This window comes from Pseudomonas sp. Root329 (genome assembly GCF_001424925.1).
GTDB lineage: Bacteria > Pseudomonadota > Gammaproteobacteria > Pseudomonadales > Pseudomonadaceae > Aquipseudomonas > Aquipseudomonas arabinosi.
This window is the reverse complement of sequence record NZ_LMCV01000023.1, coordinates 115344-230200: the sequence shown is the minus strand read 5'-3', so window position 1 is coordinate 230200 and position 114857 is coordinate 115344. Positions and strand designations below refer to the sequence as shown.

106 protein-coding genes and 2 pseudogenes (2 of these 108 cut by a window edge) are annotated in these 114857 nt (G+C 58.7%); 50 read left to right on the top strand and 58 right to left on the bottom strand.

The window, feature by feature from the left end; all coding sequences use genetic code 11:
- A protein-coding gene (locus ASC74_RS18985) for an aspartate aminotransferase family protein (RefSeq protein WP_056743156.1) crosses the window boundary here: on the bottom strand, positions 1 to 1029 show its 5' portion. 147 nt of this gene lie to the left of the window's left edge; the window shows 1029 of its 1176 coding nt (coding positions 1–1029); it begins with the start codon at positions 1027 to 1029; the stop codon falls past the left edge of the window.
- 102 nt (positions 1030 to 1131) lie between these two features.
- On the opposite strand from ASC74_RS18985, the gene ASC74_RS18980 reads away from it, so the two are divergent.
- Together ASC74_RS18980 and ASC74_RS18975 are read left to right on the top strand one after the other, a co-directional pair.
- Entirely contained in the window at positions 1132 to 2037 is a 906-nt protein-coding gene (locus ASC74_RS18980; RefSeq protein ID WP_056743154.1) for a LysR family transcriptional regulator, read from the top strand.
- A gap of 75 nt (positions 2038 to 2112) precedes the next feature.
- Positions 2113 to 3126, top strand: a complete 1014-nt coding sequence (locus ASC74_RS18975) for a sensor domain-containing diguanylate cyclase (RefSeq protein ID WP_056743153.1) — start codon at positions 2113 to 2115, stop codon at positions 3124 to 3126.
- A 19-nt stretch (positions 3127 to 3145) separates the two neighbouring features.
- On the opposite strand, the gene msrA is transcribed toward ASC74_RS18975, so the two are convergent.
- From msrA to msrB, 3 genes are read right to left on the bottom strand one after another with little or no spacing between them, the layout of a single operon-like run.
- Complete coding sequence (gene msrA, locus ASC74_RS18970) at positions 3146 to 3853, bottom strand: peptide-methionine (S)-S-oxide reductase MsrA (RefSeq protein WP_056743151.1); 708 nt, start codon at positions 3851 to 3853, stop codon at positions 3146 to 3148.
- 31 nt (positions 3854 to 3884) lie between these two features.
- Entirely contained in the window at positions 3885 to 5660 is a 1776-nt protein-coding gene (locus tag ASC74_RS18965) for a cytochrome c biogenesis protein DipZ (protein ID WP_056743150.1), read from the bottom strand.
- A gap of 42 nt (positions 5661 to 5702) precedes the next feature.
- Positions 5703 to 6221 (bottom strand): peptide-methionine (R)-S-oxide reductase MsrB, encoded by a 519-nt coding sequence (gene msrB, locus ASC74_RS18960; protein ID WP_056743149.1) that lies wholly within the window; start codon positions 6219 to 6221, stop codon positions 5703 to 5705.
- Between the two features lie 151 nt (positions 6222 to 6372).
- Between msrB and ASC74_RS18955 the strand changes: the two genes are divergently transcribed.
- The 5 genes from ASC74_RS18955 to ASC74_RS18935 all read left to right on the top strand — a co-directional run bounded on the left by ASC74_RS18955 (position 6373) and on the right by ASC74_RS18935 (position 11757).
- Positions 6373 to 7089: a response regulator transcription factor gene (locus ASC74_RS18955; protein WP_056743148.1), complete on the top strand. Its 717-nt coding sequence runs from the start codon at positions 6373 to 6375 to the stop codon at positions 7087 to 7089.
- Positions 7086 to 8603: a sensor histidine kinase gene (locus tag ASC74_RS18950; RefSeq protein ID WP_056743147.1), complete on the top strand. Its 1518-nt coding sequence runs from the start codon at positions 7086 to 7088 to the stop codon at positions 8601 to 8603. Before ASC74_RS18955 ends, ASC74_RS18950 begins: the two co-directional genes overlap by 4 nt.
- A gap of 64 nt (positions 8604 to 8667) precedes the next feature.
- Entirely contained in the window at positions 8668 to 9183 is a 516-nt protein-coding gene (locus tag ASC74_RS18945; protein ID WP_056743145.1) for a hypothetical protein, read from the top strand.
- A 137-nt stretch (positions 9184 to 9320) separates the two neighbouring features.
- On the top strand, positions 9321 to 10025 hold the full coding sequence (locus ASC74_RS18940; RefSeq protein ID WP_056743143.1) for a hypothetical protein: 705 nt from the start codon (positions 9321 to 9323) through the stop codon (positions 10023 to 10025).
- A gap of 301 nt (positions 10026 to 10326) precedes the next feature.
- Complete coding sequence (locus tag ASC74_RS18935; protein ID WP_056743140.1) at positions 10327 to 11757, top strand: aminotransferase-like domain-containing protein; 1431 nt, start codon at positions 10327 to 10329, stop codon at positions 11755 to 11757.
- A gap of 173 nt (positions 11758 to 11930) precedes the next feature.
- Here ASC74_RS18935 and ASC74_RS18930 read toward each other — a convergent pair whose 3' ends face one another.
- From ASC74_RS18930 to ASC74_RS18885, 10 genes are all read right to left on the bottom strand, one after another.
- On the bottom strand, positions 11931 to 12731 hold the full coding sequence (locus ASC74_RS18930) for an N-acyl homoserine lactonase family protein (protein ID WP_056743139.1): 801 nt from the start codon (positions 12729 to 12731) through the stop codon (positions 11931 to 11933).
- A 14-nt stretch (positions 12732 to 12745) separates the two neighbouring features.
- Positions 12746 to 13705 carry a diiron oxygenase gene (locus ASC74_RS18925; protein WP_056743137.1) on the bottom strand — a complete coding sequence of 320 codons (960 nt, stop codon included), beginning with the start codon at positions 13703 to 13705 and terminating at the stop codon, positions 12746 to 12748.
- 67 nt (positions 13706 to 13772) lie between these two features.
- On the bottom strand, positions 13773 to 14531 hold the full coding sequence (locus tag ASC74_RS18920; RefSeq protein ID WP_056743135.1) for a TauD/TfdA family dioxygenase: 759 nt from the start codon (positions 14529 to 14531) through the stop codon (positions 13773 to 13775).
- Positions 14532 to 14552: 21 nt separating this feature from the next.
- Positions 14553 to 15425, bottom strand: a complete 873-nt coding sequence (locus ASC74_RS18915) for a branched-chain amino acid aminotransferase (protein WP_056743134.1) — start codon at positions 15423 to 15425, stop codon at positions 14553 to 14555.
- A 24-nt stretch (positions 15426 to 15449) separates the two neighbouring features.
- Entirely contained in the window at positions 15450 to 16790 is a 1341-nt protein-coding gene (locus ASC74_RS18910) for a KamA family radical SAM protein (protein WP_056743131.1), read from the bottom strand.
- Between the two features lie 31 nt (positions 16791 to 16821).
- Positions 16822 to 17466, bottom strand: coding sequence for a glutathione transferase (yfcF, locus tag ASC74_RS18905; protein ID WP_056743129.1), 645 nt, complete (start codon positions 17464 to 17466; stop codon positions 16822 to 16824).
- Between the two features lie 226 nt (positions 17467 to 17692).
- Positions 17693 to 18160, bottom strand: coding sequence for a cupin domain-containing protein (locus tag ASC74_RS18900; RefSeq protein ID WP_056743127.1), 468 nt, complete (start codon positions 18158 to 18160; stop codon positions 17693 to 17695).
- Between the two features lie 83 nt (positions 18161 to 18243).
- A complete protein-coding gene (locus ASC74_RS18895; RefSeq protein ID WP_046045959.1) occupies positions 18244 to 18738 on the bottom strand; it encodes a RidA family protein in 495 nt (164 codons plus the stop codon).
- Between the two features lie 49 nt (positions 18739 to 18787).
- Positions 18788 to 20068 carry a biotin carboxylase gene (locus ASC74_RS18890; RefSeq protein ID WP_056743125.1) on the bottom strand — a complete coding sequence of 427 codons (1281 nt, stop codon included), beginning with the start codon at positions 20066 to 20068 and terminating at the stop codon, positions 18788 to 18790.
- A gap of 42 nt (positions 20069 to 20110) precedes the next feature.
- Entirely contained in the window at positions 20111 to 21211 is a 1101-nt protein-coding gene (locus ASC74_RS18885) for a hypothetical protein (protein WP_046045957.1), read from the bottom strand.
- A 148-nt stretch (positions 21212 to 21359) separates the two neighbouring features.
- Between ASC74_RS18885 and ASC74_RS18880 the strand changes: the two genes are divergently transcribed.
- The 4 genes from ASC74_RS18880 (at position 21360) to ASC74_RS18865 (ending at position 25809) form a co-directional block, all read left to right on the top strand.
- On the top strand, positions 21360 to 22778 hold the full coding sequence (locus ASC74_RS18880) for an aminotransferase-like domain-containing protein (protein ID WP_056743122.1): 1419 nt from the start codon (positions 21360 to 21362) through the stop codon (positions 22776 to 22778).
- A gap of 561 nt (positions 22779 to 23339) precedes the next feature.
- Positions 23340 to 23618: a DUF3077 domain-containing protein gene (locus ASC74_RS18875; protein WP_056743120.1), complete on the top strand. Its 279-nt coding sequence runs from the start codon at positions 23340 to 23342 to the stop codon at positions 23616 to 23618.
- A 161-nt stretch (positions 23619 to 23779) separates the two neighbouring features.
- A complete protein-coding gene (locus ASC74_RS18870; RefSeq protein WP_056743118.1) occupies positions 23780 to 24964 on the top strand; it encodes an ATP-binding protein in 1185 nt (394 codons plus the stop codon).
- 161 nt (positions 24965 to 25125) lie between these two features.
- Positions 25126 to 25809 carry a hypothetical protein gene (locus ASC74_RS18865; RefSeq protein ID WP_056743116.1) on the top strand — a complete coding sequence of 228 codons (684 nt, stop codon included), beginning with the start codon at positions 25126 to 25128 and terminating at the stop codon, positions 25807 to 25809.
- 87 nt (positions 25810 to 25896) lie between these two features.
- Here ASC74_RS18865 and cyoE read toward each other — a convergent pair whose 3' ends face one another.
- The 12 genes from cyoE to ASC74_RS18800 all read right to left on the bottom strand — a co-directional run bounded on the left by cyoE (position 25897) and on the right by ASC74_RS18800 (position 37641).
- A complete protein-coding gene (cyoE, locus tag ASC74_RS18860; RefSeq protein ID WP_008147631.1) occupies positions 25897 to 26784 on the bottom strand; it encodes a heme o synthase in 888 nt (295 codons plus the stop codon).
- A gap of 11 nt (positions 26785 to 26795) precedes the next feature.
- Positions 26796 to 27131 (bottom strand): cytochrome o ubiquinol oxidase subunit IV, encoded by a 336-nt coding sequence (cyoD, locus tag ASC74_RS18855; protein ID WP_033061037.1) that lies wholly within the window; start codon positions 27129 to 27131, stop codon positions 26796 to 26798.
- Positions 27132 to 27758: a cytochrome o ubiquinol oxidase subunit III gene (locus ASC74_RS18850; protein WP_056743115.1), complete on the bottom strand. Its 627-nt coding sequence runs from the start codon at positions 27756 to 27758 to the stop codon at positions 27132 to 27134.
- Between the two features lie 3 nt (positions 27759 to 27761).
- A complete protein-coding gene (gene cyoB / locus ASC74_RS18845) occupies positions 27762 to 29792 on the bottom strand; it encodes a cytochrome o ubiquinol oxidase subunit I (RefSeq protein WP_056743113.1) in 2031 nt (676 codons plus the stop codon).
- Between the two features lie 3 nt (positions 29793 to 29795).
- Positions 29796 to 30740: a ubiquinol oxidase subunit II gene (cyoA, locus tag ASC74_RS18840; RefSeq protein ID WP_056743111.1), complete on the bottom strand. Its 945-nt coding sequence runs from the start codon at positions 30738 to 30740 to the stop codon at positions 29796 to 29798.
- A gap of 816 nt (positions 30741 to 31556) precedes the next feature.
- On the bottom strand, positions 31557 to 32066 hold the full coding sequence (locus ASC74_RS18830; RefSeq protein WP_056743109.1) for a disulfide bond formation protein B: 510 nt from the start codon (positions 32064 to 32066) through the stop codon (positions 31557 to 31559).
- 234 nt (positions 32067 to 32300) lie between these two features.
- Positions 32301 to 33077, bottom strand: coding sequence for an ABC transporter substrate-binding protein (locus ASC74_RS18825; RefSeq protein WP_056743107.1), 777 nt, complete (start codon positions 33075 to 33077; stop codon positions 32301 to 32303).
- 301 nt (positions 33078 to 33378) lie between these two features.
- Complete coding sequence (moaE, locus tag ASC74_RS18820; RefSeq protein ID WP_046045949.1) at positions 33379 to 33831, bottom strand: molybdopterin synthase catalytic subunit MoaE; 453 nt, start codon at positions 33829 to 33831, stop codon at positions 33379 to 33381.
- Positions 33832 to 33834: 3 nt separating this feature from the next.
- Positions 33835 to 34077, bottom strand: a complete 243-nt coding sequence (gene moaD / locus ASC74_RS18815) for a molybdopterin converting factor subunit 1 (protein WP_056743105.1) — start codon at positions 34075 to 34077, stop codon at positions 33835 to 33837.
- Positions 34074 to 34547: a cyclic pyranopterin monophosphate synthase MoaC gene (gene moaC / locus ASC74_RS18810; RefSeq protein ID WP_033061025.1), complete on the bottom strand. Its 474-nt coding sequence runs from the start codon at positions 34545 to 34547 to the stop codon at positions 34074 to 34076. The genes moaD and moaC overlap by 4 nt, the downstream gene beginning before the upstream one ends.
- Before the next feature lie 237 nt (positions 34548 to 34784).
- A complete protein-coding gene (locus ASC74_RS18805; protein ID WP_046045946.1) occupies positions 34785 to 36179 on the bottom strand; it encodes a PhoH family protein in 1395 nt (464 codons plus the stop codon).
- A gap of 337 nt (positions 36180 to 36516) precedes the next feature.
- Positions 36517 to 37641 carry a polysaccharide deacetylase family protein gene (locus ASC74_RS18800; protein ID WP_056743103.1) on the bottom strand — a complete coding sequence of 375 codons (1125 nt, stop codon included), beginning with the start codon at positions 37639 to 37641 and terminating at the stop codon, positions 36517 to 36519.
- 232 nt (positions 37642 to 37873) lie between these two features.
- Here ASC74_RS18800 and yaaA point away from each other — a divergent pair, with 232 nt between their 5' ends.
- The 16 genes from yaaA to ASC74_RS18720 all read left to right on the top strand — a co-directional run bounded on the left by yaaA (position 37874) and on the right by ASC74_RS18720 (position 57898).
- A complete protein-coding gene (gene yaaA, locus ASC74_RS18795) occupies positions 37874 to 38653 on the top strand; it encodes a peroxide stress protein YaaA (protein ID WP_056743101.1) in 780 nt (259 codons plus the stop codon).
- 807 nt (positions 38654 to 39460) lie between these two features.
- A complete protein-coding gene (locus ASC74_RS18790; protein WP_056743099.1) occupies positions 39461 to 40777 on the top strand; it encodes a nucleotide sugar dehydrogenase in 1317 nt (438 codons plus the stop codon).
- Between the two features lie 210 nt (positions 40778 to 40987).
- Positions 40988 to 42469: a mannuronan synthase gene (gene alg8 / locus ASC74_RS18785; RefSeq protein ID WP_442965796.1), complete on the top strand. Its 1482-nt coding sequence runs from the start codon at positions 40988 to 40990 to the stop codon at positions 42467 to 42469.
- 35 nt (positions 42470 to 42504) lie between these two features.
- A complete protein-coding gene (locus ASC74_RS18780) occupies positions 42505 to 43674 on the top strand; it encodes an alginate biosynthesis protein Alg44 (protein WP_056743094.1) in 1170 nt (389 codons plus the stop codon).
- A gap of 12 nt (positions 43675 to 43686) precedes the next feature.
- Positions 43687 to 45093 (top strand): alginate biosynthesis TPR repeat lipoprotein AlgK, encoded by a 1407-nt coding sequence (algK, locus tag ASC74_RS18775; protein WP_056743093.1) that lies wholly within the window; start codon positions 43687 to 43689, stop codon positions 45091 to 45093.
- Complete coding sequence (locus ASC74_RS18770; RefSeq protein WP_056743091.1) at positions 45090 to 46577, top strand: alginate export family protein; 1488 nt, start codon at positions 45090 to 45092, stop codon at positions 46575 to 46577. Before algK ends, ASC74_RS18770 begins: the two co-directional genes overlap by 4 nt.
- Positions 46578 to 46603: 26 nt before the next feature.
- Positions 46604 to 48193 (top strand): mannuronan 5-epimerase AlgG, encoded by a 1590-nt coding sequence (algG, locus tag ASC74_RS18765; protein WP_056743089.1) that lies wholly within the window; start codon positions 46604 to 46606, stop codon positions 48191 to 48193.
- 10 nt (positions 48194 to 48203) lie between these two features.
- The gene (locus ASC74_RS18760) at positions 48204 to 49652 is read left to right on the top strand and encodes an alginate O-acetyltransferase (protein WP_056743088.1); all 1449 of its coding nucleotides are present in this window, start codon (positions 48204 to 48206) and stop codon (positions 49650 to 49652) included.
- A gap of 7 nt (positions 49653 to 49659) precedes the next feature.
- On the top strand, positions 49660 to 50784 hold the full coding sequence (locus ASC74_RS18755) for a mannuronate-specific alginate lyase (RefSeq protein ID WP_056743086.1): 1125 nt from the start codon (positions 49660 to 49662) through the stop codon (positions 50782 to 50784).
- A 216-nt stretch (positions 50785 to 51000) separates the two neighbouring features.
- Entirely contained in the window at positions 51001 to 52566 is a 1566-nt protein-coding gene (locus tag ASC74_RS18750) for an MBOAT family O-acyltransferase (protein WP_056743084.1), read from the top strand.
- Positions 52567 to 52577: 11 nt separating this feature from the next.
- Positions 52578 to 53753 (top strand): alginate O-acetyltransferase, encoded by a 1176-nt coding sequence (locus ASC74_RS18745; RefSeq protein ID WP_056743082.1) that lies wholly within the window; start codon positions 52578 to 52580, stop codon positions 53751 to 53753.
- A gap of 14 nt (positions 53754 to 53767) precedes the next feature.
- Entirely contained in the window at positions 53768 to 54421 is a 654-nt protein-coding gene (locus ASC74_RS18740; RefSeq protein ID WP_046045934.1) for an alginate O-acetyltransferase AlgF, read from the top strand.
- Positions 54422 to 54527: 106 nt separating this feature from the next.
- Positions 54528 to 55979, top strand: coding sequence for a mannose-1-phosphate guanylyltransferase/mannose-6-phosphate isomerase (locus ASC74_RS18735; RefSeq protein WP_056743079.1), 1452 nt, complete (start codon positions 54528 to 54530; stop codon positions 55977 to 55979).
- 198 nt (positions 55980 to 56177) lie between these two features.
- Positions 56178 to 56642 carry a hypothetical protein gene (locus tag ASC74_RS18730; protein WP_046045931.1) on the top strand — a complete coding sequence of 155 codons (465 nt, stop codon included), beginning with the start codon at positions 56178 to 56180 and terminating at the stop codon, positions 56640 to 56642.
- A gap of 33 nt (positions 56643 to 56675) precedes the next feature.
- Entirely contained in the window at positions 56676 to 57503 is an 828-nt protein-coding gene (locus ASC74_RS18725) for an SDR family oxidoreductase (protein ID WP_056743077.1), read from the top strand.
- Complete coding sequence (locus ASC74_RS18720; protein ID WP_056743075.1) at positions 57500 to 57898, top strand: DUF4440 domain-containing protein; 399 nt, start codon at positions 57500 to 57502, stop codon at positions 57896 to 57898. The genes ASC74_RS18725 and ASC74_RS18720 overlap by 4 nt, the downstream gene beginning before the upstream one ends.
- Positions 57899 to 58048: 150 nt before the next feature.
- Here the strand turns inward: ASC74_RS18720 and ASC74_RS18715 are convergent, their stop codons facing one another.
- From ASC74_RS18715 to ASC74_RS18705, 3 genes are read right to left on the bottom strand one after another with little or no spacing between them, the layout of a single operon-like run.
- On the bottom strand, positions 58049 to 58897 hold the full coding sequence (locus tag ASC74_RS18715) for an efflux RND transporter periplasmic adaptor subunit (protein WP_056743074.1): 849 nt from the start codon (positions 58895 to 58897) through the stop codon (positions 58049 to 58051).
- Between the two features lie 25 nt (positions 58898 to 58922).
- Positions 58923 to 59123: a DUF1656 domain-containing protein gene (locus ASC74_RS18710; RefSeq protein ID WP_007896379.1), complete on the bottom strand. Its 201-nt coding sequence runs from the start codon at positions 59121 to 59123 to the stop codon at positions 58923 to 58925.
- A gap of 2 nt (positions 59124 to 59125) precedes the next feature.
- On the bottom strand, positions 59126 to 61294 hold the full coding sequence (locus tag ASC74_RS18705; RefSeq protein WP_156400830.1) for an FUSC family protein: 2169 nt from the start codon (positions 61292 to 61294) through the stop codon (positions 59126 to 59128).
- On the opposite strand from ASC74_RS18705, the pseudogene ASC74_RS32200 reads away from it, so the two are divergent.
- A pseudogene (locus tag ASC74_RS32200) lies at positions 61293 to 61427 on the top strand (metal ABC transporter ATP-binding protein); the annotation flags it as partial. The gene ASC74_RS18705 and the pseudogene ASC74_RS32200 overlap by 2 nt on opposite strands.
- A 6-nt stretch (positions 61428 to 61433) precedes the next feature.
- On the opposite strand, the gene ASC74_RS18700 reads toward ASC74_RS32200, so the two are convergent.
- The gene (locus tag ASC74_RS18700; RefSeq protein ID WP_056743072.1) at positions 61434 to 62945 is read right to left on the bottom strand and encodes an efflux transporter outer membrane subunit; all 1512 of its coding nucleotides are present in this window, start codon (positions 62943 to 62945) and stop codon (positions 61434 to 61436) included.
- A 181-nt stretch (positions 62946 to 63126) separates the two neighbouring features.
- On the opposite strand from ASC74_RS18700, the gene ASC74_RS18695 reads away from it, so the two are divergent.
- The 3 genes from ASC74_RS18695 (at position 63127) to ASC74_RS18685 (ending at position 65863) form a co-directional block, all read left to right on the top strand.
- Positions 63127 to 64095, top strand: a complete 969-nt coding sequence (locus ASC74_RS18695; RefSeq protein ID WP_008150590.1) for a LysR family transcriptional regulator — start codon at positions 63127 to 63129, stop codon at positions 64093 to 64095.
- A 142-nt stretch (positions 64096 to 64237) separates the two neighbouring features.
- Entirely contained in the window at positions 64238 to 65212 is a 975-nt protein-coding gene (locus ASC74_RS18690; protein ID WP_056743071.1) for a 2-hydroxyacid dehydrogenase, read from the top strand.
- Between the two features lie 141 nt (positions 65213 to 65353).
- A complete protein-coding gene (locus tag ASC74_RS18685) occupies positions 65354 to 65863 on the top strand; it encodes a DUF2165 family protein (protein WP_056743069.1) in 510 nt (169 codons plus the stop codon).
- Between the two features lie 29 nt (positions 65864 to 65892).
- Here ASC74_RS18685 and ASC74_RS18680 read toward each other — a convergent pair whose 3' ends face one another.
- Complete coding sequence (locus ASC74_RS18680; protein ID WP_056743067.1) at positions 65893 to 66795, bottom strand: DMT family transporter; 903 nt, start codon at positions 66793 to 66795, stop codon at positions 65893 to 65895.
- A 137-nt stretch (positions 66796 to 66932) separates the two neighbouring features.
- On the opposite strand from ASC74_RS18680, the gene ASC74_RS18675 reads away from it, so the two are divergent.
- Positions 66933 to 67808, top strand: a complete 876-nt coding sequence (locus ASC74_RS18675; protein WP_056743065.1) for an AraC family transcriptional regulator — start codon at positions 66933 to 66935, stop codon at positions 67806 to 67808.
- A gap of 142 nt (positions 67809 to 67950) precedes the next feature.
- Here the strand turns inward: ASC74_RS18675 and ASC74_RS18670 are convergent, their stop codons facing one another.
- From ASC74_RS18670 to ASC74_RS18635, 8 genes are all read right to left on the bottom strand, one after another.
- The gene (locus ASC74_RS18670) at positions 67951 to 70380 is read right to left on the bottom strand and encodes a TonB-dependent siderophore receptor (RefSeq protein WP_056743064.1); all 2430 of its coding nucleotides are present in this window, start codon (positions 70378 to 70380) and stop codon (positions 67951 to 67953) included.
- Positions 70381 to 70611: 231 nt separating this feature from the next.
- Complete coding sequence (locus tag ASC74_RS18665) at positions 70612 to 71601, bottom strand: FecR family protein (protein ID WP_056743061.1); 990 nt, start codon at positions 71599 to 71601, stop codon at positions 70612 to 70614.
- Positions 71598 to 72161: an RNA polymerase sigma factor gene (locus tag ASC74_RS18660; RefSeq protein WP_095129391.1), complete on the bottom strand. Its 564-nt coding sequence runs from the start codon at positions 72159 to 72161 to the stop codon at positions 71598 to 71600. The genes ASC74_RS18665 and ASC74_RS18660 overlap by 4 nt, the downstream gene beginning before the upstream one ends.
- A 4-nt stretch (positions 72162 to 72165) precedes the next feature.
- Positions 72166 to 72492, bottom strand: a complete 327-nt coding sequence (locus ASC74_RS18655; RefSeq protein WP_056743059.1) for a DUF3325 domain-containing protein — start codon at positions 72490 to 72492, stop codon at positions 72166 to 72168.
- Complete coding sequence (locus tag ASC74_RS18650) at positions 72493 to 74073, bottom strand: PepSY-associated TM helix domain-containing protein (RefSeq protein ID WP_056743057.1); 1581 nt, start codon at positions 74071 to 74073, stop codon at positions 72493 to 72495.
- Positions 74070 to 74375 (bottom strand): DUF3649 domain-containing protein, encoded by a 306-nt coding sequence (locus ASC74_RS18645; RefSeq protein ID WP_056743055.1) that lies wholly within the window; start codon positions 74373 to 74375, stop codon positions 74070 to 74072. Before ASC74_RS18645 ends, ASC74_RS18650 begins: the two co-directional genes overlap by 4 nt.
- A gap of 202 nt (positions 74376 to 74577) precedes the next feature.
- Positions 74578 to 74985, bottom strand: a complete 408-nt coding sequence (locus ASC74_RS18640; protein WP_008150614.1) for an HPF/RaiA family ribosome-associated protein — start codon at positions 74983 to 74985, stop codon at positions 74578 to 74580.
- 213 nt (positions 74986 to 75198) lie between these two features.
- Positions 75199 to 76146 carry a LysR substrate-binding domain-containing protein gene (locus ASC74_RS18635; RefSeq protein ID WP_056743053.1) on the bottom strand — a complete coding sequence of 316 codons (948 nt, stop codon included), beginning with the start codon at positions 76144 to 76146 and terminating at the stop codon, positions 75199 to 75201.
- 135 nt (positions 76147 to 76281) lie between these two features.
- On the opposite strand from ASC74_RS18635, the gene ASC74_RS18630 reads away from it, so the two are divergent.
- The 3 genes from ASC74_RS18630 to ASC74_RS18620 all read left to right on the top strand — a co-directional run bounded on the left by ASC74_RS18630 (position 76282) and on the right by ASC74_RS18620 (position 79556).
- On the top strand, positions 76282 to 77658 hold the full coding sequence (locus ASC74_RS18630; RefSeq protein ID WP_056743052.1) for an L-serine ammonia-lyase: 1377 nt from the start codon (positions 76282 to 76284) through the stop codon (positions 77656 to 77658).
- 62 nt (positions 77659 to 77720) lie between these two features.
- Positions 77721 to 79022, top strand: coding sequence for a serine/threonine transporter (locus ASC74_RS18625; protein WP_056743050.1), 1302 nt, complete (start codon positions 77721 to 77723; stop codon positions 79020 to 79022).
- 216 nt (positions 79023 to 79238) lie between these two features.
- The gene (locus ASC74_RS18620) at positions 79239 to 79556 is read left to right on the top strand and encodes a DUF3509 domain-containing protein (RefSeq protein WP_056743048.1); all 318 of its coding nucleotides are present in this window, start codon (positions 79239 to 79241) and stop codon (positions 79554 to 79556) included.
- Here the strand turns inward: ASC74_RS18620 and ASC74_RS18615 are convergent.
- The gene (locus ASC74_RS18615) at positions 79553 to 80053 is read right to left on the bottom strand and encodes a phosphate-starvation-inducible protein PsiE (RefSeq protein WP_008150634.1); all 501 of its coding nucleotides are present in this window, start codon (positions 80051 to 80053) and stop codon (positions 79553 to 79555) included. The two genes, ASC74_RS18620 and ASC74_RS18615, sit on opposite strands and share 4 nt — an antisense overlap.
- A 278-nt stretch (positions 80054 to 80331) precedes the next feature.
- Here ASC74_RS18615 and ASC74_RS18610 point away from each other — a divergent pair.
- Positions 80332 to 80586 (top strand): annotated as a pseudogene (locus ASC74_RS18610) (YebG family protein); the annotation flags it as partial.
- Between the two features lie 162 nt (positions 80587 to 80748).
- Here the strand turns inward: ASC74_RS18610 and ASC74_RS18605 are convergent.
- The 4 genes from ASC74_RS18605 to ASC74_RS18590 form a co-directional block, all read right to left on the bottom strand.
- Positions 80749 to 81858 carry a dihydrolipoamide acetyltransferase family protein gene (locus tag ASC74_RS18605; protein ID WP_056743046.1) on the bottom strand — a complete coding sequence of 370 codons (1110 nt, stop codon included), beginning with the start codon at positions 81856 to 81858 and terminating at the stop codon, positions 80749 to 80751.
- 16 nt (positions 81859 to 81874) lie between these two features.
- On the bottom strand, positions 81875 to 82861 hold the full coding sequence (locus ASC74_RS18600) for an alpha-ketoacid dehydrogenase subunit beta (protein WP_056743043.1): 987 nt from the start codon (positions 82859 to 82861) through the stop codon (positions 81875 to 81877).
- Positions 82854 to 83948: a pyruvate dehydrogenase (acetyl-transferring) E1 component subunit alpha gene (gene pdhA / locus ASC74_RS18595; RefSeq protein ID WP_056743041.1), complete on the bottom strand. Its 1095-nt coding sequence runs from the start codon at positions 83946 to 83948 to the stop codon at positions 82854 to 82856. The genes ASC74_RS18600 and pdhA overlap by 8 nt, the downstream gene beginning before the upstream one ends.
- A 101-nt stretch (positions 83949 to 84049) precedes the next feature.
- Positions 84050 to 85069 carry a Glu/Leu/Phe/Val dehydrogenase family protein gene (locus tag ASC74_RS18590; protein WP_056743244.1) on the bottom strand — a complete coding sequence of 340 codons (1020 nt, stop codon included), beginning with the start codon at positions 85067 to 85069 and terminating at the stop codon, positions 84050 to 84052.
- A 183-nt stretch (positions 85070 to 85252) separates the two neighbouring features.
- Here ASC74_RS18590 and ASC74_RS18585 point away from each other — a divergent pair, with 183 nt between their 5' ends.
- The gene (locus tag ASC74_RS18585) at positions 85253 to 86056 is read left to right on the top strand and encodes a SirB1 family protein (protein ID WP_056743038.1); all 804 of its coding nucleotides are present in this window, start codon (positions 85253 to 85255) and stop codon (positions 86054 to 86056) included.
- Positions 86057 to 86176: 120 nt separating this feature from the next.
- On the opposite strand, the gene maiA is transcribed toward ASC74_RS18585, so the two are convergent.
- From maiA to hmgA, 3 genes are read right to left on the bottom strand one after another with little or no spacing between them, the layout of a single operon-like run.
- The gene (maiA, locus tag ASC74_RS18580; protein ID WP_056743037.1) at positions 86177 to 86812 is read right to left on the bottom strand and encodes a maleylacetoacetate isomerase; all 636 of its coding nucleotides are present in this window, start codon (positions 86810 to 86812) and stop codon (positions 86177 to 86179) included.
- A gap of 12 nt (positions 86813 to 86824) precedes the next feature.
- Positions 86825 to 88129 (bottom strand): fumarylacetoacetase, encoded by a 1305-nt coding sequence (fahA, locus tag ASC74_RS18575; protein ID WP_056743035.1) that lies wholly within the window; start codon positions 88127 to 88129, stop codon positions 86825 to 86827.
- Positions 88130 to 88132: 3 nt separating this feature from the next.
- A complete protein-coding gene (gene hmgA, locus ASC74_RS18570) occupies positions 88133 to 89437 on the bottom strand; it encodes a homogentisate 1,2-dioxygenase (RefSeq protein WP_056743032.1) in 1305 nt (434 codons plus the stop codon).
- 164 nt (positions 89438 to 89601) lie between these two features.
- On the opposite strand from hmgA, the gene ASC74_RS18565 reads away from it, so the two are divergent.
- Positions 89602 to 90393 carry an IclR family transcriptional regulator gene (locus ASC74_RS18565; RefSeq protein WP_056743030.1) on the top strand — a complete coding sequence of 264 codons (792 nt, stop codon included), beginning with the start codon at positions 89602 to 89604 and terminating at the stop codon, positions 90391 to 90393.
- Positions 90394 to 90437: 44 nt separating this feature from the next.
- On the opposite strand, the gene ASC74_RS18560 is transcribed toward ASC74_RS18565, so the two are convergent.
- The 4 genes from ASC74_RS18560 to ASC74_RS18545 form a co-directional block, all read right to left on the bottom strand.
- Positions 90438 to 93866 (bottom strand): dermonecrotic toxin domain-containing protein, encoded by a 3429-nt coding sequence (locus ASC74_RS18560; protein WP_330219785.1) that lies wholly within the window; start codon positions 93864 to 93866, stop codon positions 90438 to 90440.
- Between the two features lie 155 nt (positions 93867 to 94021).
- Complete coding sequence (locus ASC74_RS18555) at positions 94022 to 96571, bottom strand: LuxR C-terminal-related transcriptional regulator (RefSeq protein WP_056743026.1); 2550 nt, start codon at positions 96569 to 96571, stop codon at positions 94022 to 94024.
- A 140-nt stretch (positions 96572 to 96711) separates the two neighbouring features.
- Positions 96712 to 98079, bottom strand: coding sequence for a DUF1329 domain-containing protein (locus ASC74_RS18550; RefSeq protein ID WP_056743024.1), 1368 nt, complete (start codon positions 98077 to 98079; stop codon positions 96712 to 96714).
- A gap of 23 nt (positions 98080 to 98102) precedes the next feature.
- Positions 98103 to 99896, bottom strand: a complete 1794-nt coding sequence (locus ASC74_RS18545; protein WP_046045901.1) for a DUF1302 domain-containing protein — start codon at positions 99894 to 99896, stop codon at positions 98103 to 98105.
- A gap of 744 nt (positions 99897 to 100640) precedes the next feature.
- Between ASC74_RS18545 and ASC74_RS18540 the strand changes: the two genes are divergently transcribed.
- The 3 genes from ASC74_RS18540 to ASC74_RS18530 all read left to right on the top strand — a co-directional run bounded on the left by ASC74_RS18540 (position 100641) and on the right by ASC74_RS18530 (position 104133).
- A complete protein-coding gene (locus ASC74_RS18540) occupies positions 100641 to 102875 on the top strand; it encodes an S-type pyocin domain-containing protein (RefSeq protein WP_056743022.1) in 2235 nt (744 codons plus the stop codon).
- A 1-nt stretch (position 102876) separates the two neighbouring features.
- The gene (locus ASC74_RS18535) at positions 102877 to 103143 is read left to right on the top strand and encodes a bacteriocin immunity protein (RefSeq protein WP_056743020.1); all 267 of its coding nucleotides are present in this window, start codon (positions 102877 to 102879) and stop codon (positions 103141 to 103143) included.
- A gap of 222 nt (positions 103144 to 103365) precedes the next feature.
- On the top strand, positions 103366 to 104133 hold the full coding sequence (locus ASC74_RS18530; protein WP_056743019.1) for an N-acetylmuramoyl-L-alanine amidase: 768 nt from the start codon (positions 103366 to 103368) through the stop codon (positions 104131 to 104133).
- A gap of 79 nt (positions 104134 to 104212) precedes the next feature.
- Here the strand turns inward: ASC74_RS18530 and ASC74_RS18525 are convergent, their stop codons facing one another.
- From ASC74_RS18525 to ASC74_RS18505, 5 genes are all read right to left on the bottom strand, one after another.
- On the bottom strand, positions 104213 to 105124 hold the full coding sequence (locus tag ASC74_RS18525; RefSeq protein WP_056743017.1) for an SDR family oxidoreductase: 912 nt from the start codon (positions 105122 to 105124) through the stop codon (positions 104213 to 104215).
- 111 nt (positions 105125 to 105235) lie between these two features.
- Positions 105236 to 106138 carry an alpha/beta fold hydrolase gene (locus tag ASC74_RS18520; protein ID WP_056743015.1) on the bottom strand — a complete coding sequence of 301 codons (903 nt, stop codon included), beginning with the start codon at positions 106136 to 106138 and terminating at the stop codon, positions 105236 to 105238.
- The gene (locus tag ASC74_RS18515; RefSeq protein WP_046045897.1) at positions 106138 to 106920 is read right to left on the bottom strand and encodes a class II aldolase/adducin family protein; all 783 of its coding nucleotides are present in this window, start codon (positions 106918 to 106920) and stop codon (positions 106138 to 106140) included. Before ASC74_RS18515 ends, ASC74_RS18520 begins: the two co-directional genes overlap by 1 nt.
- Positions 106921 to 107067: 147 nt before the next feature.
- Positions 107068 to 107754, bottom strand: a complete 687-nt coding sequence (locus tag ASC74_RS18510; protein WP_056743013.1) for an LrgB family protein — start codon at positions 107752 to 107754, stop codon at positions 107068 to 107070.
- Positions 107744 to 108130, bottom strand: a complete 387-nt coding sequence (locus tag ASC74_RS18505; protein ID WP_056743011.1) for a CidA/LrgA family protein — start codon at positions 108128 to 108130, stop codon at positions 107744 to 107746. The genes ASC74_RS18510 and ASC74_RS18505 overlap by 11 nt, the downstream gene beginning before the upstream one ends.
- A gap of 96 nt (positions 108131 to 108226) precedes the next feature.
- Here ASC74_RS18505 and ASC74_RS18500 point away from each other — a divergent pair, with 96 nt between their 5' ends.
- Positions 108227 to 109123 carry a LysR family transcriptional regulator gene (locus tag ASC74_RS18500; protein ID WP_056743007.1) on the top strand — a complete coding sequence of 299 codons (897 nt, stop codon included), beginning with the start codon at positions 108227 to 108229 and terminating at the stop codon, positions 109121 to 109123.
- On the opposite strand, the gene ASC74_RS18495 is transcribed toward ASC74_RS18500, so the two are convergent.
- Complete coding sequence (locus ASC74_RS18495) at positions 109104 to 109559, bottom strand: flavodoxin (RefSeq protein WP_056743005.1); 456 nt, start codon at positions 109557 to 109559, stop codon at positions 109104 to 109106. The two genes, ASC74_RS18500 and ASC74_RS18495, sit on opposite strands and share 20 nt — an antisense overlap.
- Positions 109560 to 109713: 154 nt before the next feature.
- Between ASC74_RS18495 and ASC74_RS18490 the strand changes: the two genes are divergently transcribed.
- Together ASC74_RS18490 and ASC74_RS18485 are read left to right on the top strand one after the other, a co-directional pair.
- Entirely contained in the window at positions 109714 to 110190 is a 477-nt protein-coding gene (locus ASC74_RS18490; RefSeq protein WP_056743003.1) for a PAS domain-containing protein, read from the top strand.
- 54 nt (positions 110191 to 110244) lie between these two features.
- On the top strand, positions 110245 to 110850 hold the full coding sequence (locus ASC74_RS18485; protein WP_056743001.1) for a hypothetical protein: 606 nt from the start codon (positions 110245 to 110247) through the stop codon (positions 110848 to 110850).
- A 1-nt stretch (position 110851) separates the two neighbouring features.
- Here the strand turns inward: ASC74_RS18485 and ASC74_RS18480 are convergent, their stop codons facing one another.
- Complete coding sequence (locus ASC74_RS18480; RefSeq protein ID WP_056742999.1) at positions 110852 to 111811, bottom strand: MerR family transcriptional regulator; 960 nt, start codon at positions 111809 to 111811, stop codon at positions 110852 to 110854.
- Between the two features lie 211 nt (positions 111812 to 112022).
- On the opposite strand from ASC74_RS18480, the gene ASC74_RS18475 reads away from it, so the two are divergent.
- From ASC74_RS18475 to ASC74_RS18450, 6 genes are all read left to right on the top strand, one after another.
- Positions 112023 to 112592: an antibiotic biosynthesis monooxygenase gene (locus tag ASC74_RS18475; RefSeq protein ID WP_056742997.1), complete on the top strand. Its 570-nt coding sequence runs from the start codon at positions 112023 to 112025 to the stop codon at positions 112590 to 112592.
- A 72-nt stretch (positions 112593 to 112664) separates the two neighbouring features.
- Positions 112665 to 113375, top strand: coding sequence for a dihydromonapterin reductase (gene folM, locus ASC74_RS18470; protein ID WP_056742995.1), 711 nt, complete (start codon positions 112665 to 112667; stop codon positions 113373 to 113375).
- A 22-nt stretch (positions 113376 to 113397) separates the two neighbouring features.
- Positions 113398 to 113973, top strand: coding sequence for a GTP cyclohydrolase I FolE (folE, locus tag ASC74_RS18465; protein WP_046045887.1), 576 nt, complete (start codon positions 113398 to 113400; stop codon positions 113971 to 113973).
- A 2-nt stretch (positions 113974 to 113975) separates the two neighbouring features.
- Positions 113976 to 114347, top strand: a complete 372-nt coding sequence (gene folX, locus ASC74_RS18460; RefSeq protein ID WP_056742993.1) for a dihydroneopterin triphosphate 2'-epimerase — start codon at positions 113976 to 113978, stop codon at positions 114345 to 114347.
- Positions 114348 to 114412: 65 nt separating this feature from the next.
- On the top strand, positions 114413 to 114709 hold the full coding sequence (locus ASC74_RS18455) for a DUF1244 domain-containing protein (RefSeq protein ID WP_008150700.1): 297 nt from the start codon (positions 114413 to 114415) through the stop codon (positions 114707 to 114709).
- A protein-coding gene (locus tag ASC74_RS18450) for a HopJ type III effector protein (RefSeq protein WP_008037347.1) crosses the window boundary here: on the top strand, positions 114702 to 114857 show its beginning. Its footprint extends 183 nt past the window's final position; 156 of the gene's 339 nt are visible here — the first part of the coding sequence; the start codon lies at positions 114702 to 114704; its stop codon lies beyond the right edge, outside the window. Before ASC74_RS18455 ends, ASC74_RS18450 begins: the two co-directional genes overlap by 8 nt.

Below are 114857 nucleotides of genomic sequence, written 5' to 3'. Positions count from 1 at the left end.
GTCGCGAATCGGCTGTTTGAGTTCGATGCCGATCATTAACCCCTGTCCACGGATCGCCAATACGTTCGGGTCGTCCGCCAATTCAATGCGTAATCTGGCCAGCAAACGCTCGCCCTGAAGCTTGGCGTTTTCCAGTAGCCCTTGTTCTTCGATGATCTCCAGCACGGTGCAACCGACCCGGCAAGCCAGTGGATTGCCGCCGAAGGTGCTGCCGTGACTGCCGGGGGTGAAGAGGTCGGCGGCTTTGCCCCGGGCCAGGCAGGCGCCGATGGGAATGCCGTTGCCCAGGCCTTTGGCCAAGGTCATGACGTCCGGAACGATGCCTTCGTGCTGAAAGGCAAACCACTGGCCGGTGCGGCCGATGCCGGTCTGGATTTCGTCGAGCATCAGCAACCACGAGCGCCGAGTGCAGAGTTCGCGAATGGCTTTCAGGTAACCGGGAGGGGCCATTTGGACACCGCTTTCACCCTGAATCGGTTCCATCAGGATCGCCACGATGCGCGGGCCGTGGGCTTGCTGCACCTTGTCCAGCGCCTTGAGATCACCGAATGGCACTTTGACGAAGTCCCCCGGTAACTCGTTGAAGCCCAGGCGCACGGCCGGGCCATCACTGGCGGACAAGGTGCCCAGGGTACGGCCGTGAAAGGCGTTCTCCATGACCACCACCAGCGGTTGTTCGATGCCTTTTTGCCAGCCATACAACCGAGCGAGTTTCAGCGCCGTCTCGTTGGCTTCGGCACCGGAGTTGTTGAAGAACGCTCGCTCCATGCCTGCCAATTGCGTCAGTTTCTGCGCCAGTCGCTGTTGCCAGTCGATGCTGTAGAGGTTGGAAGTGTGCAACAGCAACCCGGCCTGTTCACTGATGGCCGAGACTATTTTCGGATGGGAGTGACCGACGTTGGTCACTGCCACGCCCGCCACCGCGTCCAGGTATTCACGACCGGCCTGATCCCACAGGCGTGTGCCCAGTCCCTTGCTGAAACTCAAGGCCAAGGGTTGGTAAGTGGTCATCAGGCAGGCGGCGGTCATGACATCAAGCTCCATCAATGGTCGGTGTTTTTGCAGTATGGTTAGCCACCTGAGCTAGATAAACGCTGCAACACTTCAATCATTTTAAAGCTGAGCTTGATAATGGATTTGTTCCAGGCAATGACCGTTTACGTCAAAGTGGTGGAAACCGGCAGCATGACCGCTGCCGCGTTGCAGTGCGAAATGTCCACCACTATGGTCGGCAATCACCTACGGGCGTTGGAGCAACGCCTGGGTGTGCGCCTGCTCAACCGTACGACGCGACGCCAGCGGTTAACGGAATTCGGCACTGCTTATTACCAGCGTTGCCTCGAAGTGCTGGGGCTGGTGGCCGATTCCGAACGGTTGGCCGAGCAGGCCCTCGATGAACCGAGCGGCACCTTGCGCATCACCGCACCGCTGACGTTCGGCACCGAAAAACTGGCACCCGCCCTGAGTGAATTCGCCCTACTGTGTCCACGCGTCAAATTGGATGTGGTCCTCACCAATCGCCGTCCGGACCTGCTCGAAAACGGTTTCGACGTAGCGTTTCGCCTGGGCAATACCGAGGAGGCCCACCTGATCGCCCGTCCACTCCTCGACTACAGCCTGACCATGTGTGCATCACCGGAGTACCTGGCGCGCAAAGGCACACCGCAGAAACCTGATGATCTGCAACACCACGACTGTCTATCCTTTGCCTATCCGGCCGGGGATGACTGGCAGTCGGTGGAAAAACACTGGCGCCTGACCGGTCCCGAGGGCGAAGTGGCGGTAGCAGTCAATGGACCGATGTTGATCAACAGTTCGGCAGGACTGCATCAAGCGGCGCGAACCGGTATGGGCATCGTGGTGTTGCCTGATGCGTTGATGGAGCAGGATCTCAAGGACGGAAAACTGGTGGCATTGATGCAGAATTACCTGCCACCGAGCCGGCCGATGAACCTGATGTATGCCCAGGATCGCTACCGTTTGCCAAAACTGCGTAGTTTCGTCGACTTTGCCTTGCAGAGATGGGGCAAGCACTAGCCGGCTCAATACGCCATCGACTAATCTCCTCGACAGGCGGGTCACTTAGACATCAGGGCGGCAAGGAGTGCGGAGATGGGTGAGGCGTCGAATATCGAGCCGTTGAAGTTCAATCTGCAGGATTTGAACGAAGACATGCTGCACACCATTCTGGAGCTGGTCAGCGACGGCATCTGGGACTGGAACGCCAATACCGGGTTCGTCTATCGCAACCCCGGGTGGTACGAGATGCTCGGCTACCCGCCTCATTCCCTGGATAACAACGTGTTGACCTGGGAAAACGTGATCCATCCCGACGATTACCAGCAGGTCATGACGCTGTTCGATGACTACCTGAATCAGCGCGCCCCCGGCTATCAGGCCGAGTATCGCTGCCGCATGCAGGATGGCAGCTACACCTGGATCGAAGACCGTGGCTACGTACTGGCACGCAATGCCGACGGCTCGGTGGCGCGGATGGTCGGCGCGCACCGCAGCATCGAAGACAAGAAACGCCTGTACGAAGCGCTTGAACGGCGCAACCAATCCCTTGAAGCGATCGTTGAAGATCGCACCCGAGAGTTGTCTCGCGTCAATCAGCAACTGCAAATCCAACTCGAAGAAAACCGCAAACTGGCGGAAACCGACACACTGACCTCAATCGCCAATCGCTATCTTCTGGAAAAAGCCCTGCCCCAGGAATGCGAGCGCGCCCAGCGTTTTCGACAACCGCTGTCGCTGATTGCGATGGACATCGACGACTTCAAGAACATCAACGATCACTATGGCCACGCGCTGGGCGATGCGGCATTGGTGCAGGTGATCGATAGCGTGAAGCACTGCGTACGCGAGGGCGATCTGCTCGCGCGTTGGGGTGGCGACGAGTTCATCCTGATCCTACCCAATACACCACTCGCCGATGCCCGGGCCCTCGCCGAACGTATCCGCCATGGCCTCGCAAGCCTGCTGCCAGTGGGGGACTTCCAAGTGACCATGAGTTTTGGCGTGGTTCAGCGCTTTGACGAAGAACAACAGACCGGGTTGCTGGCCAGGGCCGATCAGGCGCTGTATCGGTCGAAGATCGCGGGCAAGAATGTGATATCAGGGTAAGGGCTATGCCCTTCACTTCTCACATCCCCGCCTTCACCAATACCGGTTTCTCCTGATACCGATCCGGGTACAGCTGCTTCAACTGCGCGACCTTCGGTAGATCGTTGATCACAATGTAGGGATAGGTCGGGTGCTCGGTCAGAAAGTCCTGATGCTCCTCCTCGGCCGGGTAGAAACCGTTGTAGGTCTCCAGCTTGGTGACAATGGGTTTGTTGAACGAACGGGCAGCGTCCAGCTGGGCGATGTAGGCCTGGGCGATACGTTGCTGATCGCTATTTTCCGGGAAAAGCGCTGAGCGATATTGAGTGCCGCTGTCAGGTCCCTGACGGTTGAGTTCGGTAGGGTTATGAGCCACCGAGAAGTAGATTTGCAGCAAGCTGCCGTAGCTGACCTGACGGGGGTCGAAGGTAACTTCGACGGATTCCGCATGACCGGTATCGCCATTGCTGACCCGCTCGTACTGAGCAGTGTTGGCTGCACCGCCGGCGTAACCGGAGACCGCTTTTTTCACCCCTTTGACATGTTGGAACACGCCTTGGACGCCCCAGAAGCAACCGCCGGCAAACACTGCGGTTTCGCTGTGGGCCTGGGTGGTTTCGTCGAGGGTGGGGGGAGGAATGATGACCGCGTCTTCCGACGCACCGAAAGAGAACGCCAGGCATTGGCCGATGACGCCGGCAGCGGCCAAGCCCAACAGGGTGCGGCGCCAGGTGAATAGGGTTTTCATGAGGCTGATTCCTGAATAAATAGAATGACGATCAACCGAACGTAAACGCATACGCTGACACTCCGGGATCGAGAAACTCGATGCTGAAGGTCCGATCCGTCACGCCATCGGTCTGGCGCACTAATTGGTACAAACGTTGTTCAGTCACGCTGCCGCTGCCGTCGGGCGCCACGTCGGTACCGTGGGCATCGTCGGGGGCTTTTCCGTCGATCAACACGTTAAAGCGCACCGGTTTACCGTCAGCGCCAGGCCCCAGCACCAGATGCAGATCGCGGGCATGGAAGCGGTAGACGATGCGACTGGCCGGCGCGCTTGAAGTCGCCCGCTCCGAGCCGACATTCCATTGACCGTCCAGGCTCCAGTCGTTGAGTGCCAATTGCGATGGAGCGCTATAGGCCGACACCTTGTCCGGCACCAGGCTGGTTTCAGGCACGAAATGCTCGGCACGCTGGTAGCCGACATAAGTTTCCGGCGATTGCACTTCGTTCATGTCCGGGGCCAGTTGAACACCTTCGGCACTGGCATTGATCAGGCCGTCCGCGACCTTCGCGGCACCCGCTTCGCGCAGCAGTTGCTGGATCACCCGCTCCGATTCGGCGTACTCGCCCTCGCCAAAGTGGTGATAACGGATGCGACCCTGAACGTCGGCAAAATAGTGGGCCGGCCAGTATTGGTTGTTGAAAGCTCGCCAGACCTTGAAGTCATTATCGATGGCCACCGGGTAGTTGATGCCCAGGTCCTTCATGGCTTTGGTGACATTGCCTACGTCTCGTTCGAAAGCAAACTCGGGCGCATGCACGCCAATCACCACCAATCCCTGATCGCGGTACTTCTCGGCCCAGGCCTTCACATACGGCAGCGTGCGCAGGCAGTTGATGCAGGAGTAAGTCCAGAAATCCACCAGCACGACTTTGCCTTTCAAGGCCTGCGCTGTGAGGGGTGGCGAGTTGAGCCATTGCACCGCGCCATCCAGCGGTGGAAGGTTGCCTTCAATCGGCAGTGCGCCCGGCGTTTTGTCAGCCGCTTTCATTGCACTTCCCGAGGCCGGAACCTGCGCCATCATCGCCCCGCTAACGTTCGGTGATTGGCCGGCCAGCCGTCCCACTAAAGCCTGCTCGATACCGCCGGTGGACGCCGTCGAAACCCGCGCCAGAATCCCGGTGTCGAGCCCCAGGGCGATCGCCGCGACACCGGCCAGCATCGCGGCGCCCAGGCCTCGACGCAGCCACTCGCCAGCGCCGATGGAACGCTTCATCGCCGCGAAGACTTTACCGCCCAGCAGCAGCGCCACGGCGAGGGAAGTTGCGGCACCCGCGGCGTAGGCCAGCAACAACAAGGTGGTTGCGATGCTTGCCCCTTGCAACGCGGCTCCGGTCAGCAACAGCCCCAGAATCGGCCCGGCACACGGAGCCCAGAGCAGGCCCGTGGCGACACCGATCAGGAACGAAGCGCCGGGACGCGGCCGGGCATCGACGCCCGCGGCTTCCGACAACCGGCTGCCGGCCGCCACCAGTGGGCGGGTCAGACGCTCGGCCAATTGAGGCAGCAACAGCGTCAGCCCGACCAGTGCAACGAACAGCAACGCGAGCCAGCGACCGTACTGATTGACTTGCACCACCCAACCGCCGCCCACCGCTGCCAGCGAGGCGACGAGCGCGAAAGTCAGCGCCATGCCCGCCAATAGCGGCAACCCGCTCTTCATAAATGGCTGTCCGGTGCGAGCAAAGACAAAGGGCAGCACCGGCAGGATGCACGGGCTGACAATCGTCAGCACACCACCGAGATAAGCGAGGACCAGAAGCCACATAACGTCGACCTGCAAAAATGAGTGAAAGGGAGTACCCGCGGATCAAGCCGTCTTCGGCACAAAAGTCATCGCCAGGCCATTCATGCAGTAACGCAGACCGGTGGGTTTGGGCCCATCGTCGAAGACGTGGCCCAGATGACCGCCACAACGCCGACAGTGGACTTCTTCGCGCAGCACTCCGAAGGAGCGGTCCTGACGAGTGGCCACAGCCTTGTCCAGCGGTGCCCAGAAGCTCGGCCACCCGGTGCGGCTGTCGAACTTGGTCGCGGAAGAAAACAGCGGCAGGTCGCAACCGGCACAGGCAAACGTACCGTCACGGTGCTCGTTGTTCAGCGGGCTGCTGTAGGCCCGTTCGGTGCCCTCTTCGCGCAGGATTTCGTACTGCTCGGCGCTGAGCATCGCGTGCCATTCGCTGTCGCTGTGAGTCACCTCGAACACCTCCGCCGCGCTGGCATCACTGACCAGTGCAGTACTGGCGGCAAATTTTGGCAATACACCGATGACCAGGGCTGCAGCGCCTAGCCCGCCGCTTGCTACGAGAAACTGTCGCCGTGAAAACATGGTCGTCTCCGAAAATTCCAGGTACCTGTCATGGAACACAGCCTAGGCTTGGGTTGATCGCCAAATCCTCACGAGAAGTTAAACAATTCGTGATAACTCAGGCCCCGGAAAACCCGCACAATGCGCTCATTGCGCCGAAGGATTGAGCTTGATGGAACAGACCAAACGCGTCCTCGTGGTCGAGGACGACCTGCATATCGCCGACCTTATCTGCCTGCATCTACGTGATGAGCAGTTCGAGGTGGTGCACTGCGCCGATGGCGATGAAGGCATGCGCCTGCTGCAGCAAGGAAGCTGGGACGCACTGATCCTCGACCTGATGCTGCCCGGTGTCGACGGCCTGGAAATTTGCCGCCGCGCCCGCGCCATGGCCCGCTACACACCGATCATCATTACCAGTGCACGCTCCAGCGAAGTGCACCGGATTCTCGGGCTCGAACTCGGCGCCGACGATTACCTGGCCAAACCCTTTTCGATGCTCGAACTAGTGGCCCGGGTCAAAGCGCTGTTGCGACGGGTCGACGCCATGGCCCGCAACCTGAAGATGGACGCCGGCAGCCTGATCACGGACGGCCTCGCCATCGACCCGATCACGCGCGATGTGTCCCTTGACGGTCGCCGCCTCGACCTCACGCCACGGGAGTTCGACCTGTTGTATTTCTTCGCCCGTCAGCCCGGCAAAGTGTTCTCGCGCATGGACCTGCTCAACGCCGTCTGGGGCTACAGCCATGAAGGCTACGAGCACACCGTCAACACTCACATCAACCGCTTGCGGGCAAAGATCGAAGCCGATCCGGCTCAACCGGTGCGCATCCTCACGGTGTGGGGACGAGGCTACAAATTCGCGGCCAGGGAGGAGCAGCAGTGAGACTGACCCTGACTCAGCGCCTGTCCCTGGTGTTCGCCGTGTTGCTGCTGGTGTGCTGCGGCACGTCGGCCTGGATGCAGGTGCAATCCAATAAAATGCATGAGCTGGAAGTGGTGCAAGGGTTATCGCGGGATCTGGCCCAGCACATCGCCCATGACACCGTGCTGATGGACACCAAAGGCCTGATGCCCGACGCCGTGCGCGACCTGTTCAGCCAACTGATGCTGGTCAATCCCAGTGTCGAGGTCTATCTGCTCGACCCCGAGGGCCGGATTGTCGGCAGTGCTGCGCCCGAGGGTCGGATACGCCGGGAGCGGGTCGATCTGGCGCCGATCCAGCGCCTGCTCAAGGGCGATGCCCTGCCGGTTCTCGGCGACGATCCGCGCAGCGTCGATGGCCGCAAAGTGTTCAGCGCCGCGCCCTTGCAGGTCAATGGAAAACCGGTGGGTTATCTCTATGTGGTGCTGCTGAGCGAAGAGCACGACCGCTTCGCCGAACGCGGCGCCACCAGCGCCGCCCTGAACACCGCGCTGTTGTCCATCGGGTTGGTGGCGTTGCTGTGCCTGATTGCCGGTCTCACCGCATTCGCCCTCATCACCCGACCTTTGCGCCGTTTGACCGAAACCGTCAGCCAGTTCGACATTGATGGTGCTCCGGTAACGCCGCCGGCATCCGTCCCGGCGGAAAAAGCCGCCAGCCACGATGAAATTGCCATACTCGACGCCACCTTCCGGCAGATGCAGGCACGCCTCGGCGAGCAATGGCGTTCGTTGACCCGCCAGGATCAGGAACGCCGCGAACTGGTGGCCAACATCTCCCACGACCTGCGCACGCCGCTCGCCTCGCTGCACGGTTACCTGGAAACCTTGTCGTTGAAAGACGCCACGCTGTCACCCGCCGACCGCCGCCGATACCTGGGCATCGCGCTGGATCAAAGCCGCAAGGTCGGTGGACTGGCGCAATCATTGCTGGAGCTGGTGCGCCTGGAACATGGTTTCGTGCAACCGGTGCTGGAGCGTTTCTCGCTGACCGATCTGGTGCAGGACATTTTCCAGAAGTTCGAACTGACGGCCGAGGCGCGTCAGGTCGAACTGAAGGCCACCTTCGCACCCAATGTTTCAGCAGCCTGCGCCGACCTTGGATTGATCGAGCGGGTGCTCACCAACCTGTTCGACAACGCCCTGCGCCATACCCCCCAAGGGGGAGAAATCGAGCTCAGCCTGCGCCCTCAAGGACCTTTTATCGAAGTGACCGTCAGCGACACCGGCCCCGGCATTGCTGCCGAATTGCGCGAAGGTCTGTTCCTGCGCCCGTTCAACATTGGCGGCGCACGACGTGATGGCGGACTGGGATTGCGGATCGTGCACCGGATCCTGCAATTGCATGGCCGCGAGATCCAGCTGATTGACGTTCCCGGACGTGGCGCGACCTTCCGCTTTTCGTTGGCGGTGGATCAGCAAACGGCCGAGCAATTGGCGGTGCGGTCGATGAATCTGAATTCGCTGGGGAAATAGTCGACTGCCTGGACCACAGCAACGGCTAATATCCTGACACCATTTTCGGCAAGGACGCTGCACGATGCTCAACACCCTGCAAAACACCCCATTGTGGGTTTACACGATATTTCTGCTGCTGTGCTACTACGGCGTCAAAGCCCTGTCCCCGACCCGTGAAAGCAAAACTTCATTGCTCGTCACAGCGCCGATATTGCTGGGCTGGTCCCTGTTTTCGCTGAACCTGACGCTGAATCCGCAGCTATCGGTCAGTTGCTGGTTGGCCGCCGTCATCCTGGGCAGCCTCGCGGCGCTGCTGATTTTCCCACGCAAGGGCATTGAGCTGGATGATCCACAAACCGGCCTGATCGTGCCGGGCACAGCAAAAACCCTGGTGCTCTACCTGCTGTTTTTTGCGGTGAACTATTACTTCGGCTACCAGGATGACGTTCACCCGGAAATGGCCACGACCCTTGAGATGCTGCTGCTCAAGGCATCGGCGTCCGGTTTTGTCTGTGGACTGATCAGCGGTCGGGCGTTGACGTTTTATCGGCTGCTGCTGGCACTTCAGGCAAAACGCCCCCAGATAGCCGCCGGTTAAAAGCCTCTGTGCCAAAAATGATGACCAGCCGCCTGTTCATCCGTGACAACGCCGCCTCGGTCCAATAGATTAGGCGGCCTGAAAAGGCCCAGAGCTTTCTCGCCTCAACCCAAGTTAAAAGAAGTAGTGAAATTTCAATGTCCGATTCCAATACCGCTGAATCCGTAGTCACCTTGTCGTCCAAAGCGGAATACGAAAACTCCATCAATCTTTCACAGCACGTGCCCCAGGCCAAGACCATCAGCGAGATGGTCCTGGACGCTTTCCAGTCCACCCGGGAAAGCGACCAGATCCGCGAGCTGCGCGCCGCGATTCGCCACGCTCACGACAGCTTCGACGACGATAAAGCCTACCAATTGATGGGCGAACTCAAGCAGCTCAAGGACGCCGAGGCTGCCGACATTGCTGCCCTGGAAGACTTGAGCAGCAAATTCCCGATCAGCCGGATTCTCTCCAGCTTCAAGGACGACCCGGCATTTCAGGAATTGGTCTATGGCCTCGCACTGAAAGTGCTGAACCAGACCCACCAAGCCATCAGCAACCCAAGCAGTGGCAAAAGCAAGGCTGCTCGCGCCAAGAAAGATGTCGAAGTGTTCACCATCAGCAAAGACGGTATCAGCGTGACGCTGCCGCTGCGCACCCCGCGTTCGCGACTGAACGTTGACCGTGAAGCACTGGAGTTCCTGGGCTTCACCTTCGTCGGCGAAGGCGAAGAAGCGGAGCTGGAAAGCGAGACGTTCCTGGACAATGCCGGGGCCGAACAAGCGGTCAACCGCAAGAACATCATCACCGCGCTTCAGCAGCAAACCGCGTTCGATGGCTACAGCATCGCCGCGCAGTAACACGATCCATCAGCAGCGCTTCGAGCGCCACTGACCCAAGAGCCCCGCCCTAGAGCGGGGCTTTTTATTGCCCGCGATTTTATAAAACCCACCATTTCCCTTCCTGTCGTCGTCGCCCACACCGAGACAGTTGCAAAGTGCCACCCCGTTCGGCAATCAATGCCCAAAGGCACTCATGCCACGGTGATTCGGCGCCAGAAAAACACTTTTCCTTAACCCTTCAGCACCACGGGTCCGCCTGCAGGGAGCGTCAACTCACTTTCCAGCCCAAGACTTCAGTGGTGCGATTGCTGAGGTCATCATGAACACAACTCCCCTTTATCGTCAGTTAGCCAACCACTACCTCGACGCGATCCGCAGCGGCACCTTGAAAACCGGTGAACGATTTCCCTCCATTCGGCTGATGATGGAAAAACACGCCGTCAGCCTGTCGACCGCAGTGCAGGTTTGCCGGGAACTCGAGGACTGTGGAGTCCTGGAAGCCCGGCCGCGCTCCGGCAACTACATTCGCCAGCCCGATACGTTGCGCAAACCCGTCCCGATCGCGCCTCCCCCGCCGCTGGACACCGGCGTCTACATCGGCATTCACGAGCAGGTGTCATCGGTCCTCAAGGCCAGTCAGCGTGCGACGATCAAGGTCAATTTCGCCAGTGCCTTCTGCGCGTCGGAACTCTATCCGTTGAAGGTCCTGCAAGATCATATGATCAAGGCGCTGCGTCACGATCCGCACTTGCTCGGCGCGGCGGGTTCCACCTGCGGCAACAGCACATTGCGCAGTATTCTTGCGCGACGGGCGCTGACCGCAAAGTCCAACCTGCCAGCGGAAAAGATTGTGATCACCAACGGCGCGACCGAAGCGATCAACCTGGCCTTGCGCGCGGTCACCCAGCCCGGCGACACCGTGGCCGTGGAGTCGCCGACCTTTTACGGTTTGCTGCAAATTCTTGAAAGCCTGAATTTGCGGGTGCTGGAGGTCCAAGCGACTTCGCACGCCGGAATCAATCTGTTCGCCCTCGAACAATTGCTAAAAGGTCCTGAACGGATTCAGGCGCTGATCGTCATTCCCAACCTGCAAAATCCGCTGGGCAGCATCATGCCCGACGCCAACAAGGCGCGGCTGGTGCAGCTGTGCGCCGAGCACGCCACGGTGCTGATCGAAGACGACACCTATGGCGATCTGGTGGATACCGAGCAGCCGCTGTCCACGCTCAAGCACTGGGACCGCACCGACAACGTGATCTATTGCGCATCCCTGAACAAAACCCTGGCACCGGGCATACGCCTGGGCTGGATCAGCGCGGGGAAATGGCACGACCGCGTGGAAATGCTCAAACACACTCAGTCCCGGGGATGTGAGGCGTTGTCGCAACTGGCGGTCAGTGCGTTCATGAAGACACCGTCCTACGAACGTTACCTACGCCGCTTGAGGAAAATCCTGACTCACCAACGCCAGCAAATGAGCGCGGCGATCATTCGCTACTTTCCCGCCGGCACCTGCGTGACCTCCCCTCGGGGCGGTACGTTGTTATGGGTGGAACTGCCGCGCCAGCATTCGTCCATGGCGTTTTTCCATGAGGCGTTGAAGGCCGGCATCCAGATTGCGCCTGGGGATATCTTTTCCAACGCCCAGCGTTTCAATCACTTTGTGCGCATTGGTTGCGGTGCGCCGTATTCACCCCGGATAGATGAAGCGCTGGCGACCCTCGGCCAACTCCTCAAAACCCAAGGCTGAACACGCCCTTGTAGCAGCTGCCGAGCCTGCGAGGCTGCGTTCGGCTGCGAAGCAGTCGTAAAACCATCCAACGCGGTGTTTCAGGTAGACCGAAGTGGCAGGATTGACGACTGCTTCGCAGCCGAACGCAGCCTCGCAGGCTCGGCAGCTGCTACAAGGGTTCAGTGTTGGGTTCAGATCGGGCTTTGGTGCAGGCAAATGATGTGCGGATCGTCATTCCAATGCGGGAAGCGCTCGGCTATCAGCGGGTCATGGCCGGGAATGACATGGTCTTCGCCGTCGGCCAGGCTATCGATCAAACTGAACGCCTCAAGCGTCTGCGCCAGATCATCCAGAATCGGAAACGGACTGCGCTGACGGATGTTGGCCCACAAGTGCGCGGCATCCGAGGCCAGAACAATCCACCCGCGCTCGGTGTTCACCCGCACGACCTGGCTACCCGGTGTATGCCCGCCCACCGGGTGCAACGTTACACCGGGAATCACCTCGACCGTGCCGGTGTGCAAACGCATCCGGCCTTCAAACAGCGGTGGAAGCGCCGACATCACGTCGTCGACCTCGTAGGTTTTGTTAACCGTGTGATGGGCCATTTTCGGCCCGGTGCAGAAGCGCAGTTCCGCTTCTTGCAGATGCACCGTGGCCTTCGGAAAAAGCCCCAGATTGCCGGCGTGATCCCAGTGCAAATGGGTGAGGATCAGGTTGTCGACCTGTGCCGGATCAATATCCAGTTGGCGTAGGGATTCTTCCGGCAGGCGATACATCTGACGGTTGCGCCGGTCTGCCGTGGCCGGTTGAAAACAGGTGTCGACCACGATCACCTGCTGCTCGTTACGAATGACCCAGAAGTAATAATCCAACGGCATCGACGCATTCGGATCACCGCAGCAGGCGTCGTAGAGAAAGTTTTCCCGGGCGGTGCGCTGGGCATTGGCGCCGACACGGATCGCGAACACTTCGTACACAGGAACGGACATATGCACCTCCTGGTTCAGGCCGCTGCGGTGGCGTTGAGGGTCGGACGGAAGTCGAAATCGATTTCGTCGCTGATGCCCAGATCCTGGGCCAGACGATGCAGGCCACTGTAGTCCCGCATGATCGTGGCGTTCTTGTTGCTCTCCCGGGTGTCGGCGATGATCAGCGCGGCATCCTCGACCCCCAGCTGCGTGAGAATCGCCTCCCACATCGAGTAGTCCTGGGCGACAAAAGCACTCAGCGCCACCGACAACGTACGAGCGAAAAACGCCCGTTGGGTCGGCTGCATGTTCGCGTACATGACCTTCGCCACTTCGGCGAGAATTTTGCTGTGGGCATATTCGTCGCGGTTATGCAGTTCGGCCACGCGGCGGTTTTGCGGTTGAATGCTCTGGTCGTCGGCCAGCAAATCCAGATAGGCGTTGACGCTGATCTCGGCCACCACCGCAAAGGTGATCGCCGCCAGGTCGCGCTGCCACTGCTCCGGCAGTTCTTCGCGCAGGGCGATCAGCCGCAGGTAGGTGACCGACGGCGGCAAATCCAGATCCTGATCGAGCGCTCGCTCCAGCTTGGTCCGTTCGATGGCCCGCAGGTGCATGAGCGTGTGGTAGTGCTCGTCGATCAACGTCTGTTGCATGGCCTCGCGAAAATGCCAGTCGTCCTTGCCCAGGTATTGATTGGCGATGACGCTCAGCGCCGGGTTCACCACGTGTTCTTCGGCGGTCACCGTGCGCAGGTTGTAGCCGATCCAGCCCCAGGTCACCACGGTGCTTTTGAGTTCATCACTCAAGGCCTGGAATTTCGGATGATGGAAAAACGGCACCATGCACTCCGGGTAATCCGGACGTGCCGGATCGAACGCTTCGCTGGCCTCGGCCTTGTCCGGGGCGCAGACCGTGGCCCGTTTGGTCCAGGCCTGATTGAGCCGCACGACCAGTTGATGATCGACCTTGGCGATCTCGATTGCTGTTTGCATGACGCGACACCTGTAGGACGCGTACCCGATGACGGGTACGCCAATAGAATTAAGGGCGACGGATGAATCAGGCCAGCCAGTAGCGGGTCAGGTTTCGCGTCGGGTCAGTGTATCGGCTGCGGGCGTGGATCATTCGCCAGTTGTCCCAAATCAGCAGGCATCCGTCGGGAATCAGCACCGGTGTGTTGTGTTCAACGAAATATGCTTCGCCCAGGACTGCAAACCTGGCCAGTGGCGACGAGCTGTTGGCGACTTGCGAGTGCAGCAGCGCTTCCTTGGAAGGATTCACATCGCCGTAGTGAAACTGGTTGTAGCTGAAGCGGAAAATATCCCCGTCCTCTGTAGGCGTCAGGATGTATTCCTTGACCCGGCGTTGCGCGGCTTCACCGGGTTTGGCGGTGGCGACGAACTCCACAGGCGTGTCGTCGATCCATTCACGCAGCTCGGGATCGGTGCGTTCAAGGAACGCCAGCAATTCATAACCGTCCACCAGCCCTGTATGCCCGCCACCACACGTGGCCTGTTGATGACAATGCAACGCCAGGTAGCGCGGCGGCGGTCCGTAAACCGGCGCTTCGGTGTGTGGGCCGATACCGTTCATGCTCTGGGAATACGGCAAGTCTTCGTACCCCGGCTTGCGGGTGATGGCGAACGCGGTCTGCCCGTTGAATTGCGGAATGACCGGGCCGAATTCCTGCAGCGTGCCGAGCACGTCGTCGGCGAACTCGTCCGGCGTCAACACCGTCCAGCCTCGCGCCGACAATTCTTCATGGCGGTGGCCCAGTGAAACGTAAGGTTTAGACGCGACAATCCCTTGATCTGACATGGTGAGATTCCTGGCTGTTTATCAGGCGTTGACGGTTGAGGTGTAGGCGGCAATGAATTCGCGGCAGGCGTTGCCCGGTCGATAGCGATGTTCATCGATGCGCTGCACAGGTGTGATTTCGGCAGCGGTCCCGGTGAGAAAACACTCGTCGAAGTCGCCAAGCTCCGTAGGAACAATGGTTCGCTCGACCACCTGGTAATCCAGCGCCTTGGCCAGTTCGATGACGGTCTGACGAGTAATGCCGTTGAGGAAACAATCCGGCACCGGGGTGTGCAACGTCCGACCTTTGACGAAGAACACGTTGGCGCTGGTGGCTTCGGCAACGTTGCCGCGCCAGTCGAGCATCAAGGCGTCGTGGAAACCGTTATTTTCAGCATCGTGCTTGCTCAGCGTGGCGATCTGATAATGCCCGGATGCCTTGGCTTCAAACGGGCTGCAGCTCGGTGGCGGACGACGCCACTCAGCGGTTTTCAAGCGAATGCCGGCCATGTGCCCGGCCGGGTCGAAATAGCTCGGCCATTGCCAGCAGGCGATCGCCACGTGGACGCTGTTGAAGCGAGCCGAGGTGGAAATCATTTCACTGCCGCGCCAGGCCACTGGCCGCAGATAACCGTCGACCACGTTGTTGCGTTGCAGCAGCTCATGGCTGGCCGCTTCCAGTTCGGCCAGCTCATAGGGAATGACGAAATCCATCAACTGAGCCGAACGATACAAACGCTCGCTGTGTTCGCGCAGTTTGAAGATCTTGCCGTTGTAGACACGCTCTCCCTCATACACCGTGCTCGCGTAGTGCAGACCATGGGTCAGCACATGCAGCCGCGCCTGGGACCACTCGACGAACTCGCCGTCGAGCCAGATGAAACCTTCTCGCTGATCAAACGGAATACCGCTCATATCCATATCTCCTGATGAATCGTCCTACGCCGTTTCGAGCAGAACCGGTATCAATTCGGGCGCAGCCACAGGCTCGGGCTGAAAGAAGAACAAACGCTCACCGAACGCCGGCCGCAACTCATCGAACCAGGTCGCTTGCGGATCGAATCGCGCATAGAACGTGCGCAACACCCATTGCGGATCGCGAGCCTGGAGGAACTGCAGCACGAAGACTTTTTCCCCGGCCACGGTTTCGATGCCGTTGATCAAGACCTTGCCGTAGAAGGTGCTCATGGACGGACCGCGAACCGTGCGCGCCAATCCGGACACCGTGCGGTACGCCGCCTGAAAGATCTCGAATGCCCGGGCCAGCGGCATCGCGAAATAATGGCTGGGGCCGGTATCGCGCTCGACAAACATGTAATAAGGCACCGCGCCGAGCCGCACGCCTTCGGTCCAGAGCGCGGCCCAATCAGCGGGGTTCTCGTTGATGTGCCGAATCACCGGCGCCTGCATGCGCAACGTGGCGCCGCTGGAACGAATGCGTTCGATGGCCTGGCGGGCGATGTCCTGACGGATCTCCACCGGGTGGTTGTAGTGCCCCATGATCGAGAGGTTTTTCCCCGCCGCGACGATCCGCTTAAACAGCTCCAGCAGCTCGGGCGCGTCCTTGTCGCTGACAAACCGTTGCGGCCAATACGCCACGGATTTGGTGCCGATGCGGATGTTTTTCAGGTGGGGCAATTCCAGCAACGGCTCGATGTAACCGGCCAGCGAACGGGTGTTCATGATCATCGGATCGCCCCCGGTGATCAGCACGTCGGTGACTTCGGTGTGCACCCGCAGGTAACTCACCAACTCCTGGGATTCGCGCGCATTGAACTTGAGTTCTTCTTCGCCGATGAACTGCGCCCAGCGGAAACAGAACGTGCAGTAGGCGTGACAGGTCTGACCGGCGCCAGGGAAAAACAGCACGGTTTCGCGGTACTTGTGCTGAATGCCCGGCAGGACTTTTCCGTCGAGAGTCGCGCCGTTGTGGGTCAGCTGCCCGGCCGGATGCGGGTTCATCCGCAACCAGATCGCCTCGATCCGCCGCTTGATGGCGACACTGTCATCCCGTTCGATCAGTTGCTTGAGCGACGCGTACTCGTCCGGCAGCAGCATGTCCTTGTGGGGAAAGGTCATGCGGAAAATCGGATCGTCCGGGATGTTGTTCCAGTCGATCAACGTGCCCAGTACATATTCATTGGTGCGAAACGGCATGACCCGGGCCACGACGGTCATGGCTTCCTGCAACGCTGGCGTCAGTTTCTGCCAGTACGGCGTGTCTCGAATGGTGCGTGAGTTATAAGGCTTGTAGCGTTCCTGCTCCGACATTCCCTGCATGGCAGCGCTCCTGGTGATTGTCTTGCAGTTCTTACTGGATGGCCGGCGCTGCGCGCTCTATGTCCATCCATGCCCGAACACTGTCGCGATCCCACTGGCGGCGGACATACGCGGCGAGTCGGGAGGGAACCTGATCACCATTGGCGACCAATCGGTTGAGCATGATTGCCAGGTCGGTGTCGGCAATGCTCCAGTCACCGAACAGGTGCTCGGCGCCCCCCTCCAGCAATCGATCGGCGACAAAAAACAACCGGTCGACGGCGGCCAGGGCATCGTCGGACAGCGGAGTATCTTTTTTGCCGAAATAAATAAGATCCGCCGGGCGTTCTTTGCGAATGACCAACAAATCACTGCGCAACCAGGCCTGGAGTTGACGGGCGCGAGCTCGCTGCTTGATGTCCGCCGGCAATAGTCTGTTATGCCCCGGCGCTACTTCTTCCAGGTATTCGGCAATGGCCGAAGATTCCGACAATGCGAAACCCTGGTGAATGAGCGTGGGGATCTTGCAGGTGAGAGACAGATCACGATAACTCGCTTGATAGTTATCCCGCGCCTTTAAATCCAGCGTGACCAGTTCAAACGAAAGTTGCTTTTCCTTGAGCGCCACAAAAGCCGACATTGCAAAAGCACTGACAAAATCTGCGCCGACATAGAGTTTAAGCTTTGTACTATCCATAGAACGCTCCCTTGCATTAACCACATTAATCCGTTGCCTTGGAAGCGATCGTAGTTAGTTGATCAAGCGCTGAACAGATACAGAAATTATCTGTTTCCATCGATACAGAAAGTTCAAAAATGCAGATCGTCAGGAGGATTCGGCAGGGCCGCAGAAAAGAAAAAGGGAGTCAGCGAACGCTGACTCCCTGGTGTGCAACGAAGGGAACATGACGGTTGGACAGTGATCAGGCCTGGCGATCGCCCAGATTGGAGAGCGACGCCATTTGCGGCATGTTGCTCATGTTCAGCATCGCCAGCGGCTCGTCGTCGCTGGTGTTGACGAAGCCGTGCCGGGTCCATGCAGGCACCAGCAGCACATCGCCCATGCTGACGCTCACTTCATCGGCATCGCCCAAGGTCAACGCGCCGCTGCCGGACTGAATGATGAACAGGTGCCACCACGAATGAGCATGCCCGTTCAACACTGCACCCGGTTTCAACCATTGCATGGAGACCGCCATCCCTGGCGTCAACTTGCAACCTTCGATGCTGTTGTCATGGGCCAGCGCGACAATATCGACTTCGCTGGCCTCGAGGCTCTGACGCATGTCTGTCAGTTCACCCTTCTTCCACACCTGTGCACTGACCGGCGGCTGGTGCAAACTCTGACGAAAGTCCTTATATGAAAAAAACGCACCTTGAACGTTATTCATCGCGAGTTCCAACTTATGTTGTCGACTTTAATGACCGAACCTTAGGCCAACCATTCAGCACTGTAAAGCCGAACAACTAACACTTATAACGCTGACGGTTTCAGCGCTGCAATCATGTCGACTTCTATCGCAGCATTTTTCGGTAACTGATAAACACCCACGGTCGTTCGGGTATGTTTACCGGCGTCCCCCAATACATGACTGAATACATCCGACGCGCCATTGGCCACTTCGCTGAGATCAACAAAGTCTGCCGTGGATTTCACATAGACCGTTATCCGTATCAGCGACTTTATTTTATCCAGCGAACCAATGGCATCAACGATCAGCGCCAGCCCGCGCATCGCACTGATGCTGGCTGCCGTTTGAGCATCCGCCATGTTCAATTCCAGGCCGACTCTGCCGGGGTACTGGATTTTGCCGTTCATGCGCGGCACCAGACCGCTGATGTACAGCTCATCATGATGCCGAACCAGCGGGGCATAATGCCCGCCGGCGGTGTTCTCGCCGTAGATGTCATAGCCGAGCTCTTTTGCCAGGTCGATGAAACGCTCATCACAGCTCTTTTGCTCAATCATTTACCAAACCCTCTGAATCAATAATGCAAAAAAACGCAGGTCCCACCGCTCAGCCACAGGCCCTCGTCGCCGGGGCCAGGCAGGTGACCTCGACGCGTGACTCGATCGCTTCTGCCAGCCGCAACAGGTTGTCGCTGAGTTGTCCGTAGTCCTTGCTGAACAACACGATGTGGCCGATGAATGAGGTGTTGTCTTTCACCAATGCCGTGACCGAATCACCGACGCGCTTGGCATACAGCGCTTCCACCAGTTCGATGTTCAGTTTCCGGGCCAGCGATTCGATGTCTGGCGTGGCACGCAAAAGACCGTCAGCCGGCGCTCTGAGCAGACGGATGCCGCAGTAACCCCGGGCGACGGGATCATGGTGTTCGGTCTTGCCTTCCACCGCCCATCTGACCCAGCTTTCCCACGGATCGAAATCCACGAACGCCAGACGGGCCAGGTCCCAGATGTGCATGCCGCCGGGGCGCATGTTGGTTTCCACTGCCGAGGTCAGGCCGTCGGCGCGCAGGAAAACTTCGTTGTGGTAGGCGCCGTTATCCAGCGAGACCAACGCCGACATGTGCCGCCCCGCTGCCGACAATCGAGCCTGCACGTCGGCCGTCAACGGCGCGGGAACCACCTGCTGGATTTCCGCGCGATAGGCGCCTTCAGTGGTGGTTTTTTCGGTAACCCAGGTGCTGCCGGCCACGTAATCCCAGCTGTATTCCCGGGCGTTCTGGATCAGTTCTTCGAGCACAATGCCGCCTTCGCGATACGGCTTGAGTGCCTGCCAGGCCTCGTCGCATTCGGACGGATGATGGATGACCCGGCAACCTCTGCTCGCCCCTTCACACGCCGGTTTGATAAAGGCTTTGCCGCCCAGCTCGATGACCCTCTGGCGCAGTTCGGGCAAGCTCTCGATGCGTACGGAAAACACCGGACGGTAATCCTGCGGTGAAGTGCTGGCCGCCGCTTCCAGTTTGCGAAAGATCTGCTTGTCCAGCCCCGCCCGCGCCTCGCCCGGGGTGATGCCGGGCAGGCCGAAATGGGAAGCCAGCGCGGCACCGAGCAACACGCCACGGTCGGAGAAAGGCAGAACCCCGATCAGCTTCCATCGATCGGCGTTCAGACAGCCCACCACCAGTTCCAGGGAGGTCGCTACCGCTTCGGGCGCCAGTGAAGTGCTGCAGACGTGATCCGCCACTTGCTCGTCATCGGGCTGAATCTGATCGACCAGCAAGATGAGCCGGGCGTCATAGAGCGTCTTGCAGAGCTCGCGCAGTTTCTGGATGTCGTGAACCCGATTGCCGTTGTACCCGACCACGACTACGCATGATGTCGTATTCATGAAGCCTCCGACCTGTGAAGTGAATAACGCATCCGCGATGAGTCAGTCGTGCAACGACGCATTGGATTTACGGTTGAGGTAGTACCAGGCCAGGATCCCGCCCGCGCCAATGGCGGCCAGCACCAGTGCGTTGTACGGCGGCGGCACGACCCGCATGATCAGCACCGTCAGCCCGGCGCCAACGCCGAGGGAGACTTCCTTGACGAACATGTTGTTTTGTTTGACGGAGAAGTAATCGAGGTAGCTGAACGCGCATTCGGCGAGGGACAGCAGCGCCACCCAGATCAGCGCGCCAGCAAGGGTTTCGACGTGAAAAGCGGCGGGAGACGAGAGCACCGCAAAACCACCGACGATGATCCCGATCACGGCGACCACCTTGAAGCGCCCGGTGCGTTCGATCAGTTTCATCATCGGCACCTGAGCGAACACCACCACCGCGCTGTTGAGGATCAGCATCAGGCCATACCAGGCCGGTAATTCACCGGTTTCGAGCAGGATGGCTTGCGGCAGGATCGAGAACACGCCAAACAGTTTGATCCCCATGATGATGCCGGCGATCACCCACGGCAGTTTGTTGCGCCAGCCGCTGCCGTCCTGGGTCACCGGGTGGGCCACCACCGGTTGAGTGGTGAACGTTGCGCCCATGGCGATGGGCAAACAGAGCAGCACGAATGCGGCGGCGCCGAGGAAAAACATCGTTGGGGTCAACAAGGGCGAGAGCAGGATCAAGCCCGCCAGCAGGCTGCCCATGTTCATGGCGACGCGGTTGTAGGCCGCGCCCTCTTTGGTCTGCGCTGCTTCGCTCTTGATCAGGTAACCGGCAATCGCAATGCCGTAGGCAAACAACGCGGCGGCGAACATCACCATGCCCTGATTGCTGGTGACCGCGAGCAAGACCAATCCGAGGGCGGCGCACAGCAACGTGACGCTCAGCGAACGCCGGCCCAACACCAACAAGGTCAGCGGCAACAGCAACAGCAAGGCCCGATAACCGAGGGCGAGGATGCTGTTGGTGGCGGTGTCGAGCCAGACGTTGGCCTTGCCCAGCACGGCAAACAGCGACACGGCCGTGATGATTCGGATTGTGAACAGGCGAATGTTAATCACCGGTTTGGCTATGGCGACCGTTGTTTCTACACTCATGCAACACCTCTGGAACCAAGCGATTGCCAAGGCCACAGGCGCCGACAATCAGGAAAGTCTGTAAGGTATGGTAGAGAGAGACGCTTATTTTCATCAGAGCAAGTTCGTATAGAATCCAACGAACTTTACTGCCGGAGAGACCAGTAAAATGCAGGTTCAGCGCGCAGTGATCGCCGCCATCGAGTTCCAGCAGGGTGTACCGCTGGTTCAGCAGATCGTCGATCAGTTATCGGAGGCAATCAGCCACGGAGGCTTGCCTCACGGCTCCCGGCTGCCGCCGATTCGCGAACTCTCCGAAATGATGAACGTAGGCAAATCCACGGTGGTGGATGCTCTGGACCGCTTGCGGGCCAAGGGTTTGGTGGTTTCACGCCAGGGCTCGGGGCATTACGTGCACCGTTCCAGCACCACCATCAAGGCCGATGCCGGCCCGGACCTGCAACCTCAAGACACGCTCAGCGTGGTCCGCCGCGCGGTGCTGCTGGACAATGGCGCGCTGCGCCCTGGGGCCGGTTTCCTGCCGTCCTCGTGGCTGCCGGCTGACGAGTTGCTGAAAGCCGTGCGCGGCACCCTGCGCGCAACCTCCCTGCGCATGGGCGAGTACGGCGTCGCCGGCGGTTACCTGCCGCTGCGCGAAGCGTTGCGGGTCAAGTTGTCGGCCTTGGGCATCGAAGTGCCGGTGGATCAGATCATCACCACGGCCAACACCGTGCAGGCCATCGACATGCTGATGCGCCTGCTGGTCAAACCCGGCGACACGGTGCTGCTCGACGATCCGTGTTACTTCACCATGCACACCAATCTGGCCTTGCATGGTGCCAAGGTCATCACCATCCCCCGCGGGAGTGACGGCATGGACCTTGAGGTCTTCGAGCAACTGCTGATTGCCCATCGTCCCGTGCTTTACATGACCAACAGCACCCTGCACAACCCGACCGGGCATTCGTTCTCCCCAGCGCAGGTTTATCGCTTGCTGGAGTTGAGCCATCGCTATGGTTTCCACATCGTCGAAGACGACTTGTATTGCGACTTGCAGCAACGAAGCACGCCACGTCTGGCAGCAGGCGGGCTGGACAACGTCAGTTACGTGTCCGGTTTCTCCAAGACCCTGACGGCTAACAGCCGCGTCAGCTACGCGGTGCTTTCACCGCAACTGGCCGCACGGCTGGTTGCGCTCAAAATGGCCGCCGGTGGCATGACTTCGGAACTGGCGGAGCAAATTATCTGCACGATGCTCAGTGACGGCAGCTATGCCAAACATACCCGGCGCACCGTGGATCGGCTTTATGAGTCGAGCAGTCGGGTGACGAGTTGGCTGGAGGAGGCAGGTTGCTCGGTGTCTTCGCTGCCGGGGGAAGGGTTGTTTATCTGGACGCGTCTGCCCGAAGGGCTGGATGCCGAAACGCTGGCAAGGAAAGGCCTGGAAATCGACCTTGTACTGGCGCCCGGCACCCTGCTCAGCAAAGCGCCGAGCGCTAGCCACTTCCTGCGTTTCAACGTGGCGCACAGCGATAACAGCCAGGTGCGGGAGCGGTTTTTCCGGTTGCTCGACACACCAAGTAAATAACTGACTGATATCAATCCTGTGGGAGCGGGCTTGCCCGCGAAGGCGGCGCATCAGGCAACATCAATACTGACTGTGACGACCTCTTCGCGGGCAAGCCCGCTCCCACAAGGATTGTGGTGATCACACTGTCGACCGACAGGATCAGACCAAAGTCATCTTCTACAAGATATGTCGCCTGACATGCTCACAAGCCACCAGATCGCTACGATTGCGGCTTCTGAAAATGCCCGATAGTTTGAGGCTGTCGCTGCCAATTCAGCGACCGGGCCTGATAACCCGGTAATATGCGCGCGTACCAGCGCCCAAATCACGATTGCAGGCGTTTTTTTATGTCTGCAAACTCGTGCAATGGCGGCTGTGCGCGGGAGACCTTCGGGTCTGCCGGGTCGTGCATACCGGTTTATCAGCCTGCGCATAGCTGCCACCCATTCGCCTGATAACGAACGTGGCAGCTCTACTTTGGTTCTGGAGTTTGCTCATGCACGTTATTGATCCGTCCAAAATCTGCACCTCTGCTCCACCGGTCATCCCCCACCAGCGCCCAACCACTGGAGGTGCCCAATGACCAATCCCCAAGACCTGAAAACCATCGGTTTCACCCCTTTCTCCTACCACGCCAACCAACCGCTATTTCGCATCAATGCCGGTGTCCCGGTGATCAAAGCCCTCTCTCACGCCTCCGACCTGCTCCATATCGCCAAACTTCTCGCATCAGACGCCGCCATGATCCGAGACACCGACCGCCATGCCTGGGCGTCGCATTTTTTGCAGGACATGAGCAAAGCGATCATCGATGACGTGGCGAAGGTGCTCGACGCACCGGGTAACAACCAGACCTAAACGAAAAGCCCCGCACTTCTTTCGAAACGCGGGGCTTTTAGTGCAGAGTTACAAATGTTGACTGGCTTTCAGCCTGTGTACCTTTGAGGTTTCTAGCCACTTATTTGCGGTTATAGTTAATTATCACTATAACTACCTATATCTTCCTATGAGCTCAAGACGTGGATAAAAACATCAATCCGTTCAACCCTGGTGCAGGTGTGTCACCACCAGAGCTAGCGGGACGCTCCGAGGTGCTGGGAACTGCTGAAACCGCACTGGAGCGCACCAAGCGTGGAAAACACGCGAAATCCCTGATGATTTTGGGCTTGCGCGGGGTCGGGAAGACTGTGCTTTTGAATCAAATCAAGGATCGCGCAGTCAGTCTGGACTATCTCGCCGAAATGCAGGAGGCCCACGATGGAGCAGAGCTTAAGCAGCTGCTGATACCCGTGCTGCGTCGTTTACTACTGCGTTTAGATCGGATGCAAAATACTGTCGAGGCGGTAAAAAAAGGTATCCGGGTACTCCGTAGTTTTATCGGCAATATCACCATTGCCGCAGGTGGTGCGGAGGTTACCTTGGGGGGTGATTCCGAAGCCGGCTATGCGGACAGCGGGAACCTTGAAGATGATTTGAGAGACGTCTTAATCGCAACTGGAGAGGCTGCCAGAGACGCAGGCAAACCTGTAGCCATTCTGATCGATGAATTGCAGTACCTTTCCAAAGACGAACTGGGCGCACTGATTCGTGGTATGCACGCCATTAACCAGGCTGGCTTGCCTTTGATCCTTTTTGGCGCTGGCCTCCCTCAGTTGGCTGGACAAGCCGGTGATGCCAAAAGCTACGCTGAGCGACTATTTGAATTCCCCCGTTTAGGTGCGCTGTTAGAAGTTGATGCCTGGAAAGCAATCCGCGATCCGGTAGAAGACGAAGGTGCAGCTATATCTGAAGAGGCTTTAAAAGAGATCTACGATAAAACACACGGCTACCCCTACTTTCTTCAGGAATGGGGTTATACCGCATGGAATTTAGCTGAAGGAGAAACCATCACTGAACAGGATGCTCGCACTGCCACCGTTGAAAGCATTCGAAAGCTCGATGAGTCATTTTTCCGGGTTCGCTTTGACCGAACGACTCCTGCTGAGCGGGATTACATGCGTTGTTTGGCTGAGTTAGGCGAAGGACCCCAACGCTCAGCGGATGTAGCGACAGCCTTGGGTCGAACTGCAACAAGCCTAGGCCCAGTACGGGACAGCTTGATCAAGAAAGGAATGATCTACAGCCCTGAATATGCGCAAATCGCTTTCACAGTACCGCTTTTTGACGAATTCATGAGGAGGGTTACCGCAGCACCACCTCAGTAGGTGAGACTACCAATAGCGCAACAGGCTCGGGGGTTTGCCGCCAGAAATTCCGAAAAGTAGCCCCACCATCTCTAGAAGAGCGGGGCTTTAGATACTTCCCAGATGCCATACGGCGCTTTCCCAGATGACATGATCTTCCTTTGAACAAGCAGGAGGCATTGATGGAAGTGTTCAGCTACAAGATGACCCATGACTCTGGGTTTGCGCCGAACCCGTTCGGCCATACGCTCACACTGGCTACCTGTAAACCGTATATGAGGAAATCCAAGGGTAAAGGCCAATGGATTGCTGGCTTCACTTCAGTTGACCTGAATCGTGACCCTGTAGGTGAAGAGCGGCTCGTTTACTTGATGCGGGTTGGCGAAAAACTCCATATGCGCGACTACTTCGCCGACCCACGCTTTCAAGACAAAATCCCGTGCGCCAATTCAACGGATCCTATCAGAAGAGTCGGGGACAGCATCTACCGTCCCTTGGTACCCGGAGCATCTGAGCCCTCTCATTTCGAACAGATCAAAAACCCGCACCACTGGGCAATTAATAAGCCGTGTCAAAAGCACCTAAATGATGACATTTTTGGTCAGTACGTCTTGATAGCCGATTTGTTTTACTACTTTGGATCTTGCCCTGTGAACGTTCCCGCTGAGTATTGGCTTCGGGTGCCGCAAGGCCCGGCGAAAGAGGGCTACATCACTCCTCCTTCCCAGGCAGAGCGCTTCATCCGCTTCATACAGGAAAACTACAAACAAGGACTTCATTGCAATCCAACCGATTGGTCGGAGGATGAAGTCATGAAAAAATCTTCCTGCGGAGAAAGGTCATGTGGATCATCTGGCAAGAAGTAAAGCCAGTTCTGAATCACCTGAATCACACCCAATAAAAAGCCCCGCGCTTCTCTCGAAGGCGGGGCTTTTCAATGCAGCCTCTGAATCTTAAGGCGCGTACGTCAGCAACAGCTCACTCGGCACTTTAAAGTCCAGCGACATCATCACGCTCAACGCGGTAATGGTGAAGATCGAGAACACGAACAGCTTGCGTGCCCAGACCGTGTCATCCACTGCCTTGTAGCCGGTCCAGGCCATGTACAACCAGTACATGCCCATGGCCGCGGCGACGGCGAGGTAGCTCATGCCGGCGTAGCCGCTGAAGGTCAGCATCAAGGTCGCCACGAGGAACGCCAGGATGTAGAGCAGGATGTGCTTCTTCGCCACTTCAATCCCGCGCTTCACCGGCAACACCGGAATCGATGCGGCCAGGTAATCGTTGAAGCGGAAGATCGCGATGGCGTAGGAATGCGGCATCTGCCACAGGCTGAACATCACCAGCAACGTCAGTGCGGCCATGTCGAAGCTGTTGGTCACAGCGACGTAGCCAATCACCGGCGGCATGGCGCCCGACAGACTGCCCACCAGCGTGCCGTGAACCGACTTGCGCTTGAGGTACAGGCTGTAGAAACCGACGTAGATGACAAAGCCGATCACCGCGAACAACGCGGCCAACGGGTTGGCCACTTTGTACAACAGTGCAACGCCGAAAACACCCAGGACGGTCGCAAACGCCAGGGCCAGTTTCAGGGAGATCAAGCCCTGGACCAGCGCCCGGTTTTTGGTGCGTTCCATCTTCAGGTCGATGTCGCGGTCGATGCAGTTGTTGAACACGCAACCGGAAGCCACCACCAGCGACGTGCCGATCATGGCGGCCAGGAAAATGGCCAGATCGACATGCCCTTTCGAGGCCAGGAAAAATCCGCCCGCCACAGAAAGCACGTTACCGAAAATGATCCCCGGTTTGGTGATTTGGATAAAGTGCTTAAAGGACATCCGGACTTTCCTCAGTGCGCCATCATGTTGGTGTGGATGCTGTACATGATCCACAGCGACAGGCCTACCAACAGGACGATGACCAGTGCAGCGAAGACAAACGCAATCACGTTGTTACGCTGCGCGGCCGAACGGTCCAGGTGGAGGAAGTACACCAGGTGCACGAGCACCTGGATCACTGCGAAGGCCAGTACGATCCACAGGGTCAGGGCTTTCGGCAGCGATGGGTACATCACCAGGCCGAAAGGAATGACCGTCAGGATCACCGACAGAATGAAACCGATAGCGTAAGACTTGACGCTGCCGTGGCTGGCGTCGTGGCTATCGTGGGAATGAGCGTTAGCCATTTACATAGTCCCCATCAGATAAACAACGGTGAATACGCAGATCCACACCACGTCCAGGAAGTGCCAGAACAGGCTCAGGCAGCTCAGACGGGTCTTGTTGGTCGCCGTCAGGCCGTTTTTCTGCACCTGGTACATCATGATCGCCATCCAGATCAGACCGCTGGTCACGTGCAGACCGTGGGTGCCGACCAGGGTGAAGAACCCGGACAAGAAGCCGCTGCGGCTAGGACCGAAGCTCTCGGAGATCAGCATGTGGAACTCGTTGATCTCCATGCCGATGAAGCCGGCACCGAACAGGAAGGTCATGCCCAGCCAGCCCAGTACCTGGTTCTTCTTGCCCTTGAACAACGCCAGCATGGCGAAGCCGTAGGTGATCGAACTGAACAGCAGCAGAGCGGTTTCGCCCAGTACGTATGGCAGTTCGAAGATGTCGTGGCCCGACGGGCCACCCGCTACGTTGTTAACCAGTACCGCGTACGCCGCGAAGATCGACGCAAACAGAATGCAGTCGGTCATCAGGTAGAGCCAGAAACCGAATACGGTCATCTCGCCCGAGTCGTGGTGATGGTCGTCGTGCCCATGGTCCGTGCCATGGGCGTGTCCAGCAGTGGTCACTAAGTTCGACATGGTTTAAGCCTGTTCCAACGAGGTTTCAACACGGGTGGCGGTGGCTGGAACTTTCCCGGCCGCTACCAGACGCTTGTGCTGCTCGGCTTCGATGCGCTCGATCACGTCGACCGGCACCATATAGCCCTGATCATCGCGGGCAGCGTGGATCACGAAGTAGCCCACGGTGCCAACCAGGCCAACGATGGCCAACCACCAGATGTGCCAGATCATCGCGAAACCGAACACGGTCAACAGAGCACCCATGACCACACCGGTCGCGGTGTTGTTTGGCATGTGGATCGGTTCGTAACGGGCCGGAGCCTTGTACGCGGTACCGTTTTCCTTGGCTTCGGTGAACGGATCGATGGTGTCTGCTTTTGGCAGCACGGCAAAGTTGTAGAACGGTGGTGGCGACGAGGTCGACCATTCCAGCGTGTGTGCATTCCACGGGTCACCGTGTTCGCACATGTTTTCCGGCTTGTTGCGATCACGCACGCTGACGTACAGCTGAATCAGCTGGCAGGCGATACCGACCGCGATCATCACCGCACCGAACATGGCGACGTACAGGTACGGCACCCACTCAGGGTTGGTGGTGGCGTTCAGACGACGGGTCATGCCCATGAAGCCCAGTGCATAGAGCGGCATGAACGCGACGAAGAAGCCCGAGATCCAGAACCAGAACGCTGCCTTGCCCCAACCTTCGTGCAGCTTGAAGCCGAACGCTTTAGGGAAGTAGAAGCCGAAGCCGGCGATGTAGCCGAATACCGCGCCGCCGATGATCACGTTGTGGAAGTGAGCGATCACGAACAGGCTGTTGTGCAGGACGAAGTCCGCACCCGGGATGGCCAACAGTACGCCGGTCATGCCGCCGATGGCGAAGGTCACCATGAAGCCCAGGGTCCACAGAACCTGGCTGGTGAAACGCAGACGCCCTTGGTAAATGGTGAACAGCCAGTTGAATAGCTTCACCCCCGTCGGGATCGAAATCAGCATCGTCGCCAGACCGAAGAAGGCGTTGACGCTGGCACCCGAACCCATGGTGAAGAAGTGGTGCAGCCAGACCATGAAGCCCAGGATCGAAATCGCGCCCGATGCGTAGACCATCGAGTGGTGGCCGAACAGACGCTTGCCAGTGAAGGTCGAGATGACTTCGGAGAAGATCCCGAACGCCGGCAGAATCAGGATGTAAACCTCGGGGTGACCCCAGGCCCAGAACAGGTTGACGTACATCATTGGATTGCCACCAAGTTCATTGGTGAAAATGTGGAAATCCATGTAACGGTCAAGCGTCAGCAGTGCCAGGGTAGCGGTCAGGATCGGGAACGAGGCCACGATCAAGACGTTGGCCCAGGTGCAGGTCCAGGTGAAGATCGGCATGTCCATCAGCTTCATGCCCGGGGTACGCATTTTCAGCACGGTGGCCAGGAAGTTGACCCCCGTCAGCGTCGTACCCAACCCGGATAGCTGTAGCGCCCAGATGTAGTAATCCATCCCCACGCCCGGGCTGTATTGCAGGCCCGACAGCGGCGGATAGGCAACCCAACCGGTCTTGGCGAATTCGCCGACGCCCAGGGACAGGTTGATCAGCACCACGCCGGAAACCAGCAGCCAGAAGCTCAAGGAGTTCAGGAACGGGAAGGCAACGTCACGCGCGCCGATCTGCAGCGGCACTGCAAGGTTCATCAGGCCGGTGAAGAATGGCATCGCCATGAAGATGATCATGATCACACCGTGAGCGGTGAAGATCTGGTCATAGTGTTCAGGCGGCAGGTAGCCAGGCGAACCCTCGGTGGCCATGGCCAACTGGGTACGCATCATGATGGCGTCGGCAAAACCGCGCAGCAGCATGACCATGGCAACGACGATGTACATCACGCCGATTTTCTTGTGGTCGACCGAGGTCAGCCACTCGGACCACAAGTAGGTCCACTTCTTGAAATAGGTGATTGCAGCGAACAGCGCCAGACCACCGAGCGCGATCATGGCGATGGTTATCATCACGATCGGTTCGTGGAACGGGACCGCTTCCCAACTTAATTTACCAAACATCGTTTACTCCTCTGCCCCGGCAGCTGAATGCGAACTCATGTCCATCCCTTCCATGGCGGCCATTTCGTGCTCTTTCTTCTCGTGGTGCATCGGCTTGCCCGGATTCATACCTTCGTACTTGTCGACGATGATCTGGAACAGGTTCGGCGTGACCGAGGAGTAGAGCTCGACTGGGTTGTTCTGGCTTGGCTTGGAAAGGGCTTCGTATTCAGCTTTTTCAAGCTGTTTAGGTGCCTTTTTGACTTCGCTGACCCAGGCGTCGAAATCTTCCTGAGAGGTGGCGATAGCTTTGAACTTCATACCGGTGAAACCCGCGCCGCTGTAGTTGGCGGAGATACCGTCCATTTCAGCGTTCTGGTTGGCGATCAGGTGCAGTTTGGTCTCCATGCCGGCCATCGCGTAGATCTGGCCGCCCAGGGCCGGGATGAAGAACGAGTTCATCACGGAGTCGGAAGTGATCTTGAAGTTGATCGGCGTGTGCGCCGGGAACACGATCTTGTTGACGGTGGCGATGCCTTGTTCCGGATAGATGAACATCCACTTCCAGTCCAGCGCGACCACTTCAATGGTGATTGGCTTGACGTCGGATTCCAGCGGCTTGTAAGGATCCAGCGCGTGGGTCGACTTGTAGGTGACGTAACCCAGGGCAATGATGATCAGCACTGGAACAGCCCACACCGCGATTTCGATCTTGGTGGAGTGCGACCATTTCGGCGTGTAGACGGCGTCGGTGTTGGACGCGCGGTATTTCCAGGCGAACAGGAAGGTCATGATGATGACCGGAACCACGACCAACAGCATCAGCAGCGTTGCGGTGATGATCAGGTTTCGCTCGTCCAGGCCAACCTGGCCCTTGGGATCGAGCAAGGTCATGTTGCAGCCTGACAGCAACAACGTGCCGATCAGCGGCAATAAGCCTAGTAGTCTGGGGTACCTGTTTTTACTCATCTCACGACCTCTAAAGCAGCTTGCGCAATGCAGTTGGGTTTTGATCGCCAACACTTCACCCTGCCAAGGGTTGGCATTTTTCTTGGATTGAATAAGTGGCTGCCCGTCGCGCGTCAGACGCTGTTCGACAAATCCTGGGCCAGCGTTGAGTTCTTATTCGAATTCGTGGTCAAAGGCCTTGTTACAGACCAATTCCATTTGGTGCGGATAGTTGGAAGGCACCGACACCTGGGAGTCGCATGAAGCCAACCGGCCTCTCGACGCCCTATTCCTGCTCAGGGATGAGCAGTGCCGGGAATTCAGTGCGGGCGATTGTAGATATGTAACGTTTTATAAACCATGTCTCATCCCGAAATAATTTTTATCCATTCCAGCAACAATCATTCACGGTATTTGCAAAAGTGCGCCATGGTATCGAAATTAATTCTCAACAAAAACACCAAAAATTGTAGGTCTACCTCAGGCAGTTCAGACAGTATCGAAGGCGCTGCACCCTCCTTCGACCCTGCCAAAGCCCCCATGTGACAAGGGCTTCGGCAATTCGCCAAGGCCTGTTAAAACTGCCTGTTCCGGATTTTTTGGGTTGAAGTTGCCAGACGCTAAAACAGGCCAATTTTGTTGCGTAGTCATGTACCAATTCGGCGCCCTGAAATGCCTTGCGACACTCCCGCTGTGACAACATGTCGCACACGTGCCACACCCATACTTGTCGCGCATCAAGGTCATTTAACCTGTGCCCTGAAATGCAAAACGCCCCGGCCCCCTCAACGAGGGCCCGGGCGTTTTTTTTTGTGTGCAGCGATGCGGCGGATGACTTCAGCGCAGGGCTTTGCGGTTACGCGAAGTGAGCAGCGGCACCAGCACCACGATCAGCACAAAGGCTAGCAGCGCCCATTGTGCAAGCGACAAACCGAGGATCGGCGGGTATGGCGTGGAGCAGAAGCCGTCGACCTGGAAGCCCAGCGGGAAGATCTTCGCCAGAGGCAAACCGTCGACAATCGGTTGCAGCACGTCGATGCCGCAGCTGACCGCCGGATAGAACTGGGTATAGACGTGATGCCCGGCTACTCCGACGCCTGCCAGGGCGCAGATCACCACCAGGGTTTCAAATACTGTGATGCTGCGGCGGGTGCGCATGGCCGCGCCGATGAACGCGAAGAGCGCGATCAGCAGCAACGCATAACGCTGCAGGATGCACAGCGGGCATGGCGCCTCGCCCAGAACAATTTGCATGTACAGCGCACCACCGATCAGCCCCAGGCAGATGATGCCCAGCAACACCAGATAGCGCCGTTCACGGCCCAACCGCATCGTTTCCTCGCTCATTGCGTTTCCCTTCTAAATATCGATTGCCCAGAAGTCTACACGCTGACCCTGACCTTTGAGAGTCCGGCGCGCACAGCGGGGTATCGGGGAATAGACGACGAGCCGGTTAAGAAGGGATTAAATTCGGGCTATTTCCAGAGATTTGCATGATCCCACGACCGCATCGCCAGCAGGCTGGCTCCCACAGTTGAATGCATTCCAAAGTGGGAGCCAGCCTGCTGGCGATGCGTTTGCTCAGTCGCCGTAGATATCAGACTTGAAGTACTTCTCTGAAATCTTCTGGTATTCGCCACTGGTGCGAATGCCGTCGATGGCCGTGTTCAGCTCGGAGACCAACTCAGTGTTGCCCTTGCGCACCGCAATCCCGGCGCCCTCGCCCACGTATTTCGGATCCTTGAGCTCCGGCCCGACAAAGGCATAACCCTTGCCACGCGGCATCGTCAGGAAGTCATTCAGCGGGATGGTGTCGGCAAAGATGGCATCGAGGCGACCGGCAGCCAGATCCATGTAGATTTCTTCGTTGTTGCCGTAACGCTTGACGTTGATACCCTTCGGTTCAAAAACCTCAGTGGCATAACGGTCGGTAGTGGTGGCGCGCTGCACACCGACCGTCTTGCCCTTGAGGCTGGCGTACTGGTCATCCACGACCGCACCGTCCTTCATCACCAGACGCGATGAGGTGAAGTAGTACTTGTGGGTGAAATCCACCGACTTCTTGCGGTCTTCGTTGATGGTCATGGACGACAGCGCCATGTCGATTTTCTTCACTTTGAGCGAAGGAATCAGACCGTCGAACTCACCTTCGACCCAGACACACTTGACCTTCATCTGCGCGCACAGGGCATTGCCGATGTCGTAGTCGAACCCGACAATCTCACCTTTATCGGTTTTGGACGCGAACGGTGGATAAGCCGCTTCGATGCCGATGCGCAGGGTTTTATCGGCGGCGAACAGGCTGCTGCACGCCAACAGGCTCAGGGCCAGACCGGTGATGAGGGGGAATTTCTTCATGTTCGTTCTCTCGCGGGTTGTTGTTGGTTTGGCAAGACAGAAGAAAGAGCAGAAACGGGCAAGGCCTTTTTTGTACTTATAATTCCATACTGGACTTTTATGTATGAGCCGTCAATCGGGGCTCTTGAAGATGTGGCCGCCGATGGTCGGGAGGTGAATCAGTGGGAAATGGGGTGATGCGGATGGCCTCTTCGCGAGCAAGCCCGCTCCCACATTAGATCTGCGTTGCATGGAGATTAAATGTGGGAGCGGGCTTGCTCGCGAAGGCGGACTGACAGTCAATGAAGAACTAACTGGCTGTTTACTGCTTCCAGCGATCCGCCGCCGCATGATCGCTGTCGCGCCCTTCAACCCAACGCGACCCGTCAGGGGTGTTTTCTTTCTTCCAGAACGGTGCGCGGGTTTTCAGGTAGTCCATGACAAAGGCGCAGGCGTCGAACGCAGCCTGGCGGTGGGCGCTGGCGGCGCCGACGAAGACGATCGGTTCACCCGGTTCCAGGGCGCCGATGCGATGCAGCACTTCAAGTTTGAGCAGCGGCCAGCGCTGCTCGGCCTCTGTGGCGATCTTGGCGAGGGCTTTTTCGGTCATGCCCGGGTAGTGTTCAAGGAACATCCCGGCGACGTCGAGTCCGTCATTGAAGTCGCGAACATAGCCGACAAAACTCACCACAGCACCGACGCCCACATTGGCGGCATGCATGGCGTTGACTTCAGCCCCCGGATCGAACGCCGTGGATTGCACGCGAATCGCCATGGCTCAGCCTCCGGTCACGGTCGGAAAAAAGGCCACTTCATCGCCATCGCTCACCGGCTCATCGAGCTGACACAGGTCTTCGTTGCGGGCGCACATCAAGTTTTGCTCGCTCAACACTTCGGCACCGTCTCGCTGGGCCAACAGTGCACGCACATCGTCGACGGTGGTGAAGCTGCCTTCAACCTTCACCGAATCAACGCCGAGCGCTTCACGGTAACGGGCAAAAAACTTCACGGTGACGTTCATGGTTGATCCGCCTGGAAATGGCCGCTCTTGCCGCCGAGTTTCTCCAGCAGGCGCACGCTTTCAATAGTCATGCCGCGATCCACGGCTTTGCACATGTCGTAGATAGTCAGCGCCGCGACGCTGGCGGCGGTCAGGGCTTCCATCTCCACGCCGGTTTGTCCGGACAACTTGCAGCGCGCGACGATGCGCACGGTGTCGTCGCCTTCAGCACTGAGTTCGACCTTGACGCCGGTGAGCAGCAGCGGATGGCACAGAGGGATCAGATCGCTGGTTTTCTTCGCGGCCTGAATACCGGCGATACGCGCCACGGCGAACACATCACCCTTGGGGTGACCGCCGCTGACGATCATCTGCAGGGTTTCGGGCAGCATGCGCACCAGCGCTTGGGCCGTTGCTTCACGGAACGTCACGGCTTTTTCAGTGACGTCGACCATATTGGCGCGACCTTGGGAATCGAGATGAGTCAGCACAGGGATACTCCTGATCAGGAGCCCCGATTGTAAACCTGTGGGTCAAAATTCCGCACGTTTGATTATCAAACCACCACATAACCCTTGTGGGAGCGGGCTTGCTCGCGAAGGCGGCGTTTCAGTCAACATAAATTGGGCTGACACACCGCTTTCGCGAGCAAGCCCGCTCCCACAAGGGATTGGTGTTGGGCATAAAAAAACCGGGCGGCCTGTGAGGCCGCCCGGCTTTGGTGAAGGTTACAAATGCGATTCGGCGTATTCGGCCAGAATCGAACGTGGCACCCCTTGCAGGGTGATGTGCACACCGTTGGGGAAATCCTTGAAGCGTTCTGTCAGGTACGTCAGCCCGGAACTGGTCGCGGACAGGTAAGGAGTGTCGATCTGCGCCAGGTTACCCAGGCACACCACTTTGGAACCGGCGCCAGCACGAGTGATGATGGTTTTCATCTGGTGCGGCGTGAGGTTCTGGCATTCATCGATCAGGATCAGACTCTGCTGGAAGCTGCGGCCTCGAATGTAGTTGAGCGATTTGAACTGCAACGGCACTTTGCTGAGGATGTAATCGACGCTGCCATGGGTGTTTTCGTCATCCATGTGCAAGGCTTCGAGGTTGTCGGTGATCGCGCCCAGCCAAGGCTCCATTTTTTCCGCTTCAGTGCCGGGCAGGAAACCGATCTCCTGGTCCAGGCCCTGCACGCTACGGGTCGCGATGATCCGGCGATAGCGTTTGCTGACCATGGTCTGCTCGATCGCCGCCGCCAGTGCGAGGATGGTTTTACCGGAACCTGCTGCCCCGGTCAGGTTGACCAGGTGGATATCCGGATCGAGCAAGGCGTATAGCGCCAGGCTTTGATAGATGTCACGCGGTTTCAGACCCCAGGCTTCCTGGTGCAACAGGGGTTCCTGATGCAGGTCGAGAATCAATAGCTTGTCTTCCTCGATCTCCTTGATCCAGCCGACAAAGCCCTGTTCATCGATGATGAACTCGTTGACGTGTACCGCCGGCAGGTTGTCGATCAGCTGAACCTGGTGCCAGGTGCGGCCATGGTCCTGACGGGTGTCGACATTCCTCACACGGTCCCAGAAGGAACCGGTCATGTTGTGATAACCGTTGGGCAGCAGCGACACGTCGTCAACCAGTTGGTCGGTGCTGTAGTCCTCGGCCGCAATCCCGCAAGCCCGGGCCTTGAGGCGCATGTTGATGTCTTTGGTGACCAGCACCACGGGCAGCTTTGGTTCGCGCGCGTGCAGGTCGATCAACTGGTTGATGATGATGTTGTCGTTCAGGTGCTCGGGCAGAATGATGTTCGGTTCGGCACGTTTGCTCATCAGAATTGACAGCAAACCCTTGGGCCCACTCTTGCCGCGCTGGATCGGCACACCGAGTTCGACATCTTCGGGGCTGGCATCGCCCAAGGTCTTGTCGATCAGGCGAATCGCCTGACGGCATTCCGCAGCCACGCTGTGATGCCCGCTCTTGAGCTTGTCGAGCTCCTCAAGCACGGTCATCGGGATGGCGACGTGGTGTTCTTCGAAGTTAAGCAGGGCGTTTGGATCGTGAATCAATACGTTGGTATCGAGTACATAAAGGATTGGCTGGTTGGAGGAAGAACTACGTCCGTGATCATCCATACTCGGTCACCTTTGTGGGAGCCAGTCGACGCAATACCGTTACAGTGCTGCGCCTCGAAGTGGCCACCGAATTCACCTGCGAGGATTCAAGTGAACTGCACACAAATTGGGGTCTTGGAAGACGCCACCTGTGTTGCAGGTTTCGGCGGTCTGTCTTCGTAATACTCCAAAACCTGTGACAGAAAAAAGTACTTTGACGTTTTTTTGAAGTTTATTTTTCAGAGTGACCAATAGCACTAGGCGGATTGCCATCACCCCGTTAAAGTCGGAAGTCCGCCTGCACCGAATTCTCGCCCAAAACCACCCCTCCCCCAATGTTTACGGCCTTTCGTCGTTTTCAGCGGAACGCGTCCTGACAGTCTTCCCAGCCGATTCCGCTTTGCGCCGTTTGCGTGATGAGCCAGGGCATCGCCGTTTTCAGTGCATCCTGCTTCACGTTGAAGTTGATCACCCCGTGGCGCCACAACAACATCAGGCTCAACACCCGTTGCGCGCTCTGATTGGCTTTTAGCTTGCCCGCACCGTCCTGGGCATCGATATCCCACAGCGCCACCTGCAAGCCCTGGGATTTGAAAAATCCTTCAGCGTCAGACCGACGCTGACCATCGGGCGGCCGAAACAATGGCACGTAGTTCTCGGGCAGTTTGCTTTTGACCAGTTCGGCGCTGCGTCGTACCGAATCCTGCCAGTCCTGCCAGTGGCTGTGGGAGCGAAATTCCCAGCCTTGCGCGCCAATGCACTGCTTCGAGTACGTCGCTTGCAGGCTGGCTACCGAACGATCGGCCAGGCGGGCCTGGATGTCCTTGCCCAGAACGAAGAACGTGCCGTTCATGTTCGACTTGCGCAGGTATTCCGTGGCCCAGGCGGTGTTATCCGGCGCGGTATTGGCGGCACTGTCGAAGGTCAGCAAAAACAGCCGGTCATGCATCTGATCGCCGTTGCGCTCATAGTCGCCAAAACGATCGACTTCGCTGCTGGTTTGCGGAAACAGCGCTGCCTTGCGTAATTGCTCGTCCAGGTACTGGGCGTGGAACAGTCGGCTCGGTTCGGCCCACTTTATGTAGTAGCTCTCATCGCTGACCTGAAACTTGGCGGCTTGCTGGCGCAGGGTGTCCATGTCCTCGACCAGGAAACAGAAGGAGGCATCCTGATCGCAGCTCTGCTGGGCGTAGTTGTAGTTGGTCAGCAGTCGCTGCCACATGCGCTGGCGCAGGTTGTTGATCGATTCCAGATTGACCGTGCGCAACCCCAGGCGCTGGGCCAGGCTCACTTCATCCAGGGATTCGCTGGCCAACAGGACGCGAGAAAACATGAGGATCTCGGCCCGTGATGCCACATCAAACAGGGTCGGGCTGTTGAGCCGTTCAGGCCAGGTGCTGCGATCAAGCGTCGCCACATCGCCCGCCGCCGCCATGGCACCGAAGCTCAACAGCCAGGCCGAGAATAGAAAAACGATACGCAATGGGATGTCTCCATAACAAAACCCGCGCGGCACTATATCGCGGGAAGATCAAAAGATCGCAGCCTCGCTTCGCTCGACAGCTCCTACAGATGTACGCGCACTGTAGGAGCTGTCGAGCGAAGCGAGGCTGCGATCTTGTTCCATGACACCACCGATCACCTATGACGCTCATAGCTGGAGTCAACAAGGACAACCCCCTAGAATCGCCCCCACGATTAAAGGAGACGACTTCATGCTGATGGTGATTTCCCCCGCCAAGACCCTCGATTACGAAACACCGCCGGCGACCCAGCGCTTCACCCAGCCACAATACCTCGACCATTCCCAGGAGCTGATCCTGCAGTTGCGCGAGCTGGCCCCTGCACAAATCAGCGAGTTGATGCACGTCTCCGACAAGATCGGCGGGCTCAACGCCGCGCGTTTCGGCAGCTGGACGCCCGCGTTCACTCCGGAAAACGCCAAGCAGGCACTGCTGGCCTTCAAGGGCGACGTCTACACCGGGTTGAATGCTCAAACCTTCAGCGAGGCCGATTTCGATTACGCCCAGCAGCACTTGCGCATGTTGTCCGGCCTGTACGGCCTGCTGCGCCCACTGGACCTGATGCAGCCGTATCGACTGGAGATGGGCACCAAACTGGCGAATGCCCGTGGCAAGGACTTGTATGCCTTCTGGGGCACACGGATCAGCGAATGGTTGAACGAAGCCCTGGCCGACCAAGGCGATGACGTGCTGCTGAACCTGGCCTCCAACGAGTACTTCTCGGCGGTCAAACGCAACGCCCTGAACGCGCGCATCATCAATACCGACTTCAAGGATCTGAAGAACGGCCAGTACAAGATCATCAGCTTCTACGCGAAAAAGGCCCGCGGCATGATGAGTCGCTTCGTCATTGAAGAGCGCATCAACGACCCGCAAGCCCTCAAGCAGTTCGACGTACAAGGTTATCGCTACAGCACCGAGCAGTCTAAACCGGACAATCTGGTGTTCCTGCGCGATCACGCCCCCGAGTAAACACCCGGTTGGCGCACGCCTCATTAACGGTCGTGCGCCACGTCCAATCGTCCAACAATTCCCCGCCCCGCCCGTCACTTTACTGACGTCAAAAATCAATCACTCGACTTTCTAACTTTAGTTTCACTCGACTTTGCTGATTTTTTTCAGTAGTGGCACTGATTTTTTTTATCGGTAGTGGCACATAACTATCTAATCCGACAATAACCCTATGTATCAAGGGCGAAACAGGTGTTGCTATCAATATGAAAGCAGTGCCATCTTTTTCAATATTTCAAGAAATTTCAGAAATCGCGATGGGCGGACAGGAACTATGTCCAGATGCGTCGCTCATACCACCGGTAACCATTCTCTCTGAGCTTGTACGAGATAACTTACGCAGAGAAGAGATTCACGTAGTGAAGTTGTCACATTAACTTCTGCTGACTGATCCCTGATTTGGGCAACACATGAAGGACAGGAGATTAAGCATCACAAATATCCCCTACAAGGCCAAGGCTGCGCCCCTATAAACGTGCTCACCCGAGCACCCAACCGCTTGATTTACGGGCTTCTGGCCTGGCTTTGAGCGCGCAAGACCTTTGCACGAATGTCTTCTGATTAGAAGACCTGCTGCATAACAGGGCACGCCATAACAATAAAAGCCTAGTTGCGCACATCTTGAGTGCACTTATTTAGACACTCGGAACTTATATGCCTGCACGCGGCATCGTGACGCCTTTAAGGCGCACTTCCGAGTGCACTACAACCGCTGAACACCATTAACTCCGGCCATGTAATGGCTTGATAAACACAGAGGTAATTGCGATGCGCATCAGCATATTTGGTTTGGGTTACGTCGGCGCAGTATGTGCCGGTTGCCTGTCTGCACGGGGCCATGACGTCGTTGGCGTCGATGTTGCCAAAGACAAAATCGATATGATCAACGCCGGTAAATCGCCGATCGTTGAACCGGGTCTGGGCGAGCTTCTGCAGAAGGGTATCGAGACGGGCAAATTGCGCGGCACGACCAACTTCGCCGAGGCGATTCGCGACACCGACCTGTCGATGATCTGCGTCGGCACGCCCAGCAAGAAGAACGGCGACCTGGAACTGAACTACATCGAAGCCGTGTGCCGCGAGATCGGTTTTGTCCTGCGTGACAAGACAACCCGTCACACCATCGTGGTTCGCAGCACCGTACTGCCGGGCACTGTGGCAAACGTAGTGATCCCGATCCTCGAAGACTGCTCCGGCAAGAAAGCCGGTGTCGACTTCGGCGTTGCAGTGAACCCTGAGTTCCTGCGTGAAAGCACTGCGATCGCCGACTACGACCTGCCGCCAATGACCGTTATCGGCGAGTTCGACAAGGCTTCGGGCGACATTCTGCAATCGCTGTACGAAGAACTCGACGCTCCGATCATCCGCAAGGACATCGCAGTGGCCGAGATGATCAAGTACACCTGCAACGTGTGGCACGCCACCAAGGTGACCTTCGCCAACGAGATCGGCAACATCGCCAAAGCTGTCGGCGTCGATGGCCGCGAAGTGATGGAAGTGGTCTGCCAGGACAAGACGCTGAACCTGTCCCAGTACTACATGCGCCCTGGTTTCGCGTTCGGCGGTTCCTGCCTGCCGAAGGACGTTCGCGCCCTGACCTACCGCGCCGGTTCCCTGGACGTGGAAGCACCGCTGCTCAACTCGCTGATGCGCAGTAACGAGTCCCAGGTGCAGAACGCCTTCGACATCGTCACCAGCCATGGCAAACGCAAAGTCGCCCTGCTGGGTCTGAGCTTCAAGGCCGGTACTGACGACCTGCGCGAAAGCCCGCTGGTTGATCTGGCGGAAATGCTGATCGGCAAGGGCTACGACCTGAGCATCTACGACACCAACGTCGAATACGCCCGTGTCCACGGCGCGAACAAGGATTACATCGAGTCGAAGATCCCTCACGTCTCGTCCTTGCTCAACGCCGATTTCGACGAAGTGATCAACAACTCCGACGTGATCATCCTCGGCAACCGTGACGAGAAATTCCGCGCCCTGGCGCAGAACGCTCCACACGGCAAGCAAGTGATCGACCTGGTCGGTTTCATGTCCCAGGCCACTAGCGTAAGTGGCCGGACTGAAGGCATCTGCTGGTAATGCGGTCGTAGGAGCTGTCGAGTGAAACGAGGCTGCGATCTTTCCAGGTCCACTTGAGTTTCAAGCGAAAGATCAAAAGATCGCAGGCTTCGCCAGCTCCTACAGGATTTCTGGCGTCATCCAGAACGGATGTCGCCAGTTTTCGTAAGCCTGCCTTAACCCCATCGGGCCACCCCACAGGCTCGCCCGAGATAGAGACGGATGCAGATTATGCACAGGCTAAAGCACGGCCTACTACAGGCCGCCGGTTGGCTGTTTTACTTAAGTATTTTGATGGGCATCGCCATGGCGTTGCCTGCGTCCACGTTCGACTCCGAGTCGAAGGACTTCATCTTCCTGATCGGTATCGTCGGTATCTGGCGCTACTCGATGGGTGCCACGCACTTTTTGCGCGGCATGCTGTTTCTGTACGTGGTCTACCCGCACCTGCGGCGCAAAGTGCGCAAGCTGGGTAAAGCGGCAGACCCGTCCCATGTGTTTCTGATGGTCACCAGTTTTCGTATCGACGCGCTGACCACCGCCCAGGTCTACGCCTCGGTGATTCGCGAAGCGATCGACTGCGGCCTGCCGACCACCATGGTCTGCTCCATCGTGGAAATGTCCGATGAGAAGCTGGTGAAAAGCCTTTGGGCCAAAATGAATCCACCGGCTCGCGTCAAGCTCGACTTCGTGCGCATTCCCGGCACCGGCAAGCGCGACGGCCTGGCCTATGGTTTCCGCGCCATCTCCCGCCACCTGCCGGACGACCGCGCAGTGGTTGCAGTGATCGATGGCGACACCGTGCTCGCTGAAGGCGTCGTGCTCAAGACCGTGCCGTGGTTCCAGATGTTCGGCAATGTCGGCGGCCTGACCACCAACGAGTTCTGCGAAGTGCGTGGCGGCTACATCATGAGCGAGTGGCACAAACTGCGCTTCGCCCAACGCCACATCAACATGTGCTCGATGGCCCTGTCCAAGCGCGTGCTGACCATGACCGGGCGGATGTCGGTATTCCGCGCCACTGTGGTGACCAACCCGGACTTCATCGCCGACGTGGAAAGCGACTCGCTGCAACACTGGCGCCTGGGTCGCTTCAAGTTCCTCACCGGTGATGACAAGTCGAGCTGGTTCAGCTTGATGCGCCTGGGCTACGACACGTTTTATGTGCCGGACGCCGCGATTCACACCGTGGAACACCCGCCGGAAAAAAGCTTCATCAAAGCCAGTCGCAAACTGATGTTCCGCTGGTACGGCAACAACCTGCGGCAGAACTCCCGCGCCTTGGGCCTGGGGATGAAACGTCTCGGTCTGTTCACTTCGGTGGTGCTGTTCGACCAGCGTGTGTCGATGTGGACATCGCTGCTGGGCCTGACTGTCGCGCTCATCGCCAGCTTCAAGTACGGCATCGCGTTCATCCTGGTTTACCTGCTGTGGATCGGCATTACCCGCCTGATCCTGACCGTGCTGCTGTCTTTGTCCGGTCACACGATCGGCCCGGCCTACCCGGCGATTCTCTATTACAACCAGATCGTCGGCGCGCTGGTGAAGATCTACGTGTTCTTCCGCCTCGACAGACAGTCCTGGACTCGCCAGCCCACTTCCCTGACCCGTGATCTCGCCAGCTTTCAAGGTTGGTTCAACACTTGGTCGTCTCGGACCATGACCTTCTCCGCCGGCAGCATTTTTGTTGCTGTGCTGCTGATGATGGTCTGACCGAACTCGCCTGAATTAACTAGGAAATCGTCCATATGAATACCGCCGTCAACGCCAACGTAGTGCATGAATCAGAAGCCCAGCGCCAGCACGCCCGGGTAAAAATCCCGGCCAAGCTGCGCTTCTACGGTCCTGACCGGACCCCGGTAGAAGCTCGGGTCATCGACCTCTCCGCTGGCGGCCTGGCTTTCAACGCCGGTCAGCTGCCATTGAAGATCGGCGATGTGTACAAGGCTCGCCTGCAGTTCGTTATCGATAACCTCGGCCTGGCCATGGACGTCGAGTTACTGGTGCGCTCCCACGACCGCGAAACCGGTCGTACCGGTTGCCAGTTCCAGAACCTCGAATCTCAGGACATTTCCACCCTGCGCCACCTGATCACTTCTCACCTGGCCGGCGACATCGTCACCATGGGTGAAGTGCTGGCCACCCTGCAACGCGACAACTTCACCAAAGCGCGCAAGAACAAGGATGGCGGCCACGGCATGACCCCGTTCGGTCGCCTGCGTGCAGTGACCTTCAGCTTCGCGATTTTCCTCGTCGGTCTGACGGCATTCGGCTTCATCTTCAAGTCGGTGTACGGCATGTACTTCGTCAGCCACGCCCAGGCCGGACTGGTCAGCGTGGCGGGCATGAACATCACCATGCCGCGCGACGGCACGGTGCAGAGCCTGATCAAACCCGACGGCGTTGCGGCCAAAGGCGCCCCGCTGGCGACGTTCAGCACCAGCATGCTCGACGTACTCAAGGGCCATCTGGACGACAACCAACTGCAACCGGCCAAGGTTGAAGAACTGTTCGGCAAGCAAATGACCGGCACCCTGACGTCGCCGTGCGATTGCACCGTAGCGCAGCAAATGGTCGCCAACGGTCAGTACGCCAGCAAGGGTGACGTGATTTTCCAACTGGTGCCGCGTAACAGCGAAGCCAACGTTGAAGCGCGCTTCTCCTATCGCCAGTTCGGCGACGTGCTGCCAGGCAGCTCGGTCAGCTTCCAGATCGCCGGCGAAGACAAAACCCGTTCCGGCACGATCACCAGCAGCACCAGCCTGAAAAGCGCCGACCTGTCGTCCGACATCCGCGTGCTGATCAAGCCTGACGAGCCGCTGGACAGCAAATTCGCCGGTCGCCCGGTTGAAGTCAACGCCACCCGTGGTCCGAACCTGAACTGGCTGATCGACAAAGCCATGGCCGCCGGTCGTTAAAAACAAGAGGACATGCCCGTGACTAGCCCACTCAGAATCCTGCCAGTCCCGCTGACTCTGGCCATGGCAATTGCCCTGGCCGGATGCGCCGGCCTGCCCGACCAGCGTCTGGCCAACGAAGCCCTCAAGCGCGGTGATACCACGCTGGCGGCGCAGAATTACCAGCAACTGGCAGACCTGGGCTACAGCGAAGCACAGGTTGGCCTCGCCGATATCCAGGTCGACAGCCGTGACCCGGCGCAGATCAAGAAAGCCGAGGCGACTTATCGCGCCGCGGCCGGCGTCTCGCCGCGCGCTCAGGCTCGCCTGGGTCGTCTGCTGGTGGCCAAACCCGGCTCCACCGAAGCCGAACAGCACGAAGCCGAAGGTCTGTTGAAAAAAGCCTCGGCCAATGGTGAAGGCAACACCCTGATCCCGCTGGCGATGCTGTACCTGCAATACCCGCACAGTTTCCCGAACGTCAACGCGCAACAGCAGATCAGCCAATGGCGCGCCGAAGGCAAGCCGGAAGCGGGCCTGGCCCAAGTGCTGCTCTATCGCACCCAGGGCACTTACGACCAGCATCTGGACGAAGTGGAAACGATCTGCAAAGCCGCGTTGAACACCACCGACATCTGCTACGTCGAACTGGCCACGGTCTATCAGAAAAAAGCCCAGCCAGAGAAACAGGCCGAGCTGATCAAGCAAATGCAAGCCGCTCAGGCTCGCGGCGCGGTTTCCGCCCAGCGGGTGGACAGCGTGGCTCGTGTACTGGGCGATGCATCCCTGGGCACGACCGACGAGAAAACCGCTCAGTCGCTGCTGGAAGGTATCGCTCCCGGCTACCCCGCTTCCTGGGTCAGCCTGGCGCAACTGCTCTACGACTTCCCGGAACTGGGTGACGTCGACACGATGATGAAGTACCTGGACAACGGCCGCGCTGCCGACCAGCCGCGCGCCGAACTGTTGCTGGGCAAGCTCTACTACGAAGGCAAAATGGTCCCGGCCGACGCGAAGGTCGCCGAAGAACACTTCAAGAAAGCCGTCGACAGAGAAGTGGCCGCCGATTACTACCTCGGCCAGATCTACCGTCGCGGTTACCTGGGCAAGGTCTATTCGCAAAAAGCGCTGGACCACCTGCTCAAGGCTGCGCGTAACGGCCAGAACAGCGCCGACTTCGCCATTGCCCAACTGTTTTCCCAAGGCAAGGGCACCCGGCCCGACCCGCTTAACGCTTATGTCTTCAGCCAATTGGCCAAGTCCCAGAACACCCCGCAAGCCACCGAACTTGCGCAAACACTCGAAGCCCAACTGCCGCCTGCCCAGCTCGCCGAGGCCCAACGCCTGTTGAAACAAGAACAGGCCGTTCGTGGTGCCTTGAGCCAGAACACGCTGGAACTGCATGCCCTGGAAGAAGAAGACGGCGAGGAATCCCTATGAAGTTGAATCCATTCGTTAAGGCCGGTATTGGCCTGTCATTCGCCCTGCTGTGGTCGTGCCCGACCCTGGCGGCCCTGACTGAAAGCAAGAACTACGGCCTTGACGTGAAAGTCACCGCCCAGTCCGAAGACGACACCGACCTGGGTACGCAGAGCGGCGGCGACGTCAACGGCGTCGGCCTTGACTTGCGTCCATGGATTTATGGCGAGAGCGGCGCGTGGAGCGGCTATGCCATGGGTCAGGCCGTGACGTCCACCGACATCATCGAGACGGACACCCTGCAACAGTCCGACAGCGACGGCACCCAGAGCACCGACAGCGGTGGTCGCAAGAGCAAGAAAAACTACCTGGCGATGCGTGAGTTCTGGGTCGGCTACAGCGGCCTTACGCCCTACCCCGGCGAGATGCTCAAGCTCGGTCGCCAGCGTCTGCACAATGACGATGGCCAATGGCGCGACACCAACATCGAAGCCCTGAACTGGACCTTCGACACCACCCTGTTGCGCGCCAACGCCGGTGTCGCCGAACGCTTCAGCGAATACCGCACCGACCTCACCGAGCTGGCCCCAAAAGACAAGGATCGCCTGCACGCCTACGCCGATGCGGCGTATCAGTGGACCCCGGGCAACTGGGTCGGCATTCGCGGTCATCACACCCACGATGACGGCAAGCTCGACTACGCGCAGCCGGGTGTTCCCGCCGATTCCCTGGACAAGAAACAGAATGGCGACATCAGCTGGATCGGCCTTACCGCCGACAGCGATGCCTACAACTGGCGCAACACCAACACCGTCAATTACTGGGGCAGCGTGACCGGCATGAGCGGCGACCGTGACAAGGTCAACCCGCTCAACGCCGACGGCACCGCTCCGGCACAAGCCAAAACCAGTGGCAATGTAGATGGCTGGGCCACTGACCTGGGCGTGCGTCTGCGCCTCGATCCGCAATGGCAAGTCGGTGCAGCCTATGCCCGTGCCAGCGCCGATTACGAACAGAACGGCCTGGAAAGCAACCGTTCGAACTACACCGGTACTCGCTCGCGGGTTCACCGTTTCGGCGAAGCCTTCCGTGGCGAAATGCAAAACATGCAGTCCGCCACTCTGTTCGGTTCGTGGATGCTCAACGACGAATACGACGCCAGTGTGATCTACCACAAATTCTGGCGCGTAGACGGCAACAAGCCTGTCGGCAGCAACGGCATCAACGCCGTCGAGAACAACACCGACGACGCGACCGGCGCAATTCTTTCCAGCACGTCCCTGCCGCTGGAAGATGGCAGCAAAGACCTCGGCCAGGAAATGGACGTGGTCGTCACCAAGTACTTCAAGCAAGGCCTGCTGCCCGCGTCCTTGAGCCAGTCGATCGATGAGCCTTCGGCCCTGGTGCGGTTGCGTGGCGGTGTGTTCAAGCCCGGTGATGCGTATGGCAAAGGCGTCGACTCGTACATGCACCGCGCGTTTATCGACGTGATCTGGCGCTTCTGATGCGAACCGCTAAGGGAGTTCCTGACATGAACAGTCCGAAGAGAGGCTCGATAACCTTGCTGGCCGGCGCGATGTTGCTGGCCAGCACGGCAGTCTTCGCCACTGTGGAGCCGGCCTCGCCCGTTCAAAAAGGCCAGCCGGCGACCATTGCCAAGGGATTGCAACAAGCCAAGACCTACACCGTCAGCAGCGCACCGACCGCGCCGCTGGAGCTGGCCAAGCCGAAACTGCCGGACACCTCCGGCTATACCGCCGAAGCCATCGCCGCGAAAGTCGTGCGCACCAAGCCCGGCAAGATCAGCGTGCGCCGGATGATGCAGGAAAACGCCCTGAAGGACTTCATCGGCGGCGATAACAAGATGGCCGAATGGGTCGTGCGTCAGCACGGTATCCCGCAGGCGATTTTCATCGACGACGGCTACATGAACCTCAAGGATCTGGCCAATAAAGTACCTAAGCAGTACTTCAGCGAAACCTCGCCAGGTGTGTTCCTGGCGAAGTTGCCGATCGTGGTGGGTGAGAAAGGCATCCTGGAAATCGACAAGCAGACCCAGGAACTGCGCCTGTCCCAAGAGGGCGGTTCGTTCCTGGTCAACGACGGCCAGCTGTTTGTGCGCGATACCAAAATCACTGGCTGGAGCGAGAAGGCAAACGGCCCGGCGGCCTTCAAGTCGCCGAAGGAATTCCGTCCGTTCCTGCTGTCCTGGGGCGGCACCCAGACCTACATCGCCAACAGCAAGATCGCCAGTTTCGGCTACGCCAACAGTAAGTCCTACGGCGTGAGTATTTCCCAATACACGCCGAACATGGCCAAGGTGCTCAAGCGCCCTGAACCGAGCGGCTGGATCGTCGGCTCCGAGTTCTCGGACATGTGGTACGGCTTCTACTGCTACGAAACCCGCGACTTCGTGGTCAAGGGCAACACCTACAAAGACAACATCGTCTACGGCATTGACCCGCATGACCGTTCCCACGGTCTGATCATTGCCGACAACACGGTGTTTGGTACCAAGAAGAAGCACGGGATCATTATTTCCCGTGAAGTGAACGACAGCTTCATCTTCAACAACCGCAGCTACGACAACAAGTTGTCGGGCCTGGTGATCGACCGTAACAGCGTCAACAACCTGATCGCCTACAACGAGATCTACAAGAACCACACTGACGGCATCACCCTCTACGAGAGTGCCGACAACCTGATCTACGGCAACAAGGTGATCAGCAACCGACGCCACGGCATCCGGATTCGTAACAGCGTGAACATCCGCCTCTACGAAAACTTGTCCATGGCCAACGGCCTGACCGGTGTCTACGGGCACATCAAGGACCTGAGCGACACCGACCGGGACATCAAGCTCGACCCGTTCGATGCCGAGGTATCCCTGATCGTGGTCGGCGGCGAACTGGCCGGCAACGGCAGCGGCCCGCTGTCCATCGACTCGCCGTTGAGCGTCGAGTTGTATCGCGTGTCGATGCTCGCGCCGACCAAATCCAGCGGCATCAGCTTCTCGGGGATTCTCGGCGAGCGCCAGGACGAAATTCTCGACCTGCTGGTGCGCCAGCAGAAAGCCGTGTTGATCGACCCTGTCGAACGCCAGACCAAAGTACGGGACTGAGGATAATTTTATGCACTCACACTTGATCAAATTACTCAGCCTGTCGGCCCTGACCGTCGGCATTTTCGCAGCCAGCGCCGGCGCTCGTGCCGATGAAGCCAAAGCACCTGCCTTCAGCGCCGAGCCGTGCTGCAACCTGTGCCCGGAAGCCCACGACGCGAAGAACTACACCACGCGCTATCAGCAGAACTTCACCACGCTGGTGCAGGCTCAGGGCGATTGGCTGTTCCGTACGCAAGAAGACTTGCGCACCGAGTTCGACACCACACCCGGCGGCTACAAACGCATGAAAGAACTGCACGATGCGTTCAAGAGCAAAGGCATTGAACTGGTCATCGTTTACCAGCCGACCCGTGGTCTGGTGAACCGCAACAAGCTCAACCCGGAAGACAAGGCCAAGTACGATTTCGACAAGGCCCTGAAGAACTACAAGACCATGCTCGGGCGTTTCGCCGCCATGGGCTACACCGTGCCGGACCTGTCGCCGCTGACCAATGAGTCGCTGCCTGACACCCTGCCGGCCCACGATTTCTACTTCCAGGGCGACCAACACTGGACGCCGTATGGCGCCCAGCGCACGGCGAAAATCGTCGGTGAGCAAATCAAGAAAATGCCGGCCTTTGCCGACGTGCCGAAGCGCGAATTCGAGAGCCATAAGTCGGGTCGCATGGGCAAGACTGGAACGTTACACAACATGGCTGGTCAACTCTGTGGCACCAGCTACGCGATCCAGTACATGGATCAGTTCACCACCGAGCCGAAAGGCGAAGCAGCTGATGGCGATCTGTTCAGTGACTCCGGCAATCCGGAGATCACCCTGGTCGGCACCAGCCACAGCGGCAAGAACTACAACTTCGCCGGTTTCCTCGAAGAGGCCATCGGCGCCGACATCCTCAACGTGGCGTTCCCCGGCGGCGGCCTGGAAGGTTCGATGCTGCAGTACCTGGGCAGCGAAGAGTTCCAGACCAAGCCACCGAAGATTCTGATCTGGGAATTCTCGCCGCTCTATCGCCTCGACCAGGAAACCATCTACCGCCAGATGATGGCGCTGCTGGACAACGGTTGCGAAGGAAAGGATGCACAGATGACCGGCAGCACCACGTTGAAACCGGGCAAGAACGAATTGATGGTCAACAGCAAGAACCTGAACCTGCAAAACAGCAGTCACCAGGTTGATATCCGCTTCGCCGATCCGTCGGTGAAAACTCTGCAAGCCACCCTCTGGTACATGAACGGTCGCCACGAGGACATCAAGATCGAAAAGCCGGAAACCTCCGACACTGACGGGCGTTTCGCCTTTGAGTTGCGCACGGACGAAGACTGGGCCTCGCAGAATCTGCTGGCCGTCGAAATCCAGGGCCCTGAAGCAGGTGCCGCGGGACAGAAAGTCGAAGCGAAAATCTGCAAACGCAACGTGTTCCCTGGCGCTGGGCAGCGTACCGCTCAGACCGGGCAATGAGGCAACTATGCAAACCCGAACTTTGAAAAGATTGATCGCACCGTCCCTGTTGAGCCTGGCCATGTTTGCCGGTGCGACTCAGGCCGCCGCGCCACTGCGCCCGCCACAGGGGTACTTCGCGCCGATTGAAAAAGTCAAAACCGGCGACAAGAGCGAAGGTTGTGATGCGATGCCGACGCCCTACACCGGCTCGCTGCAATTTCGCAGCAAATACGAAGGTTCCGACAAGGCCCGTTCGACCCTGAACGAGGTATCGGAAAAAGCCTTTCGCGACAGCACCGCCGACATCACCAAACTGGAACGCGGCACCAGCAAGCGCGTGATGCAGTTCATGCGTGACGGTCGTCCGGAACAACTCGAGTGCACGCTGAACTGGTTGACCGCCTGGGCCAAGGCCGATGCGTTAATGTCCAAGGACTTCAACCACACCGGTAAGTCGATGCGCAAATGGGCCTTGGGCAGCATGGCTTCTTCGTACATTCGCCTGAAGTTTTCCGACTCCCATCCGTTGGCGAATCATCCGCAAGAATCGCAGTTGATTGAAGCCTGGTTCAACAAAATGGCCGATCAGGTAGTCAGCGACTGGGACAACCTGCCACTGGAACAAACCAACAACCATTCGTACTGGGCCGCCTGGTCGGTGATGGCAACGTCCATCGCCACCAACCGCCGCGACCTGTTCGACTGGTCGGTGAAAGAGTTCAAGGTCGGCGCCAATCAAATCGACGCGCAGGGTTTCCTGCCCAACGAACTCAAGCGCCAGCAACGCGCCCTCGCCTACCACAACTACGCCCTGCCGCCGCTCGCGATGATCGCCAGTTTCGCTCAGGTCAACGGTGTGGACTTGCGTCAGGAAAACAACGGCGCATTGAAACGCCTGGGTGATCGAGTGCTCGCGGGTGTCAAAGACCCGGAAGAATTCGAGAACAAGAACGGTAAGGAACAGGACATGACCGACCTGAAAGTCGACTCGAAATTCGCCTGGCTCGAACCGTACTGCTCGCTCTACACCTGCTCGCCGGATGTGCTTGAGAAAAAGCACGAGATGCAGCCGTTCAAGACCTTCCGCCTCGGGGGTGACCTGACCAAGGTCTACGACCCGGCGAATGAGAAGGGCAAAAAAGGTTCCTAGAGCCAAACGCAAAACCCTTGTGGGAGCGGGCTTGCTCGCGAAAGCGGTGTGTCAGTCGACATCATCGGTGAATGTCAGACCGTATTCGCGAGCAAGCCCGCTCCCACAGGGTTAGTGCAAGACATGAATTTTGTGTGATGTGTCCCCCGGTTTTTTCGTGGGGGGTTTGGGGGGGCCGTTGGCCCTTGACTGTTGGTTAAACATGGAGAGACCGGGATGGTATTTTCATCCAACGTGTTCCTGTTTTTGTTCTTGCCGATCTTTCTCGGCATGTACTACTTAAGCGGAATACGCTATCGCAACCTGCTGCTGCTGATCGCCAGCTACGTGTTCTATGCCTGGTGGCGTGTGGACTTCCTTGCGCTGTTCGCAGCCGTCACGCTGTGGAACTACTGGATCGGCCTCAAAGTCGGTGCCGCAGGCGTTCGGACCAAACCGGCACAACGCTGGTTGCTCCTGGGCGTGGCCGTCGACCTGTGCATTCTCGGCTACTTCAAGTACGCCAACTTCGGCGTCGACAGCATCAACGCGATGATGACCTCCGTCGGTCTGTCGCCGTTCATCCTGACCCACGTGCTGTTGCCGATCGGGATCTCGTTCTACATCTTCGAGTCCATCAGCTACATCATCGACGTCTACCGTGGTGACACGCCGGCGACCCGCAACCTGATCGACTTTGCCGCTTTCGTGGCGATCTTCCCGCACCTGATCGCCGGTCCGGTGTTGCGCTTTCGCGACCTGGCCGACCAGTTCAACAATCGCACCCACACCCTCGACAAGTTCTCCGAAGGTGCGACGCGATTCATGCAGGGCTTCATCAAGAAGGTCTTCATCGCCGACACCCTGGCGGTCGTGGCCGACCATTGCTTCGCCTTGCAGAACCCGACCACGGGCGATGCCTGGCTCGGCGCGCTGGCCTATACCGCGCAGCTGTATTTCGACTTCTCCGGTTACAGCGACATGGCGATCGGTCTAGGCTTGATGATGGGTTTCCGCTTCATGGAAAACTTCAAACAGCCGTACATCAGCCAGTCGATCACCGAGTTCTGGCGTCGCTGGCACATCAGCCTGTCCACCTGGTTGCGTGACTACCTGTACATCACGCTGGGCGGTAACCGTAAAGGTACGCTGATGACCTATCGCAACCTGTTCCTGACCATGCTGCTCGGTGGTCTGTGGCACGGCGCGAACATCACGTACATCGTCTGGGGCGCCTGGCACGGCATGTGGCTGGCGATCGAAAAAGCCCTCGGCCTGAATACCTCGCCGCGCAGCATCAACCCGATCCGCTGGGCGCTGACCTTCCTGCTCGTCGTCATGGGCTGGGTGATCTTCCGCTCGGAAAACCTGCACGTCGCCGGTCGTATGTACGGCGCGATGTTCAGCTTCGGCGAATGGTCATTGTCGGAACTCAACGCAGCCAGCCTCACCGGCCTGCAAGTAGCGACCCTGGTGGTGGCTTACATGACCCTGGCGTTCTTCGGCATTCGTGACTTCTACAGCAACCTGCCGCCTGAGAAGACCAAGCCTGTTGTGAACGTCGAGGCCGATGGCCCGGCTGCCGCGACCCCTGGAATGATCAAAGCCGTACCGGGCGACAACCCGGGCAGCATCCACCAGCCTGGCTACACCGTCGGCGTTGAAGCGACTGTGCAACCGGCCTACTGGACTGCGGACTGGTCTCGTTACGTGATGCGCACGCTGGTACTGGTGCTGTTCATCGCCTCGATTTTCAAACTCTCGGCGCAAAGCTTCTCGCCGTTCCTTTACTTCCAGTTCTGAGGGATCTGACTATGACCCGCTCATTACGCATCCTCTACATCGCCCTGTTCATGGTGACGCTGTTGGTCCTTGGCGTGTGGTCCACGCGCAGTTTCCTCGGCTTCAGTACCTCTGCCGAAACGACGGTGCTCAACGGCCGCTGGACCAAAGCCGTGGAAACGCATTACGACGACGAGTTTCCGATCAAGCGCCTGGGCACCAACCTTTGGGCTGCGCTGGATTTCAAACTGTTCAACGAAGGTCGTCCGGGCGTCGTGCTCGGCCGCGATCAGTGGTTGTACAGCGATGAGGAATTCAACCCGATCGTCAACGAAGAGCTGAACCTGCAAGGCAACTACGCGCTGGTTGAAGGCGTGCGCCAGGAACTGAAAGCCAAAGGCGTGAAACTGGTCATGGCAATCGTGCCGGCCAAGACTCGCCTGTACCCGGAACACCTGGGTGAAGTGAAGCCTTCGAGTATCCACGCCAACCTCTATGACGACTTCCACGCTCATGTGGCGGCCAACAAAGTCCTCGCGCCCGACCTGTTCGGCCCGATGCTGAAAGCCAAGCTGGACGGTCAGCAAGTGTTCCTGCGCACCGACACCCACTGGACCCCGGAAGGCGCACAAATCGCCGCCGAGACCCTGGCGAAATCCATTTCCGACAAGTACCCGCTGAGCGGCGAGCCGCAACACTTCGTCACTGAACCTGCGGAGAAGGTGACTCACAAGGGCGACCTGCGGTTGTTCCTGCCGCTGGACCCGCTGTTCGAAAACCTGATGCCCAAGACTGAGCCGTTGCAGAAGCGCAACACCGTTGCGGCGCAGGACCAGCCTGCCGCTGATGACGCCCTGTTCGCCAACACTGAAGTGCCGGTGGCCCTGATCGGCACCAGCTACAGCGCCAACCCCAACTGGAACTTCGTCGGTGCGCTGAAACAAGCGCTGAACAGCGACGTGGTCAATTACGCCGAAGACGGCCACGGCCCGATTCTGCCGATGCTCAGCTATCTCAAAAGTGATGCTTTCAAGAACAGCCCGCCACAGGTGCTGATCTGGGAGTTTCCTGAACGTTATCTGCCTGTGAACAACGAAATCGGTGACGCCGACCCGCAGTGGGTCGCAGAGCTCAAAGAAGCCGGCGTTCGCCAACAAAACGTAGCCGCAAACACTAAATCCGAGACGCCCGACCGGGCGCAAAACTGAAAGAGAGGTACACCATGACTTTCACTACTACTCCTCGCCGTCTCGCCAAGACCTTCGCTCTCGTTGCTGGCATGAGCGTGTTGTCGATGTCCGCCTTCGCTGGCGACGCCGCACTCTACGGCCCGACTGCACCGAAAGGTTCGAGCTTCGTACGTGTCTACAACGCCGGTAACGCTGAAGTCAGCGCCACCGTCGGCACCACCAACCTGGCCGAAGTCGCGCCGCTGTCCAGCACTGACTTCAGCTTCATGCCGGGCGGCGACTACAGCGCCAAGGTCGGTAGCCAGTCCCTGCCGGTGAAACTGGCCGGTGACCACTATTACACCCTGGTCAACAACGCCAGCGGCGCACCGCAACTGATCGAAGAACCGCCGTTCAAGAACAAGCAGAAATCCCTGGTTCGCGTGCAGAACCTCAGCGACAAGGCCCTGACCCTGAAAACCGCTGACGGCAAGACCGAAGTGGTTCCGACCGTGGCCGCAAAGGGCCGTGGCGAACGTGAAATCAACCCGGTGAAAGTCAGCCTGGCGCTATACGATGGCGACAAGAAAGTCGGCGACGTGAAACCGGTTGCCCTGGAACGCGGTGAAGCCGCCGTGCTGTACGTGACCGGCAGCGGCAGCAGCCTGGCGCCAGTCTGGGTAAAACGCCCGGTTTCGACGCGCTAATCATTTTTCCGGGTAGCCCACGGGCTACCCGGACACGGAATAAGAACAAGAGTGAAACGACAGAACGCAGTAGCTCTGACCCATACGATTTTCAAGGAGTAACAACATGATTCCGGTGATCTTGTCAGGTGGTAGTGGCTCACGTCTTTGGCCGCTTTCGCGTAAGCAATTCCCCAAGCAATTCCTCGCCCTGACCGGCGAACAAACTCTGTTCCAGCAAACCCTGGAACGCCTGGTGTTCGAAGGCATGGACACCCCCATCGTGGTCTGCAACAAGGAACACCGTTTCATCGTCAACGAGCAGCTGGGCGCCCGTAAACTGGACGTACAGCGCATCCTGATGGAACCGTTCGGCCGCAACACCGCGCCAGCCGTGGCCTTGACCGCACTGATGCTGGTCAACGAAGGTCGCGACGAATTGATGTTGGTGCTGCCAGCCGACCACGTGCTGGAAGATCAGAAAGCCCTGCAACGCGCCCTGGCCCTGGCCACGGTCGCTGCAGAAAACGGCGAAATGGTGCTGTTCGGCGTACCGGCCACCAAACCGGAAACCGGCTACGGCTACATCAAGTCGGCTAACGATTCGCTGCTGCCGGAAGGCGTCAGCCGCGTCTCGCACTTCGTCGAAAAACCGGACGTGAAACGCGCCACCGAGTTCGTCGAGTCCGGCGGTTACTTCTGGAACAGCGGCATGTTCCTGTTCCGTGCCAGCCGTTTCCTCGAAGAGCTGAAAAAACACGATCCGGACATCTACGACACCTGCGTGCTGACCCTGGAACGCAGCGAGCAGGATGCCGACACCGTTGACATCGACTCCGCCACCTTCGCTTGCTGCCCGGACAATTCCATCGATTACTCGGTGATGGAAAAAACCCAGCGCGCCTGCGTTGTGCCGCTGACCGCGGGCTGGAGCGATGTCGGCTGCTGGGCGTCGTTGTGGGAAGTGAATGAAAAAGACGCCAACGGCAACGTCACCAAAGGCGATGTGGTCATTCAGGACAGCAAAAACTGCATGATCCACGGCAACGGCAAACTGGTGTCGGTGATCGGCCTGGAAAACATCGTGGTCGTCGAAACCAAGGACGCCATGATGATCGCCCACAAGGACAAGGTCCAAGGCGTGAAACAGATGGTCAACACCCTCAACGAGCTGGGCCGTAGCGAAACCCAGACCCACTGCGAAGTCTATCGTCCGTGGGGCTCCTACGACTCGGTGGACATGGGCGGCCGCTTCCAGGTCAAGCGCATCTCGGTCAAACCGGGCGCGTGCCTGTCGTTGCAGATGCACCACCACCGCGCCGAACACTGGATCGTGGTCAGCGGCACCGCTGAAGTGACCTGCGACGAAAACGTGTTCCTGCTCACTGAGAACCAGTCGACCTACATCCCGATCGCCTCGGTCCACCGCTTGCGCAATCCGGGCAAGATCTCGCTGGAAATCATCGAAGTGCAGTCGGGCAGCTACCTGGGCGAAGACGATATCGAGCGGTTTGAAGATATCTACGGTCGCTCCAACCCGATCGAACGCGGCGTGTCGGTGAAAACCATCGCGCAGTGATTGATCTGTAACACAAGAAGCCCCTGTCCGACCCGCTGCGTTTTCCCTATCCGCAGCGGGTTGGGTGGGGGTTTTTTTATTTCTCGTTCCCACGCTCTGCGTGGGAACGATCTAATGGCAACAGACCTTGATCGACGAATGTCCATTCCTTCGGCCCTTCGGTAGGATGGTGGTCATGAGTTCAAGGAGCGTTCAAACATGTTCATCGGCGTCCTGCTGGTCATCACCTGGCTGATTTTGTTGCTGCGCTACCCGGCCAAGGCATTGCCGGTTTCTCTGGCAGCCGCCGTTGGTTTGGGTCTGGTGGCAACCTGGGTGATCTGGCTGGACAACCGCGAGGTCAAGCAACTGGCGCGCTTGGAGTTGCGCATCACTTATGCGCCAGAACAGTGCCCGGCCGATCGCCCACTGCAACTGAAAATGAACAACGGCAACGACGTGCCGCTGACCGAACTGCGCTGGCGCATCGCAGCCTATGCACCGGGCGACACAGTCAACCTGGCCGACAATCAATACGCCGCACCGCGCTATCGCGGCCCCGGCGAACTGCAGGCCGGGGCGAACTGGGAAGACTGCTTGCCCCTGCCGCCGTTGCGCCCTGGCTATCGCCCGCAAACACTGGAGTTTCGCGCCGAGCGTTTGCAGGGTAGTTTCTCCGACTAATCCCCTTCTTCTTTTTTGCACAAGGACCGCGCCATGCCCGTTGCGTTGATTACCGGTTGTTCCAGCGGCATAGGCCGCGCCCTCGCCGATGTGTTCAAAAATGCCGGATACGACGTCTGGGCCAGCGCCCGCAAGGCTGAAGATGTGGCGGCCCTGGCCGCTGCCGGTTTCACTGCCGTGCAACTGGACGTCAACGACGGCACCGCACTCGAACACTTGAGCGAGCGCATCAACCAGCAACATGGCGGCCTCGACGTGCTGATCAACAATGCCGGTTATGGCGCCATGGGGCCGTTGCTCGACGGCGGAGTGCCGGCCATGCAGCGGCAATTCGAAACCAATGTGTTCGCCATCGTCGGCGTCACCCGCGCCCTGTTCCCGGTACTGCGTCGCGCCAAGGGTCTGGTGGTGAACATCGGCAGCGTGTCCGGGGTTTTGGTCACGCCATTCGCCGGCGCCTACTGCGCCTCGAAAGCGGCGGTGCATGCCTTGACCGATGCGTTGCGCATGGAACTGGCGCCGTTTGGCGTGCGGGTCATGGAAGTCCAGCCGGGCGCCATCGCTTCCAGTTTTGCCAAGAATGCCGGCCATGAGGCGGAGCAGTTGATCACCGAACAATCGCCCTGGTTTCCACTGCGTGAAGGCATTCGCGCACGGGCCAAGGCCTCCCAGGACAACCCGACCCCGGCCAGTGAATTTGCCGCCGGGTTACTCAAGGCCGTGCAGCAGAGCAAACCACCGCGCCTGATTCGTCTGGGCAATGGCAGTCGGGCGTTGCCGTTACTGGCGGGGTTGTTGCCTAAAGGGCTGCTGGAGGCGGGGTTGATGAAGCGGTTCGGGCTGAAGGGGCAACTTCCATGACCGACTACACCGAATACTTTGACGAAGTGATCCAGGCCCACGTTGCCATCGAGCAATGGTTAGCCGAGGAACAGGACGAGCCGGCGCTTGAACGGTTGCTGACGCGTTTTTCTCCGCAGTTTTCCATGGTCTCGCCGTTGGGCCGGGTGCTGGATTTCGATGCATTGAGTGAGTTGTTTTTGATGGCGGGCGGGAAGAAGCTCGGGTTCAGAATTGAGCTCAGCGAGTTGCGCGGTGTCGCCCTGTATGACAGTGGCGCGGTGGTGAGTTATCGCGAGCAGCAGACCGATGCAACCGGCCTGCATTCTGATCGGCGCTCGACCGTGGTGTTTGAGAAGCGGGCCGATGGCCAGCTCATTTGGCGGCATTTGCATGAGACGTTTGGCAAGGAATGAACCTTTGCCTTATGTCTGATAGACCGAGTCGCTTCATTCGCGAGCAAGCCCGCTCCCACATTAGATTTTCAGTGAACACGGAATATGTGTACGACGCAGATCAAGTGTGGGAGCGGGCTTGCTCGCGAAGGCCGCGACTCGGTCTAACGGTCAGTTAACCACCACCGTGCACGTAATCCCCGCCGCCAACAGCACACCCTCCGGCACTTCATCAATGTGAATCCGCACCGGCACCCGCTGCGCCAGGCGCACCCAGTTAAAGGTCGGGTTCACATCGGCAATCAGCTCGCGACTCTCCGGGTTATCACGGTCGTAGATGCCGCGAGAAATGCTTTCCACATGCCCCTTCAACACTTCCCCACTCATCAGCTGCATGTCGGCTTTATCGCCGACCCGCACATGGGGCAATTTGGTTTCTTCGAAGAAGCCGTAGACCCAGAACGAGTTCATGTCGACCACGGCCATTTTCGCCTCACCGATGCGCGCGTAATCGCCGCGATGCACATTGAGGTTGGTCACGTAGCCGTCCACCGCTGCGCGGACCTCGGTGCGTTTGAGGTTCAGTTCGGCGGCTTCGAGCTGCGCCTGAGCGTGCTGATAATCGGCCAGGGCCGAGTCGGCGATGTTGCTGGCGTCGTCGCGGTTTTCCCTGGAAATCACCAGGTTGTCCATGTCGGCGCGGCGATGGGCGTTGACCTTACGCATCTCCCACGTCGACTTGCGTGAGGCCACCAGCGCCTGCGCCTGTTTGACCGCAATGCGGTAGTGCTCGGGGTCGATCTGCATCAGCAGGTCACCCTTTTTCACCAGTTGATTGTCGCGCACCGGCACGTCCACCACTTCCCCGGTGACGTCGGCGGCGACGTTGATGATGTCGGCGCGCACCCGGCCGTCGCGGGTCCATGGCGTGTCCATGTAATGCACCCATAGGGTCCGGCCGATCCACATCGCAAGGGCCAGCACCAGGAGGGTGGCGAGCAGGCTGAAAAGCTTTTTCATCAGGGCCTTCTTCAATGATAGAGAGTCAACGGTAGACAGTCAGCGCCAGGGCGCCGAACAGACAGGTAAACAGACTCAGGCGCAGCAGCGCCGGGTGCCAGAAGAAACGGTACAAGTCGAACCCGGACAAGAACCGATCAAGTGCCCAGGCCAGCGCCGCCGCAATGAAAAACATCAGGGTCATGGTCGGCATGTACACGCCGTGGAAGGCGATTTCACGAGGCATGTTCAAGTCCTTGGGGCGTAAGCCGCGAGTGGGGATTGCGGGTCCAGCAACGAAGTGCGGATGAAGTGCAAATAGCTCTTCACCCGACGCAAGGCCGAGGTGTCGAAATGCGGCGCGAAAGGTTCGTCGGTGGCTTGCACGCGGCTGATCGCGTGATCGACAGCGATCAGGCCGCGCTCCAGATTGCTCTGGCTCGGTTGCAGAAACAGCCGCACCAGCGAGCGGCCCATCACCCGGATTGCCTGACGCCACGGTTGGGATTCGGCATAGGCCGGATGCACCGGCAGGATCGCCTGTTCCTTGCGCAACTCGATGATCGCGTGGCCGACTTCCAGCACCACGAACATCCAGCGCAGCAAGTCCCGTTGCACCTGCGGTTGCCCTGCCGCGAGACCGTAGGCCTGATGCAACAAGTCCCGCGTGCTGCTTTCGAAACTCGACGCCAACCCCTTGAGTTTGCCGCTGATGGCGTACACCACCTGACCACGCAAATCCTGCTCCAGCCGACGCCACAACCAGCGGCTGTTGGGCGGCAGAATGATCGCCCCGGCCGCCGCGCACACCAGCATGCCGAGCACCATGGCGATGTAGTCGTTGATGAAGGCGTATGGATTGTAAACAGTGAGGTTGTCCGGCACCGAACCGGTGCTGAAGAAGATCAGCAAACCGAGACCGACACCGGCGTATTGCGGCCGCGAAGTGAGGAACGAACCGAGCACGATCACCGGTGCGAGCATCACGCAGAGCAACGGAAAACCGTCGATCCAGGGGAAGATGAAAAACATCTCGACGAAGCCGATCAGGGCCCCGAGGAACGTCCCGCAAGCCATCTGAAACGCCATGCGTTTGGGATTCGGTGTTGCCGCTGAAAGGCCCACGGTCGCGGCGGCGATCAGCGTCATCGTCGCCCCGCTTGGCCACGCGGTGGCGACCCAATAGCTGCCCAGAACCACCAGAATGAACGCCGCGCGAATCCCCGAGGCGGCCGACGCCATCCAGTTGGTTTGCGGGGTGAACGGCTCATCCCATTGCTCGCGCGCATGGCTGTGATCGGCCAGCGACGCGTGGGTCTGTGCATAACTGTGCAGGTCATCGACAAAGCGATAGAGCAATTCGTACGCGGTATGAAAATCCAGCTGCTCGGCGTCGCTCGGATTGCTCTCCTGAAAAATCGCCCGCAAGCTGCGAACGCGTGCCGGCAAACCTTCTTTATAGGCGGTCAACGCGATCACCAGACGCCCCGCATCGGCGTTGGTCAAGGCACGACCGCTGAAGCCGTCGAGCAGTTCGGCGAGGTCCTGCAAACCCGGTTTGATCGCCGCAACCACGTGATCGGTGCCGCTGCTGCGCAAGCGTTCGAGCAACTGGTGCAAGGCGTTGAAACGGGTGGTAATGCCCATGAACTCGCTGTTCAAGCGGCTGAGCCGACCGTTGCGTCGACGCATGTGCGGGTCTTCAAACACAGTGACGCTGCGCAGCCCTTCCAGCCCCACGGCCTCAGCAATGAAGCGCACGTTGCTCGCCTCGAAAGCCTCCCGTTTGCTGCGACCACGCAAGCCATCGGTGACGAATAGCGCAAACACGCCGAAGCGCTGATACAAGGCGTTGCGCATGGCGGCGCTGGCGGATTGCGGCAGGATCGCGGCGCTGACCAGCGTGGAGCAAATGATCCCCAGGGAGATTTCCAGCACCCGCCAGACTGCCGCCATGAACGCGCCGTCCGGGTGCGCCAGTGCGGGCAAACCGACCATCGCGGCGGTGTACCCGGCGAGCACGAAACCGTAAGCGCGGAAGTTGCGATAGCGCGCCGCGCCGGCCGAACAGATGCCCACCCAGATCGCCAGCGAACCGAGGAACAGCTCGGTGTTCTGCGCAAACAAGGCAATCAACGCGACCATCACCGCCGATCCGGCCAATGTTCCAAGAAAGCGATAGAAACTCTTGGCCAACACGTGGCCGCTTTGCGGTTGCATGACGATGAACACGGTGATCATCGCCGTGCGCGGCTGCGGCAACTCCAGGCGCATGGCCAGCCACAGGGTCAGAAACGCCGCGAACAAGACCTTGAAAATGTAGACCCAGGTCACGCCATCGCTGCGCGCCCAGTCGAAGAAACCCCGGCGCCATTCAAGGGAATACAGCCAGCGCAAAGGTGCGGGCAAGGGAGTCATGAAATCCTGTTCAATGAAATTAAGGCCGGGCGCGGCACCTGTGGGAGCGGGCTTGCTCGCGAAAGCGGTGTGTCAGGCAACATCATCATTGACTGACACGCCCTCTTCGCGAGCAAGCCCGCTCCCACAGGTTTTGTGTTCAATTTGAGAGGCTCTTAAGCAGGACCGGGGTTTTCGGTGCCGCGGTCTGGCTGTCTTTCGGCACGTCGTTACCCGCACCCAGTCCGCCGCCGAGCGCCGTCACCAGTTCAGCGTGCGCACTGAGGCGCGCCGCCTGCACCTGCTGCTGAACCTGCTGCTGTTTGAACAACAAGGTCTGGGCGTTGAGCACGTTGAGGTAATCGGTGAGGCCGCGCTGGTAGGCGATCATTGCGATGTCATAAGTCTTCTGCGCAGTGGCCACCGACTCGGCGGCGAAGGTTTGCTGCTTGTCCATGGACTCGCGGCGGATCAACTGGTCAGAGATGTTTTTCAGCGCGTTGACCAGTGTCTGGTTGTACTTGGCCACGGCGATGTCGTAACCGGCCGAGGCTTCGCCCAGCTCCGAGCGCAAACGGCCGCCGTCGAAGATCGGCAACGAGATGGCCGGGCCGACGCTGTAGTTGAGCTTCTTGCCGGTCAAAAACTCCAGCGCCCCGCCGCCGGTGGCCATGTAGCCGAGGCTGCCGACCAGGTCGACGTTGGGGTAGAAGCCGGCATGCGCGACATCTATACCACGCGCCTGGGCCGCCACTTGCCAGCGACTGGCGACCACGTCCGGGCGTTGACCGAGCAACTGCGCGGGCAACGACGACGGCAGTTTCAGCGCTGCGCCTAACGACAACGTTGGCCGCTGCAACTGCGCGCCCTCCCCCGGACCTTTGCCCGCAAGGGCTGCGAGTTGATTGCGACTCAGAGCGATTTCTTCGTCCAGCGCATCGATCTGGCGGTGGGTTTCCGGCAGCGGCGTTTCAGCCTGACTGACTTCGAAATGGGTGCCGATGCCACCGTTCAGGCGCTTCTGCGCGAGGTCGAGAATTTGCTGCTGCTGTTTCAGGGTCGCGGCGACGATGTCCCGTTGCGCGTAATGCAACGACAGCTCGATGTAGGCGCGCACGATGTTGTTCTGCAATTCGAGCTGGGCCAGACGCGCTTCCGCGGCACTCATGTGCGCCATGTCGACGGCGCGCTCGGTGGCGTTGCTTTCGCGGCCCCAAAGGTCGAGGGCGTAGCTGAAGCCCAGCGCGGCGTTGTTGTCCCACGTCGTCGTGTTGGCCAACTCGCCCGGCCCGTAGAACTGATCGGTGGGCCAGTTGTGACGTTTGAGGGTGGATTCGCCATTGATCTGCAAAGACTCGGCGGACTCGGCGATCCCGGCCATGGATTTGGCCTGACGCACTCGCGCCGCCGCCATGGCCATGGTCGGGCTGCCTTGCAGGGCGAGGTCGATCCAGCGGTTCAATTGCGGGTCGCCATAGGCCTGCCACCATTGCGCGGTCGGCCAGTGTGCGTCCTGTGCAGCGTTCTGGATGGCTTCGTCGGTGGCCAGTGAATTGGCCTCGAGTGCCTTGCCCTGTGGGGCAATACCTCCGGTACCGATGCAGCCGCTGATTGCCAGGGTTAAAGCCAAAACACTGAGCGTCTGAAGCGCTCTGTTGATGCGACGCGGCACTGCTGCGATTTCCTGAGGTGGGGAGTTGTTCCTGAGGTGGGCAATTCTAGGGGTCGGCTTTGTTGGCGATAAGCTGGGAATCCTGTGAATCTTTGTTACCGTTAGCGCGATAATCCCTTGGTCGGGGTCTCAGCCCCCGTAACTTCGTGTCACAATTTGCCATCGCCTCCGAGAGCACCCCATGGACACTTTGCAAAACATGCGCGCCTTCAGTTACGTGGCCGAGGCCGGCAGCTTCACCGCCGCCGCCGTGCAACTCGACACCACGACGGCCAACGTTTCGCGCGCGGTCTCCAACCTGGAAGCCCACCTGCAAACCCGCCTGCTCAACCGCACCACCCGACGCATCGCCCTGACCGAGGCCGGCAAGCGCTATCTATTGCGCTGCGAGCAGATCCTGGCCTACGTCGAAGAAGCCGAAGCCGAAGCCAGCGACGCCCACGCCCGCCCGGCCGGGCAGCTCAAGGTGCACACCATGACTGGCATCGGTCAGCACTTCGTGATCGACGCCATCGCCCGCTACCGCAAAACCCACCCCGACGTCACCTTCGACCTGACCATGGCCAACCGCGTGCCGGACCTGCTCGACGAGGGCTACGACGTGTCCATCGTGTTGGCCAGCGAGCTGCCGGACTCAGGCTTCGTCTCCCAGCGTTTGGGCATCACCTACAGCATCGTTTGCGCCTCGCCCGCGTATGTGAAAGCCAACGGCTGCGCGCAGAAGCCCAGCGATTTGCTGAACCACGCGTGCCTGCGTTTGGTGAGCCCGGTGATTCCGCTGGAGAAATGGACCTTCGACGGCCCGGAAGGCCAAGAGATGGTGACGATTAATAGCTCGCCGTTTCTGGTGAACTCCGCCGACGCGATGAAGACGGCAATCACCAGCGGCATGGGGGTTGGGGTTTTACCGGTGTATGCAGCGATTGAAGGGTTGCGCAACGGGACGCTGGTGCGGGTGATGCCGAATTACCGGTCGCAGGAATTGAATCTGTATGCGATCTACCCGTCGCGGCAGTATTTGGACGCGAAGATTAAAACGTGGGTCGAGTACTTGCGCGGGTCGTTGCCGGAGATATTGGCGGCGCATCAGGCGGAATTGGTGGCTTATGAGTTGAGCGGGAGCATGGGTGGGGTTCGGGTGGCGAACTGATTTCCAGCCCAACTGATTGATCGTTCCCACGCTCTGCGTGGGAACGATCAACGGCGCACACTCGGCAATCCGGGTGCTCGCATAAAAGCTCGGAAGAATGTTAGCGTGCTTGGCATTCACCTGCGCCGAGAGCCCTCCTCCCATGAAAAAGACCGTCCTCGCCTTCAGCCGCGTCACCCCCGAAATGATCGAACGCCTGCAGCAAGACTTCGACGTCATCGTCCCAAACCCGAAAAACGGCGACATCAACGCCCAATTCAACGAAGCCCTGCCCCAGGCCCACGGCCTGATCGGCGTCGGTCGCAAACTCGGTCGCGCACAACTGGAAAACGCCGCCAAACTGGAAGTCGTCTCCAGCGTCTCGGTCGGCTACGACAACTACGATGTCGCCTACTTCAACGAACGCGGGATCATGCTCACCAACACCCCCGACGTCCTCACCGAAAGCACCGCCGACCTGGCCTTCGCCTTGCTCATGAGCAGCGCCCGCCGCGTCACCGAACTGGACGCCTGGACCAAGGCTGGCCAATGGCAAGCCACCGTTGGTGCGCCGTTGTTCGGCTGCGATGTACACGGCAAAACGTTGGGCATTGTCGGCATGGGCAACATCGGTGCGGCCATCGCCCGACGTGGCCGACTGGGCTTCAACATGCCGATCCTCTACAGCGGCAACAGCCGCAAGACCGAGCTGGAGCAAGAACTCGGCGCGCAGTTCCGCAACCTTGATCAACTGCTGGCCGAAGCCGATTTCGTCTGCCTGGTGGTGCCGCTCAGCGAAAAAACCAGACACCTGATCAGCCATCGCGAACTGGCGTTGATGAAGCCTAGCGCGATTCTGGTGAACATTTCCCGCGGCCCGGTGGTGGACGAACCCGCCTTGATCGAAGCCCTGCAAAACAACCGGATTCGTGGCGCCGGGCTGGACGTTTATGAGAAAGAACCGCTGGCAGAGTCCCCCCTGTTCCAACTGAAAAACGCGGTGACGTTGCCGCACATCGGCTCGGCAACTCATGAAACCCGCGAAGCCATGGCCAACCGTGCCTTGGCTAACTTGCGCAGCGCTTTGCTGGGAGAGCGACCGCAAGATCTGGTGAACCCACAAGTTTGGAAGCACTAACTAAAAAGGGCAGACGCTTTAAACGTCTGCCCGCTCCATACACAACTTGAAATTCAGTCTGCCGACGAAAACAAGTTCGACAAGTTAGACTCTTCACTACTGACCCGACCCAGGGATTATTAGTTATGGAGAGTGCCTACCTTGAACAACATTACAACTGACAAGATCATCAGATACAGCAAAGTAATACTGATGATTTACATAAGCTTCTTTGGCCTGCTAGTGATGTACAGCAACTTCACCGACTACGCATCAAACTATGAATATGTCGGTCACGTCCTTAGCATGGACACCACCCGAGAAAATCTGAACCTGAGCTACAGGGCAATTACCTCGCCCATGCTCCACCACCGAATCTACTGGATCATTATTACCCTGGAAGTCACTTATACTGCTTTCTGCTTGCTAGGCGCCTATCATCTTTACCGAAACATAAACGCCTCTTCCAATAACTTTCATGAAGCGAAGAAGTTTGCAATTATTGGATTATTGATCGCCATGTTTGTTTATTACATCTGCCTGCAAGTGGTCGGTGTCGAATGGTTCAACATGGATGAGTCACAAACCTGGAACGCGAAAGACTGGGCTCGGCATATCGTCGATTTCATATTGCCTTTGCTGATATTTATAGCCATCAGAACTGAGCGCTGAGTGGCTTCAACGCTCAACCATCATGCCTCTCAGGCCAGCTTGCCGTTCCCCTGCACCATCGGCGCCTTGGGCTTACGAAACACCAGCACATTGCCCAGCATCACCAGTACCAAACCCACCAAGGCGGGCGCGGTCCATTGATAGCCTTCGGCAAACGCCGACACATTCAGCGCCACGATGGGGAACAGTACGGTGCAATAGGCTGCGCGCTCTGGCCCCATCCGCCCGACCAACGTCAAGTAGGCTGTGAAACCGATCACCGAACCCGGAATCACCAGGTACAGCAGCGAGCCGATGTAGCGCGCGTTCCATTCCATGTCGAACGGAATGCCTTTGACCATGCACCACACTGACAACATGGCCGCGCCATAGGCCATGCCCCAGGCGTTGGTGGTCAGCGGCTTGAGCCCGGCTTTCTGTTGCAGGCTCGACAGCATGTTGCCTGCCGAGAAACACAGTGTCCCGAGCAATGCCAGGCCCAACCCGAGCGAGGTTTGCGGGCTCGCGGTGTGGCCCGCCAGCTCAGGCCAGAACAGCAGGCCAAGCCCGAACAAGCCCAGCGCACCGCCCATCAGCACATTACGAGCGACTCTCTGCCCGAAGAACACACGTGCATTGAGTGCGTTCCACAACGTGGCGGTAGAAAACACCACCGCAACCAGACCACTGGGGATCCACTGACTGGCGGTCAGGAAGCACATGAAGTTGATGCAGAACAGGCACAGCCCCTGCGCCAGGCAAATCAGATGCCCGCGACGGTTCATCACTTGCAGGCGGCGACTCAGCAGCAGCATGACAAACAGCACCAGCGCCGCGAGACCAAAGCGATAAACGATCGACACCGGAATCGCCACTACGCCCAGTTGCCATTTCAAGGCAATCCAGGTGGTGCCCCAGATCAGCACGGTCAGCAAATACAACGACAGGTTCATGGCAAAGCTCCTCAATAGGGGCTCAGTGTCCTGCGCCAAGCCTCGTCGCACTTGCATAAACTTGCGCTTTTGTCGGGCCACAGGCTGGCAGCCGAACGGCTACGGAGTAGGATGCAAGGCGTTGGAGAGAAGCGATCATGCCCGCACTGGAGTCACTGCAAGTCTTTCAAGCCCTCAACCGCTCGCCCAATGCTCGCCTGGAGCACAGCGCCGAGCTCGGTGACGGCATGGCTGCAGCCTTGTGGAGCAATCATCACGACGCCCAGGATTACGAAGCGCCGAGTCATCACACCCTGTCCTGCTACATCGCCGGTGGCACCGGGACCTTTCGTCGCGACCAACCCGGCACCAAGGGCGGCCCGGACAAGCTGTGCATCCTGCCGGCCGAGCATCAATCGGGTTGGGTGATCAACGGCGACATTCGCCTGGCCCACGTGTATTTCAGTCCCGAACAATTCGCCCTCGGCTGCGTCACGCTGCTGGACCGCGAACCTCGCGAGCTGCAGTTGCGCGAAGCCACCTTTCTGGACGACCCGGCGCAAGCCCGGCGCTTTCGGCAAATGCTCACACTCAACTGGGACGAGCCCGGCGAACGTGTGCTCACCAGCAGCCTGGCCCATGAAATGATCAGCCACGTGTTGCTCGGCCAGGTCGGGATGCGTGAGGGGTTGCGGCTCAAGGGTGGATTGGCTGCGCATCAGCGGCGGCAGTTGGTGGAGTTCATCGACAACCAATTGGCCGAGGCGATCAGCCTGGGGCAGTTGGCGGCGTTGTGTGCGTTATCCGAATACCACTTTGCGCGGATGTTTCGCGAGAGCTTTGGGTTGCCGCCGCATCAGTATGTGCTGTCGCGACGACTGAGCCGGGCGCGGGAGTTGTTGCGTGCGACATCGCAGCCGTTGGGGGAAATTGCATTGGCGTGCGGGTTTGCCAGTGCGAGTCATTTCACCAATCGGTTTCGTCAGGCATTGGGTGGAACGCCCGGCGAATATCGGCAGGCGTTTTTGCGGTAGGCCCGAAGATTATCGGTGTCCGGGATGCCGCCTTCGCGAGCAAGCCCGCTCCCACATTTGATCGCATTCCCATGAGAGAACTCGGTCGAATGTGGGAGCGGGCTTGCTCGCGAAGAACGATGACGCGGTCTGCGGTCTGCGATCAGAACTCCAACGTGCTCGACAACGAAATCTGCCGCGAATCCCCCATCGACACAAAGAACCGGCTCGCCGCCGAGGTGTAGTAGGTGCGGTCAAACAGGTTCTTCACGTTGAGCTGGAACTTGACCTTCTGCCCTTCGACTTTGGTGTCGTAGGTAGCGAACGCATCGGCCACGGTGTAGCTCGGCAGGTCGAAATCGTTCACGGCGTTACCCGCTCGCTCACCGACATACCGCGCCCCCGCGCCGACCCGCAGCTGATCGCCACCAACGATGGTGCCGAAGTCATAAACCGCCGACAGCGAGCCGCTATTCTTGGCGACGTTTTGCAGTTTTTTGCCTTTGTAGGTCGGGTCTTCGGTGACTTCGGCATCGGTGTAGGCATAGCTGCCGATCATGCTCCAGCGATCACTCAACTGACCGCTCAGGTCGACTTCCAGACCACGGGAACGCACTTCGCCGGCGGCGCTGTAGATCGTCACCGGACCTTCGGAGTTGGCCACCAGCACGTTGCGTTTTTTGATGTCGAACAGCGCGACGTTACCGGTGACGCGTCCCGGCATGTCGAGCTTGGCGCCGATTTCCCAGGACTTGGCTTCTTCCGGCGCAATGCTGCCGTCCAGCACGGTGCTGCTGCCGCTCAACGGCGCGATGGTCGAGTTGGGTTTGAACGACTCGGTGTAGCTGCCGTAGAACGACAGTTCATCGGTGTAGCGATACACCAGGCCGGCGCGAGGCACCCATTTCTGGCCGTTGCTGTCGGTGTTGGCCTTGAACGGCACGCCTTTGCCGGCGTACTGGTCGTATTCCTGGAAGCGCCCTCCAGCGACGAAAATCCATTGATCGGTCAGGTGGATCGAGTCCTGGAGGAATACCGAATCGCTGCGCAGTTCATCGGTCTGCGCGCTGTCCGCCGGGCTGACGGTGGTGCCGGCGACTTCACGGCCGTACACCGGGTTGATGTAACTGAAGGTGCTCAGGCTTTTCTGGCGGATCAGGTCTTCGCGGTAGATCTTGCGGTATTCGTCATCAACGCCGAATACCAGGTCATGCTTCATCCCCGCGAACTGGACATTGCCTTCAAGGCTGGCGGTGGTGAAGCGGTCGGTGCTGATCGCGTTCTGGGTGCCGTCCATGCTGCGGGTCAACGTGCCCTTCTTGGTGTCGATGGCGGTGATGCGCACCTGGCTGGCGTCGTAGGTTTCGCGGTTCCAGCTGTAGCCGAAGTGGGCTTTCCAATTGTCGTTGAGCTCGTGATCGGCCTCGAAGTGATAGAGGTCCGAGCGGCCTTCCATGTTGTTGAAGGGCTCGTCGAGGCGACGCTCGCGGGAGATGTCCAGCGGATGGTTGTCACGCGGATCGATGATCGTGCCACGGTCGAACGGGGTCAGAAACTCGCGGTGTTCGTAGGAGAACAGCAGCTTGGTGCTTTCACCGAACCAGGCCAGGGACGGTGCTACCAATGTCTCGCGGTGAGTACCGAAGTTGCGCCAGTAATCTTCGTCTTCGTGGTCCAGGACCATGCGATAGGCCAACCCGGATTCACCGAGCGCGCCGGTGCTGTCGAGACCGCCACCGCTGCCGTTCTTGCCGTCGCCATAGGTCGAGCCACGCAGGGTCAATGCGTTGTACTGCTCAAGCTCGGGCTTTTTGCTGACCATGTTGACCACGCCGCCCGGGTCTTGAATGCCATAAAGAAGCGAGGCCGGGCCCTTGAGCACTTCGACCCGGTCCACGGTCGCATTCATGCCACGGCCCTGCACGATCGGCATGCCGTCGCGCATGATCGAGCCGTTACGGTTGTCGCCGAAACCGCGAGTCATCACCGAGTCCTGAGTACTCGCCAGTGTGTTGCCTTGAGTAATGCCGCTGACGTTGGCCAGCGCGTCATCCAGATTGCGCGGCGCTTGATCGCGAATGACTTGAGCCGGAACCACGTTGACGGTCTGGGGGATTTCCTGAAGCAAGGCCGATGAGCGCATCACCGAACTGGTGGGTGGCGGCTGATAGCTCATGGATTGATCGGCCACCGAGGTGATGGTGGTCGCGCCCAGGTTCAAGGCGCCATCGGTAGGCAACAGCTCCAGCACCAACGTGTGGCCGTCGGTACGGCGGAAGGTAAAACCCGAACCGCTGAGCAAACGCTGCATTGCTTGCTCGGCACTCATCTGTCCGCTGAGCGCTGGAGCGTTGATGCCGTAAGGCGCCTCATCGGTGTAGACCACGCTGGTGCCGGTGATCCGGCTGAAGTCGCTCAAGGCCTGGGGCAGCGGTTTGGCGGCCATTGCGAAGCTGAACTGCGCACTCTGTCGGACACTGCCGGCCTCAGCCGCCACCGCCACACTCAACGGCAGCAATGCCAACGCCGAAATGCTCAGGGCACACGTACCCAACCATTGTTTGACCGAACCCGATTTCGCCCTGGACTTCATTGCTCATGACCTGTGTAGAACCGCAACGGATGCGAATGACTCGCAGTTTCAGTCACTACACGGATGGCGTCGGGGTTTACCTCACCAGAATTCTGAAAATATTTTTATTCAGGCCATGCGGTGTTTGATCTGACGCCTTCGCGAGCAAGTCGGATCGCCGCACCGCCGCTCCCACATTTTGGAATGCGTTCCCCTGTGGGAGCGGGCTTGCTCGCGAAGAGGCCAGCAGCCTCAGCGCAAAATAATCAGATGCCCCAGAACCTGATGCTGCTCAAACCCCAACACCCCTTGCAACGAACTCAACACCGCCTGCGGGTCCTTGCTCGGAAAGCTGCCACTGACCCGCCGCGCCGCCAGTTCATCGTTGAGCAGCACAATCCGTCCCGGGTAATAACGCCTAAGGTCTTGCACCACGTCGGCGAGTGTCGCCTTGTAGTAATTGAGCCATCCCTGACGCCACGCCAATTGCGCTTCGCTGTCGACGCTGTGGAGTTTTTCCGCCAAGCCATCGCCATAAGCCACTTGCTGGCCAGCCGTCAGTATTTGCTGCGCGGCGTTTTTGTCCGCCGTCACACCAACCCGCCCCGACAACACCGTAACCTGCGCGCCGTGCGGTTGCAGACGCACTTCGAACTGAGTCCCCAGCACCCGCGCCTGGCCCCTCTCAGCGTCCACCACAAACGGCTCGCCGGTGTGGGTCACGCTGAAAAATCCAGCACCACGCCGCAGCTGAACGTGCCGCTCGCCACGACTGAAATCCACGGCGATTGCACTGTCGGCGTCCAAGGTGACTTGTGACTGATCCGCCAACGTGACGGTGCGAATTTCCCCCGGCGCCGACACATAGTCCGCTCCCAGATCATCGACCCAGCGCGACGGTTGCCAGCCGGCACCGAAGCCAATCATCAGCACCAGACACGCCGCCATCGCCAACGCACCAGACCAACGCCGAACGCTGGTACGGCGCGAGCGATTCATCGCGTTGAGGTAACCCTGCAAGGCAAACGCGTCTTCATCGGCCAACGTTCGGGCCGGTGTTTCGGTCAACTCCCACACCACTTGCGCCTGGGCGTAAGCCTCGGCATGGGCCGGGTCGGCCTGTAGCCAATGGCTGAAGGTGGCCTGATCGCCGCTGCTGGGCTGATCATGCAACAGACTCAGCCAGGCGAAGGCCGCCTGTTCCTGAGCAGGCGTCGGGGTGACGCGTTCGGTGTTGTTCACGGTGCTTTCCCTGGCGTGCGCGGTTCGGGTTCCCGCAGGCTGGCCTTGCAAGCCTCGAGGGCGCGCATCATATGTTTTTCCACAGCGCTTTGGGACAAACCCATGGCTTTGGCGATTTCGGCGTATTTGCGCCCGTGAATACGGTTGAGCAAAAAGATCTGCCGCGTGCGCTCAGGCAGCGCGCGCAACGCCGCCTCGACGTGACGCAAGTCATTGCCCGCCTCCAACGCCGCTTGCGGTTCGCTGCCGTGACTGTCGGGTTGATCCGGCATCCAGCCCTCGTTAACCCGCACCCGGGTGCCTTCGCTGCGCAAATGGTCGATGGCGATGTTGCCGGCGCAGCGCAACAGGTAAGTGCTGAGTTCTTCAACCTGCACCAGTGGCCGACGCCAGAAACGCAGGAACAAGTCCTGCACCAGATCCGCGGCCGTCGCCCGACACCCGACACGACGGCTCACCAGCGCTTCCATTTGCGAACGCTGGGAAAGGAACACCTGCAGGAAATGCGCACGCGCACCGCGATGTTCGTCGTCATGGGATTCCGGGGGGCTGGTGATCATCAGGTCAGCCCTGCGCAAACGCGGCAACGGGACTGGCGAGCACGCTCAACCCGGCCAACGCCAAGGCCAGGCGCGGGCGATATGGCATCAACCACACCAGCACCAGAGCGCTAAGCATCAACACCGCAAACCACTCCACCAATCCAAGCCCCCAACCCGTCGACGACACCGCGGCCCACAACGATAACGCCAGCAACAGCCAGCCACTGAGTTTCATCCCCTGGCGGCGACGGGCCGAGGGCTTGCGTCCCAACAATTCGGCGTGATGCCGATCCATCGATAAACACAGCGCGGTGAAACCGCCGTAGCACAGCAACAAGGCCAGGAACATTCAGTGCGCCTCTTGCTCAAGCATTATCGATTTCGCCCGCGGTCGGGTGACGATTCTGGCCTGCCCCGCGCGCTGCATTTTCCACGCAGCCCACGCGAAAAACAGCCCACTGCCCAGGCATGTCAGATCGAAACCGGCCATGGCCCAATCGCCCTGCATCAGGGTGACGCCCAAGTGATCAGGCGTGGTCAGCGCGTTCAGCAGCGGCACCGCACAGAACAGCAACGCCGCCAGCGCCAACTGCTCGACCCACGCGGCGCGACCACGACGGACCATGGCGTGCAACACACTCAAGCCCCAGACGATGAAGAAGCTGTTCACTTCCCAATCCGCCCGCCCGGCCATTCCGACCGGCAACAATCGATTGGCCCAGAAGAACGCCGCCACTGCGACCATCAACCCCGACATGCTGGCGATGTTCAGGACTTCCACCAGTCGCAATTCAAACGGCATCACACCGCTCTTCGCATGTTTGAGCTGACGCTTGCCGAGCCAGATCACCAGCCCGGTACCGATCATCGCAGTGCCCGCCAAACCACAAATGAAGTACAGCCAGCGCAACACCGGACCGGCAAAATGGCCCATGTGCAAGCCATAGAAACTGCCGGCAATCGCCATGGGTAGGGCTTGCTTCGGCGTCGTGCTGAGTAGCTGCCCGGTCACGCCGTTGAATGTCAACGCGCTGCCAAAGTCGTGGACCACTCGGTCGGCGCCGTCACGCGCAAGAATGACCGAGGCATTCGCATCACCCGGATTGTTGACCGTCAGCCGCCCGGCCCGCCCGCCCGACCATTGCTCACTGGCCCGTTCCAGCAGCGGTGCCAACGGTGCCAACTGGCCCGGTTCACCGGCAAGTTCGGGGACATTGGAAGCAGGAAACACCTCATCGTAAAACGTATCGAAGTCACTGCCATAAGAGGCGACGATGCTCGCCGGCATCACCATCGACATGAAAATCACCAGGCTGCTGTAAGTGATCATCAGGTGAAACGGCAACACCAGAACGCCCACCGCGTTATGCCCGTCCAGCCAGGAGCGCTGGCCCTTGCTCGGGCGGAAGGTAAAGAAGTCCTTGAAGATTTTCTTGTGGGTGATGATCCCGCTGATCAGCGCGACGAACATCACCATCGCTGCGATGGTCGACAGCCAGCGACCCCACGGATAGGGCATCTGCAGCTGAAAGTGGAAGCGGTAAAAGAACTCGCCACCGCGTGTGTCCCGGCCCTGCACTTCTGCGCCGGTTTGCGGATCGAGGAGTTTTTCGGTGAATTGACCGCGCGTGCCGGGCTTGGCCGGAGCTTGCTGCCACCTCACCGACAGCCCGGGTTCGCGAGCATCCGGTAAATCGATGAGCCATCGCGAGGCACCCGCGGCGTGCTGCTCAAGGTAGTGCTGGGCCAGGGTCAGACTGGCGTCGGAGGACAGCGCACGGGCGGGAATTTCCGGCTGCATCCAGTGGCTGATCTCATCCTTGAAATAGGCGAGCGTGCCGGTCAGGAAAATCGCGAACAGCAGCCAGCCGAAGATCAACCCGGCCCAGGTGTGCAGCCAGGCCATGGCCTGTCGAAAGCCCTCTTTCATGCGTGGCCCATCCAGCAGGCCAGCCCCGCCACCGCCGCCAAAATCACGCTCGGCACGATCAATCCGAACCAGGCTTGCCACGCACTGCGACAGGCAAAGCACCAGAGTACGGCGACCAGATACACCAGAAACGAGGTCATCATCCCGGTGACCACCGCTTCGCCGCGAGCCATGGGCAGCCACATCGTCAGGCTCACACTGGCCAATGCCGCGACGAGGTACCCCCCCAGCACGGCGGCCAGCATTCGGGAAGTGACGGCCAGTCGGTAGGAAACGGGGAGCGCGGTGATTTTGCCTTTCATGTTTCGACCTTGAAACGGGTGAGGCCTCGTGAACGTCACGGGACCAACAAGGTCGCAATATTAATGATAAATATTCTCATGTGCAAAAGAGATCCGACGGGATCGTTGTTACAGCAGCCAGCGGTCAGTCAGCACAAACAAGAACGGGCCTGCATAAGCAGGCCCGTTTTCAGTAGTGGAAAGGTAAAAATCAAATCAGGCTTCAACCGTTTTGCGCAGCCTGTTCGTTCTCGAGAAACTCGTCTTCCAGCAGCGCATCGGCTGCGACTCTCTCGAACGGCACCACAGCGGCACGTGGTTTGCCCCGCAGTTTGCCGAACAGGTGCTCAAGCGCATGTTCAAGTTTTTCAGCCGCGCCGTCGATCGCCAGTTCCAGGTTTGCGGCTTTATGGGTGACAGAAATCGGTTGGTGGCCTTTTGGCCGCGCTTCCAGCTGACAGCGCATGTCATGGGGACCGGGCTTGTCGCCGTTCTCGTCCCGCAGATGAACCTCGACGCGTGTCAGGTCCTCTTCATAACGTTCGAGCGTGCTCTCAATGGTAGTACGTACCCACTCCTCCAGTCGGATGCTGCTTTGAATATGGTTATCGCTGTTGACTTGGATTTGCATAGTTCATCCCTTATTTCAGCTAGCTCGCGAGAGGCCCTTCGGCTGGCCCGTGGGCGTCATCACCGTGACCTCTTACTTACACAATCGGTCTGCTCGCAGAACAATTCAACCCCTAAAAAAAGATAAATTTTCATACGCAAAAAAAGCCGGACAAGGAGCAAAAGCGCTGTTAAGGTCGGGAGTTGGGTCGCCTGACTCTTTTGTCACAATTGCTCACATCTGCCGCTCCGCCAGCGGATGCAGGCTTCGAAATATCCCCGCCTCTTCCACCAGCCAGTCATGCACCGCACGCACGCCCGGATGGCTCAGCGTCCCTGGCGCATAGAGCAGCACGTAACGCTTGTGATTCGGCACCGCCAGGCCAAACGGCACGATCAACGTCCCTCGCTCCAGCTCATCGTTAAGCAACGTTCGTCGCGCAATCGCCACGCCCATCCCGGCAATCGCCGCTTCGATGGTCAGGTGATTGCGATTGAAGGTGTGCCCACGCCGCACGTCCGCGCCTTCGAAGCCGATGGCGTTGAGGTAGAACTCCCACTCTGCATACTCGTAACTGCCGCGCCAGGCGGTAATGTCGTGCAGCAACGGGAAATGCATCAAGTCCGCCGGGCCATGCAGCGGCGGCCGGCCGCGCAACAGGCTCGGCGCACAGACCGGAAATATCTGTTCGTCGAGCAAGGTTGTGGATAACAAACCGGGATAGCTGCCGTCATTCAGGTCGATGGCCAAATCGAAGTCGCCCTCGTGCAATGGCACGCTGCTGTCCTCGGCCACCAGCCGTAATTGAATGTCCGGAAAGCGCTGTTGCAAACGCGGCAACCTTGGGGTCAACCACTTGCTAAGGAACGATGGAATCGAGCGCACCCGCAAAATCCCGCTGATCATTCCTGCGTCCAGTCGTCGCAATTCCGCATCGATGCTGCCGTATGCCTCGTTGACCGTGATGGCCAGTCGCTGGCCTTCGGCGCTCAATTCCACGCCGCGAGCGCGACGATGAAACAGGCGAAACCCCAACCGCTCTTCCAGCTGTCGGATTTGCTGACTGACCGCACCCGGCGTGATGTGCAGCTCTTCGGCGCAACGGGTGAACGACAAGTGCCGCGCGGCACAGGAAAACACGTGCAGCCAGACGTAAGTCTGGGCGTGCAATTGGCGACTCATTGTTTAGTCCTGCTAAAGGCTGTCTTAGGAAGTTTCGTTGGTCACGTAGGACCGAGGTAGGCAGTATCGCCGACATTGCGCTTGTCCTACAAAAATGGCAGCGATTTCTCTTCCATTGCTTGTATAGGCTTTAGCATGGCTATCAGTGTTTTCGATCTCTTCAAAGTCGGCATCGGTCCGTCCAGTTCCCATACCGTTGGCCCGATGCGCGCCGCCGCGACCTTCGCCCAAGCCCTGATTGACCAACAATTGCTGGCCGACGTACGGCGCGTAGAAATCCGACTTTATGGTTCGCTGTCGGCGACCGGCGTCGGTCACGCCACCGACCGCGCCTGTGTCATGGGCCTGATGGGCGAATGGCCGGACAGCATCGATCCCACGTCCATCGACAGCCGAATCCAGACCCTGCGCGAAACCGGTGAACTGTCCCTTGCCGGCAAATCGACCATCGCCTTCAACTGGCAACGCGATCTCCTGCTGCTCGACGAGAGCCTGCCCTACCACCCCAACGCCATGTCCCTGACAGCCTTTGGCGAAACCGGTGAATTGTCGGAGCAAACGTACTACTCGATTGGCGGCGGTTTCATCATCGAAGCGGCCGAAGCCGAGTCCGGCATCGCGCCTACCAGCGATGTGGTGCTGCCGTACGATTTTTCCAGCGCCGCCGAACTACTCAAGCTCTGCAACCTCCACGGTCTGCGCGTTTCCGAGTTGATGATGGCCAATGAACTGGCCTGGCGCAGCGAAGCCGAAATCCGCAATGGCCTGCTGCACATCTGGTCGGTGATGCGCGAATGCGTCGAGCAGGGGCTGCGTCACGAAGGCATCCTGCCCGGCGGTCTGAATGTTCCGCGCCGCGCGGCGAAACTGCACCGCAGCCTGTTGGAAATTGGCAAACCGAATGTCATCACCTCCACGCTATCAGCCATGGAGTGGGTGAACCTGTTTGCCCTCGCCGTGAACGAAGAAAACGCAGCGGGCGGGCGCATGGTCACTGCGCCGACCAACGGCGCGGCGGGGATCATTCCGGCGGTGCTGCACTACTACATGAAATTCAACCCGGACGCGTCGGACGATGACGTGGTGGCGTTCTTTTTGGGCGCTGCGGCTGTAGGCATTCTCTGCAAGAAAAACGCGTCTATCTCCGGTGCCGAAGTCGGCTGTCAGGGCGAAGTCGGCTCCGCCTGCGCCATGGCCGCTGCCGGTCTGGCGGACATACTCGGCGCCACGCCCGAGCAACTGGAAAACGCCGCCGAAATCGGTTTGGAACACAACCTGGGCCTGACCTGCGACCCGGTCGGCGGTCTGGTGCAGGTGCCGTGCATCGAGCGCAATGCCATCGCCGCCGTGAAGGCGATCAACGCCACGCAAATGGCCCTGCGCGGCGACGGCAAACACTTCATTTCCCTGGACCGGGTGATCCGCACCATGCGCGATACCGGCGCCGACATGCACGACAAATACAAAGAGACTTCACGGGGCGGCCTGGCTGTTAGCTGGGTGGAATGCTGAGGAGCATTCCCTGACCGCCCGCAATACGTGAGCCCGAGCAAGAACAATAACGAGGCCAAACGATGACCGATGTACGTACACCCGCTGCCGATAATCCTGCTGTAGACCTGACACGCGATAGCGAAATAACCCACAAGGGCTGGAGTAAACACGACACCACCTGGATGCTCGGCCTCTATGGCACTGCCATCGGTGCCGGCACGCTGTTCCTGCCGATCAACGCCGGCGTAGGCGGTTTCTGGCCGCTGCTGATCCTGGCAGTGCTAGCCTTCCCGATGACCTTCTTCGCCCACCGCGGCCTGACCCGCTTCGTGCTGTCCGGGCGCTCCGGGGACATCACCGAAGTGGTGGAAGAACACTTCGGCATCGGTGCCGGCAAGCTGATCACGCTGCTGTATTTCTTTGCGATCTTCCCGATTCTGCTGGTGTACAGCGTGGCGCTGACCAACACCTTGAGCAGCTTCATGGAGCATCAGTTGCACATCGCCCCGCCACCACGGGCGATTCTGTCGTTGGTGCTGATCCTCGGTCTGATGGCGATCGTCCGTTGCGGCCAGGGCGTCATCGTCAAATGCATGAGCGTGCTGGTTTACCCGTTTGTCGCGGCGTTGCTGCTGCTCGGTTTGAGCCTGATCCCGAACTGGAACGGCGCATTCTTCGCTACCGCCAGCGAAGGCATGGCCATGCCGCTGTTCTTTAAAACGCTGTGGCTGGCGATCCCGGTGATGGTGTTTTCGTTCAACCATTCGCCGATCATTTCCGCCTTCTCCGTCGACCAGAAACAGCGTTATGGCGAGCAGGCCGAACGCAAAAGCAGCGGCATCCTCGCCATCGCCCACGCGATGATGGTGGTGACGGTGATGTTCTTCTGCTTCAGCTGCGTGCTGGCCCTGTCCCCGGCTGATTTGGCGGCGGCGAAGGCGCAGAACATCTCGATCCTGTCGTACCTGGCCAACCACTTCCAGACGCCGGTCATCGCTTACGCCGCACCGCTGATTGCGCTGGTGGCGATCACCAAGTCGTTCCTCGGCCATTACATCGGCGCCAGCGAAGGCTTTCAGGGGCTGATCGTGAAAAGCCTGCGCGGCCGTGGCCGGGTGATGTCTGCCAGTTGGCTGAACCGCGTCACCGCGCTGTTCATGATCCTCAGCTGCTGGGCCGTGGCGACGTTCAACCCGAGCATCCTCGGCATGATCGAAACCCTCGGCGGGCCGATCATCGCGTGCCTGCTGTTCCTGATGCCGATGTACGCCATCCGCCGCGTGCCGGCCTTGCGCCAGTACTCGGGTCAGGCCTCGAACGTGTTCGTGGTGCTGATCGGATTGATTGCACTGTCTGCGATCATCTACTCATTCATGCCCTGAAACGGGCAGGCAAAAAGAAGGCGGGCCACTGTGCCCGCCTCTTTTTTGCCGTGTCTATTGTTCGACAATTTTTCCGGCATGCCCCTTGCTATGACACTCCAGAGGCAAAAGGACGTTTGAAACCTCAGCGAGCGATGTGCCGGTGGTCTGGTGTTGCGAACTAATCCCGATCACGGCGGGTCAACAACTGCACGTTCAATCAGGCGGTGACGCATCATGGACAACCCTTTTCAGCTCATTACCGATGCTTTTGCAGCGGATTATCAGATCAACCTGAGCATTCAGGGTCTGGATGGCAGCATCATGCTGACCCTGTCCAACAGCGGTCACGTGGTCGCCAAACGGATGATCAGCGCCGAACAACGCAATGACCCCCAGCGCCTCAAACGCCTGGTGCAAAGCATTCAATTCGGCATCGCCATCGAACAGGGCCACAGCGCCGTGGCCATCCTCGAAGCCATGACCAACGGCGACAATCACAACCTGCCGCCGCCACGCGTCAAGGGCCACAGCCGGCCAGCCATGAGGCTTTAAAGCTCGCCCTTCTCCACTTCGGGATGCTCACCGGAACCCGCACCGATCTTGCGTTGCGGGTGTTCGATCTTCACCGAAGGGAATTGCGACGAGGCGTAACGCACCACCAGAATCGAGAACGCCAGCAGCAGAATCCCGCCGCACAGGTAGATGATGCCGATGTCCGGCGGGTTGTGGTGCGAGACGTTGGAGATCAGCAGTCGCGTCAGCGCAGTGATCGCCACGTAGATCAGGAAACGCACCGGCATGTGGTTGGTCTTGAAGTAAATCCCGACCATCGCCCCCAGTTCCAAATAGATGAACAGCAGCAAGATGTCATCGATCTTGATGTGCCCCGCCTCGATCATCTGCAAAAACTCCATCACCGCCGCCCACGCGGTGACGGCACCGATGGCGAACAGCGCCAGGTAGTGGAAGGTCTCGACAAACAGGTTGCCCAGGGACTCGGCCAGTTGGTGCACGTTCTGCCGCAGGTTCTCGGCCCAGTTGATTTTCACGATGATTCTTCCTTAGCTCGGTTCGAGCGGATGATGCGGGTTTGACGTGACGGTTGTTCTGCATGCAGAAAAAAGGCCAGAGGCGCCTGCCACATGATGGCGAGGTGCTCTAAAACGCGCTCCGTGGCGTTTGGTCGCACCTGCACCTCACAAACCCTGATTTCGGTCTACATTAAAAAGCCACTACCCAAAGCGCAGGGATTCGCTTATCCTTTTCGCTGTATATAAATACAGTAGTCGAATAAGACAACTTAATGTGAAGGCATGTGAGGTGGTGAATGGCCGTCGAAGTGGTATACCGCAGCAGCCGAGATCTGGAGCGCTTGTTCATGGATAAAGCCGAAGCTGACCGTCATGACAAAATGCTCGAACTGGCCGAATTGCTGGCTGAAGTGTTGCAAAAAGCCGTTCCGTCCCTGACCGAACAGCAAGTGGAAGAAGCCGGGATCTACATGGCGAAGAACCGCGATGTATTCGCCAAGGCGTTCAAGAGCCAGCCGGACGCGTTGTCCGAATTGCTCAATGCGCCGGCTGAAGTCGTTGAAAAGGCTGCACCCGTTGAGGCACCTGCACCTGTTGAAGTCGCTGAGCCGACCAAGCCAGCTAAAGCGCCCAAGGCTGCCAAGTAAGCAACGCCCGAATTGAATAGGCCCTGAGTCAAATGACTCAGGGCCTTTTTCATGCCTGCGAAAAACCTATGCTTCGGGTTGCTCCAGCGCCTCGACCAGCGCCTTGAAGAAACGCGCCGCCTCGCCGCCCGTCACCACGCGATGATCGAAGGTCAGGGACAGCGGCAGGACCGGATGCACCACCACCGCGCCATCGACCGCCACCGGTTCGTCGCGGATTGCGCCAGCGGCGAGGATCGCCACTTGCGGCGGCACCACCACCGGGTTGGCGTAGCGGCCGAACAAGGTGCCGAAATTCGACAACGTCAGGGTTGCGCCCATCATTTCCCTGGGTGGAATCGATCGCGCCTGCACGTCGGCCCTTAATCGCATGACGCCTTCCTTCAAATCAGCCGAAGTGCGATGACCGACATCGCGCAGCACTGGCACGAACAGGCCGTCCGGGGTGTCCACGGCGATGCCCAGATCGAGCCGTTCGTGTTGTTTGAGCGACAGGCTTTTGCCGTCGAAGGCACTATTGAGCACCGGCTCCACGGCGCACGCGGCCGCCATCGCCTTGGCGAGACGAATCAGCGGTTCGCGTGCCTGCCCCCAGCGATGCAGGTCGGCGTCACCGAAAATAGTCACCGGTACCACTTCGGCATGAGACCGCGCCATGTTCAGCGCCATGCTGCGCCGCACACCCCGCAACCGTTCGCCGCCGAAGCGATCCAGTTCAGTTTGTGCCGCGTTTTCCACATCAGTGCGGGTGATCAGCCCCTCGTGGCCGGAGCCCGTCAACCCGCTCAACTCCACGCCGAGTTGCCGGGCCAGTTGTCGCACGGCCGGCGTGGCGCGAGTCGCCAGGTGTTCTCGAGTCGAGGGGGCAGCCCCGATGAAAAACGAGTCCTCCTGACTGCTGCCACCGCCTTCGAGCCGCCCCACTACGGTGCCCGCATCGGCTTCGCCTTCGTAGCCGAGCAAGGGTTCACCGACGTGAATAATGTCGCCCTCGCCGCCGTAGAGCTTCGCCACCACGCCGTCGTAGGGGGCGGGGATATCCACCAGCGCCTTGGCGGTTTCTACCGACACCAGCAGTTGATCGGCCCTGACGGTATCGCCGACCGCGACGTGCCAACGGACGATTTCCGCCTCCTGCAAACCCTCGCCCAGATCCGGCAGTTTGAAATATTTCATCGCAGCCTCCTTGGGTTCAGGCGAAGTGCAGAACGTTGTCGCAGGCCTGAAGAATGTCCTCGACGTTCGGCATGTACAGCGATTCCAGTCGATACAGCGGCGGTGGAATGTCCGGCGCAGTGACCCGCTGAATCGGTGCCTGCAATTCCAGCAACACCCGCTCATAGAGGCTCGCGGCGATTTCCGCACCGACGCCACAGGAGCGCGGCGCTTCATGAACGATCACGCAACGACCGGTCTTGCGCACCGAGGCTTCCATCGTGTCGAGGTCCAGCGGCTTGATACTTGCGACATCAATCACCTCCGCCGAGACGCCCCGCTCGGCCAATGCGGTGGCGGCTTGCAGGGTTTCCATCACGCTGGCGCCCCAGCTGATCAGCGTGATGTCGCTGCCTTCGCGCAGGGTGAAACAGCTGTCCAGCGGCAGGCGTTTACCGTCATCCAGCAGTGATTGCGGGTTCATGCGATAGAGCCGAGTCGGTTCTAGAAACACCACCGGGTCCGGGTCATCGATGGCCGCCAGCAACAAGCCATAGGCCCGGGCCGGCGATGACGGAATCACCACCCGCAGACCTGGAATGTGCGCGAACAATGCTTCAGTGCTTTCGCTGTGATGTTCCGGCGCACGAATCCCTGCGCCCATCGGCGTGCGCATCACCATCGGGCAGGTGATCCGCCCGCGTGTGCGATTGCGCATGCGGCTGGCGTGGGACACCAGGTGTTCCATGGCGGCGTAGATGAAACCCATGAACTGGATTTCCACCACCGGTTTCAGGCCCTGCGCGGCCATGCCGACCACCAGTCCGCCGAGCATGGTTTCGGCCAGCGGCGAGTCGATGACTCGCTTGAAGCCAAAGCTGTCGCGCAGCCCTTGGGTGGCGCGAAACACGCCGCCGTTCACCCCGACGTCTTCACCGAGGACGATGACGTTCTCGTCTTCGCTCATCGCCCGATGCAGCGCGAGATTCACCGCTTCCAGCAACGTGACTTTGCCGTTACTCATGGCTCGAATCTCCCGCGCGGCGCGCCGCCCGTTCGAGCAACTCTTCACGCTGCCCGGCGAGGGACGCCGGCCATTGGGCGTAGACGTAATCCATGACCGATTCGGGCGCCTGAATACCCGCCGCTTCGAAGTTATCCACAGCACGCTGCACCAGGCCCTGGCATTCGCTGATCAGCGCCTGTTCGCGGCCTTCGTCCCACACGCCCTGGCCGACCATGAAACGTTGCAGGCGTTTAACCGGTTCTTCGAGCCAGGCTTGCTTGACCTCGTCTGCCGGTCGGTAGCGTGTGGCATCGTCGGCGGTGGTGTGGTCGCCGAGGCGATAGCTCAGGCATTCCAGCAACACCGGGCCTTTACCGTGACGCGCCCGCTCGAGGGCCACTTGCACTCGGTCGTAAACCGCGAGCATGTCATTGCCGTCGACCTGCTCACCGTGGAACCCGGCACCGATCGCTTTCTGTGCCAGCGTCGGGGCGGCGCACTGAATTCGCCGTGGCACCGAGATCGCCCATTGGTTGTTATTGACCACGAACACCACCGGCAACTGCCAGGCACCGGCGACGTTGAGGGCTTCGAGGAAATCGCCTTTGCTGGTGGCGCCGTCGCCGCAGGTGGTGACGGCGACCCGATGTTCGCCGCGGATTTTGAACGCACTGGCAACGCCGCAGGCATGCAAGGCCTGGGTGGCAATCGGCACACAGATCGGAAAGTCCTGGGCCGCCGCCGGTTCGGCAAAGTCGCTGCCGCGCTCGTCGCCGCCCCAGTACAGGAGAATTTCTTCCATGCGCACCCCACGCATCAACTGCACGGCGGTGTCACGGTAATACGGAATCAGCACGTCTTCGGCGTGCATCACGCTGCCGACGGCGACGCCAATGGCTTCCTGGCCCAACGTCGGCGCATAAGTGCCGATGCGCCCGGTGCGTTGCAGGGCGACGGCTTTCTGATCGAAAAGGCGGGTCAGGACCATCTGCCGATAAAGGCGCGTCAGCAAATTGAAATCGTCGGCCCAGGCAGGAAGATCGCCGAGCAATTGGCCGTCAGGGGATAAAAATCGGGTGTAAGGCAGCTCAACCTTGTGAGGCATCACAGGGGCTCCTGGCACGCCGCGTCAGCGTGCGTCAGTCAAGCCTGACGCTTGTGGCGCCAGGCCTTGGGAGCAAGTCTGCCGGATAGGCCCTCACTCCTTCATCGGTACAGCACTTTCTCCGCCAGTTCGTCCGCCACTCGGGCCGGCGAGCGTTTTTCCGCTTGGGCATGGGCGAAGACTTCGGTCAGCCGGGAGCTGATTTTCGACAGGTGCGCGGTGATGGTCGATAGCTCTTCGCCGCGGTGTTTGAGCGAAACGTAGATCAGCCCGCCGGAATTGATCACGTAATCCGGCGCATACAGAATGCCCCGCCGTTCCAGTTGATCAGCGACTTCCAGATGGGTCAGTTGGTTATTTGCCGAGCCGGCCACCGCCGCACAGCGCAATTGCGTCACGCTGTGGCTGTTGAGCACGCCACCGAGGCCGCAGGGCGCAAGAATGTCGCATGGGGTGCTGAGCAGCGCGTCGTTGGCGATCGGATGGGCGCCGAGTTGCTCCATCGCCAATTGCACTTTGCCGTGATCGATGTCACTGACAAGCAGCTCGGCACCGGCGGCGTGCAGTTGTTCCGCGAGGGCATAGCCAACGTTGCCGAGCCCTTGAATCGCCACTCGCAGGCCTTCGAGGTTATCGCTGCCCAGCCGGGCCATGGCGGTGGCACGAATACCGGTGAACACGCCCATCGCTGCGTGCGGTGCAGGGTCGCCCGCCGAGGTGGTGCTGGTGACGTGCTGGGTCTGTTGGGCGATGCAATCCATGTCCGCCACGGAGGTGCCACTGTCGATGGCTGTGATGTAGCGGCCGTCGAGCTGATTGATGCAACGCCCGAAGGCTTCGAATAGCGCGGCGCGGTTTTCCACATGAACCGGGCGAACAATCACCGCAACGCCGCCGCCCTGAGCCAGGCCGGCCAACGCGGCCTTGTAACTCATGCCTTGGGCAAGGCGCACCGCATCCTCGACGGCTGATTCGTCGCTGGGATAGGCAAGGTAACGACACCCGCCCAGGGCAGGCCCCAGACGGCTGTTATGAATGGCAATGACCGCCTTCAACCCGGTGACCGAGTCGACGCTCAGATGCAGCGATTCAAGGCGAGTGCTTTGCATGAGAGCGAACATCGTAGGGCTCCCGAATTGCTTCTTGTAGTCGCCAGTATAGGCTTGCGCCCGAAAATTGCAGAAGCGCACCGGAATAAGCGCCGCCGCCATGCAGACTTTCGGACATAACCTGCAACCGCCTATGTTCGGCACTGGACGAATGGCGGAGACGGGGCTAAAACGAGGCATTACCCGGAGATTTTGATGACCCCCCGCCAACGTTTTTTCGACTGTCTGCAACGTTCACCGCCCGCGCTGTTCGAGGCGGCGCTGTGGATTGCCGCCGAACACGACAGTGAGGTCAATCCCGAGGCGGTGCTAAACGATTTCAAGGACCTGCAACAGCGGGTCAGTTGTGGCTTGCCAATGTTGCCGGTCAGCGAGTTGGCCCAGCCGTTGTTACGGCGTATGAATGACCTGGGATTCGCTCAGGACGACTCCACGCCATTGCGTCCGCAAGTCGCGCTGGTCAATAAAGTGCTGGAACGCAGACGTGGGCAGCCGCTGAGTCTGGGATTGGTTGCCCTGGAACTGGCCAAAGGTCTGGAAATCCCCATGGTTGGCGTCAACTTCCCCGGGCATTTCCTGCTGCGGGTACCCGGCGCCGATCACCTGCTCGACCCATGCGGCGGGCGTCGGTTGTACCCCAACGATTGCCGGGAGTTGCTGCAACGCCAGTACGGCCCGAACATGAAGCTCGGCGCCGAACATTTGCTCACCGCCGAGCCGGTGCAAATGCTGCAGCGGCTGTCGCGCAACCTGCGTCAGTTACACCTTTCCAACGATGACTACATCGGCGCCCTGATCGACGCCGAACGAGTGCTGGAACTGGGCAACGCCAGCGCCTCCGACTACCTGGCCCGGGCCAGCCTCTATCAACGACTGGATTGCCCGAACGCCGAGCGCTTTGACCTGGAGCATGCACTGCTGCTCAGTGACGACCCGATCCAGCGGATTCGCCTGACTGAGCGACTAGGGCACCTGCCGCCTAACTCAATCGTCCACTAACCACACATCCCCTTGTGGGAGCGGGCTTGCTCGCGAAGAGGGTGTGTCAGCTACATTGATGTCGACTGACACACCCTCTTCGCGAGCAAGCCCGCTCCCACATTGGTTCGGTGTGAGGCTTTATGGTGTGTCTGGCTGATTCGCCGGATGCGCCTTGATAAACGCCGGATGCGTCGCCGCCAACGCCGCCACTCGACGAATCCGCGGATACGCCTCAAGTGAAATGCTGAAGCGCTCGGCCGCGTACAGCTGCGGGATCAGGTAAACATCCGCCAGCCCAGGCGTCGGACCAAAGCAATAACTCTCATCGCCGATCAACTGCTCCACCGTCGCCAATCCTTGGCTGATCCAGTGCCCGATCCACTCCACCACTTGCGGTTCATCGTGCCCCAACTGCCGCAGCTTGTTGAGCACGCTGACGTTGTGCAGCGGATGCACGTCGCAACCAATCACCGCCGCCACACCCCGCTCATGGGCGCGAGCCGCGAAGTCTTTGGAGAGCAGCGGCACCTGTGGATAACGCTCTTCCAGGTATTCGATGATCGCCGGCGACTGGATCAACAACTCACCTTCGTCAGTACGCAAGGCCGGTACTCGGCCTTGCGGATTGATGCTCAGATACGGCGGCTGTCGATGTTCGCCACCTGGCGGTGCGATCAGATTGATCGGCAGCGCCCGGTAATCCAGGCCCTTGAGCGCCAACGCAATGCGCACCCGAAAAGACGAAGTCGAACGGTAGTAGGTATAGAGTTCCATGACCCGATCCTCTTAGCGCGCCGGCAACACTTTGCCACTGCATTCGCCGAAGCCGATGGAGGCAAAACCGTCACGGCTGCAACGTGCGCGCAGGATGATTTCGTCGCCGTCCTCAAGAAATTTCCGTACCTCACCCGACGCCAGTTCGATCGGCTTTTTACCGCCCTCAGTGATTTCCAGCAGGCTGCCGAACTGACCGTTCTCAGGCCCCGACAAGGTGCCCGAACCGAACAGGTCGCCGGCCTGCAACTGGCAGCCGTTGACGCTGTGGTGCGCGACCATTTGCGCCACGGTCCAGTACATATGTTTGGTGTTGCTGAGGGTCAGGCGATGGGCCGGCAGTTTTTGCTCGCGCAGGCCTTCGGTGAGCAGCAGCACTTCCAGTTCGATGTCGAAACCGCCAGCGGCTTGATCGCGCTTGTCGAACAGGTACGGCAGCGGCTGCGGATCGCCTTCCGGACGTGCCGGCTGAGCACGACGGAACGGCTCCAGCGCTTCAGCAGTCACCACCCATGGCGAGATGCTGGTGATAAAGCTTTTCGACAGGAATGGTCCCAGCGGCTGGTATTCCCAAGCCTGGATGTCGCGCGCCGACCAGTCGTTGAGCAGGCAGAAACCGGCAATGTGATCGGCGGCGTCACCGATGGCGATCGAGTCGCCCATCTCGTTGCCCTGACCGATCCAGATGCCCAGCTCCAGTTCGTAATCCAGACGTGCGCATGGGCCAAACGTTGGCTCGGTCTGACCGGCCGGCAGGGTCTGGCCTTTCGGACGGCGAACATCGGTGCCCGACGGGCGAATGGTCGAGGCGCGGCCGTGATAACCGATCGGCACGTACTTGTAGTTCGGCAGCAACGGGTTGTCTGGACGGAACAGTTTGCCGACGTTCTGCGCGTGCTCGATGCCAACGTAGAAATCGGTGTAATCGTTGATTTTCGCTGGCAGGTGCATCTCGCAATTCGCCGCCAGTGGCAGCAGTTTTGCGCCTTGGGCTTCGATCTTGCCGTGCAGGGTGCTGCCTTCTTTGAACAATTCCAGCAGGCGTTCGCGCAGGGCAACGCGAGCGTCACGACCCAGTTCGAAGAACGCGTTCAACTGGCCGCCACGGGTGGCTTCAACTGCAGTTTTTGCGACGCCATCGAACAAGCCAGCGTCCAGTGCAGCTTCCAGATCAAAGATATGTTCGCCAATGGCCACGCCACTGCGCGGTGCCGAACCCTTCACGCTGAACACGCCCAGCGGCAGGTTTTGCAGAGGAAAATCAGCATGGCCGTTGGCGGAGGCAACCCAGCTACGAGTGATGGAAGTCTGAGTCATGGGTTATCTCCGGGTCGGGTCGAAAGTGGCGGGCAGCGTGGCCCAGCAGGCATCGTAGTTGTTTTGCAGTTGCGGGCAATCCAGGGCGAAACGGCTCGGGCGCAGCACCTGGCTGGTCTCGAACATGAAGGCCATGGTGTTGTCGATTTTCGCTGGCGCGAGTTCGGCGTTGATCGCCTTGGTGCAGGTTTCACCATCCGGCCCGTGGGCGCTCATGCAACTGTGCAAGGACGCACCGCCGGGCACAAAGCCTTCGGCCTTGGCGTCGTACTCGCCCTTGATCAGGCCCATGAATTCGTTCATCAGGTTGCGATGGAACCACGGTGGCCGGAAGGTTTTCTCGGCCACCATCCAACGTGGCGGGAAGATCACGAAGTCCAGATTGGCCAGACCATGCACGCTGGTTGGCGACGTCAGGACGGTAAAGATCGACGGATCCGGATGATCGAAACTGACCGTGCCGATGGTGTTGAAACGACGCAGGTCATATTTGTACGGCACGTTATTGCCGTGCCAGGCGACCACGTTCAGCGGCGAATGATCGAGCTCGCAGCCCCACAACTGGCCGAGAAATTTCTGCACCAGGGTGGTCGGTTGTTTGAGGTTCTCGTAATGAGCGACCGAGGTCAGGAAGTCCCGGGCATTGGCCAGGCCGTTGCTGCCGATCGGCCCGAGGTCCGGCAGGCGCAGCGGCGCGCCGTGGTTTTCGGCAATGTAGCCGCGGGCCTGCGGGTCGAGCAGTTCGACGCGGAATTTCAGACCGCGCGGCAGCACGGCGATTTCCAGTGGCTCCAGTTCAAGCACGCCCAATTCGGTCGAAATGCGCAAGCGTCCCAGCTCGGGCACCAGCAACAGTTCGCCGTCAGCGTTGAAAAATACGCGCTCCATGGAGCGGTTGGCGCGGTAACTGTAGATGCTGATTCCGGCCGGTTTTTCCGCGCCCGAGTTGGCGGCCATGCTCACCAGCCCGTCGATGAAATCGGTTGGCTCGGTCGGGATGTCCAACGGATTCCAGCGCAGGCGGTTGGGGGTCACTTCACCCAATGGGCCGCCGGCCAGTTGCCGATCCAGTTTGACGAACGCAGGGTGATTGGCCGACGGTTGAATGCGGTACATCCAGGTGCGCCGCGCTTCACTGCGAGCCATGGTGAACGCCGTGCCGGAGAACAATTCGGTATAGAGACCGTAAGGCGCTTTTTGCGGGGAATTCTGGCCGACGGGCAGTGCGCCGGGCAACGCTTCACTGCTGAATTCGTTGCCGAAGCCGGACTGATAAGCCAGCTCGGGCGCCGTTGAATCGAGGTTCATGGAGCCTCCTGAACAGGGAGTAGGCATGGCCCGTTGCTCCATTGAAGAGGTCTCGGCACGCCTGGGTTATTTTTATCGTAATTCGATTACGATTAACGTAATTTGATTGGTATTGACCGTCAAGCTATAAAGACGCCCATTCGTCCCGGGATCAGACCGCCTCCATGGAAACGCCGCGCAGCAACGATAAACAGAAAGTCCGCTCGGCCGAGGTCGGCACCGACATCCTCAAGGCCTTGGCCGAGTTATCGCCATCGACTTCACTGTCGCGCCTGGCTGAACACGTGCAAATGCCGGCGAGCAAGGTTCACCGCTATTTACAGGCGCTGATTGCCAGCGGTTTTGCTGAACAGAATGCTGCTACCAACCACTACGGTCTGGGCCGCGAAGCCTTGCGCGTTGGTCTCGCCGCACTCAACAGTATGGACGTGCTGAAAGTCGGCGCCCTGCCCTTGGCCGAGTTGCGTGACGATCTGAATGAAACCTGCTTTATAGCAGTGTGGGGCAATCAGGGTGCGACCGTGGTGCACATCGAACCGGCGGTGCGCGCGGTGACGGTGGTGACTCAACTGGGTTCGGTGTTGCCGTTGCTCAGCTCTTCAACAGGGCTGGTGTTCGGCGCCTATCTGCCGAAGCGTGAAACCGTCGATTTGCGCGAGCAGGAACTGCACAGCAGCGCTTCACATGCGCTGGCGGACGATCAAGCCTATGCGGCGTTGTGCGAACAGATCCGCGAACGCGGTCTGCACCATGTGCATGGTTTGCTGATGCCGGGCGTGGACGCCTTGTCGGCACCGGTGTTCAACGCGGTCGGACAGGTCGCGGCGGTGATGACCATCGTCGGCCCGACCTCGTTGTTCCATGCCGATGAAAACGGCCCGGCGGCGCAGCGATTGCTGGCGGCGACGCGGGCCGTGAGCTGGCGAATGGGGTTTGAGCCCGCCAGCTCGATTTGAGATTCCGCTGACGGCATAGCTGCCAGGCGAATGTTAACTGCCCGTCAAATCACTATGGTTTTACTAGTACTGACGTCAGGTTCGTCGAGTACTTGCTGGAAGATCTCAAGCAGACGCTCGTGACCGAGTGTCTGCCCCATCGCCGTGGACATCAGCCCCACCACGGTATTGGCATCACCCACCAGTTGAATGAGCGTCTTCTGCGCCTTGGTCACGCTCTCAACTCCCTGCCCCACCCCAGACAGACCGACCAGCCCGATCAGGGCATCCTTGACATGGGTAAACGCGGCCTCGTAGTCACCGTAGTAGTGAGCCTTGATGCCGTCGTAGATGTTTTTAGCGACTTCGATCGCCGTTACCGCGAGGCCAACGGGAGGAATGACGATACTGATAACAGTGGCCGCCAACTTCAGGTTTTCGTAAACCAGGCCTCCGATAATTTCGGCAAGACTGGTAGTTTGGGTGTCCACGTCCTCGATAACCCGCCTGACGTGAATTCCGTAGGACATTCGCAAATCCCTGACGCGAGTATTGATCAGAGGCTTCGGTGGCGCTACGGTATCAAGATTCGCATCAAGCTCATCGAAATAATCGTTAATGACCTTCTTATTGAGAAAGCTTATCCGCTTGATGTAGTAATCCCTGAACGGCCCCTGGCGATCTCGAATAGACCCCACAAACTTAGTTACGCTACGAAATGCGACATGATCCGGTGCATGCGGAGTGTAAATAAAGTCTTCAACCCCCTTGCTTGTGACGGCTCGAAAAATATAAACACCCTCAACTTTACGGACACTCTTCAACGTAAAATAGTAAACACTTTCAGTATTGACAACGGGCTCCGAACCGCGGTACCTCTCAGGAGTTCTCAATCCGACAATGATGCGTTCCAAGCTATTCAACTGTTCATCATCCAAACCAGCCTCAAAATATTGGGAGAGTAACGCCTGATACATCTCACCCTGCAATTTTTTAAAGTTTACCTCTTGCTTAAACGTATACAGTGGATCACTTGACGGCAAATAATCAGACGTTAACAACTCAATATATTTCTCACCCGGACGAAGTGTTTTCGACCAACCGGAAATATCCCGGATCGACAATTTATCCAGTGACGGGTGAGCCGTTGACCAGTGGAATCGCGGATAGTCCCGAGGATCCGGGCGCGGACTGTTGTTGGCGTCAAAACTACGCTCACTGATAATCAGTTGCGACAGGGTCATATCCTCTTGAGGACTGATCTGTACATAAACAAGATCCGGATCTACATCGATAGCGCTCCCTCGTTCTCGAAGTACCTGTTCTACCCGCTGTTTAATAAGTTTGCGAGCGAAGACCTCAAAGGATGGGAATCCGGTGTCACGGAACTCGACCGTATACAGCGCCTTGAGTTCTGTATTGAGCCGAGCGTACGTCTGACGCAGGGATTGCGGGACACGTCGATAATTCAGAGGTGCCACCAAATTTATTTCTGCGAATGCCCGCTGGTAATCCTCCTGCACCAAGCCGGCCAGCGGTTCATTCGGGCTGCGACTCAGTACCACCGCAGCGACACGAATTGTAGCCAGGTTCCACGGCCGCTCCCTCGCCTGCTCTAACCATTTACCGATGGTTGGCAGGTCATTGGGGTTAATCAGCGACGCAGCATAAACAGAATCACCGCTCATCCAGAGTTTGAGTTGATCTGCAAATTCAGAAAAGCTGCCGAAACGCAGAAACTCATAGTGACCATGAGAGTTTCTCAGAAAAACCTGCTGCGGCCCCAGCGCACCCTGACTTCCATGGAACACCAGCACGTCCTTCAACGGTTGAGTGGAACCCGCAATACTCACAACATTGATCAATACTGCCGAGTCGCCGGCCATTGCCCGATTGACGAGATTGAAATCCTCGCTGCTGAAGCGACCGGACTGTTGAGCAACCCATGAGGCAAACTTCATCTGACTGAACATTTTATTGTTCAACGCGTCGCGGTAAGGCTGAGGCGGGTTGGCCGGCTGAGCATTCACAAAGCTTGCTCGCACATCAACATCTTGCAACCAGTTCTCGAGCTTCGCGATGGTCAGACCGAAGGCCTCGCCGCCCTCAAGCACCAACCGGGCGCGATGATCGGAATCATGCAAGCCAATCGTCACGAACTCGGTCAAGGTGTAGCTGTCCTCTTGACGGATAGTCCGTCCACCGACCTTGAACTCATAGACACTGCGCACCCGAATGCTCTCGGAATCCAATTCGATACCTAGAGCACTCCGGGTCCAATCGGCAACTTGCCGTCGGGTATACTCCCGTAAAGAAAAATACCCATTGAATGTGGCGTTAAAGTCAGACTCGTACTTGACCATCGAGTACTCAAGTTCCGAATAGCGCTCCTGTACGGACTCAGGTGCTGCCTTCAACCAGTTGGGCCACTCAGTGCGTTTAACAGCGGCTTGCAATGCTTCAAAACTCACCCGCCAATGGTGTCGAAGTGCGCCAAGTTGCTGAGTATTTTCCAGAGACGCGAAGAGTCCCGCGACGCTGTAATCGCTTTTCCCCAACAGCTTCGACACTTCATCTTTCTGGTGTTTGATATGCGAACCGGCGCAATACTGAAACGCACTTTCCTGCAGGCGTGGGTAAGAAATACCGCCCCCGGATATCGACAGACGACTGCACAACGCTGCATGTACGTCATTGCTGCTCAGGAAAAACTCGAACCCTCGGTCGGGGGTATACAGCACGCACGTGTAATGATCATTGTTCAGTAACAGCTCAGCGTCACCCAAACCTGACATGTCCACGACAAATCCCGAGGGAAGGCGAACAGGGAACTGGCCCACATTATTAATCACCACTTGATACAGTGACCCGCCATGACCCGACAGTAAAATATCTGCAACCCGCTCGCCGTGATGAGGCTCAAGCCGCCCACCGATAACGCTCAAGGAAAGCTCCGCCATCAGCGTCTTTGCTATCGATTGCTGCAGAACATCCTTGTGGGTAGATGAAGGGTTTCCATCGACTTGCCCACTGGCCGCAGCCTTCCAATACTGGTCAAGACTATTGCGATGCTTCCAGCTCAGATCTTGGCGGGCATTCTCGAGAAGGCGCTCAACCTGATAGATATCCAGCCCAGGAACTTTGAATTGGCTGTCGGTCGTGTTCGGGCGGTCATACACACCATCAGAACCGATCACGTAGTTGGGAGACAGATTACGTGACAAACATTCCAGATGTACCTCCCACAACGAGCCGGTCGGTCGGCTTTCAAGCCCTTGGGCATAGCTGCCTCTGTTTACAAAAACCTTATCCAGCTCAAGGTCCGGGTTATGTTCCCGAAGTTTTTCAACCAATCGATTTCGCGCCATGTCCTTGAACGAAGGAATCGCCTTCAGCACCGCCAACAGTTGTTGACCTACCAAGTTAGCCTTCTTAAATTCAGTTGCACTATCGACGCGTTGGCGCAGGGTATCGAGCATCAGGCTCGTGAACATCTTGTTCAATTGATTCATCCTTTATTTCGAGCTAAGCGGTAAATAATTTTTATTTACTCTGGAACTTGAACCCAACTCTAAAAGAATAATCCTCAATCGAACATACGATGTTTATTTCAATAAATTTAACACCGCACTCACACCCCTTATTTCACCTAACACAACTTCAACAACTTAGCCCTGGCCACCGCTTGCGTTCTACGCTCAACACCTAACTTCCCATGAATACGACGCGCATGGGTTTTTACCGTATGAACGGAAATATAAAGTTGCTCGGCAATCTGTTGATTGGAATTACCCTGCGCAATCAAAGTGAGCACTTCAAGTTCCCGTCGACTCAGAGGGCCCTCCGCAATCACCGCCTCAGCCTTTTCCCTGGGATCTACCAGCCCCGCACAACTGTACAAATCGGGCTGGCGCAAACTCAATTCACGCAGCGCCAACTGTAAATGACCGCGCTCCGCCAACTCCTGGCCCCGCTGCAGGGCACTTTGCGCCCGCGCACTATCGCCGGTGAGCCAGGCCACTTGAGCGATCATCAGTTGCAGTTCTGTTTCCAGGTTCAACATGCCGCGTTCGTGCGCAACGACCAGCGCCCCGTGAAGCTGCGCCAAAGGTTCGATCGCCACGTGCAATTGGGTATCGGCCAGGACCAGCAAGTATTCGATTCGCGCAATAAGCTCCAGGGTCGCCGGCGGTGCCTGCCGAGCATTCGACCCGCGATAGTGGCGCAACACGCGGGTCAGGGCCTCGTGTGCCAGTTCCGGACGGCCTTGTTGCAACCAGAGCTGGCTGCTGACTTGCAGCAGAACGCCGCGGTAGACCGTGTCTGGAATGTGCCGTTGTTGCATCAGCCGCTCGGCATCGCGCAACCGGACGAACGCCTGGGCGTAATCGCCCTGGTTCGCAGCCAATTGGGCCTGACCCAGAAATCCATACAACACGCGCTTGTCGTGGTTGCGCAAGCAATCGTCCAGGCCCGCCTGAAAGAACTCGGCAGCGCGCTCGTCTGCGCCCATACACAAGGCCAACCGCCCTCGCCGCAACGCAATCCGCCCCAACAAAGGTGCAGGTCGGTCCGAACGCTGGCGGAGCAATTCATCGATGTCGCAAAGCAGACTTTCGGCACGAGCCGGGGCGCCGCGCTGCTCCAGCCATTGCGCATGATCGAGCTCCATCAGGCCCTCGAACACCAGCGAACCTTGCGCCCGCGCCAGGCACAGCGCCTCGCGGTTGTGGGCTTGCGCCACGTCGAGTTCGCCCCTTAGCAATGCCTGTTGCGTCAAACCGGACAAACACATCAGGCGCGCCGTCCAGCATTCGGGATCGAGCGCGCTCAACGCGTCAAGAAAGTGTGCGCGCGAAGCCTCCATTCGTCCCTGTAAATGCAGCAACCAACCCTGCAGGGCCTGCCAACGTGCAATCAGTTGACGCTGAAGCACCGCCGACGGTTGAGGCGTGAAATGCGCCAAATGAGCGATACAGGCAGTCGCCTGTTCGAAACGTCCGGCGAACAACAGCGCAGCTGTAATCAATCCGACCAATTGCGGGCTGCCCAGCGTCAGTTCCTCGCCTTGCTGCTCATGCAAACGCAACAACAGCACCACCGTTTGTTCCTCGAACAAATGCTCGAAACTGAAGTGCTGCAACAGGCTGACCGCCACTTCGTATTCCTCGGCGAGCAATGCCTGTTCGAAGCCCGATTTCCAGTCCTGTTCGGTACAGAACCATTGGCAGGCACGCCGATGCCAGGAGCGTCCCGCCGGCCATTGCTCATCGCGCAACAACTGCGTGAACGGTGTGAATATCTGCAGCCAATCGGTGGAGTCCCTCCAAGGTTCGATAAAACAGCCCAGCACTTGCAAGGTCCGCAAGTACTGAGCGCCCTCTCCGGCCCCGAACAGGTGATCGCACAGCCGGGCATTGAAGCGGGGCAAGTGGGCCAGCACGCGCCAGGCCTCGCTCAACTCAGGCGTCAGCGAGCTGAACAACTCATGCTCCAGGTAATCGAGCAAGGTGTCCGCCCGTCCCAGGGGTTTGTCCTGACGCGACCAGTCGCACTTGTGCAGCAATGCAATCCGCACACCGGCACACCAGCCGCCGGTGCGCTGGATGATCCGACTGGCCACCTTGCTGGCCTGCTCCGGTACCCAGGGCTGCAATATCTGCTCGACTTCACCTGGCGTGAAAGCCAGCGAAGTGCTTTCGCACTCGTACAACTCATCGTCGAGCAGCAACCTTGGCCAGTTGCAGGGCGGCCGGCGGCGAGCACCCAGCCACCAGGTCAACATCGGGCTGCTAAGCGCCAGCATGCGATCCAGTAGCAAGTCCAACTCGGGGTTCGGGACGCGGCAATAGTCATCGAGAAACAGCCAGGTTGGCGTCTGCAATCGTGACAGATACCCCAGCAATTCGGATTCACCTGAAGTAGCCAGCCCCAGCGTCTCTGCCAGACGATGACGAAAATCCATCGCGCTCAACACCGCGCCAGACAATGGCAACCAATGCACCCGACACTGGGTTGGTGCCTGCAACAGGCATTCGGCGAGCAGCGCTGTCTTGCCACTGCCGGCCGGCGCGCAAAGTAATTTCACCCGGGCCGTGGAGGTCAGTAACGGCTCGGTCAAGCGAGCCCGTGACTGGTGATGAGTGGACAGACGGGGCAGGAATCCAGAACGGTCCAGACACGGGATCATGGCGGTCATTGCGGCGTGCCTTTTTATAATTGTCCGGCAACCCTAGCCCTCTCTAACCCGCTTGTTGAGAAGTATTCAGCACGCTGATTGGCAGCCATAAAAAAGGCGACCACCCGGTCGCCTTTTGTACTGCCAATGTATCAAAACCCTTACCGAACGCCCTCGGCGCGCAAGGCCGATGGGGTGTAGTCGGCAGCCTTGGCTTCGAAGCCGAATTCGAAACTGTGCTTCTCTTCGTTCTTCATTCCCAGGGCAATGTATCGGCCGGCAATGATGTCGTAGAGCGCTTCGAGGGTGTAGGCCGGAGTCTGGTGATCGTAGTAGTACTGAGCGTGACCCTCCGCCACCCGCCACAGCTGACCGCGACCGTCGTAATGGTCTGCCAGCGCCACTTGCCAGCTGTCTTCGTCGAGGTACATGTGGCGTTTGGCGTAGATGTGCCGCTCGCTCGGCTTGACCGTACCGATAATTTCCCAGACCCGGTGCAACTCATAACGGGTCAGGTCCTGGTTGATGTGCCCGGCCTTGACGATGTCGTCGTACTTGAGGCTCGGCGAATCGAGTTTGTAGCTGTTGTAAGGGATGTACATTTCCTTCTTGCCGACCAGTTTCCAGTCGTAGCGATCCGGTGCGCCGGAGAACATGTCGAAGTTGTCGGACGTGCGCAGGCCGTCAGCGGCAGTACCCGGCCCGTCATAAGCCACTTGCGGTGCGCGACGCACACGGCGCTGGCCGGCGTTGTAGATCCACGCCAGACGCGGCTCTTTCACCTGATCGAGGGTTTCGTGCACCAGCAGCACGTTACCCGCCAGACGTGCAGGTGCCGTCACCGATTGCTTGAAGAAGGTCAGCACGTTGGCGGCTTTTTCCGGGTCCAGTTCCTTCATCAATTGTGGTACGGCGATCTCTTCCTCGAAGCGGATCGGCGTGTAGCTGCCGTTCGTTTGCGGGGTCACCTGAGTGATGATGCGGCGCAGGTTACCGCCGTGATAGCGGGTGATGTGGTTCCACAGCACCTCGACGCCGGTCTTCGGAATCGGGAAGGCGTAGTAGCGGTTGCCGGTGAAGTTGGCCAGGCCGTTACCGTCGTTGATGCTGTTCACGTTCAGTGCGCTGCGCTTGGCCGACTCGTAAATCTCCGGGGGTACGGCCACGGTGCGGTGGGTCGGGTACACCGGGATCTTGTAGGTTTCCGGGTAGCGCTTGAACATCGCCACCTGACCTTCCGACAACTTGTCTTTGTACTTGTCGACCGTCGCGGCGGTGATGATAAACAGTGGTTTCTCGCTGGCGAACGGGTCAGCCAGGAAGCCTTTGCTGTCCACAGCGCCGGCGTTTTTCGGGATGCCGCCGGTCCAGGCCGGGATCGAGCCATCGGCGTTGCCGGCCTTCTCGGCACCCAGCGGCGTGAGGCTGGTGCCAAGCTTGTTGGCTTCTTCCGGCGAGACCGCCGCCATCACGTTGGCAGCCAGCAGACTCAAGGCCAGGGCGCCGCATTGCAGAATCATCTTGCGCATTAAAATCATCCTTCTCAGCCAGATCAGAAGTTCACGCCGAAGCTCAGCGCCAGGAAGTCGCGGTCTTCCAGGGTGTTGTAGTCACCGCCGAAGAAATCGGTGTAACTGAGGCTCGCGGTATAGGTGTTGCGGTAGTCGGCATCGACGCCGACGCTGACGGCCTTGGCGCCTTCGTTGAACAGCCCGTTGGGGCCGTAGCCGGCGACGTCGTGGGACCAGGACAGGTTGGGCTTGAGGTTGATCCCGCCGATGACGTTGGCGTAATCGAGGATCGCCCGGGCGCGGTAGCCCCAAGAGGTCGAGGTGACGAAGCCGTCGGTATCGCCGCCAAAACCGTACTGACCATAGACCGAGTCACGGCCGTAACGCAGTTTGGTTCGCGATTCCAGGCCACCGACGTGTACCACCGCCGCTTCGCCCACCAGGGTCAGCCGTTGGGCACCCAACACTTGGTCAAAGAAGTGCGTCAGGGTGCTCTGGACCTGCGTCACTTCCTTGCGGCGGTAGCCTTTGTTGTCGGCACCTGGCGTGGTCGCGATAGGCGATGCGGCGCCGCCTGCGATCGGGTTGAGCAAAGCCAGGGTCAGGTCGTTGGTGTTGACTTGCACCGGAGCGTTGGGGCGATAGCTGATCTCGCCGGTCCACGCCGTGCCGGTAGGCAAGGTGGTGGAAAAGCTCGCACCGTAGAGACGGATGTCTTCCGGGTACTCAAGGTAATACTGGCCGCGTCCGAGCATCACACTCTGAGCCAGTGCCGACCCGGTACCGGGCGCGATTCTGTTGGCGGCACCGACGATGGCCGGGATCCGTGCCAGCGTTGTCAGGCCGGCAGTGGTGGTGCCGACCGTCGGGCTGCGGCTGTGATAGTTCATGAAGTACAGACCGTACTCGGTGTCGTCGCCGAGCCAGCGCAGCGCCGTCCCCCACTGCCCGGAGTCGCGGGCATCGCGGTCACCACCGCGCGGTACGATCACACCTTCCTGACTGACTTCGAAGCCTTGGCCAAACGCTGCAGCGATCGGTTGCAACGGTGCAATCGCCGGGCTGGCAACCGTGTAATTCTTGTTGCAGCCGTCAGCCACCACGTCGTTGCCGAAGAAGGTGCCGCAGTTGTCGACGACGGTCTGGTCCCACTCCAGTTGATAGAAACCTTCCACCGAGAGTTGGTCGGTCAGGCTTTGGGAGGCGAACAGCATGTTCACCGGAATCAGGCCTTCCTTGATTTCGGCGCCAGGACGGCGGAACGCTGAAACGTCGATCGGGTTGATGCTGTTGATCGAGTTGCCGATGAAGGTACTTTCACCCCAACTGACCACCTGCTTGCCGGCGCGCACAGTGCCCGGCAGCTCGGCGATGGAATAGTTGTGATAGACGAAGGCGTCGAGCAGCTGCGCCCCGGAGGACTTGGCACCTTCTTTACGACCGCTGTCACTGATCGGTTTGAATTCGCGGTCCTCGTCCTTGAGTTCGAAGTCATACCAGTACTTGCCACGCACGAACACCCCGGTGTCGCCGTACTTCAGTTCGAGGTCATGAATACCCTTGAAGATCTTGGAGAAGGTTTCGCCCTTTTTGAAATTCAGCCGCCCGTCATCCCCGGTCGAAGACTGGCCGGTCCCGCCATTGACGATGCCCACCAGGGATTTGTCGGCATCGCGCATGCCCCAGCTCGCGCCGACGGACAGCGAAGAATCAAAAGTCCCCTCGATTTCCCCGATGTTGAATGAAACAGCCTGCGCCTGGGCGCAGCAACCCAAGGCAACCGCAGCGGCGAGCGCTTGCGGCGTGAAGATGGCGCGCATTGTTGTTTTTGTCATGCGTCTTCCCCGGTGAGTGACAGAAGGCCCCACCCTACTGCCGCACGTTGGGAGCGATAAGCGCACCAAGGAGGTATTCGCGATGTACCTCCAAAGGATGAATCCCCGCATGGGACGGCGTTTTGCGCGGGTTATGGATGGGCTGGATGGGGGGTTATCAACGCAGCGCATGGCGTGTGGGCGGGGCTTGTTGCCACTGTTACTCATGCTGCAACAGTTCATGTCACGAATCGCTATTTTTCCTTTTGGCTCAAGACCTTATTCTTGCCGGGCTTTCACGGCAAACGGCCGGAAAGCACGAAGCAATGGCGGTGGCCAGTCCACGCCATTAGCGACAGATTTCAGATGAATTGAAGATTTTCGACTCATCGCCCCGTGTTCACTGACGTTGATTTATTGCTCCTTGATCAATCGTCTTACTTTGGCCGCTGCGTTTGCAGCGGCCTTTTTTATGGGCGATGGTTTTGTGGTGCCAGCCCGTTTTACTAGATGTTTAAAACAAGTCCTACAAGACATTTCCTGTAACTGCATAAGAAACATCTTCTTACTCAGAGGACAATCTCGCCTGTATTCCCGCCTTATCGAAACGCCTCTCAAGTTTATGTGCAAAAGCCCACACACCTCTCAGACCCATTACTTTTCGATTGGCTGTAACTTGAAATGGCACGATAAAACTGTTGGCAGTGCATACACGCCAACAAAACTTACATCTTAAACAGCGCGCAAATTCAAAAGGATATGAATATGCAAAAACCACCAAAACCACCACAGGGAAATAACTCGAGGCTAGGTTTTCTCGAAATAACCACACCTATACATACAGTAGGCGTCGCACCCGATCATTTTATACCCCCGCCTAGAAGTGGAACTCGTTTGCAAGCAGGCCCATTTGGGCCCGGTGTTTCGACTTACAATCAAAATCGAGGCACCGTAATAAATACGACCAAGGCGCTGGAGCAGGAATATCAGACCAGTTCCAGCGAACTACCGCAAACCATAGAGGCAGAACTGGCAGCGACCCGACATGAAGGTCCAACGGATCCAGTTCCACCTTTGCAATCCGTCGTCCGGGAATTAGGGGTACTGAATAAACTCACACAACGTAAGACCGCAGAGTTCCACAGTAAAACAGCCACTGCCAATATGTTTTATGGAGGTGATCCATTTAACCGGCATATCAATGAATTCATGATCAAAGCCACGAAGATGGAGAAGTGGCCGGGACCGAATGGCATTGCCATGCAGGCCTTGAATCAATCACTCAGAGCCGCGATCGATGCCAGATTACTGTCTCAAACCCTGCAGTCGCTCCACCAGCGAACAGTCAATCTTCAACACACCCTCAGTGCCATGCAGGCCGCTGAACAGGCGCGATTAGCAGCGGAACGGGAAGCCCAACGTATTGCCGCTGAAGAGGCGCGCATACAGGCGGAAGCTAACGCTTATGTTGAGGCTCAAGCTAAATCTAAAGCTCAGCTTCAGGCGGCTCTGGTTCAGCATGAGGCTCAAGAAAGGGCACGAATTGCAGCATTGAATACAGCTCTGGCTGAGGCTGAAGCCAAGGCAGAAGCAGCCGCACAGCATTTCGCAGCCGAGCAGGCTCGTCTCCAAGCTGACATGGAACAGCGAATCGAGCAGATACAAAAGCAACTGCAAACAGAAAGACAGAGTCTGGAGACTCGCAGGAAAGTCATTGATACAGCTACCGCCGTGGCTCGACGCCAATCTCAACTGGCGAATCTGAAAATACAGCAGCAAAAGGAAAAGCAGGCGCAAGAGCGCGAGCGGCAACAGGCTCGTCTGGCGGCAGAGGCCGAGACCCAACGACAACTCGAGCAAGCACGCCTTCTGACGCAATGGCGCGAGGAAACAGAGGCTCGGTGGCAAAGCCCCTCGTTTGCCAATGTCGGTTCACTGGCGGCATTCGGCCCAACGTTTACCGGCACACTCGGAACTGTCGGCATTAGTCCAGCGACGTCCTTGGCGCTCAGGACCGCGTTACGAGCAGCGGTATCCGCGGCTGTCGCAGCACTCGCGTCAGTAGCAGCGCCGGTCCTGGTCGGGTTCGCCGCTCTATTGGCTCCCTCCAGGCTGGGTAACGGTGATCTTTTCTCTGTCAGTGTTCCGCTGTCAGAACTCGCTCCTGATTCAACTGCCGACCTGTATGAACTGGCAGCCGTCGGAGGGGAGATCGACCTGCCAGTGAGACTCGGCTCGAGGACGATAGGCAACGAGGTAGAGATCGTTGTTGTGACCACTGACGGAGTGACAGTACCCGCGAGTGTGCCGGTGAGGTTTGCTCACTTTGACGTGCGCAAGAATGTTTACGTATCCGGCAGCACCGTCTCCAACGGCCCCGTCATCACCTGGACGCCGTTGGTAGAACCGCAGAATCCTTCAACGGAATTTCCGCTGATCGACACTGACCTGCCGATCTATGAAGGCGCTACCGTCACCCCCGACGCGGGACGGATCGATCCGTTTCCAGAGCTGGATCGCTACGGATTTGGTGGCTTTATCACCGTCTTTCCGATCGAGTCCGGGATCCCTCCGACGTTCACGATGTTCAGGGATCGGCGGCAGGATCCCGGTGTTGCCAGCGGTAGCGGACAGTCGGTTTCAGGAAGCTGGGTGGGTGCGGCCTCAACGGGAGAAGGAGCGCCGATTCCTATTCAGATTGCGGATAAATTTCGAGGGAGAGAGTTTTCGAGTTTTAAAGCGTTTCGTAGGGCATTTTGGAAAGCTATGGGCGACGATGAACTGTTGAGCGACCAATTTACGAAGTTAAGGCAAATAGATATGAAAAACCGACTTGCTCCTGCTGCACCTCCTCAGGACCAAGTGGGGAGTCGAAAAAAATATGAAATCCACCATATCAATCCCATCGGAGCAGGCGGTGAGGTCTATGACATGGACAACCTTCGAGTGATGACGCCGAAACTGCACATCAGCACTCACTCCAATACAAAAGGAGAATGAAATGAATCTTCGTAGCACACTGGAAGAATACACAGAAGACGAATACTTAGACCTCATAGAGTGTTTATTCGATGGCAATTACTCATCCGAAGCCGAGCATGATGCAATTGTAGAAAACATTGTACTTACGTCCGAACACCCCGACGGCACAGGCATTTTATATGACCCTAGAGAGGGTGTTGAAGACAGTCCAAACGGTGTAATAAACGCGATCAAACAATGGCGATCGACCAACGGAAAGCCGGGATTCAAAACTGAAGTAAAGTAATGAATACATAGAAGCAAGCATTCGTGCTTGCTTCTCACACCACCCACTCACAGACAATACTTATTTAAACCTGTGAGTGGCTGTCTACAACCTACACATTTCTCGGAAAACGACTACATAGTTATGTAATCACGTGAAGCGCCCTCGCGATTAAGGTTAAAAACAAGTCAGCCGTTCTTTTGTACGCCGACTCTAACCTAATTAATTGCGAGCAATATTTCCATGAAACCCATTGACTACAACAAGTACCGCACCACTAAAAGCTTCAACACCCGCGTACGCTTTCTGATTTTCCACTACACAGCTGGCAACTTCTCCAGTTCGGTCAATGCACTGACCGGCCCTAATGTCAGCGCCCACTACCTGGTTCCCGACATCACCGATCCAAGCTACTTGAAAGCAGGCTATACCAGGCAGGAAGTGTTCAGTCTCGTCGACGAAACCAAGCGCGCATGGCACGCGGGCGTCAGTACCTGGGGCAACCAAAGCAGTCTGAACGACACGTCTATTGGCGTTGAAATCGTCAACCTTGCAACGTTTAGCCAAGGGGTTTTCAACTTTCCGCCGTATCAGCCAGAACAAATTGCCGCCATTGAAGAGTTGGCGCTGAACATCCTTGAACGTTACCCGGATATCAGCCCGACCCTTGTTCTGGGGCACTCGGATATTGCGGTCGGCCGCAAGAGTGACCCAGGGCCGAAATTCCCCTGGCATGCCCTTTACTTGAAAGGCGTGGGTGCCTGGTTCGACGGTGCCACCCGAGACATCTATCTGCAGCAATATTGCGAGACCGGCATTCCAGCCCGAAGCGAATTGCTCAAACTGTTCAAGACTTACGGGTATGACGTTTCCGGCGCGTCAACCGAACAAGGCTTCACACACCTGGTTCGGGCCTTTCAGCTGCATTTTCGCCCGGAAACGTACGACGGGATCATGGATGCGCAAACGGCCGCGAATCTGGCAGCATTGGTTCACAAGTATTTTCCTTGAAGACCGCTGCAAACCAGACTTCAGTCCCGACTATCAAGAACCAGCAAGGTCAAAAAAACGGTGACCTTGCTGGTTTCCATCAAACCGAATACTTCTGCAAATTCGCCATCATTTCCTTCAGCGCTTCAAGGTTGTCCTGCGGGTGCGCCGCGCCTTCGAAATCGCAGATCTGTTGCCAATGCGCAGCCACATCTTCCGGGGAGAAACCAACCCGAGGATCAAACCCCGCGCCGAGGCTTCGTTCCCAGCGCACCTTGCCCATCCAGCCGCCACCGACTTCAAACAGCCCGGAGGTTTCCTGGCAGTTCTCACTGGCGAGGTACACCACCAGCGGGCTGACCAGTTCCGGTTTGAGTTGTTCAAAGACTTGCGGCGGGATCAGGCCTTCGGTCATGCGGGTGCCGCCGGTGGGGGCGATGGCGTTGACCAGGATGTTGTTCTTGCGGCCTTCGATGGCCAGGGTTCGGGTCAGGCCGTAGAGGCCGAGTTTGGCCATGCCGTAGTTGGACTGGCCGAAGTTGCCGTAAATGCCCGAGGTCGAAGCGGTGAAGATGATGCGGCCGTAGTTTTGCTCGCGCAGGTGCGGCCAGGCGGCGCGGGTGACTTTGTAGGCGCCTTCGACGTGGACGCGGTAAACCAGGTCCCAGTCGCCGTCTTCCATTTTGTGGAAGGTCTTGTCCCGCAGGATCCCGGCGTTGTTGACCACTACATCGACACGACCGAAGGTGTCCAAGGCGTTCTGAACGATTTTGTCGCCGTCGGTGACGGAGTCATGATTGGCCTCCGCGATGCCACCGGCCTCGCGGATTTCGGCCACTACCCGGTCGGCTGCCGAAGCGTTTGCGCCTTCGCCCTGAGCCGAACCGCCGAGGTCGTTGACCAGCACTTTGGCGCCCTGTTTGGCGAACAGCAGCGCGTGGGCCCGGCCCAGGCCGCCGCCTGCCCCCGTGATAATCACGACTTTATCTTCGAAGCGCACAGACTCATTCATTGGGGGACTCCAGCAGGCCAGGGGACAATAAGTTCGAGTGTCAGGCACGGCAATGCGAGTCACAATGAACTGGGGTGAGGCTGAATGGTGCGCGATAAGGCAGAGGGATAATCAGGAGCAGGCGGCCTTGCGCGGCGGTGAAATCATCTGATCGCGAAACTCCAGATAGTGCTTGAGCACCTGCCCCGGCGCCTCGGTTTGAGGATAGTGGCCAATTCCGGGCAACAAGACCGTGTCCGGGTTCGGGATCAGTTCCCGATAGCGCTGGACCATGTGCGCGCCGGAGATCGGATCGACCTCACCATCGATCACCCGCAACGGCACTTCACCCCGCTGCATCGCGCTGACCCAACGCTCGCGCTGGGCACGTCGTTCAGGGATGTAGGCGATCAATTTGTGCATGATCCGTGGCCCTTGATTGCTCTCGATCAAGCTCCAGAAATCATCCATCTCGCTCTCGGTGGGGCGACTTTGCGGACCGAAGATCTGCCGGAAACTCTTCACCAGACCGTCACGGGAAAAAGCTCGGCCGATCATCCAGCCCAAGGGGCTGAGCAGAAGTTTTTGCATCAGTATCGGGCGATGGGTTTCGGGAAAGAGGCCGCCATTGAGGAACACACAACTGGCGATATGGATACGCGCTTCGTAATGCCGGGCCAACAGTTCCTGGGCCACGCTGTCACCATAATCGTGGGCCAACAGGTGCACCGGCTGCTCGACCTTCACGTGCGCCAGCAAAGCCTGTTGCAGATCGGCCTGCTCCAGCAGGCTGTATTCGTGGTCCACCGGTTTGGCGGAATCACCGAAACCGAGCATGTCGCAGGCAATTACCCGATAGCGCTGGGTCAGCGGCTGCCACAGGAAATGCCAGTCCCAACTGGCGGTCGGGAAGCCATGAATGAGCAACAGTGGTTCACCCTGCCCCGCCGTCCAGTAACGGATGGTCTGGCCACGGAAGATGAACGTCTGGCCGCGTTTGCGCCAGACACACAGGGGGATCTCGGCGAGTGCCATTAGAGTTTATAACCCGCGTCTTGTTTATCGAGTTTGCGCAGCAGCGCTGGCCAGGCCAGTGCGCCGCCCATCCCTTGAGCACTTTTGGTGACGCCGGCGATCATCGCCTTGGCGCCCGCCAGAATCTGCGGTTCGATGGCAATCAATTCGGCGCCACCGTTCTGCGCCAGCACCTGGATATCGCAGGCGCGCTGGAAGGTGAACATCATCAGGAACGTGTCGGCGATCGTCGCGCCACAGGTCAGCAGACCGTGGTTGTGCAGCATCAGGAAATTGTTTTCGCCGAGGTCGGCTTGCAGTCGCGCCTTCTCTTCATGGTTAAGCGCAACACCTTCGTAGGCGTGATAAGCCAGGCTGGACAAGACAAATAATGATTGTTGGCTGATCGGCAAAATGCCTTGTTTCTGCGCCGACACGGCGACACCGGCAGCGGTGTGGGTGTGCAGCACGCAGACGACGTCGTGACGAACCTCGTGCACCGCGCTGTGGATGGTGTAACCCGCAGGGTTGATCTCGTAAGGGCTGTCCATCAGCTTGTTGCCGGCCTGATCGACCTTGACCAGGCTGGACGCGGTAATCTCGTGGAACATCAGCCCGAACGGGTTGATCAGAAAGTCTTCGGTACCGGGGACCTTGGCCGAAATGTGGGTGAAAATCAGGTCATCCCAGCCATGCAGGGCGACCAGACGATAGCAGGCGGCAAGATCGACGCGGGTCTGCCACTCGGCGGCACTGACCTGGTCTTTGACACTGTGTGGCGATTGGACGGGGGCTACGCTCACGGCAAGGAACCTCTAATTTTTATTCTTGGGGTTTCTATTGTTCACCGACGTTACAACAGTCTAGTCACGCCCCGTGGATCGTGTAGTTGCATTGGCAGCCAGCTTGATGGCCTAGCGAGTCAGTACGCCAACGAACCTGGATCCATGTCAAAGTACTGCCGCCAACAACGGTGCGGCGAACAGATTCAGCAGCCCCGTCAGAACCATGACTAACCCCGCCACCGAGCCCTCTTCACCCCCCACTTCATGTGCTCGACTGACCCCGGCACCGTGAGCGCCGACACCAAACAGCGCCCCTCGAGCCAAGGCGCTGCGCAGGGGCAACCACTTGAGCAGAATGCCGCCGAGCATCGCCCCGAACACCCCGGTGAACATCACAAACACCGCCGTCAGTTCCGGTACGCCGCCCAGGTCCTGGGCCAGCGGCATGGCAAAAGGCGTGGTGATCGAACGCGGCACCAGCGACATCGTCACCGAACTGTCCAGCGCCAGCGCCTTGGCCAACCCGAACGAACTGCCGATGGACGCCGCGCTGCCCGCCAGCATCCCCAGCAACAACGCCGACCAATGCCGCATCAGCATCTGCCGCTGCTGCCAGATCGGTACCGCGAAAGCGACGGTAACCGGCCCCAGCACCAGCATCAGCCAATGGGTGTTGCTCGAGTATTCGGCATACGCGGTGTGCAGCGGCACGGCGAGTGCCAACAACAGGGCCGGGACCAGAATCAGTGGCGACAGCACATAACGCCCGGTGCGCCGATAGATCCAGCGACTGAACAGATAGGCCAGCAGCGTGAAGGCCAGCCAGAACATCGGCATCAGTTCAAGCTTCACGAGACCTCCTCAACCGCACCACCAGTTCCACGGTGAAGGCGGTCACCAGCATCACCATCAACGTGCTGACGCCGATCACCAGCAAAATTCGCCAACCGTCGCTACGCAGCAGACCGCCGTAATCGAGCAGGCTCATCAGCGCCGGAATAAAGAACAACAGCATCTCGGCCATCAACAGGCTGGCGCCCATTTGCAACGCTGCCGGTTTGACCACACCCAAAGCGAACGCCAGCAGCAACAGCACCATGCCGATGACACCACCGGGAATCGGCCAGGCAAACCACACGGCCATCTGGCAACCGAGCAGATAGATGGCGAGCAGCACGGCCAATTCGGTCGCCAGTCGGGCCAATCTTTTTAAGGTTGATGCGCTCATGTCTTCGGTCCTCACAGGTGCTCATTTTAAGGAGCGGGCTGCCATACCCGAAGCGAATTGTTAGACTCGGAGCCATTCCAAAATGGAATCAGGCAGATGGAATTCAAACAGCTACGCAGCTTCGTCGAGGTCATGCATCAGGGTGGTTTTACTCAGGCCGCCAAGACCTTGCACATCAGTCAATCGGCGGTGAGCAAACAGGTCGCTCAGCTGGAACAGAGCCTCGGCACTGCGCTGCTCGAACGGCAGGGTTCTCAGCTGCGCCTGACCGCCGCCGGCAGCGTGGTCCTGCAACGGGCCGAAGGCATGTTGCGGCTGCGCAACGAACTGCTCAGTGAGCTGGATGACTTGAGCCAACTGGCCCGCGGGGAATTGCGCCTAGGTTTGCCGCTACTGGGCAGCGACGCGCTGTTCGCCGGACTGTTCGCCGAATACCGACAACGCTACCCGAACATCAGCATTCAATTGCTGGAGGGCGGTAGCCTGAACATCGAACAGGCCGTTTTGAGTGGGGAGCTGGAACTAGGTGGCAGCCTGTTGACGAAGGACCCGCAGTTCGCCTTCCAGCCTTTCTGCGATGAACCGCTGGACGCCCTGCTGCCGGCCGATCATCCGCTGGCGTCGAAGACGGTGATTGGGCTGGAGGAATTGGCCGACACGCCATTCCTGCTGTATCAGCGCAGCTTCGTGCTCAATGACCGTTTGCTGCAAGCCTGCCAGCAGCTGGGGTTTACGCCGAAGGAAGGTGGTCGCAGCGGCCAGGCTGACTTTCTCGCGGCGCTGGTGGCGGCCGGTCAAGGTGTGGTGCTGTTGCCGCGCGTGGTGGCACGCGGGCTGGTGCGGCCAGGCGTGGTGCGCCTGACCTTGAACGCACCGGGTTATCTGCGCTGGGATATCGCCTTCATCTGGCGTCAGGGCGCGTACCTGTCAAAAGCCGCGCAAGCCTGGCTCGCCTTGCTGCGCGAGCGGCCGGTCAGCCCCGCAGAGCGCTGACCAACTCCGCCAGCCAAGGCTCGGCGTCGGTTTCCGGCGTCACGCTTTCACTGGCATCCAGGCGCAGCATGGGCAGGACTTCGCGTAGGCCCAGTTCGCCGAACAATTCACGCATTTGCTCGCCACCGCCGCAGAACGTATCGCCGTAACTCGCATCGCCCAGACCAATCACGGCACCCGGCAAGCCACGCCAGGCAGCTGGTAACTGGTCGCGGATTGCGAAATACAACGGTTGCAGGTTGTCCGGCAACTCGCCCATGCCGGTGGTCGAGGTCACCGCCAGGAAGGCTTCGGGACCAAAAGCCTGAACATCGGCCAGGGTCGCACGCGGGTTGTGCCAGGTTTCGAAACCCGCAGCTTTTAAAATATTGGCGGCGTGGCGGGCGACTTCTTCAGCCGTGCCGTACACCGAGCCGGAAAGGATGGCGACTTTCATCAATCTGATCCTGAAGCTGAGTAAAAAGACGGGGGATATTAACAGCCGTGGCAAAAAAGCTGCGATTGACTCTCAATTAACGCGGGTGACCAGTAGAAAGTTCTCAGTGTTCTTTTAGAATGCATCCCACAATCAAATTGGAAAGGACTCTCCGATGATTAACGCCCAACTGCTGCAAATGGTGATCAACGCTTCCAACGACGGCATCGTGATTGCCGAAAAGGAAGGCGAGCAGGACAACATCCTGATTTACGTCAACCCGGCATTCGAACGCCTGACGGGTTACACCAGCGAAGAAATCCTCTACCAGGATTGCCGTTTTCTTCAGTCAGGGGACCGCGACCAGGAAGCTCTCCCGTTGATTCGCGAGGCGTTGAGCAGTGGCGGTTCCTGCCGGGAAATCCTCAGGAACTATCGCAAGGACGGCACGCCGTTCTGGAACGAGCTGTCCCTCTCGACGGTGAAGAACCCTGATGACGGACAGACTTATTTCATCGGTGTGCAGAAAGACGTCACCCTTCAGGTCAAGGCGCAGCAGCGAGTCGCGCAGTTGGAGGCGCAATTGGCTGAGGTCCAGGCCGAGCTTGCCGCACTAAAAGCGACGAACGGCGAAAACAAAACGAAGGATTGATTGTCATTAACTACAATCACCAGTGACTTTGTAACTTTTTCTGTCGAGCAGATTATGCAACGCGACGCACTCCTGACCCAGGATGAGCTGGATTTTATCCAGACAATGCAACACAACCCGCAACTCAATGTGCGGGATGCGACGTCGAGCCTGCTCGTCAACGGTGGTTCACAGATTCGTGACCTGCTCACGCGCCTTGCCGCTCATGAGCAAGTCACCATCCAGGCCAACTTCGAAAATCAGCAAATGACCTTCCCGCTGCACTTGGTGGAAGACGAATTTCACGCAATGCATTTACGCCTCGGCGTCCCCAGCATCTATGAAGACGGACCGATGGTCCGGCCATGGCGCCTGGTACTCGAAGAACCGGTAGCGCTGGAGAATGCCAATGGCCAGCCCGGTACGATGTGGGTGCACGAAGTGTCGTTCAAAGGGGTCTTGCTGGAAGTTCGCAACAAGACCAAACCGCCCAAACATTTCGCCTTGTGGTTCAGCCCGTCTGGCTACGAGCGCATCGCGTTGCGCGGCACCTTCGAGAAAGAAACCGAGAGCGGCTTTTTTGCCTATCAGTTGAATCAGGGTGACAAGGACGAAACCGAGCGTCTGCGCCAGTACATCCTTCAGCAGCATCGGCTGACGCATCCGGCCATGCATCTCTGATTCAAGTGTCCAGGTTGCCTGTCAGGAACTGTTTCAAACGCTGACGCATGACCAATCCTTCGTTACCCAGGCATCCAATCGACGATCCAGCCAGGCTTTCCTGCACCAGATCGGACGCACCCCCCGCCAGCATCAACTGACAATCCAGGCTCAAGGCCAGGCGCTTCAACCGCCGTGGCAACTCGGGCGCAGGCGCGTGATTGGAAAACAGCACCAGCGCCTGAGGCTTGATCCGCTCGCAGACCAGGGCCAATTCGTCGAATGGCTGACCGATAGCCAACACTTGAATAGCCGAATCGACACTGCTCAGAAGCAGCGCGGTTACCAGCACTTCGAGTTCACGACACTGATCATTCAGGCCGCAGACAATCACCCGTCGCGGCTGCAAGACACGCACCAGCAGCAGGCGTTGCAACACTCGAGAACGTAGAAAACCATCCAGGAAAAACCACTCGCTGGCCTGACCGAACGCTTCATGGCGCTGCAGTAATTGCTTCCAGAGTGGAAGCAAAATGTCCTGAAATACGACAGTTAGCGGATAACTGAAAAAGATCTGTCCATAGACCTGCTCCAGTTGAACCTCGTCAAAAACATTCACCGCCGCCTGAACCTGTTGCTGCCACTGCGTGTAGTCAGCGTGTACGAGTTCATTCGGGATGATGTGCGACAGGGTCTGAAGCGGTTCAACCCTGGCCAGTATCTTGCCGACTTTACTGACAGCAACGCCGCGTTCGATCCAGCCAAGAATGCTGTGGACCCGATCGATATCAGTCATGGAATACAGTCGATGCCCACTTTCGGTGCGCGTGGGCTGTATCAGTCCATAACGTCGTTCCCATGCGCGTAACGTGACCGGGTTGACCCCGGTCAGACGCGCCACTTCGCGTATCGGAAACAGTTCTTCCTGCTCGAGAGGAAGACCGGATTGCAACCCAGGGAAAACGTCAGTCAGCACAGGCATTTTATAGGTCTACATCCATGTATGAATTGGATCCCATTCTACCTCTCCTGCCCCCACACCATTCAAGATGCTGATGGCGACAAATATCACTGACGTTCCAGGCAGAATCAGGAATAATCCTTGCTTGTTCCAAGACGCAGCCCACCACTCCGGCGCTGCGCCTGGCGAAACTCCTATCCGGAGCGACGCGATTGTCATATGGAGATACACAATGTCTACCTCACCCGTCACGCTGATGGTTGCGCGCCGCGTCGCCGATGGGCGTTATCAAGACCTGATCGCCTGGTTGCGCGAAGGCGAACAACTGGCCACCGATTTTCCCGGCTATCTCGGTTCTGGCGTGCTCGCTCCGCCGCCCGACGATGACGAATTCCAGATTATTTTCCGCTTCGCCGACGAGCAGACGCTGCACGCCTGGGAGCATTCCGCCTCGCGCACCGCCTGGCTGGCTCGCGGCAGTGACTTGTTTGCCCATCCAACGGAACATCGTGTGAGCGGCATCGAAGGCTGGTTCGGCGCGGCCGGCCAGCGCCCACCACGCTGGAAACAGGCCGTGGCGATCTGGTTGGCATTCTTTCCGGTTTCCCTGCTGTTCAACTTTGTCCTCGGGCCGTTGCTGAGCGACATGGGTCTGCTGAGCCGGGTGTTCATCAGCACCTTGTGCCTGACCCCTCTGATGGTCTACCTCTTCATTCCGCTGTCGACCCGCCTGCTGGCCAACTGGCTGAACACCACGCCGCAACGACCGCTGCCTGCCGAGCCTTCAACGCAGAATCGCTAAGCCTGCTACCACAATAGGTGTACGCCTCTCGTCGCTGGTATAGTTTTGCTCTTACCGCGACGCGAGCCGTTCATGACCTCTTTCGTAGCCCCGATTCTCATTACCGGTGCCGGCCAACGTGTCGGCCTGCACTGTGCGCAGCGTTTGCTCGAGGATGGCCAGCCGGTGATCTTCAGCTACCGCAGTGAACGCCCCGGCGTGCAAACCCTGCGCGACCTGGGGGCGACCGCGGTGTTTGCCGACTTCTCCACTGAAGCCGGAATCTTCGCGTTCATCAGCGAACTGAAAAACCACACCGACAGCCTGCGGGCGATTGTCCATAACGCCTCCGAATGGCTGGCCGAAACCCCGGACACCGACGCCACCGCCTTCACCCGCATGTTCAACGTCCACATGCTGGCGCCCTACCTGATCAACCTGCATTGTGTCGACTTGCTGCAGCGCTCAAGTCCCGCCGACATCGTGCACATCAGCGACGACGTGACTCGCAGGGGCAGCAGCAAGCACATTGGCTACTGCGCCAGCAAAGCCGGGCTCGACAGCCTCACCCTGTCCTTCGCCGCGAAATACGCGCCGACAATCAAGGTCAACGGTATCGCGCCAGCCCTGCTAATGTTCAACCCCGACGACGACGCGGCGTACCGCGCCAAGGCACTGGCCAAGTCCGCGCTGGGTATCGAGCCCGGCTGCGAAGTGATCTACCAGAGCCTGCGTTATTTGCTCGACAACCCTTATGTCACCGGCACGACCCTGACCGTCAACGGCGGACGGCACATCAAATAAGCGGCCCCCGCGAGGATGTTCCATGACGTTATCCCTGCCCCAGAACGCCCTGTCCCAGAGCTACCGCGAGATCCTCATCGGCCTCGGTGAAAACCCGGACCGTGAAGGGTTGCAAGACACCCCGGCTCGCGCGGCAAAAGCCATGCAGTACCTCTGCCATGGTTATGAGCAAAGTGTCGAAGAGATCGTCAACGGCGCACTGTTCGCTTCCGACAACGATGAAATGATCATCGTCGACAACATCGAGCTGTACTCGCTCTGTGAACATCACATGCTGCCCTTCATCGGCAAGGCGCATGTGGCTTATATTCCGACGGGCAAGGTGCTGGGTCTGTCGAAGATTGCACGACTGGTGGACATGTTCGCCCGTCGCCTGCAAATCCAGGAAAACCTCACCCGGCAAATCGCCGACGCGGTGCAGCAAGTGACCGGTGCGGCAGGCGTCGCGGTGGTCATCGAAGCCAAGCACATGTGCATGATGATGCGCGGCGTCGAGAAACAGAATTCGACCATGAACACCTCGGTGATGCTCGGCGCCTTCCGCGAGTCGAGCAACACCCGCCAGGAGTTCCTGCAATTGATTGGACGGAGCAAGTAGCAATGCCACAACTTCAACCAGGAACGGCACGCATCCGAGTCAAGGACCTGTGCCTGCGGACCTTCATCGGGATCAACGAGGATGAAATCCTCAACAAGCAGGATGTGCTGATCAACCTGACCATCCTGTATGCCGCTCAGGAAGCGGTGCGTGACAACGACATCGATCACGCGCTGAATTACCGCACCATCACCAAGTCGATCATCGCCCACGTGGAGGGCAATCGCTTCGCCCTGCTCGAGCGCCTGACTCAGGAAATTCTCGATCTGGTCATGGCCAACGAGTCGGTGTTGTATGCCGAGGTCGAAGTCGACAAGCCCCACGCCCTGCGATTCGCCGAGTCGGTGTCTATTACCTTGGCCGCGAGCCGCTGACCGTCTGGCACATTGCTCGTCAGACTTTTATCATCCGCGCACGATTTGATTGCACAGAGCCCGCCATGACCGATCAACAACGCCTGGAACTCGAAGCCGCCGCCTTTCGCCGGCTGGTCGCCCACCTGGACAGCCGCAAGGATGTGCAGAACATCGACCTGATGAACCTCTCCGGTTTCTGCCGTAACTGCTTGTCCAAGTGGTACAAGGCCGCTGCCGATGAACGCCAGATCGAGGTCAGCCTCGATGACGCCCGCGAAGTGGTTTACGGCATGCCGTACGCCGAGTGGAAAGCCCAATACCAGCAAGAAGCCAACGCCGAACAACAAGCGGCGTTCGCCAAAGGAAAACCCAATGAGTGATTTGAACACCCTGCGCGCCAGCCTCAAGAGCGGCGAACACGTTTTTGCCGACACCCTGGCCTTCATCGCCGCCGGCTACGACTATCAGCCTCAGGCTTTCAACAATGGCGGCGTGGAAAACGCCGCCGGGCAGAACGAAGGCTCGTGC

Excerpts from the sequence above, each read along its gene's own strand:
- ASC74_RS18790 (WP_056743099.1), top strand. The coding sequence starts at position 39,461 with ATGCGCATCAGCATATTTGGTTTGGGTTACGTCGGCGCAGTATGTGCC.
- ASC74_RS18650 (WP_056743057.1), bottom strand. The coding sequence starts at position 74,073 with ATGAAAGAGGGCTTTCGACAGGCCATGGCCTGGCTGCACACCTGGGCC.
- ASC74_RS18780 (WP_056743094.1), top strand. The coding sequence starts at position 42,505 with ATGAATACCGCCGTCAACGCCAACGTAGTGCATGAATCAGAAGCCCAG.
- ASC74_RS18675 (WP_056743065.1), top strand. The coding sequence starts at position 66,933 with ATGCCCGCACTGGAGTCACTGCAAGTCTTTCAAGCCCTCAACCGCTCG.
- folX (WP_056742993.1), top strand. The coding sequence starts at position 113,976 with ATGCCACAACTTCAACCAGGAACGGCACGCATCCGAGTCAAGGACCTG.
- ASC74_RS18880 (WP_056743122.1), top strand. The coding sequence starts at position 21,360 with ATGCAGGTTCAGCGCGCAGTGATCGCCGCCATCGAGTTCCAGCAGGGT.
- ASC74_RS18895 (WP_046045959.1), bottom strand. The coding sequence starts at position 18,738 with ATGATTGAGCAAAAGAGCTGTGATGAGCGTTTCATCGACCTGGCAAAA.
- algG (WP_056743089.1), top strand. The coding sequence starts at position 46,604 with ATGAACAGTCCGAAGAGAGGCTCGATAACCTTGCTGGCCGGCGCGATG.
- ASC74_RS18885 (WP_046045957.1), bottom strand. The coding sequence starts at position 21,211 with ATGAGTGTAGAAACAACGGTCGCCATAGCCAAACCGGTGATTAACATT.
- ASC74_RS18490 (WP_056743003.1), top strand. The coding sequence starts at position 109,714 with ATGATTAACGCCCAACTGCTGCAAATGGTGATCAACGCTTCCAACGAC.
- ASC74_RS18715 (WP_056743074.1), bottom strand. The coding sequence starts at position 58,897 with ATGAAAAAGCTTTTCAGCCTGCTCGCCACCCTCCTGGTGCTGGCCCTT.
- ASC74_RS18605 (WP_056743046.1), bottom strand. The coding sequence starts at position 81,858 with ATGAAATATTTCAAACTGCCGGATCTGGGCGAGGGTTTGCAGGAGGCG.
- ASC74_RS18920 (WP_056743135.1), bottom strand. The coding sequence starts at position 14,531 with ATGTCAGATCAAGGGATTGTCGCGTCTAAACCTTACGTTTCACTGGGC.
- cyoB (WP_056743113.1), bottom strand. The coding sequence starts at position 29,792 with ATGTTTGGTAAATTAAGTTGGGAAGCGGTCCCGTTCCACGAACCGATC.
- ASC74_RS18730 (WP_046045931.1), top strand. The coding sequence starts at position 56,178 with ATGTTCATCGGCGTCCTGCTGGTCATCACCTGGCTGATTTTGTTGCTG.
- ASC74_RS18690 (WP_056743071.1), top strand. The coding sequence starts at position 64,238 with ATGAAAAAGACCGTCCTCGCCTTCAGCCGCGTCACCCCCGAAATGATC.
- ASC74_RS18915 (WP_056743134.1), bottom strand. The coding sequence starts at position 15,425 with ATGAGCGGTATTCCGTTTGATCAGCGAGAAGGTTTCATCTGGCTCGAC.
- ASC74_RS18520 (WP_056743015.1), bottom strand. The coding sequence starts at position 106,138 with ATGGCACTCGCCGAGATCCCCCTGTGTGTCTGGCGCAAACGCGGCCAG.
- ASC74_RS18530 (WP_056743019.1), top strand. The coding sequence starts at position 103,366 with ATGAAACCCATTGACTACAACAAGTACCGCACCACTAAAAGCTTCAAC.
- hmgA (WP_056743032.1), bottom strand. The coding sequence starts at position 89,437 with ATGAACCTCGATTCAACGGCGCCCGAGCTGGCTTATCAGTCCGGCTTC.
- ASC74_RS18875 (WP_056743120.1), top strand. The coding sequence starts at position 23,340 with ATGACCAATCCCCAAGACCTGAAAACCATCGGTTTCACCCCTTTCTCC.
- ASC74_RS18555 (WP_056743026.1), bottom strand. The coding sequence starts at position 96,571 with ATGACCGCCATGATCCCGTGTCTGGACCGTTCTGGATTCCTGCCCCGT.
- ASC74_RS18725 (WP_056743077.1), top strand. The coding sequence starts at position 56,676 with ATGCCCGTTGCGTTGATTACCGGTTGTTCCAGCGGCATAGGCCGCGCC.
- ASC74_RS18625 (WP_056743050.1), top strand. The coding sequence starts at position 77,721 with ATGACCGATGTACGTACACCCGCTGCCGATAATCCTGCTGTAGACCTG.
- msrA (WP_056743151.1), bottom strand. The coding sequence starts at position 3,853 with ATGAAAACCCTATTCACCTGGCGCCGCACCCTGTTGGGCTTGGCCGCT.
- ASC74_RS18480 (WP_056742999.1), bottom strand. The coding sequence starts at position 111,811 with ATGCCTGTGCTGACTGACGTTTTCCCTGGGTTGCAATCCGGTCTTCCT.
- ASC74_RS18745 (WP_056743082.1), top strand. The coding sequence starts at position 52,578 with ATGACCCGCTCATTACGCATCCTCTACATCGCCCTGTTCATGGTGACG.
- pdhA (WP_056743041.1), bottom strand. The coding sequence starts at position 83,948 with ATGCCTCACAAGGTTGAGCTGCCTTACACCCGATTTTTATCCCCTGAC.
- msrB (WP_056743149.1), bottom strand. The coding sequence starts at position 6,221 with ATGTTTTCACGGCGACAGTTTCTCGTAGCAAGCGGCGGGCTAGGCGCT.
- ASC74_RS18540 (WP_056743022.1), top strand. The coding sequence starts at position 100,641 with ATGCAAAAACCACCAAAACCACCACAGGGAAATAACTCGAGGCTAGGT.
- cyoA (WP_056743111.1), bottom strand. The coding sequence starts at position 30,740 with ATGAGTAAAAACAGGTACCCCAGACTACTAGGCTTATTGCCGCTGATC.
- ASC74_RS18980 (WP_056743154.1), top strand. The coding sequence starts at position 1,132 with ATGGATTTGTTCCAGGCAATGACCGTTTACGTCAAAGTGGTGGAAACC.
- ASC74_RS18955 (WP_056743148.1), top strand. The coding sequence starts at position 6,373 with ATGGAACAGACCAAACGCGTCCTCGTGGTCGAGGACGACCTGCATATC.
- ASC74_RS18660 (WP_095129391.1), bottom strand. The coding sequence starts at position 72,161 with ATGATCACCAGCCCCCCGGAATCCCATGACGACGAACATCGCGGTGCG.
- ASC74_RS18740 (WP_046045934.1), top strand. The coding sequence starts at position 53,768 with ATGACTTTCACTACTACTCCTCGCCGTCTCGCCAAGACCTTCGCTCTC.
- ASC74_RS18825 (WP_056743107.1), bottom strand. The coding sequence starts at position 33,077 with ATGAAGAAATTCCCCCTCATCACCGGTCTGGCCCTGAGCCTGTTGGCG.
- ASC74_RS18945 (WP_056743145.1), top strand. The coding sequence starts at position 8,668 with ATGCTCAACACCCTGCAAAACACCCCATTGTGGGTTTACACGATATTT.
- ASC74_RS18630 (WP_056743052.1), top strand. The coding sequence starts at position 76,282 with ATGGCTATCAGTGTTTTCGATCTCTTCAAAGTCGGCATCGGTCCGTCC.
- ASC74_RS18975 (WP_056743153.1), top strand. The coding sequence starts at position 2,113 with ATGGGTGAGGCGTCGAATATCGAGCCGTTGAAGTTCAATCTGCAGGAT.
- ASC74_RS18925 (WP_056743137.1), bottom strand. The coding sequence starts at position 13,705 with ATGCAAACAGCAATCGAGATCGCCAAGGTCGATCATCAACTGGTCGTG.
- ASC74_RS18695 (WP_008150590.1), top strand. The coding sequence starts at position 63,127 with ATGGACACTTTGCAAAACATGCGCGCCTTCAGTTACGTGGCCGAGGCC.
- moaD (WP_056743105.1), bottom strand. The coding sequence starts at position 34,077 with ATGAACGTCACCGTGAAGTTTTTTGCCCGTTACCGTGAAGCGCTCGGC.
- ASC74_RS18495 (WP_056743005.1), bottom strand. The coding sequence starts at position 109,559 with ATGAAAGTCGCCATCCTTTCCGGCTCGGTGTACGGCACGGCTGAAGAA.
- ASC74_RS18935 (WP_056743140.1), top strand. The coding sequence starts at position 10,327 with ATGAACACAACTCCCCTTTATCGTCAGTTAGCCAACCACTACCTCGAC.
- ASC74_RS18760 (WP_056743088.1), top strand. The coding sequence starts at position 48,204 with ATGCACTCACACTTGATCAAATTACTCAGCCTGTCGGCCCTGACCGTC.
- ASC74_RS18550 (WP_056743024.1), bottom strand. The coding sequence starts at position 98,079 with ATGCGCAAGATGATTCTGCAATGCGGCGCCCTGGCCTTGAGTCTGCTG.
- ASC74_RS18535 (WP_056743020.1), top strand. The coding sequence starts at position 102,877 with ATGAATCTTCGTAGCACACTGGAAGAATACACAGAAGACGAATACTTA.
- ASC74_RS18710 (WP_007896379.1), bottom strand. The coding sequence starts at position 59,123 with ATGCCTCGTGAAATCGCCTTCCACGGCGTGTACATGCCGACCATGACC.
- ASC74_RS18645 (WP_056743055.1), bottom strand. The coding sequence starts at position 74,375 with ATGAAAGGCAAAATCACCGCGCTCCCCGTTTCCTACCGACTGGCCGTC.
- ASC74_RS18565 (WP_056743030.1), top strand. The coding sequence starts at position 89,602 with ATGGAAACGCCGCGCAGCAACGATAAACAGAAAGTCCGCTCGGCCGAG.
- ASC74_RS18560 (WP_330219785.1), bottom strand. The coding sequence starts at position 93,866 with ATGTTCACGAGCCTGATGCTCGATACCCTGCGCCAACGCGTCGATAGT.
- ASC74_RS18485 (WP_056743001.1), top strand. The coding sequence starts at position 110,245 with ATGCAACGCGACGCACTCCTGACCCAGGATGAGCTGGATTTTATCCAG.
- ASC74_RS18850 (WP_056743115.1), bottom strand. The coding sequence starts at position 27,758 with ATGTCGAACTTAGTGACCACTGCTGGACACGCCCATGGCACGGACCAT.
- yfcF (WP_056743129.1), bottom strand. The coding sequence starts at position 17,466 with ATGGATAGTACAAAGCTTAAACTCTATGTCGGCGCAGATTTTGTCAGT.
- ASC74_RS18545 (WP_046045901.1), bottom strand. The coding sequence starts at position 99,896 with ATGACAAAAACAACAATGCGCGCCATCTTCACGCCGCAAGCGCTCGCC.
- moaE (WP_046045949.1), bottom strand. The coding sequence starts at position 33,831 with ATGGCGATTCGCGTGCAATCCACGGCGTTCGATCCGGGGGCTGAAGTC.
- ASC74_RS18830 (WP_056743109.1), bottom strand. The coding sequence starts at position 32,066 with ATGAGCGAGGAAACGATGCGGTTGGGCCGTGAACGGCGCTATCTGGTG.
- ASC74_RS18735 (WP_056743079.1), top strand. The coding sequence starts at position 54,528 with ATGATTCCGGTGATCTTGTCAGGTGGTAGTGGCTCACGTCTTTGGCCG.
- ASC74_RS18930 (WP_056743139.1), bottom strand. The coding sequence starts at position 12,731 with ATGTCCGTTCCTGTGTACGAAGTGTTCGCGATCCGTGTCGGCGCCAAT.
- ASC74_RS18705 (WP_156400830.1), bottom strand. The coding sequence starts at position 61,294 with ATGACTCCCTTGCCCGCACCTTTGCGCTGGCTGTATTCCCTTGAATGG.
- cyoD (WP_033061037.1), bottom strand. The coding sequence starts at position 27,131 with ATGGCTAACGCTCATTCCCACGATAGCCACGACGCCAGCCACGGCAGC.
- ASC74_RS18890 (WP_056743125.1), bottom strand. The coding sequence starts at position 20,068 with ATGAATACGACATCATGCGTAGTCGTGGTCGGGTACAACGGCAATCGG.
- ASC74_RS18600 (WP_056743043.1), bottom strand. The coding sequence starts at position 82,861 with ATGAGTAACGGCAAAGTCACGTTGCTGGAAGCGGTGAATCTCGCGCTG.
- ASC74_RS18635 (WP_056743053.1), bottom strand. The coding sequence starts at position 76,146 with ATGAGTCGCCAATTGCACGCCCAGACTTACGTCTGGCTGCACGTGTTT.
- ASC74_RS18910 (WP_056743131.1), bottom strand. The coding sequence starts at position 16,790 with ATGCAGGGAATGTCGGAGCAGGAACGCTACAAGCCTTATAACTCACGC.
- ASC74_RS18475 (WP_056742997.1), top strand. The coding sequence starts at position 112,023 with ATGTCTACCTCACCCGTCACGCTGATGGTTGCGCGCCGCGTCGCCGAT.
- ASC74_RS18585 (WP_056743038.1), top strand. The coding sequence starts at position 85,253 with ATGACCCCCCGCCAACGTTTTTTCGACTGTCTGCAACGTTCACCGCCC.
- ASC74_RS18965 (WP_056743150.1), bottom strand. The coding sequence starts at position 5,660 with ATGTGGCTTCTGGTCCTCGCTTATCTCGGTGGTGTGCTGACGATTGTC.
- ASC74_RS18755 (WP_056743086.1), top strand. The coding sequence starts at position 49,660 with ATGCAAACCCGAACTTTGAAAAGATTGATCGCACCGTCCCTGTTGAGC.
- ASC74_RS18505 (WP_056743011.1), bottom strand. The coding sequence starts at position 108,130 with ATGAGCGCATCAACCTTAAAAAGATTGGCCCGACTGGCGACCGAATTG.
- ASC74_RS18940 (WP_056743143.1), top strand. The coding sequence starts at position 9,321 with ATGTCCGATTCCAATACCGCTGAATCCGTAGTCACCTTGTCGTCCAAA.
- ASC74_RS18720 (WP_056743075.1), top strand. The coding sequence starts at position 57,500 with ATGACCGACTACACCGAATACTTTGACGAAGTGATCCAGGCCCACGTT.
- ASC74_RS18770 (WP_056743091.1), top strand. The coding sequence starts at position 45,090 with ATGAAGTTGAATCCATTCGTTAAGGCCGGTATTGGCCTGTCATTCGCC.
- ASC74_RS18500 (WP_056743007.1), top strand. The coding sequence starts at position 108,227 with ATGGAATTCAAACAGCTACGCAGCTTCGTCGAGGTCATGCATCAGGGT.
- ASC74_RS18525 (WP_056743017.1), bottom strand. The coding sequence starts at position 105,124 with ATGAATGAGTCTGTGCGCTTCGAAGATAAAGTCGTGATTATCACGGGG.
- ASC74_RS18590 (WP_056743244.1), bottom strand. The coding sequence starts at position 85,069 with ATGTTCGCTCTCATGCAAAGCACTCGCCTTGAATCGCTGCATCTGAGC.
- fahA (WP_056743035.1), bottom strand. The coding sequence starts at position 88,129 with ATGACTCAGACTTCCATCACTCGTAGCTGGGTTGCCTCCGCCAACGGC.
- folE (WP_046045887.1), top strand. The coding sequence starts at position 113,398 with ATGACGTTATCCCTGCCCCAGAACGCCCTGTCCCAGAGCTACCGCGAG.
- cyoE (WP_008147631.1), bottom strand. The coding sequence starts at position 26,784 with ATGTCCTTTAAGCACTTTATCCAAATCACCAAACCGGGGATCATTTTC.
- ASC74_RS18455 (WP_008150700.1), top strand. The coding sequence starts at position 114,413 with ATGACCGATCAACAACGCCTGGAACTCGAAGCCGCCGCCTTTCGCCGG.
- ASC74_RS18640 (WP_008150614.1), bottom strand. The coding sequence starts at position 74,985 with ATGCAAATCCAAGTCAACAGCGATAACCATATTCAAAGCAGCATCCGA.
- algK (WP_056743093.1), top strand. The coding sequence starts at position 43,687 with ATGCCCGTGACTAGCCCACTCAGAATCCTGCCAGTCCCGCTGACTCTG.
- ASC74_RS18680 (WP_056743067.1), bottom strand. The coding sequence starts at position 66,795 with ATGAACCTGTCGTTGTATTTGCTGACCGTGCTGATCTGGGGCACCACC.
- maiA (WP_056743037.1), bottom strand. The coding sequence starts at position 86,812 with ATGGAACTCTATACCTACTACCGTTCGACTTCGTCTTTTCGGGTGCGC.
- yaaA (WP_056743101.1), top strand. The coding sequence starts at position 37,874 with ATGCTGATGGTGATTTCCCCCGCCAAGACCCTCGATTACGAAACACCG.
- alg8 (WP_442965796.1), top strand. The coding sequence starts at position 40,988 with ATGCACAGGCTAAAGCACGGCCTACTACAGGCCGCCGGTTGGCTGTTT.
- ASC74_RS18655 (WP_056743059.1), bottom strand. The coding sequence starts at position 72,492 with ATGTTCCTGGCCTTGTTGCTGTGCTACGGCGGTTTCACCGCGCTGTGT.
- folM (WP_056742995.1), top strand. The coding sequence starts at position 112,665 with ATGACCTCTTTCGTAGCCCCGATTCTCATTACCGGTGCCGGCCAACGT.
- ASC74_RS18865 (WP_056743116.1), top strand. The coding sequence starts at position 25,126 with ATGGAAGTGTTCAGCTACAAGATGACCCATGACTCTGGGTTTGCGCCG.
- ASC74_RS18620 (WP_056743048.1), top strand. The coding sequence starts at position 79,239 with ATGGACAACCCTTTTCAGCTCATTACCGATGCTTTTGCAGCGGATTAT.
- ASC74_RS18670 (WP_056743064.1), bottom strand. The coding sequence starts at position 70,380 with ATGAAGTCCAGGGCGAAATCGGGTTCGGTCAAACAATGGTTGGGTACG.
- ASC74_RS18805 (WP_046045946.1), bottom strand. The coding sequence starts at position 36,179 with ATGGATGATCACGGACGTAGTTCTTCCTCCAACCAGCCAATCCTTTAT.
- ASC74_RS18900 (WP_056743127.1), bottom strand. The coding sequence starts at position 18,160 with ATGAATAACGTTCAAGGTGCGTTTTTTTCATATAAGGACTTTCGTCAG.
- ASC74_RS18750 (WP_056743084.1), top strand. The coding sequence starts at position 51,001 with ATGGTATTTTCATCCAACGTGTTCCTGTTTTTGTTCTTGCCGATCTTT.